Raw genomic sequence first — 102314 nt, 5'->3', positions numbered from 1 at the left:
TCTGCCTCTGCCTCTGCCTCTGCCTCTGCCTCTGCCTCTGCCTCTGCCTCTGCCTCTGCCTCTGCCTCTGCCTCTGCCTCTGCCTCTGCCTCTGCCTCTGCCTCTGCCTCTGCCTCTCGCTTCCCCCCTTGTTGACCGCTTTTGATCGCCAGGCGGCCCGCACCAGTGATTTCGCCATACCGGCTGAGCCGGCAATACGATCTCCGCTTAGCGTCGGCCCTGCCGATCCACCTCACATCGACCTCTTCCAATCATTCAGCGCGCCCGCAAACCGCCGTCGCGCTCGCTTCCCTCACCACAGCACAACGGCGCAGCAGCACCCACACCCGCTCCCCGTCCGCAGTAACGACGCGTAACCTTCCAGACATCCTCCGTAACACACCTGCAAGGCGCACCGCATTACTCTTCTGTTTTCTCCGCGCGCCGCGCAGCGTAAGCTACCGGTCGCGCGCCGCCGCGTTGATCGCAGTGCGGCTCCGTTCACGCGGCTAGTTGCAAAAAATGCACAATCGCCGGGCAAACTACGCGCAGCCGCCGGCCGTTTTGCGCCACGCGCCGGCCGATCGACAGGAATTCAATTGCATGCAGTCTGATTTCACCTTCCGCCGTCGCGCGCCCGCTCCACGCGCCATCCCGATCGCCGTCGCCGCGGCGCTGTGCGCGATGCTGGCCGGCTGCGCGGTCGGCCCCGACTACAAGCGGCCGACCACCGACATTCCGGCGTCCTACAAGGAAGCCGCGGAAGGCTGGAAGGTTGCGCAACCGGCCGATCAGCTGGATCGCGGCCCGTGGTGGACCATCTACAACGACCCGCAGCTGAACGCGCTCGAAGACAGGCTCAACACGTCGAATCAAACCATCGCGCAGTTCGCCGCCGCGTACCGGCAGGCGCGCGCCCTCGTCGCGGAAGCGCGCTCCGCGTATTTTCCGGTCCTGACGCTCAACGGCAGCGGCGAGCGTCAGCAGTCGCCGTCACGCAGCGGCGGCTTTGTCACCGGCACCGGCTCGGTCGGCTCGTCGGGCTCGATCACCAACAGCTTCCGGCTGTCGGCTGACGCGACGTGGGAACCGGATCTGTGGGGTCAGGTGAGCCGCACGGTCGCGGCGGAAAAAGCCGGCCAGCAGGGCGCCGCCGCCGATCTCGCGAACGCGCGTCTGTCCGCGCAGGGGACGCTCGCGCAAACCTATTTCACGGTGCGCTCGCTCGATGCGCAGCAAAAGCTGCTCGATGACACCGTCGTATCGTTCGAAAAGTCGCTGCAACTCACGCAAAACCGCTATGCGCAGGGCGTGGCCGCCCGTTCGGACGTGATCCAGGCGCAGACGCAATTGCAGTCCGCGCAGGCCGCGGCGATCGACAACGGTGTCGCGCGCGCGCAAAACGAACACGCGATCGCCGTGCTGATCGGCGAGCCCGCGTCGACCTTCTCGCTGCCGCCCGCGCCACTCGATGCGACGCCGCCTGACGTTCCCGCGCAGTTGCCGTCCGCGCTGCTCGAGCGGCGGCCCGATATCGCGTCGGCCGAGCGCAAGGCGGCGGCCGCGAACGAGCAGATCGGCGTCGCGATCGCCGCGTACTTCCCGACGCTGACGTTTTCCGCGAGCGGCGGTTTCGAAAGCTCGGTGTTTTCGCAACTGCTGACCGCGCCATCGCGTTTCTGGACGGTCGGCCCGCAACTCGCGGCGACGGTGTTCGACTTCGGCCTGCGCAGCGCGCAGACCGATGCCGCGCGCGCGACGTACGACCAGAACGTCGCAACCTATCGGCAGACGGTGCTGGCCGCATTCCAGGACGTCGAAGACAACCTCGCGTCGCTGCGCATCCTCGGCAAGGAAATCGTGGTTCAGCAGCAGGCGGTACAGTCGGCGCAACAGGCGCTCGATATCGTGACCAATCAGTACAAGTCCGGCACCGTCGACTATCTGAACGTGTTGACCGCGCAAACCACCGCGTTCAATGCGCAGCAGAAGCTGGCGAGCATCGAAGGGCAGCGGATGGTGTCGTCGGCGGGACTCGTGAAGGCGCTCGGCGGCGGCTGGGACGTCGCGCAGATGGACCGCGAAGATGGCGGGGTGGCGGCACCGGCTCCAGCGGCCGCCGCGTCGGCGCCGCAAGCGGCGGCGACACCCGGCGGCGCGAAACCGGTTCAGCCGCTCGCACAGAAAGCCGCTGCTGCGCACGCAGTGCACGACGACTAGCGGTGAGGCGCCGAAGGGAGGCTAATTCCCGGCGAAAGCAACTAAGAGAGACTTCCGCGCGATGTCCCCAATCAACTGAGGGCACGGACCGCAGAATCTGAAACGCGTAAGCAGAAGCATGCGACCGGTCAAACTGGGCCGTCGACACGCGTTACACCACGTTCGCTCGCTCCCATCCAGATCCAGGCATAACCGCCGCGACCGCGCTTTCACCATCCGCCGCACGCACCCTCACACGCAAAACCACCGCACGCCCTTAATGCGCGAAACTCAGCGCCACCGTCCCCTGTCCGGTCGGCGCACCCAGCAGATTCAGCAGCCCCGCAAGATTATCGAGCGCATCGGGCGTCGCGCTCGCGGTGCCCTGAAACGACGTCGAGCGCTGGCTCAGCGAGCCGTGGCCGTTCAACAGCAACGGCCCCTTCAACGTCGACAGATCGATCGTGGCCGCCGCGCCTTCCGCCTGAATCACCACGCGATACGATCCAAGCGGCTTCACGCGCGACACGCTCGAGCTCATGTCGTTCAGTCCCACCGCCAGTTGCCCGAACGCATCGCGGCCGAAGCTGCGCCAGTCAGTCCACGACACGCGCACACCGCCCTGCAGATTCAACGTATTGAACGGCGCGCCCAGACCCGCGAGCAGCGACGCCGGCACCGTGATCTCGCCGGCCGTCATGGTCGCGCCGCGCCGCGTGACGTCGACCTGAATCGCATCCGGCATCGCCTCGGTCTGGCGCATCTGCATGCGTACGCGGCCCGTGAAAAGCGGCCAGAACGACGTGCGCCATTCGATACGCCCCGGCAGCAGCGTCGCCCCGCCGCCGTCGGAGCCGGCTGCCAGCATCAGCACCGCCGAGCCTTCCCACAGCGAGCCGTCGGGCTCGACGAGATTCACGTGCCCATGCGTGGCCTTCGCGAATTGCGGCGTGATCCAGGCGGCCGGCAGCTCGGCGAGCAGCACCGCACCGCTCGACAGCAGCGCGACGATCACCCACGGCAACACGGCGCGCACGCGCCGCATCCAGAGATTCATCGTTGATCCTGTCCGCGCGGGGTCACTTGATCGTCGCCGGCTGCAGCGACGCGGTCAGATCGACCTGACCGTCTTCCTTCAGCGCGCTCACGTGCGCCTCGGAGACCTGCACCTTGAACTGGCGGCGCACATCGTCGAGCCACGCGGTCCACGCGGGAAACGACGCGTTTTTCAGCTGGATCTGCACCGCATTGCCGATCACCTGCACTTGCACCGGATTCAACCCGTGATCGGTGAGCGACGCGGTGAGCGCATCCTTCAAGGCGCCGCCCGTCGGCGCGGCGCCTTGCGCGACGCCGGTCAGCGCACGCGCTTCGTTCGCCTGCGCAGTCATTTGCGCGAGTTGCCGCTGCATGCCGGGCAGTGTTTCGAGCAGATGCGCGCGGCCTTCCTGCGCCGGCGACCACAGCACCGACCACGCGATCACGACCGCGAGCACCGCGCCACCCCATGTGAGCAACAGTCTCTCGCGCGGGTTGCGCGCGCCCCAGAAGCCGGCCCATACCTCGAGCAGTTGATCTTTCATTGTCCGCCCCTGATGGTCCACTTGCCGGTGTTGCTGTCGACCTCGCCACTCAGGCCGTTGCGCGCAAGGCGTTGCGCAAAGCCCGGATCGACCTTCACTTGAGGCTTGAACGTCACGTCGAGCCGATGGTTCTGATAGTCGAGCGCGGCGAGTCCGTTGACGGGCAGCGGTCCGAGCGAACGCGCGAGGCCGTCCGCGAGCGACAGGAAATCGTCTGGCGACAGCTCGCCCGCCGCGACGCGCAGTTGCTGCAATTGCCGCGTCATCTGGCCGGGCGCGTCGAGTACGACGGTCGTCTTCGGAAACGCGTTGAGCAACGCTTCGGTCATTTGCGCGCTGAGCGCGTCGCGCTGATGAGCCAGCATGATCCACTGCACGTTCGCACCGATGATCGCGACGAGTGCGGCGCCCGCGACCAGCGCGATCGGCGCGCGCAAGCGCCGCAGCGTCGCACGGTCGAGACGCCACGGCTGCGACGTGAATTCGAACTGGCACAAATCGAAACGGCATTCGAGCGCACGCTGCGCAAGCGTGTCGAACGTCAGCGGGTGCGCGTCGGCGCGCGGCGCGGCGCTGTCGATCGCGCGCTGCATCGGCGCATCGGCGCCCACGCGCGGCTCGCTGCCCGGCAGGCCGGTCAGCGCATAGAGCGTGAGCGGCGCATCGCCGGCCAGCGCATCGAGCGTCGCGCCGACACCGGCGGCGGGCACGGCGAGGCCTTCCCCGATGCGGCCGCGCGCGATGGCCAGCTCGACACGCGGTGACGGCGTTTCCTGCGGCACCTCGCCGAGCAGCACCGCCGGCGACATCTGCGCGGCTTCGCCAAGCAGCGCCACGACAATCGGGTCGCGCGCCGCCAGCAAGCCAGCGGCTTCGGCGTGCACCGTGGTTGCCGCATCGTCCGCCACCGCGGCATCCGTACCGACTTCGGCGGTCGCAGCGGACAGCGCCTGCGCAAGCGCATCGACCGGCGCGTCGTCGACCACGCGCTGCGGCAAACAGGCCGTCACCGGCACCGCCCGCAGATTCCGGTGGCCCGCGCCGACAAACCCCTCGTAGATAAAACGGAACCAGCCGCGATCGATGATCGCGAGCAGACGCCGGCCGTCCGCGAGCGGCCGCGCATCGATCGCGATATGGCAGGTCTGCGGATCCTGAATCAGTTGATCCTCGACCACGTTGGGCAGCGCCTGACGCAGCCGCGGTCCTTTCAGCGCGGGCACCGCGACCGCCATCATCAGCAGGTCGCGCGCGGCGACCAGCAGCAGCGTCGACGACGCGCGCGGCAGCAGCGCAAGCGACCCCCGGCCGGCGCGCATGGTGCGCCCCGACTTGTCGAGCAGCAGGAACGACATGTCCGGCAGTTGCCATTCCTGCGACGGCACCGCCGGATCACGCGGCGGCAGTAGAACGATCAGCGTGCTCAAAGCCCACTCTCTTTGGGAAAGGCGTTATTCATAATTGGTCCCGCTCCCGTACGATACGCGTCGTATGAGTCAACGCGTCGCGATAGACGAGCGTCGTGCGATCCACTTCGGCGCGCTCGTGCTGCACGCGCCCATGCACGATGAAATAGCTCGAATTGACGTCCATCTGGCTCGGATCGAACACGAGCGCCTGCACACCGGCGCCGCCCAGCGCAAGCTGCACATCGCCGATGTTGTGGAAGAACACCGTCTCGCGGCGCGCAACCAGCGCCTGCGCGTTCGACAGGTTCATGCCCGGCACGATCGCGGCAATCACTTCCGCCGGCGCCGTATTCATATTGACCGCGGTAATGGTCGGCAGGATCGTGACGAACGGGCGCAGCCGCTGGACCATCTCCGGCGTGAAGCCGGGCACGTCGAGCAGCGAATCGACGCTCGTCATTTGCAGCGGCGTGACGGTGCTGCTGTCGGAATCCGACAGCCCCGGCGCGTCGGTAAACTCGGCGCCGTCGCCGACCGCGCCGCCGCCCGCCACGACCGGCGCGCTCGCGGGCGCGGTGGGATTGGTCGCGGTGGTCGACTGGAAGCGCGCAGCCGAATGCGCGAGGCTCGCGCGGATCTGCAGCGCGGTGGTCTTCGCGAGCTGGCTGTTCAGGCCGAGAATGACGAGCAGCCGCTGAAACGACGCGATCTGCGGCGGGTTCAGCTGCAGCGAGCCGGGCACCGCGGCCGAAACCAGATTGCGCAGGTTGAACTTCGCCTGCGCATCTTCGATCGAGCCGGACAGATAGGTGTCCGCGCCTTCGGCCGAGCGCACATCGCCGATCTGCCCGAGGAAATCGGACAGGCGCGTTCGCGCGATCGGCACGCCCCAGACACCGCCGAGATACGTGATGCCGGCGGACGTATCGCCTTCCGAACGCAGAATCAGCCGCGTCCAGTCCAACGCGCCGCGGCCGACCCATTGCGCCTGCGCCATCAGCCGCTGATTCTCGATGCGACGCACCTGCACCTGCTGCCGCCACAAAATGCCCGACACGAGAATGGCCGACAGCGCGACCACCAGCAGCGCGCTGATAATCGCGGCGCCGGACTCGCGCGCGCAGCGCGCATCGCGCGCCTGCCGCCGATGCGGCTGGCGCGGCGTCTGCATGCAGATGCGTCGAGTGCTGTGGGCGAGGCCGCGGATACGCGGCAGGCGGGCGTTCACGTGCGTCACTCCCCGACCAGGAACACCCGCGTCACCGGCCGCTTCAGCGAAGCCGCGCCGATGCTCACCTCGAGCCCGGTTACCGCGCGTGGAATCGGCGCGTTGCCGAGTTGCGGCACTTTCAGGTTGTTCAGGTTATCGGTCATCGCGGATTGCACGTCCCTCATCTGCGTCGTCCAGCCTGCCTTCGGCACATACACGCGCGCGGTAATCACGCCGACGCCGGACATCAGCGGCACCGCGCTCCAGTTGCTGTTTTCGTCGCCGGACAGCGCGCGCCGCACTTCGCCGAGATTTCTCAGCGGCGGCGATGCATAACGCGTCACGCGACCCTCCGACACGCGATAGCGCACCACCTGCAGCCGCGGCGCCGCGCCCGGCGCCATCAGCTCGCGCACGATCTGCAGTCCGCTCGTCGCGACCGACACCGACGGCTGTCCGACTTCATCTTCGGTTGCGGCCTGACGCGCGTCGATGCGCATCTGGTCGAACAGTTGCGCGAAGACGCGCTCATCCTCCATCGCACGCGTGATCGTCTCGCGTCCGCGCACGATCTGATCGAGCCCGCGCCACGACAGCACCGCGATCACCGCGAGAATCGCGATCGCGACGAGCAGCTCGATCAGCGTGAAACCGCGCGCGGCCGGCCGTCCGTTCATGCCGCGCCGGACGCCGCGTTGTGCGGCGCGTTCAAAGCGGCCGGCTGGTTTCATTCGGCACCACCGTCACCATCTGCGCGAGCGCGCCGCGCCCGCCGGGCATCGTCACCGACACCTCGACACGGCGAAACACCGGGTTCGGCGTCGCCGACACGACCTCGGTGCAGATCAGCTGCAGGTTGCCCTGCGAACAATCGAAACTTTGCGAACCCACTTCCGGCCATGAATGCGTCAACCGCAACTGCGCGAGCGTGTTGTCCGCGCTCCAGCCGGCAAGCAGCCGCCGATGCAGGTCCGCTTCGCCGTTCGCGAGCTGGCCGACCGCGCGCAGCGACGCGGCCAGCGCAACCGCGATGATCGCCAGCGCGACCAGCACTTCGATCATCGTGAAGCCTGCCGATGCGCGGCGTGGTCCACTGCGTAACTCACCGCTTGATGCATCGCCTGGTGCACCGCTTGTTGCACCACGTAGTGCACCGCACGATGCCGCCGCGGATGCGCGAGCCGCACGGCTACGGCGAAACGCCACGCGCCGTTTCATCAACGCACCTCGTAGCGGCCGTTGCCGGTGCCGACGATCGTCGCGCTGCCTGCGCCTGAAAAGAGCGTCACGCTCACCGGTGCATCGATGCTCTCGGTGCCGAACAGCACGCGATCGCGCTGCGCGTCCGACCCGGACGAGCCCGGAAAGCTGATCGACACGCCGGTTACGCCGCCTTCCCAATTGCGCGGCCCGAGCAGATCGTCGCGCAGCGGACGCCAGCCGTCATCGGTACGGATATCGAAACGAAAGCCGCTTTCGAGCGGCATCCATGCAATCGGCCGCGCGCGCACCTGCGCTTCGTCGCCGGCCGATTCGAACAGCAGCGCGAGACGCTGCGCTTCCTCGTTCAGATCGGTGCGCGGATTGCGCGAGAGCGACAGCGACGCGAGCGACACCAGCAAACCCGCGATCACCAGCACGACCATCATCTCGAGCAGCGTGAAGCCGCGCTGGCGCCGCGTGTGCGCGCGGCGATCGACCATCGGGCAGGGCAGGGAACGCATGGCGTGCAAAAGTAACCGGCTACGAGCGCTTGACGGGGCTTAACGACGGATTGCGGCGAGTGTTATTGCCACGAGCCGACATCGGCATCGTTGCCTTCGCCGCCGGCCTTGCCGTCGGCGCCATAGCTGAACACGTCGATTTCGCCATGCACGCCCGGGTTCAGGTACTGGTACGCATTGCCCCACGGATCGTTCGGCAGGCGCTCGAGGTAGCCGCCGTCCTTCCAGTTGTTCGGTATCGGGTCCGTCGTCGGCTTTTCGATCAGTGCGCGCAGGCCTTGCTCTTGAGTCGGATACCGGCCGTTGTCGAGGCGATAGAGCTTCATGGCCTGCATCATCGTGCCGATGTCCTGCTTCGCGGCAACGCGGCGTGCTTCATCCGGCCGGCTCATGATCTTCGGCACGATCAGCGCGGCGAGAATGCCGAGAATGGCGATCACGACCATGATTTCGATCAGCGTGAACCCCCGTTGACGACGGGCGCGGGCACCCGCGATTTCCGTGCGGCGATTCGTCCACATTTGCATAGCTTGCTACCTCTTCAATAGATGGTTCGATGAGCCGGACGCAGCCGGCCCTGCATACTTTGCGCCTTGCGCGTCGCGCGGCGCATGTTCTGCGGCCGCTTTCAGCGTGCTTTCCGCACGGCGCGGCCGGTCATTCTAATGTGATGCCGTGCAATGGCTTCGATCCATCGCAACTTTCACATTTATCCGTACAATGTCGCGCATGACCGCCCTTCAAGTTCGCCTTCTGTCCCTCGTGTGCTTCGCGGCGCTCTGCGCGACGGCCACGTACTGGTTCGTCACGCTGACGTCGCACCGCGGCGCGACGGTGCCGGCCGCGGCCGCACGCACGCCGGTGTCGATCGATCAGGCGGCGACGCTGTTCGGCGGCCAGCTCACCCGCACCGTCAACCAGGACGTGCGGCTGTACGGCATCCTCGCGCTGCAGGAAGGCGCCGCGGCCATCCTGAGCGTCGGCGGCGAACCGCCGCATGCGGTGTCGATCGGCAGCGCGATCATGCAAGGCGCGAAACTCTCCGAAGTGCGCGCCCGCTCGATCATCATCGATCGCAACGGCTCGCATTCCGAGGTGTTCCTGCCGGCTAACGCGCCGGGTCCCACCATCTACGTGCGCTGAACCGCGTACCGAACCTGCGCCGTTCGCCGCGCCGAAGGTGCTCACTGCACCAGGTTGTTCAGCTCGATGATCGGCATCATCACCGCGAGCACGATCACCAGCACCACGCCGCCCATCGCGAGAATCAAAAGCGGCTCCAGCAAGCTCGTCAGAAACATCGTGCGCCGCTCGAGCTCGCGCGATTCGCCTTCGGACGCGCGATCGAGCATCGTCGTCACGTCGCCGGTCGCTTCGCCTGAACGGATCAGGTGCACGAGCACCGGCGGAAACGTCTTCGTATTGCCCAGCGCGCGCGACAGCGACGTGCCTTCGCGCACGCGCACGATTGCATCGTCGATGTTGATGCGCATCGCGCGGTTGCTGAGCGTTTCGCCGGCCGCCTGCAGCGCGCGCAGGATCGGCACGCCGGCGGCGGTCAGAATGCCGAGCGTGCTCGCGAAGCGCACCGTGTTGTAGCCGCGCACGAGCTTGCCGAGGAGCGGGGCGCTGAGCATCCACCGGTCGAACGCGAGCCGCGGCCCGGGCTGCCTGAGAATGGCACGCACCACGGTCGCCACGACGACGACCGCGATCAGCATCGCCCACCAGTAGCTTCGAACGAAGCCGGACAGCGCCATCATCAGGATCGTCAGAATCGGCAGTTGCTGCTTCGTGCTCGCGAACACATTGACGACCTGCGGCACCACATAGCTCAACAGAAACGTGACGATGCCGAACGCGATCAGCGTGACGATCGCCGGATACGTGAACGCCAGCACGATCTTCTGCTTCAGCGCATTGCGTTGCTCGATGTAGTCCGCGAGGCGCGACAGCACGAGACCGAGCTTGCCGGTGTGCTCGCCCGCTGCGACCAGCGCGCGATAGATGTCCGGAAAATCTTTCGGATGCTGGGTCAACGCGTTTGCCAGCGAATGGCCGCCGAGCACTTCGGCGCGGATCGACGCCATCAGTTCGCGAATGTAGTCGCGCTCCGATTGCTCGGTCAGCACCGCGAGCGCTTCGTCGAGCGGCAGGCCCGCGATCAGCAGGCTCGCGAGCTGGCGCGTCAGAATCGCCTGTTCGCGTTGCGACAGCTTGCGGCCGAGCGACAGGCGCTGGGTGCGTTCGCCGCGCGTGCGCGTCGCCGCCGGCTCGACGACGAGCGGCGTCAATCCTTGCGTGCGCAACTGCGTGCGTGCGCCGCGCGCGCTGTCCGCATCGAGCACGCCTTTTTGCGCCTTGCCCGCGGCGTCGATTGCTTCGAACCGGAAAGCAGGCATCCGCTTAGACTCCGCCCGTCACGCGAATCACTTCCTCGAGCGACGTGAGACCGGACGCGAGCCAGCGGTCGCCGTCCTCGCGCAGCGTGCGCATACCCTGCTTGCGGCCGGTGTCTAGAATTTCGGCGTCGGCCGCGTTGCGATGGATCAGCGAGCGGATCGATTCGTCGACGAGCAGCAGTTCATAGACGCCGCGCCGTCCCGCATAACCCGAGTGCCCGCACTTGTCGCAGCCGACCGGGTGCCACTGCTTGTGGCCGTCTTCTTCGCGCTCTTCCTTGCACACCGGGCAGAGCCTGCGCACCAGCCGCTGCGCGAGCACGCCGAGCAGCGACGATGCCAACAGATACGGCTCGACGCCCATATCCGTCAAACGCGTGACGGCGGAAGCCGCATCGTTCGTATGCAGCGTGGCGAGCACCAGGTGACCCGTCAGCGACGCCTGCACCGCGATCTGCGCGGTTTCGAGGTCGCGGATTTCGCCGATCATGATCACGTCCGGATCCTGACGCAGGATCGAACGCAGCGCCCGCGCGAACGTCATGCCGATCCGCTCGTTCACCTGCGTCTGGCCGATGCCGGACAGGTCGTATTCGATCGGGTCCTCGACGGTCATGATGTTGGTGGTCGCCGTCTCGAGGCGCGACATCGATGCGTACAGCGTCGTCGTCTTGCCCGAGCCGGTCGGACCCGTCACCAGCACGATGCCGTGCGGACGCGCGATCAGCTTGTCGAACTGCGCAAGCGTGTCCTGCGCCATGCCGAGCGCTTCGAGGTTCAGCCGCGCCGCATCCTTTTCCAGCAGACGCAGCACCGCGCGCTCGCCATGCCCGGTCGGCAGCGTCGACACCCGCACGTCGACCGGACGGCCGCCGACGCGCAGCGTGATGCGCCCGTCCTGCGGCAGACGCTTCTCCGCGATATCGAGCTGCGCCATGATCTTGATCCGCGAGATCAGCGCGCCATGCAGCGCCTTCTTCGGCCGCACCACGTCGCGCAGCGTGCCGTCGACGCGAAAGCGCACCACCGACGCATTCTCGAACGGCTCGATGTGAATATCGGATGCGCCTTCGCGCGCGGCCTGCGTGAGCAGCGCGTTGATCATGCGGATGATCGGCGCATCGTCTTCGGACTCGAGCAGGTCCTCGACCTCGGGGATGTCCTGCATCAGCCGCGACAGATCGACTTCGCCTTCCACCTCGCCGACCACCTGCGCGGCGCTGCCGTCCTGGCGCGCATACGCGGTGTTGATTGCTTGCGCGAGTTCGTCAGCGGGCATCCGCACGACCGAAAGCACACCGAAATTGCGCGCCACTTCGGCTAGCGCCGCATCGCTCGTGCGCTCGCTGATCCACACTTCGAGAGAATCCGCGTGCTGATGCGCAACCAGAATCTGGCCGCTTCTGGCAAAACCGTACGGCAGGAGGCGCGCCGCGAGCGCCGACGGCGCCTCGCGGTTTGCGCCGGGCGTGCCTGACGGCAATTCCTTGCCGTCGCGCGCGCCGTCCGCGCCGCTCGGCGCATGCGACGCGGCTATCGGCTGCGTGCTCACGGCTGCGCTCCGGGCGACTGGATGCCCGATCCGATGCCGGGCGCAGGCGCAGGCGGCGGAACCGCCATGGCCGGCGCGGGAACGGCCATCGCCGGCGCAGCGGTCGGCGTGGGCGTCGTCGCCGGAGCGCCGGCCGGTGGCGGCGCCAGCTGCTGACGCCGCATCTTGTCCAGATCGAACAGGTTCAGCGCGGGCGAACCGCCTTCGGCGGGGCCGAGCGGCATCGGCGGAACCACCGGGTCGTCCTTGTCCCTGATCAGGTTGTTGTCCGACTTGTACGCGCCCGTCACGCCCTGAATGTAGTCGTAGCGGTTCGACGTCACCGCTTCCGCAGTACCGCGGTCGGTAATGATCACGGGACGCAGGAACACCATCAGGTTGGTCTTGTCGCGCGACTTCTGCTCCGAGCGGAACAGCTGGCCGATCCACGGGATATCCCCCAGCAACGGCACCTTGCTGTTGCTCACCTGGTAGTTGTCCTGCATCAGGCCGCCCAGCACGATGATCTCGCCGTTATCGGCGAGCACCGTCGACTGGATCGAACGCTTGGTGAACTCCGGGCCTGCCGGGTTGGTCACCGAATTGTTCGTGCCGGTCACGATCGCTGAGTCTTCCGTGTAAAGCTGCAGCTTCAAGATGCCACCGTCGGTGATCTGCGGCTTGATATGCAGCGTCAAACCGACGTCGACGCGGTCAAAGGTGTTGAACGCGTTGGCCGTGCTGCCGCTGGTCAGGTTCGAAAACGAGCCCGTCTGGATCGGCACGTTCGTACCGACCACGATCTTCGCTTCCTGGTTGTCCAGTGTAATGAGGTTAGGCGTGGACAGCACGTTCGCATCGGCAGTCTGCGACAGCGCCTGCAGCAACGCACCGAGCCCTTGCACACCGAAAATATTGTGGATCCAGCCGACGTTCAGGCCCTGCTGGATACTCTGGCTGCCGAGCGCCGTGGCGAGACCGCCGGTGCTGCCGGCGGCCGCGGCGGCGGCCGTCAGGTTGATGATGCTGTTGGCGTTGCCGGTCGCGAGGTTGGTGCCGGCAAAGATCGAGTTGTTGGCGACCTGCCACTGAATGCCCAGGTTGGCGTTGGTGCTCGAATTCAGCTCGACGATCAGCGCCTCGATATACACCTGTGCGCGACGCGCATCGAGCTGCGCAATGACCGCGCGCAGGTTGCGATACACGGGGTCGGACGCGGTGATGATCAGCGAATTCGTCGGGGCGTCGGCCTGGATCATGCCGCCCGGCGGATTGTCCTCGTCGCCGTCCTTGTCGCCGCTCAGAAACGGCGAGCTGCTGCCGGCACCGCTGCCATACGAACTGCCACTGCCGCCGCTGCTGCTGCCGAACGAGCTGCCGCCGCCTATCGAAGAGCTGCCGAACGAACTCGACGACCCGCCCGGCAGCGGCGGCTGGCCGGACGCGCCGGTCGAACTGTTGCCGCCGCCCTGACCCTGGCTGAACGAGTTCGCGCCGCCGCCTGCGCCACCGCCGGAAGACGAATTGTCGCCGCCCTTGCCAAGCATGCCGCGCAAGGTCTTCGCGAGCGTGACCGCGTCGGCGTTGCGCAATTGCACGACGTGCATATTGCCCGGCATGGTGGTCGGCGCATCGAGCTCTTTCGCGAGCACCCTGGCCGCGTTGAGCCGCGCGACATTCGATGCGCGCAGCAACAGCGAATTGGTGCGCGGGTCCGCCGACACCGACACTTTCAGCGTCGCGTCGGTGCTGCCGATCGAACCCGGATCGAGCGCTTTTGAGAGCTGTTGCGCGACGTCGAGCGCATTGGCGTTCTTGAGCGGCACGACCGACACCTGCTGCCCGGCCGCCGTGTCGACGCCCGCGATAATCTGCGCGAGGCGGCGCACGTTATCCGCATAGTCGGTGACGACCAGCGTGTTGTTGGCCGGATAGGCGGCAATCGTATTGTTGGGCGAAATAAGCGGCCGCAGGATCGGCAGCAGGTTATTGGCCGATTCGTTCTTCAGCTCGAACACTTGCGTGACGATCTGGTCGCCGCGCGCAGTCGGCGCATTGCCGATATAAGTCGGCACGCCTTGCAGCTTGGCATCGGCCTCCGGCACGACCTTCAACACCCCATGATCCTGCACCAGCGCAAAGCCCTGCATCCGCAACGCGGATTGCAGCGTCTTGAGCGCCTGATCTTCCGGCACCGGATTTTCCGACACCAGATTGAGCTGACCCTTGACACGCGGGTCAACAATGATGGTTTTGCCCGTCGCGGCCCCGATGGCCCTGGCTACCTGATCGATATCGGCATTGACGAAGTTCAGTGTGACCTGCGCGTGTGCGGCTTGCGCGGCGAACAGGCCAGCCACCATCAGCGCCGTTGCCGTGCGACGCAATACAAAACGGTTTCTTCTCATGGATGTGAATTGGATGCCGGCGCGTCGCGCCGACTGTTCGCAGCGAATACCCCGGTACGACATCGTCTCCGTCGTCGGCTGGCACACTCGATGGGTCTCAATCGCCATGCGGGCGGCAGCGGTCCGGCATTCGGAAAACCACGAACAGTAACAGCTTTTCGTGTCGGAAATGTCACAAAACTCGGTGGCTCTGTAAGAACCCTCTAGTGTCTACCGGCCCTGTAAGGTGTTGAAAGCTTTCGACGTTCAAGCGTGCGCAATGACACACGGACGCCATGGTTCGCGCGGTATATGTCCGTCGGCCAACATTGACGCGCGCTCGTCTGCCGGTATGATACGGGCGGTTCGATGCGGCGAAGACGCGTGCCTAGAGCGGGTTTTCCCCGATGGTGCGTTTTATTGGCACGTCACGTTGCATTTTCTGTGAGCGCGCGCACCGTCCTGATTGTCGAATTTTGATTTGCTTAGTCATCTTGATGGTCCGTTGCCCGATGGTCCGTTGTCCGTCCGCGGGTGCGATTGTGTTTAACTGCCAACCTTTGTCCTGCTGCCGATGAAGCCGACTTTTCCGACCGTTGCCGTTGCTCTTGCCGCGCTCTTCGCGGCCGGCGCCGCTCGGGCGGACTGCTTCGACGAGGCCGCGCAGTACCAGAAAGTGAACTCGCTGATCCTTCGGGCGATCGCATGGAACGAATCGCATAACCGGCCCGACGCGCTGCACAAGAACGCGAACGGCTCGACCGACTACGGCGTGATGCAGATCAACTCGGTGCATCTGACGGTGCTGTCCCAATACGGCATCTCCAGCAGCACGCTGATGGAGCCGTGCAAGAACGTCTATATCGCCGCCTGGCATCTGCGCCAGAAGATGAACAAGTACGGCAATACCTGGGAAGCGGTCGGCGCGTACCATTCGGAAACGCCCGCACTGCGCGACAAGTACGCGCGGCAGATCGTCGCGATCCTGCAGAAGTGGAATCTGATGCCGCCCACGTCGCAGGCGCAGACGCAAACGCAGGCACAGTCAGCACCGTCGCCGTCGGTCCGATAAGCGGCCGTTTGCGCGCGAACGGACCGCCCGTTCCAGTCCGCTTCCGGCGATTTCCCGCTATTTGATGCACAATGCGGCTTCACGCCGGGGTGGCCGCGCGCGGCCTCGCGGCCGCCGGCCGCTCTGAGCGATACTGCGCTTTTCCGATCACGTTTCCCGACCCGCGATGAACCAGCCGCCACTGCCCGTCACCGTGCTCTCCGGTTTTCTGGGCGCCGGCAAGACCACGCTCCTCAATCACATTCTCGCGAACCGCGCAGGCTTGCGCGTGGCCGTCATCGTCAACGATCTGGCCGCGGTGAATATCGATGCCGCGCTGGTGCGCGACGCCGCCGAGCTCTCGCACGTCGAGGAGCAACTTGTCGAAATGTCGAACGGCTGCATCTGCTGCACGCTGCGCGACGACCTGCTTGCCGAGATCCGGCGCCTGGCGGCGCAACAGCGATTCGATGCAATCCTGATCGAATCGACCGGCGTGGCCGAGCCGATGCCGATCGCCGAAACCTTCACGTTCGTCGATGACGACGGCGCGACGCTTGCCGATGTCGCGCGGCTCGATACGATGGTCACGGTGGTCGATGCATTCAATTTCCTGCGCGACTATGCGTGCGCGGACGGCCTCGCCGAGCGCGGCATCGCCGCGTCCGAAGAAGACGACCGCACGCTCGTCGAATTGCTGATCGACCAGATCGAGTTTTGCGACGTGCTGGTCGTGAACAAGGCGGATCTCGTCAGTGCCGACGAACTCGCGAAGCTGCAACGCATCCTTGCGCAGATCAATCCGCGTGCCGTGCAAATCGCGAGCCGGTTCGGCGAGGTGCCGTTGAGCGACGTGCTCGACACGAAGCGCTTCGATTTCGACGCCGCATCGAATGCGCCAGGCTGGCTTGCTTCGCTGCACCACGGGCACGACCATGATCACGCCGGCGAAGCGGATGAGTACGGCATCGGCCACTTCGTCTACCGCGCGCGCCGGCCGTTTCATCCGCAACGGCTGTGGGCGCTGATGCATGAAGAATGGCAAGGTATCCTGCGTACCAAAGGATTTTTCTGGCTCGCCACGCGCAATGACATGGGCGGCATGCTGTCCCAGGCGGGCGGCGCATGCCGGCACGGTCCGGCCGGCAGCTGGTGGGCCGCGCAACCGCGCAGCGAATGGCCGGAAGGCGACGATGAACTGATGGCGGAGATTGCCGCGGACTGGCACGGCGACCCGAACGATATGACGATCGGCGACCGGCGCCAGGAGCTGGTGATGATCGGTGTCGAGATCGATCCCGCGCACTGGCAGGCGAAGTTCGACGCGTGCCTGCTCACCGACGACGAATACGCGCTGGGCCCTGAAGGCTGGCTTCGATTCGCAGATCCGTTCCCGTCGTGGGACGCGAATTTCGAAGACGACGAAGCGCACGACCACGATCACAACCATGACGAAGATCACGACCACGATCATCGCGAAGGCGAAATCGTGCATCGCCATCCGCACTGAACAGGCAGTGCGGCAACCTCGCGCCGCAAGCGGATGGCTGACGCGCCGCGACTGCTTCGCAATTGTTTCGGGTGGCTGAACGCCACTGCGGCGTCACGCGCTAACGGAACCTGCGCACCGGAACGCAGGCGAAAAAAAACCCGCCTAACGGCGGGTGCCAACAAATGCAGCGCGATCGCTTAGCGCTTGTTGACTGCGTCCTTGAATGCCTTTCCGGCCGTGAACTTGACCGTCTTGGCGGCCGGAATCTTGATGGTTTCGCCGGTCTTCGGGTTGCGGCCCGTACGTGCTGCCCGCTTGCCCGAACCGAAACTGCCGAAGCCGATCAACTGAACTGCGTCACCCTTCGACACCGCCTTCTTGATTACCTCAAGGAGCGTGTCCAGCGTTTCGCCGGTTTGAGCCTTGCTGGCGCCCGTCTGCCCTGCGACGGCGTCGATCAGTTCCTGTTTGTTCATTAAGGTTCCTTTCTGGTTTAGGTTGACACGAACAGCGCGAACGCGCCGATTATACGTGCGCGCGCCGCGCCGTCGAGCAGCGACGGCTTGGGAATTCCCCGACCTAAGCAATGCGCTGCCGCACTGCGTCGAACACCGTGCTGCCGCTTCCCTCGCGGCGCTTGCTATGATAGCTCAGCGCAAACCCAATCAGGACAAGGGTTTCGAAGAATTACACGGCGCTTTGCCCGATCCGGCATGGAAAGTGGCAATTTGCGCTCCGTTAGCCCCGTATTCGCGTCCCGAGCCGTGTTTCGAGGCCTTGCAGCGTTGGTTTTTGCCAACGTTTTGCGTGCCTCAGTTACCGCAAAACCCCCGCCGCAAGCGCTTCCAGCGGATTTTGCACGGCGCCGGTTGCGAACTGCCCGACAGTTTTCCGCTTCGCATGAGCGCTTCCTTGACACCTGCCACGCTCGCTTTTCGCGCAGACGGCACGCCGTATTCGCCTCGCCACGACGACGTTTATCACAGCGCTTCCGGCGCGTTCGCCCAGGCCGAGCACGTGTTTCTAAACGGCAATGGCCTGCCCGAGCGGTGGCGCGGCCGCCGGATCTTCAGCATCCTCGAGACCGGCTTCGGGCTAGGCGTGAACTTCCTCGCGACGTGGGCGCAGTGGCGCACCGATCCCGCACGCTGCGAGCGGCTGCATTTCGTATCGACTGAGAAGCACCCGTTTTCGCAAGCGGATTTGCGCACCGCACACGAAGCGATCGTTGCGGATGCATCCATCGCGGCGCTCTCCCGCACGCTTGTCGATGCATGGCCGATGCTGGTGCCGGGCGTGCATCGCCTCGAATTTGAAGAGGGACGCGTGACGCTGACACTCGTCTTCGGCGATGCGCTGCAAACACTGCCGTCGCTGTGGATGCGGGCCGACGCGTTTTATCTCGACGGGTTCGCGCCTGCGAAAAATCCGGATCTATGGAGTTCTGACGTATTTCGTTCGCTCACACGCGTGGCGGCCGATGACGCAAGCTTCGCGACCTACTCGAGCGCCGGCGAGGTCAAACGCGGACTTGCGCAAGCCGGCTTCGAGTGCACGAAGGTCGAGGGCTTCGCAGGCAAGCGCGCGATGCTCGTCGGCCGCTTTGCGCCGCGCTGGCGCGTGCGGCGTTACGAACCGCCGCTTCCGCTGGCGGTGAGCGAACGGCACGCTGTCGTGATCGGCGCGGGACTCGCCGGTTGTGCGCTAACCGAACGGCTCGCCGCGCGCGGCTGGCACGTGACGTCGCTTGAACGGCATCGCGCCGCCGCACGCGAAGCCTCCGGCAATCCGGCGGGCGTATTTCATCCGATGCTCGCGCGCGATGACAGCGTCGCTTCGCGCATCACACGCGCCGGATTCCTCTACGCATTGCGGCGCTGGTCGATGCTCGACGCCGCGTCGCGTCCGGCTCGCGGCGTCGACGGTCTGCTGCAGATCGCTGAATCCGAAGACGAAGCGCAAGACTTCGCACAGGTGCTCGCCGCACTTCGCTACCCGCCGGAATTCGTTATGCCGGTATCGCGCGGCGAAGCGACGCAAATCGCCGGCGTGCCGGTGACGCGCGGCGGCTGCTTTTTCCGTCACGGCGGCTGGCTCGATCCCGCGCAGCTATGTGCAGCGCAATGCGCAAGCGCGGGCGAGCGACTCGAGCGGCGCTACGGCGTCGAAGCCGCGCGCATCGAGCGATCAGGCGATCAATGGATGGTGCTGGACGCAGCCGGACAGGCGATCGTTCGCGCACCGGTCGTGATCGTCGCGAATGCCCACGATGCCGCGCGTGTTGCCGGTTTGCACCATGCGCCGACGCGCAGCGTACGTGGCCAGTTGACGCTGCTGCCGTCCGGCGCCGTCGAAGGATTGCGCGTGCCGGTGATCGGCGAAGGCTACGCAATACCGCTTGCCGACGGCATCACGCTAACTGGCGCGACCTACGATATCGACGATCCGGAAACTGCGCTGCGCGCCGACGCGCATGTCGAAAACCTCGAACGCGTCGCGCGCATGCTGCCTTCGCTTGCGAGCGGGTCGACCGGCGCCTTGCTCAACATCCACGCGCAGGATCCACCAAACGGATTGAGCGGCCGCGTCGCGTTCCGCTGCGTGACGAGCGATCGACTGCCGATGGCTGGTGCGCTTGCCGATGAAGCCGCCGCGATTGCCGGCGCCGGCCGGCTGCGCGGTGCATGGCCGCGCGACTTGCCGCGCGCAAACGGCCTCTTTGGCGCATTCGCCTATGGCTCACGCGGTCTCGTCTGGGCAGCGCTCGCCGCCGAACTGATCGCATCGCAACTCGAAGGCGAACCCTGGCCGATCGAGCGCGAGCTCGCCGAGGCCATCGACCCCGCGCGCTTTCTTCTGCGTGCATTGCGGCACGACACATTCGTTTAAGCAGACTCAACCGCGCGAGCGAAGCGAACCACTTCACGGCGCTAGCGAGCCGATCGAGGTTATCCACGCGCACGTGTGGATAACCGGTCGAATTCAACGCTGAACAGGTGTGGAATCGATGTGGACGTAAACGGGGTAACTCCGGTATCGCCGCTGCGCTCCAAAAGTTACCCGCAGAAGCCAGCGGCACGCACACACGCTATGCGTGCGGTTATGCGTGCGCCAACGCGATGATTTGGTTTGGTAAACCGGCGTTGTCCACAAAAGAGCCCGGCCCTTGTTAACTGCTACTACGTATACATACAGGTAAACCTTTGAGTAGAACCCTGCTGTCGGTTCAGCGCACCTGGGCTTTCGCAAACTTTCCGCAAAAAACCGAGCCCAAATCTGCAGCCACGGCCGGCCGCCAATTCGATTGCACACGCAACCTGTTTTCCACGGAACGACCGGCAGGATATGACCGGAGCACGCAGTAAAAGGTCGCTTTTTCCTGTTGCTATCCAGATAGCGTACGTTTTACCTTCGATGACGGTAAGTTCGACGCTTTTGCAACCGGTTCCGGCGAGCTATGGCACAATCGCCGTTCTTCAAGCGCCCTGTGCCGCAGTTGGTGGCGTAGCGCACCCAAGGAACGGTTGCCGGATCATCAGAATCTGATTCGTAAGTCGACGGCGTTCTATCACCCGTGTCGAAGCCACTTGCAGTGACCGTGGCTTCGGCGTGTTCGTCCTGTTTTTCACCCGATCGTTGACAACGCGCAACGCAGGTCGGCGCAAAGCGATCGCTGCAGGCACCCGCTTCGCACCGAGTCCGGGATTTGCTCAGGGGTTTGCTCATCGGCGGATCCCTGGCGCCGGCTTTGACCCGTTGCGGTTGTTGCATAAGGAGAACCCACCACGATGAAGTCGGCGTTTTCATTCTTTCCTGCCTGGCCTCTGACACCCGATGCCATTTTCTGGGCCGGCCTTGCGCTGCTTGCCGCGGGTCTGTGCGGCGAACTGTGCTATCGCGCCTGGCATCTGCCGCGCATCTCCGGTTACGCGGTAATCGGTTTGATTGCGGGCTCCGCGGGGACGGGCGTGATCGATGCGGACTCGGCGAGCGCGGCACGTCCATTGCTCGACGTGGCGCTCGGACTGCTGCTGTTCGAGCTCGGCAGCCGGCTCGACTTGCGCTGGATCCGCCGCAATCCATGGCTGATCCTGTCGAGCGTCGCGGAAGCCACGCTGACCTTCGTGCTGGTGCTCACCGTGTTGCTGTTCGTGCACGTGCCGGTAATGACCGCGATGGTGCTGGCATCGATTGCGATGGCGACTTCGCCCGCGATGGTGATCCAGTTGAAAACCGAATTGCGCGCCGAAGGCCAGGTCACGCAGCGTCTGATGACGTTGACCGCGTTGAACAGCATGTACGCGGTCGTGATCGAAAAGCTCGCGTCGAGCTGGCTGCATCAGGAGGTGTACGGCAACGTGTTCGCGACGATTCTTCAGCCGCTCTATCTGCTGGTCGGCTCGCTGATCCTCGCGTATCTGCTCGCGCGCACGTGTACGTTCTTTTACCGCCGCGTGAACATGCAAGACGAACATTCGTTCGTCGCCCTGTTCGGGCTGGTGCTGCTGGCCATCGCGATTGCGCACGTCTTCAAGCTGTCGACCATTCTGGCGCTGCTTGCGGCCGGCATCATCGTGAAGAATCTCGAAGCGCGGCCGCAGCTGTGGCCGCAGCATTTCGGCACCGCCGGCTGGCTGATGACGGTGATCCTGTTCGTGCTGACCTTGACCACCTTCGAATGGCGCGATATTGCGCTGGGCGGCGTCGCGGCGTGCGGGCTGATCATTGCGCGGCTCGTTGCCAAGGTGGTCGGCGTGATGGCGTTCGCGAGGCCGAGCGGCCTGAACTGGAAGCAGGGCGCGGCGCTCGGACTATCGTTGTCGCCGATGTCTGCGCTCGCCTATTTGCTGGTTGACGATACCTATACGCTGTATCCGAACTTCGATCCGATGCTGCGCGCGGTCGTCATGTGTTCGATCGTGGTGCTGCAGCTGGTCGGACCGTGGCTCGTTTACCGAAGCCTTGCGCTGGTCGGTGAACGGCGCGAATAACGGATATGACACGCGCGCCGGAAGCGATGAAGGCGATCGAGGCGCCGCGCGCGCACATGCAACCTTACGCTTGCCGCTGCGCGCCTGTCGCAGCAAGCCGTCGTAGCCACCGACGGCACAGTCGTTGAGCGATGCGCCGCCGTGCTCTCGCACCGGCGCATTCGCGAATGTAACCCAGAGTCAAGGGACGCCATGTCACTCGAAACCTTCGTCGATTCGAAACCGTTCACGTTCGGTATCGAACTCGAAATGCAGATTGTGAACACGCATGACTATGATCTGACCAAAGCCGCGTCGGATCTGCTGCGCCTGATCAAGGACGATAAGATTCCAGGCAATATCACGCCGGAAATTACCGAAAGCATGATCGAGCTGTCGACCGGCATCTGCACGTCGCACGAGCAGGCGTTGACCGATCTGCGCACGATTCGCGACACGCTGGTCGCGGCCGCGGACCGGCTCAACGTCGGTCTGTGCGGCGGCGGCACGCACGCGTTCCAGCAATGGAGCGAACGGCAGATCGTCGATACGCCGCGTTTTCAATATTTGTCCGAACTCTACGGTTATCTCGCGAAGCAATTCACCGTGTTCGGCCAGCACGTGCATATCGGCTGTCCAGATTCGAATAGCGCGCTGTTCCTGCTTCATTCGATGTCCCGATTCATTCCGCATTTCATTGCGCTGTCAGCTTCGTCGCCGTTCGTGCAAGGCATCGATACCGGCTTTCATTCAGCGCGTCTGAATTCGGTATTCGCGTTTCCGCTATCAGGACGCGCGCCGTTTGTGCTGACCTGGGACAGCTTCGAGGAATACTTTTCGAAGATGGTCCATACGGGCGTCGTCAACAGCATGAAAGATTTTTACTGGGACATCCGGCCCAAACCGGGTTTCGGCACGATCGAAGTGCGCGTGATGGACACGCCGCTGTCGGTCGATCGCGCGGCGGCGATCGCCTGCTATATCCAGACGCTCGCGCGCCATCTGCTTCTGGACAAGCCCCTTACGCCAAAAGAGGACGACTACCTCGTCTATACGTTTAACCGTTTCGAAGCCTGCCGGTTCGGACTCGCGGGCACCTGCATCGACCCGCAAACCGGCGAGCGCCGGACCATTTCGGAAGACATCATTGAAACGCTCGAGCGGATCGCGCCGCATGCCGAAGCATTGGGATCGGCGAAAGCGCTCGACGAAGTCGGCGTGATCGCGCGCGGTCAGGTAAATGACGCGACCTGGTTGCGGTCGGTGTACAGCGAGGAGAAATCCCTGCACGAAGCGGCGCGCCAGCAATGCCTTCAATGGCGCGCATGAAGGCGCGCCGTGAATCCGGAGACATTCTGTCATCTTGAGGAACCCGCTTTTAAGCGGGTTTTTTTCGTTTAAACAGTCCCGGCTTCGGCCTGCCAATTTCTTTCCAATGTTTACATATACAAACGTAGTAGTAGTTAACAAGCATTGCAGTCGCCTGTGGACAACAGAATAATCTCGTGAAAAGTCAAAGCCCTGCGAAAACGATAACCCTGCGCAGCAAGGCTGGGCGCAGGCCGGCAACTGCTGGTAACCTGACCGCGCGTTTGACCGGAACAGGTGTTATCAAGAATTCACGCACAGCCAGTCTCCAGTCTTTTCCCATGGTTATCCACAGATTGCGTTGGACAACTTAGCTGTACGATTTGCCGCTCTCGAATAGAATGACGACTTCGTCGCAGCGAATGGTCCCGCTGCTCTCCGGTTTGAGGTCGATCCAATGGTTCATTGGTCCAGCAACAGGTCGAACGGGGTGCAATGGTCGCTGCGGATAAAAAGAGAGTGTGCGACTCTCCAGTAACACGCCGGGACAGGCGTGCAGAGCAGGAAATTTTTGAGATAGTAGGAACAGGCTCGCCGGCTTTTCTGGCGGGACAACCCCACACGGCTGCCGGCGTGTAGCATTGCTGCCAACACACTGAGGCAAGCTGTCAATAACCAACGAATGACTATGAGCGAAGGCGTTTACGGAGAGCAGGCTACCGGGCGGGTGACCCACAGCCTGTTACGACTCAGCACGGCAATGCGTAGCCAGGCATGGGAATGGGCGGAAGGCGCAGGCCTGACGCCGACCCAGGGCGAAATCCTGGTGCTGCTGATGCAGCGCAAGGGCCCGATGCGTCTCGGCGAGATCGCACGCGAAACGGCGTTGACCGCCGCGACGACGAGCGATGCGGTGAGCACGCTGGAAGGCAAGGGCCTCGTCGAGAAGCGGCGGGCGCTGGATGACGGCCGCGCCCTCGCGGTCCGCCTGACGGCGCGCGGACGCACGGCGGCCAAGCGCGCGGCGCAATGGCCTGACTTCCTGTCGAAGGCGGTCGGCACATTGCGCGACGATGAACAGGCCATGTTCTATCGCACGCTGCTGAAGACGGTCCGGCAACTGGAAGTGCAAGGCCATATTCCGGTGCACCGGATGTGCGTGACCTGCACGCATTTCGAACCGAGCAAGAATCCGAAGAAGTCGCTGCACCGCTGCGCGCTACTCGACATTACGATGTCGGATACCGATCTGCGGCTCGACTGCTCGGTTCACGAAACCGCGGACGTCGCAACGCAGAAGAAAACCTGGAAAATCTTCGCGCAGCAAGCCTGATTCCGTTGCTGAACGACGGAGCCGGGTTGCGGCGGCAGCGCGTGCGCTGCATGAAGATGCCAGGGGTAGCGAAGTAGCGGGGCGCAACGCCTCGCTGCTTTGCAATACGGTTGCGATGCCTTACCGGGTAACGGTTTGCCGTGTGCTCTCTCGCGTTGGCGGGACGGCGTTTCTATTGTCAATGTGATGTGGGATATGCCGATGAATCACGAAGTTCTGGCCATTCGCCATGTGCACTTCGAAGATCTGGGCAGTCTCGAACGCGTACTCGGCGACCGCGGCTGGCCGGTGCGCTATCTCGACGTCGGCTTCGCGCGCATCGAGGCGCCGGATCCGGTCGCGCCGTCATTGATGGTGGTGCTCGGCGGCCCGATCGGCGCGTACGACGATGAACGTTATCCGACACTCGGGCCGTTGCTCGCCATGATCGAAAAGCGCATCGCGGCCGGCTTGCCGACGCTCGGCATCTGCCTCGGCGCGCAATTGATTGCACGTGCGATGGGTGCGCGCGTCTATCCGTCCGGGTACGCGGAAATCGGCTGGGCACCGCTCACGCTGACCGACGCCGGACGAGTGTCACCGATTCGTCATCTCGATGGCGCCGCAACGTCGATGCTGCATTGGCATGGCGATACGTTCGACTTGCCCGCGGGCGCTGCGCGCCTTGCGTCTACGCCGCTTTGCGAGAATCAGGCGTTTTCGTTCGGCAATCACGTACTCGCTTTGCAGTGCCATCCCGAGATTCGCACCGAACGCTTCGAGCCGTGGCTGATCGGACACGCGAGTGAACTGATCGCGCATCGCGTCGATGTGCAGCAATTGCGCGCCGATACCGTCCGCCTGGGTCCGGGTCTTGAAGTGGCCGCGTGGCGGATGTTCTCCGAATGGCTCGATCAGCTCGACGCAGAGTCGTGAAGTCGGTCGCAAGCGGATTGCCCGTTATTTCGCGGCTGCGGCGAAATGTCTCGCGGGCGGCAACGTTAAGGCGTGTTTGAGCAGATCCGATACGCTTCTGAACTGACGTTCCAAAACCTGTGGTTTGCATCCACCCGTTCAAAGCGGATCCGGATGCTTCTGCGGTGAGCCCTGGTCCGGTGCTATTCTCGAACGCTCCTCCCTCGTTCGTCTGGACCCCATCCTATGAGCGCCTTGTTCTCTCCGCTCACGCTGCGTAGCGTGACGCTGCCGAACCGCATCGTCGTCTCCCCGATGTGCCAGTACTCCGCCGAACGCGGCGAAGCCAACGCGTGGCACATGATCCATCTCGGCCATCTCGCGTTATCCGGCGCGGGTCTGCTTTGCATCGAAGCGACCGCCGTCGAGCCCGACGGTCGCATTACGCCCGGCGATCTCGGCTTATGGGACGACGTGACCGAAGCGGCGCTCGTGCCCGTGCTTGCCGCGATCCGCAAGTATTCCGGCATTCCGGTTGCGATGCAGCTTGCGCATGCGGGGCGCAAAGCGTCGAGCCATGCGCCATGGGACGGCGGGCAACTCATCCCGGTCTCCGCAGGCGGCTGGTTGCCGCACGCGCCGTCGGCGTTGCCGCACAAGGCCGGCGAAGAGCCGCCGCTCGCACTCGACGTGGCCGGGCTCAACCGCATTCGCGAAGCGTTTGGCGCGGCGGCGCGCCGCGCCGTGCGGCTCGGCCTCGATGCGATCGAAATCCACTGCGCGCACGGCTATCTGCTGCACGAGTTTCTTTCGCCGGTCGCGAACCAGCGCGGCGACGAGTACGGCGGGTCACGCGAAAACCGGATGCGTTATCCGCTCGAGATTTTCGACATCGTGCGCGCCGCGTTTCCGGCCGACAAACCGGTCGGCGTGCGCGTGTCGGCGATCGACTGGGTGGAGGGCGGCTCGACGCTCGACGACACGATCGCATTCGCGCAGGAGCTGAAAAAGCGCGGCTGCGACTGGATCGACGCGTCGAGCGGCGGCGTGTCCGCGTTGCAGAAAATTCCGCTCGAGCCCGGCTATCAGGTGCCATTCGCGCAAGCGATCCGGCAGGCGACCGGTCTGCCGACCATCGCCGTCGGTTTGATCAGCGATCCCGAACACGCGAACCGGCTGATCGAAGCGGGCGACGCCGACCTCGTCGCGATGGCGCGTGCGATGCTGTACGATCCGCGCTGGCCGTGGCACGCGGCCGCCCAGTTGGGCGCATCGGTCAATGCGCCGCCGCAATACTGGCGCTCGCAGCCGCGCGATCAGAAGACGCTGTTCGGCGATATTTCGTTCGGGCAGCGCTGATACGGCGGCGTTCTCGCCGGAAGCGGCGCAGCGTGCATGGCCGAGGCTTGAACGAAGCCGCCTCGACCGTGTACGATGCCGGTTGTGATGCGCATGCGCATCATCTGTCGACGCGGCGCCAGCAGGGCGCCGCGTTTGCTATCCGGCTCGGGAAAGCAGCGCAATGCCACGCGGGCTGACCGGAAAGCGGCGGACCATCAACAGAGCCGGCCCATCAGGTTGAGTGAGAGCCGGTAGTGGACGGAAAGTCCCCCTGAGTTTTTCACAAGGATTCATTCAATGAGTTCACGCAGGATCGCCGTGCGCCAGTCAGGCATTCACGGCAAAGGCGTGTTCGCCGTCGAACCGATCGCAGCGGGCGAACGCCTGATCGAATACAAGGGTGAACGGATCTCGTGGAAAGAGGCGCTGCGGCGTCATCCACATAATCCGGACGAGCCGAATCACACGTTTTATTTCGCGCTCGACAATGGCGGCGTGATCGATGGCAAGGTGAACGGCAACAGCGCGCGCTGGATCAACCACTCATGCGCGCCGAATTGCGAAGCGGAAGAAATCGACGGCCATGTGTATATCGACGCGATGCGCGATATCGAGGCCGGCGAAGAGCTCTTCTACGATTACGGTCTGGTGATCGACGCGCGCCAGACCAAGAAGCTCAAGCGCGAATACGAATGCCGCTGCGGCGCACGCAAGTGCCGCGGCACGATGCTCGCGAAGCCTGAAAAGGAAAAAGACGCGAAGGAAAAGAAAAGCAAAAAGAAGAAGAAATAGGCCGCCTGGTGTGCGACCGCGCGCGCCTGGAATTCAGCCCGCGGTTGTTGCAGCCGTTGCCCGTGCGACGGCTGACATCGTAGTCAGAGATCGATCGGCGCTTTATGCGCCGATTTTTTTGCGTCCGGAATCTGAGGCGCAGGCAATGCCGCTTCGCGCGGCTCGCTACGTTCCGCGCGATCCTTGTCCTGATCCTTATCCGGCTCGACGCGCGTTTTGCCGATCACGATGGGGATGCGCACGATAAAACGCGCACCGCCTTCCGGCGCGTCTTCGTAATGCACGCTGCCGTGATGCAGCACCATGATGTCGTGGACGATCGCCAGCCCGAGGCCTGCACCGCCGTCGACGCCGGCGGTTTGCGATTCGGTGTTGCGGTCGCCGCGGAAGAAACGTTTGAAGAGATCGGGTTGCTGGGTGGCCGGCACGCCGGGACCGTTGTCGTCGACCGTGAGCTCGGCCATGCCGATGCCGTCGATCACCGTTTCTTCGACCGTCATCGTGATACGCCCGCCATGCAGACGCGACAGCGGCACGTACTTCAGCGCGTTGTCGAGCAGATTCGCGATCACCTCGCGCAGCAGCACCGGGTTGCCGCGTGCGATCAGCGGCCGGTCGTTCGATGGGTCGTCCAGACGCTGGAAGCCGAGATCGACGTGCGCGGCAAGCGCGCGCGGCACCCATTCGGCGCCGGTATCGAACGCAAGCGCCGCGATGTCGATATTGACGAAGCGCGCAGCCTGCTCGCCCGGCTCCGCGCGTGCGAGCGAGAGCAACTGGTTCGAGAGCCGCACCGCGCGATCGGCGGCGGCGCGCAGCTCGCGAACCGCGGCGAGCGTCTGTTGCGGATCGCGCGCGACCGCGGCCTGTTCAGCATGCAGCTTCACCGCGGTGAGCGGCGTGCGCAGCTGATGCGCGGCATCCGCGATGAACTTGCGTTGCGAATCGAGCGCGGCCTTCAGGCGATCGAGCAGGCCGTTCAACGCGCCGGTGAGCGGGCGGATCTCGACCGGCACATACGTTTCGTCGACGGGCTCGAGCGACGTGTGCGTCTGCCGGTTCAGCGAATCGGCGAGATCGGTCAGCGGATTCAGCTGCTGGTTCACGACGCGCCAGACGATCACCCAGCCGGCGAGCAGCAGAAGCAGCAGCGGCATCATGATTGCGATCAGGAATTCGGCGGCGATGCGGAACCGGTGACGCACCGGTTGACCGACTTCAATGACGATCGGGTTGCCGACCGGCTGATCGACGCGCACCTGCGCGACGCGCACGGTCACGCCGTTGTGCTGCGTTTCGAATACGTATGCGTAGTGCATCCGCCGCACGCTGGTGCCTTGCAGCGGCAGGTTGGGGTCGCCGGCAATTTCATTTTCGCCGGTGCTGATCCGGTAGACGAGATGTTCGACCGGGTCCGAGAACATCGCCTGCGCGAGCGGCGGCACCGCGATGCGCGCGTTCGGTCCGGCGATCTGGATCTGCTTGGAGATCGCGGTGGCGAGATCGGCCAGCGACCGGTCGACGACGTGCTGCGTGTATTGCCACGCGAGCCAGTAAGCGATCAGGCCGCTCATCAGCGCGAGCAGCGACAAAGGAGCGGCGAGACGGCGCAGCAGCGAGCGGCGCAGACTGTTCGCGGCCGGATAGGTCATGCTCGAACCCGCGAAATAACAATAACGGCGAAGAACCGCGAGGTGCGAACCTGCGGGCGTTAAAACCGCAGGCCGTCGACAAAGGCACGCACACCACGGTGGCTTCACGCTGCATTTCTCGCATGAAGCCACGCAGTGCAGCGCGTAAGACGTTCGAAGGGATCACGGCGCCGGTTGCGCGGGCTCGCCGTAACCCGGCAAGACCCGCCACAACCCGACGCCGCGAATGACTTCGTTAAACGCTCAGCCGGCTGCGGTCATGACGACCATTATGCAGCCTGACGGATCTCTTGCAGCAAATAACCGAAACCGCGAACCGTGACGATCTCGACGCGGCAGTTTTCGAGCTTTTTGCGGACCCGGTGCACGTAGACTTCGATCGCGGTGTCGCCGAGATCGCCGCCGAAGTGCGTCAGGTGGTCTTGCAGTTGCGCCTTGCTGACCACGCGGCCGTGACGCAGCAGCAGCATTTCGAGTACCGCGAATTCGCGCGGCGACAACTCGAGCGGCTTGTCGTCGTTGAAGATGCGGCGATCGACACCCGACAGGCGCACGCCGCCGAGCGACACTTCCGGACGCGGCATATCGCCGTGCGGACCGCTGCGACGCATCACGGCGCGGATGCGCGCCTCGAGCTCGGCGGGTTCGAACGGCTTCAGCATGTAGTCGTCCGCGCCGGAGTTCAGGCCTTGCACGCGGTCGTTCAATTCGTCGCGGGCGGTCAGCACGATGACCGGCGTATGCCGGTTGCTCTGCCGAAAACGCGACAGCAACGTCATGCCGTCGATACCGGGCAAGCCGAGATCGAGGATCACGAGTTCGTGACGGTTTTGCGTGAGAGCCTGTTCGGCGAAGATGCCGTCGTGGACCATGTCGACCGTGAAGCCGGCTTGTTCGAGGCTGCTTTGGATGCCGCGTGCAATGGGGCGGTCATCTTCGATCAGTAGGAGTCGCATGGATTTCGCTCAAGTACAATGGGTTAGGCATGTCAGGCACGCGGTTCGCCGCTGCGCCTGCTGCACAGGAGGCCGCCGCATCTCGCGGCGGGGATGATCACGAAAGTCATGTCCGAAATCACGATCAACGAACTCGAAGCCGCGATCAATTTCTGGCGAGCCCGCTCGCCTGCGCAAGGCGACGAACTCGTTCTGTGCAAGGAGGCAAGCGCGCTCTCCAAGCCGTATGCGTTGCTGATTGTACAGCGACGGCATGCGGTGTCGCATGAAGCATTTGACGAGTTGGCACGTGATGCGTGGAATTCTTACGTTCGCCTTAAGGATGGCCTGTAGAAGTGAAGGTTTGGTGGCCTGAATACCTCCAAAATCCTTTCATATCTGCAGCCATAAGTCATTTCAATACCGGTTTTTCACGCCTGCTTTTTCATGCCTGTCTCGCGATGCTGTCGATGAAGCGCGCGAGTTCGACATCGCGAACCGTGACGCCGTTCACTTCGTGCGTCGATAGCGTGATCCGTACCTTGTTGTAGACGTTGAACCACTCGGGATGATGATCCATTTCCTGAGCCTTGATCGCGACGCGCGACATGAAACCGAATGCTTCGTTGAAGTCCGCGAATTCGAGGCTTCGTTCGATCGCATCGCGCTCCGCGACGGATTGCCAGCCATTCAGCTGCCGCAATTGCAACGCGCGTTCGTCAGCGCTCAGTTTCTGGATCATCGGGAACCCCCCGTTTCGGATGTTCGGCTCGTCATACAAGACCTCGCCATTCTTTCACGGAAGAAAATCCGTTGCAGCGAGTTGGGCAAGACGCGCGCGCAGCATGCTTGCGCGCGCGGGTCTGGCGCAATCAGCGTGCGATAATTACGCGTTAAATCGGCGGAATATGCGGGGAAAACCCATGGTGGAGCTCGATCATTTCGATCTGGCGCTGATCGACGTGCTGCAGCGCTTCGGTCGTGCGACCCATCAGCAGCTCGGCGAGCAGGTGCCGCTCTCCGCGTCGCAAATCGGCCGGCGCTTGCAGCGGCTCGAGGCGATCGGCGTGGTCGACGGGTATCGCGTCGTGCTGCGGCCGGAAAAGCTCGGGCTTGGCGTGACCGCGTTCACGAGCCTGAAGCTCAAGCACCACGGCGATTCGATCATCGAGCAGTTCCAGCAGCAGATCGACTCGCTGCCGGAAGTGCTCGAATGTCACGCGGTGGTCGGCGACGCCGACTATTTGCTGCGCATCGTCGCGCCGGATCTGACCGCACTGTCGGCCTTCGTGATGAAAAAACTGATGCGTGTGCCCGGCGTGGATAGCGTGCGCTCGAACATCGTGCTGACGACGTTCAAGCGCAACGGGCCGCTGCCGCTTGGGCATCTCGCGCCGGGCAGCGCGGCGGATTAGGCGCGCGCCGCGCGGCTTCGCAAGCCCGCGCAAGTGGGGTTTGCGCGATTGATTCGCAACAAGCGGCGCCGGCGCGGCGCGAATTCACGCGATTTCAAGCGACCTTCAACGGCTCCTGCGCCGGATTGAGCAAGTCGACATAGGCGACCGCGACCAGATCCGACTCCGGCACGCCCAGCTTCCTGAACATCTCGTGGGCTTCGGCTTCACCCCCTTCCTCATCGTCGTCCTGCGCGAGCACCACTTCGAGCTCGATGAAATCGCCGAGTCCGTCGACGCGATCCAGATGAATCCGCGTGCGGCCCACCAGGTACACGTGACGTTCCTTCGATATGAGGCAACGCGTGGTCAGCGCGGTCGCGAGCAGCGCGTGCATCGCTTCGGGGTTCGTCACCGGGCTTCTCGTGTAGTACGACACCTTCGGGCCGTCGCGGTCGTCGCGCTGATAGAAGATCAGCTCGGCGGGCGTGCCGTCGTCGAACTGGCGCAGCTTCAGACGGCCGCGCGGCACGTCGTAGAAGCTGTCGTGCTGGCGGAAGATCAGCGGAGCATCCGGCGAAAGGGCGGCGGCGCGCTCGCGAAGCAGGTCGAACTGAGGGGCGCGGGCTTTGATTTCGATGTTACGGGCCATGTAGAAGCTCCTGGTGAGAGAGGCGGTGATTTGACTTGCGAACGTGCGACGCGCAACGGCTGCACAAAAACGCGCAGTGCAAACACGCGCCGCACAAACATGCGGACGCAACGGCAGACGAAACCACGGACCCGGAATGACGCGGCAGCGCGGCGACGGCGACATGCGTACTGGCAGGCCGATGCGTGCCGGATACCGAACCGGAGGCCGGGCGGGAGAAACCGGAAGAACAGCTGGAGACGGGAACCGTCAATCTAGCAAAAACCGCGCGACTGCGCGTTGGCGTAGCGGACCTGGCCGACTGACATGAGCGTCGCTCATATCGCCCACTGTGTGTCGATCAGCTTCAGCGCGGCGGCGATCGCGGGTTCGTCCTTGCGTGCGGCGAGCGTGATGAAGCTGAGTTCGGTCGGCACGGTGATCTCGTCGACGATGGTCAGCGCATGGGCATGCGCTTCGGCCAGCGCGATCGCGTCGCGCGCGAGTGTGAGCCCGACCCCGGATTTGACGAGGTCGAGCATCGACTGCTCCTGGTCCACTTCGGCGACCTTGGTCGGCTGCGCGCCGGCTTCCGCGAAACGGCGCGACAGCAGCCGGTGGTGCGCGGAGGCCGGTGGCGTCCAGATCCATGGCAGGGCGGCGAGCGCGCGCCAGTCGCGCGCGCTCTTTACGCGATCCTTCCAGCCGGCCGGGGCGAGCACGCGGTACTGGAAACGGGTGAGCGTCACCGTGTGAAACACGGCGGCGTCGCGCGGGTCGTCCTCTTCCGGCTGCCCGATGTAGTAGCCGACATCGAGCTCGCCCGCGCGGACCTGCCCGAGCACCCAGCCGGACATGCCGTGCCGCAGCGCGGTTTCGAGATGCGGCCAGGTTTCCACCAACTGGCGCAAAAAGCCGCCGAGGCGTAGAAATTGAGGATCGAGGATCGTGCCGATGCGCAGCCGGCCGCGCACTTCTTCACGCAGCGTCGCCGCGGCGCGCTCGACGTCGCCGGCGGCGGCCAGCGCCCGTTGCGCGTGCGGCAGCAACGCCTGGCCGTCGCGCGTCAGCGTGAGTCCGTGCGACGTGCGCGTGAACAGCGTGACGCCGAGCGCTTCCTGCAGATGCTTGATCTGCAGGCTGACCGCCGGCTGGGTCAGATGCAGCAGGGCAGCGGCACGCGTGAGATTACCCTCGCGCGCGACCGTTGCAAACGCTCTGAGCAGAGTCAGGTCCATCGCCTGATATTAGCGCGACTTATATCGCATTTGAGCATTACTCATTGGATTTCGCATCCGGACCGCGATTACGCTTCGATTTATCGAATCGCAGGTCGCGGATCGACCCTTCGCGTCAATATGACGCGCGCCGCAGTTGTCGATTCGGTTATCGATTCGGTATCGATTCTTTCGATGAGGAAAGCATGAGCGAGACAGATCAGAACCGTTCGCGCGTGCGCGACCTGACGCATGTAATCAACGGACGCGCGCTCGAAGGCACGAGCCAGCGCTTCGGCGATGTGTTCAATCCCGCGCTCGGCAGCGTCGCGGCGCGCGTGCCGCTTGCGAGCGTCGCTGAAGTGGATGCGGCGGTGGCCGCGGCGAAGGCCGCGTTTCCCGCCTGGAGCGAAACGGCGCCCCGCGGAGATGGGGCCTTTGGCGACGGCCGCGCATCGCGCGAAGGTGACGGGTTATGTCGATGCGGGCGTGAAGCAAGGCGCGCGGCTCATCGTCGATGGCCGCAATCATCAGGTGGCGGGTTACGAACAAGGCTTCTTCCTCGGCGGCACGCTGTTCGATAGCGTGCTGTTCGGCGACCATCACGCGTACGGCGAGGACAGCGTGCGGTTCCACACGCGCTACAAGAGCATCATGCAGCGCTGGCCGGACAGTATCGCGAAGGGCGCGGAGTTTACGATGCCGGTGGCAAAGTAGCATCGAGTAACGCGCATCGGCGCGAAGTCATACGAAGTCGCTGTCACGTTCACGCCGCCGCGTGTCATTGAACGCGCAAAGCGCGGCGGCGGTGAACGGCACGCAGCTCTGTATTGCGCAAAGAGAAAGTGCGAACGCGTTGAAGACGCGCGGGATCGCAAAAGGAGACCAGCAATGACCACGACTCATCCATCGTCGACATCCGCCCAGACGGCGCGCAACCGGACCGTCGAAGGCGAGTTCGATTACATCGTGATCGGCGCCGGCACCGCGGGATGCGTGCTCGCGAATCGCCTGAGCGAGGATCGCGATGTGTCCGTGCTGCTGCTCGAAGCCGGCGGCAAGGACGACTACCACTGGATTCACGTGCCGGTCGGCTACCTGTACTGCATCGGCAATCCGCGCACCGACTGGCTGTACAAGACCGAGGCCGAGCCGGGCCTGAACGGCCGCGCGCTGTCGTATCCGCGCGGCCGCGTGCTCGGCGGCAGCTCGTCGATCAACGGCATGATCTACATGCGCGGCCAATCTCAGGACTATGACGAGTGGGCCCGCGTGACGAACGACGCGTCGTGGTCGTGGGACGCGGTGCTGCCGGTTTTCAAACGTAGCGAAGACCATCATGGCGGCGCGAACGAGTGGCATGGCGCGGGCGGCCCATGGCGCGTCGAAAAACAGCGCCTCAAATGGAAGATTCTCGAAACCTTTTCGCATGCCGCGCAGCAAACCGGCATTCCCGCCACCGACGATTTCAACCGCGGCGATAACGGCGGCGTCGGCTACTTCGATGTGAACCAGAAGCGCGGCATCCGCTGGAGCGCGGCGAAGGCATTTCTGCGGCCCGCATTGGGGCGGCCGAATCTGACCATCATCACGGGCGCGCTCACGCAGCGTCTCGTATTCGAAGGCAAACGCTGCGTCGGCGTCGAGTATCGCGGCAATGATGTCGATTACGTCGCGAAAGCAAAGTGCGAAGTGATCGTCAGCGCCGGCGCGGTGAATTCGCCGCAGTTGCTCGAACTGTCCGGCATCGGCAACGGTACGCGTCTGCAAAACCTGGGCATCGAGGTCCTGCAGGACTTGCGCGGCGTCGGCGAGAATCTGCAAGACCATCTGCAACTGAGGATGGCTTACAAAGTGCGCGGCGTGCGCACGCTGAACACGACGTCCGCGCATTGGTGGGGCAAGCTGATGATCGGGCTGCAGTATCTGTTGCTGCAAAGCGGTCCGATGGCGATGTCGCCGTCGCAACTCGGCGCGTTTGCGAAGTCCGATTCCGATGACCGGTCGATCACCCGTCCCGATCTCGAGTACCACGTGCAGCCGCTATCGCTCGATCGCTTCGGCGAACCGCTGCATCGTTTCAACGCGTTTACGGCCTCGGTGTGCCATTTGCAGCCGACCTCGCGCGGCAGCATCCACATCAAGTCGCCGGACCCGCACGCGCCGCCGCTGATCGCGCCGAACTATCTGTCGACCGAATACGACCGGCACGTCGCCGCGAATGCGCTGCGTTTGACACGCCGCATTGCCGCCGCGCCCGCGCTCGCGCCATATTCACCGGAGGAGATTTTGCCGGGCGTGCAGTTCCAGACCGAGGAGGAATTGCAGCAGGCGGCCGGCAACGTCGGCACGACGATCTTCCATCCGGTCGGCACGTGCCGCATGGGGACGACCGATGACCCCGCAGCGGTGGTCGATACCCGGCTGCGTGTGATTGGTGTGGATGGCTTACGTGTGGTCGATGCGTCGGTGATGCCGGTCATTACCTCGGGCAATACCAATTCGCCGACGTTGATGATCGCCGAGCGCGCGAGCGAGATGATTCGCGCCGATCGTCGTGCGCAGCGCGGCGGCGTCGCGACATCGAGCGAAATGCCTGCCGTGACGCCTATGTCAGTCGCGTGACACGATCATATTTGCGGCAGCGCATGGCGGTTCAACGCATGTGCCGGATGCTCGCCGCATACTTAGTGCAAATCCCAATGAATGCGCTGCATCAATGGGGCGACAATGGCAGCCATGCTGCGTAGCGCGGCATGGCTTGCCGTTCGTATTGGTGCATCACGCCACGACCGGCAACGGGGGTTCTACCGCCATCCGACCTTGCGCACGTCTGCGCGGATACCGTAGTGCTTCGCCTTACTTCGCATGGAAGGGAACATGATTCTCGGCGATACGATACTCGAAACACGCGGGCTCACGAGGGAGTTCAAAGGCTTCATAGCGGTCAACGGCGTCAATCTGCGCGTGCGGCGCGGCTCGATTCATGCACTGATCGGCCCGAATGGCGCGGGCAAGACCACCTGCTTCAATCTGCTTACGAAGTTTCTCGAACCGACTGCCGGGCAGATCGTCTTCAACGGTATCGACATCACGCGTGAGCGTCCCGCGCAGATCGCACGGCGCGGCATCATTCGCTCATTTCAGATTTCCGCGGTTTTTCCGCATTTGACCGCGCTGCAGAATGTGCGGATCGGCTTGCAGCGCGCGCTGGGCACCGCGTTTCATTTCTGGAAGAGCGAGCGCACGCTGCGTGAACTCAACGACGAGGCGCTCGATCTGCTGACGCAAGTCGGCCTCGCCGATTTCGCCGATGTGCCGACGGTCGAACTGTCGTATGGCCGCAAGCGCGCGCTCGAAATCGCGACCACGCTCGCGATGGAGCCCGAACTGATGCTGCTCGACGAGCCCACGCAAGGAATGGGTCATGAAGACGTAGACCGCGTGACCGCGTTGATCAAAAAAGTATCGACGGGCCGCACCATCCTGATGGTCGAACACAACATGAATGTGATCGCCGGCATCTCCGACACGATCACGGTTCTGCAGCGCGGTGAAGTGCTTGCGGAGGGCGCCTACGCGGAAGTGTCGAAGAACCCGCTCGTGACGCAGGCGTACATGGGCAGTGCCGATGCCGCGCTGGCCGGAGCCCATGCATGAGCGCGGTGACCGAGAACGAAAACATCGAGGCGGACGGGGCGTCGAGCGCGGAGCCTGCGCTCGAGATCGCGGGGCTGCAGGCGTGGTACGGCGAGTCGCATATCCTGCACGGCGTCGACCTGAGCGTGGCGCGCGGCGAAGTCGTCACGCTGCTCGGCCGCAATGGCGCCGGGCGCACCACGACGCTGCGCGCGATCATGGGCCTCACCGGCCGGCGCACGGGTTCGATCCGCATCGGCGGCCGCGAAACGATCGATCTGCCGACCCATCGCGTCGCGCATTGCGGTATCGGTTACTGCCCTGAAGAACGCGGCATTTTTTCGAGCCTCTCATGCGAGGAAAACCTGCTGCTGCCGCCGCCGGTCGGCGACGCGGCGCACATGATGTCGCTCGACGAAATCTACGACATGTTTCCGAATCTGCGCGAGCGCCGGATGAGCCAGGGCACGCGCCTGTCGGGTGGCGAGCAGCAGATGCTTGCGGTCGCACGCATCCTGCGTACCGGCGCGAATCTGCTGTTGCTCGACGAAATCTCCGAGGGCCTCGCGCCGGTGATCGTGCAGGCGCTCGCGCGCATGATCGTCACGCTGAAATCGCGCGGCTACACGATCGTGATGGTCGAACAGAATTTCCGCTTTGCCGCGCCGCTCGCGGATCGCTTCTATGTGATGGAGCACGGGCGCATCGTCGAGCATTTCGGTGCAAAGGAGCTCGATAGCAAGATGCCGGTCCTGCACGATTTGCTCGGGGTGTGAGCGGTGCGGGAGCTCGATCCCGGCCGCTCTCGCAACGCACATTGCCTCTGATAAACACAACGCAGAACGAAGGAGACACACACATGAAAAGGAAAACTCTCGCGCGCCTCATCTCATTTTGCTGCGCGGCGGCGGCCGGTATCGCGCTCACCGCGGGCAGCGCGCGGGCAGCCGACGATGCGGTGAAGATCGGCTTTATCACGGACTTTTCCGGGCTGTATGCGGACATCGACGGCCAGGGCGGCCTTGAAGCGATCCGCATGGCCGTCGCGGACTTCGGCGGCAAAGTGAACGGCAAGCCGATCCAGATTCTTTACACGGACCACCAGAATAAGGCTGATATTGCCGCGTCGCGCGCACGCGAGTGGTTCGATCGTGAAGGCGTCGAAGCGGTTATCGGCGGCACCAACTCGGCAACCGCGCTATCGACCAACCAGGTCGCAGGCGAAAAGCACAAGGTGTACATCAATATCGGCGCGGGCGCCGACACGCTGACCAACGAGCAATGCACGCCGTACACGGTCCACTATGCGTACGACACGACCGCGCAGGCGAAAGGCACCGGTTCAGCGATCACGAAGCAGGGCGGCAAGACGTGGTACTTCCTCACCGCCGATTACGCGTTCGGCAAGGCGCTCGAAAAGGCGACGGCCGACGTCGTGAAGGCGAACGGCGGCCAGGTGCTCGGCGAAGTGCGGCATCCGCTGTCGGCCTCCGATTTCTCGTCGTTCCTGTTGCAGGCGCAGGCCTCGAAGGCGCAGATTCTCGGCCTCGCGAATGCGGGCGGCGATACGATCAACGCGATCAAGGCGGCGAAGGAATTCGGCATTACGAAGTCGATGAAGCTCGCCGCGCTGCTGATCTTTATCGACGACATCCACAGCCTCGGCCTCGAAACCACCCAAGGCCTGGTGCTGACCGACAGCTGGTACTGGAACAAGGACGCGAACACGCGCAAGTGGGCGCAGCGCTACTTCGACAAGATGAAGAAGATGCCGTCGAGCCTGCAGGCGGCCGACTACTCGGCCACGATGACGTACCTGAAGGCGGTGCAGGCGGTGGGCTCGACCGACCCGGACAAGGTGATGGCGCAACTGAAGAAGACGCCGATCGACGACTTCTACGGGAAGGGCTACATCCGCCAGGACGGCAGCTTTATCCACGACATGTATCTGATGCAGGTGAAGACGCCGGCCGAATCGAAAGAGCCGTGGGACTACTACAAGATCACGGCGACGATTCCGGGCGAACAGGCATTTACGACGAAGCAGGAAACGCGCTGCGCGTTGTGGAAATAAGCGCCGGCGGATGTCTGCCGCGCGGATGAACGCCGGCAGGCGCGCAGGCTCCGCGTGCTGGGCGCATTGAGCCGCAACGGGTTCGATGCGCCCAGCGCGCTTTCGCTTTCACTTTGACGACGCGTTCAATGGATATCTTTGGCATCCCGCTGCCGGCCATGTTGAGCCAGTTGCTGCTGGGTCTCGTGAACGGCTCGTTCTACGCGATCCTGAGCCTCGGCCTCGCGATAATCTTCGGCTTGCTCAACGTGATCAACTTCGCACACGGCGCGTTGTTCATGCTGGGCGCGATGCTCACGTGGATGGGCTTCGCGTATTTCGGCCTGCCGTACTGGGTGATGCTCGTGCTGGCGCCGGTCATCGTCGGATTGTTCGGCATGCTGATCGAACGTTCGATGCTGCGCTGGCTGTACAAGCTCGATCACCTGTATGGCCTGCTGCTGACGTTCGGGCTCACGCTCGTCGTCGAGGGCGTGTTCCGCTCGGTCTATGGCGCGTCCGGTCAGCCGTACGACGTGCCCGCGTTACTCTCCGGCGCAACCAACCTCGGCTTCATGTTCCTGCCGAACTATCGCGCGTGGGTCGTGGTGGCGTCGCTGATCGTCTGCTTTGCAACGTGGTTTGTGATCGAGAAGACGCGCCTTGGCGCGTATCTGCGCGCGGGCACCGAAAACCCGAAACTCGTCGAGGCGTTCGGCGTGAACGTGCCGCTGATGGTCACGCTGACATACGGCTTCGGCGTCGCGCTCGCGGCCTTCGCCGGCGTGCTCGCCGCGCCGGTGATCCAGGTCTCGCCGCTGATGGGGCAGCCGCTGATCGTCACGGTGTTCGCGGTGGTCGTGATCGGCGGCATGGGGTCGATCATGGGCTCGATTCTGACCGGCCTCGTGCTCGGCGTAATCGAAGGATTCACGCGTGTGTTCTACCCGGAAGCGTCGGCGACCGTGGTGTTCGTGATCATGGCGCTCGTGCTGCTCGTGCGGCCGACCGGTCTCTTCGGCAAGGAAAAATAATGCAGAGAAAAGCGCTCTACGTGCTGCTGCTGATCGGACTCATCGTCGCGCCGTTCGCCGGCGTCTATCCGGTGTTCGTGATGAAGGTGCTGTGTTTTGCGCTCTTCGCGGCGGCGTTCAATCTTCTGATCGGCTATACGGGGCTGCTGTCGTTCGGGCATGCGATGTTTCTCGCAACGGCCGGCTATGTCACCGGCTACGTCATTCAGACGCTCGGCTCGACGCCCGAGATCGGTGTGCTGGCGGGCACCGCGGCGGCGACGCTGCTGGGGCTCGTGGTCGGGCTGTTCGCGATTCGCCGGCAGGGCATCTACTTCGCGATGGTGACGCTCGCGCTCGCGCAGATGGTCTACTTCGTGTTCCTGCAGGCGCCGTTCACGCATGGCGAAGATGGTCTGCAAGGCGTGCCGCGCGGCAAGCTGTTCGGTTTGCTCGATCTGTCGTCCGATCTGACGCTGTACTTCGTCGTGCTGCTGGTGATGGTGCTCGCGTTCCTGCTGATCGTGCGAATCGTCCATTCGCCGTTCGGGCAGGTGCTGGTGGCGCTCAAGGAAAACGAACCGCGCGCGATCTCGCTTGGCTATGATACGAACCGCTTCAAGCTGCTGGCGTTCGTGCTGTCCGCGGGTCTGGCGGGCCTCGCCGGTTCGCTGAAGGTGCTGGTGCTCGGCTTCGAGACTTTGAGCGACGCGTACTGGACAATGTCGGGCCTCGTCGTGCTGATGACGCTGGTCGGCGGCATGGGCACGCTGTTCGGACCGCTGCTGGGCGCGGCGCTGATCGTGTCGCTCGAAGACCGGCTCGGCGATATCGGCAACGCGGTCGCCTCGATGACCGGCATCGACTGGTTCCGCTCGCTCGGCGAATCGGTGACGATCGTCACCGGGCTGATTTTTATCGCATGCGTGCTGGCCTTCCGGCGTGGGATAGTCGGCGAGATCGTCGCGCGTGTGAGACCGCTGCGCGCGTGATGCGCTGAGGTCGGCATGGAAGCGTTTCCGGTTGCTTCGGTATCCGATCTAAAAACAGCGTGATGCAGCGCGTTCAGACGGCTTCACAAGGTGTCGACAGAGATGCCCTACTACGGTGCGTGTCTGCACCACTAGGGTAAATGCTAGTTGTTAGGAAAAGGCTGCTTGTTTAATCTTCACACAGTTCTGATGCACCCGAATTTTGCAGGTGGAGAACGAGGAGACAATGAGGCGCTAAGCGCCCATACGAAAGCGCTGTTGGACCAGGTCCAACAGCGCTTTTTACTTTTTGCTCGCGTCTGTCATCTGTCCGGCACGTTCGTCGTAACGTGCCATCCATCGCACCGCTATCTGCGCTCGCAAACGCTTGCCTCGTCCAATTCCGCTAAACTCGCCATTCCCTGTTCAGGCCGGCCATGGCGTCGGCCGTTCAAATTCGGCCCTTTATCTCAACTGCGCGTTGAACGGGCAAAAGGAGTGGAATGAAGTCGGCATGGCGATGGATCAGCGCGGCACTCGTCGCGGCAAGCGTGTGTGCGATATACAGCAGCCCGGCGGCGGCGGACGTCAAAATCGGCATCACGGTATCCGCGACCGGCCCGGCGGCTTCGCTGGGCATCCCTGAAAAGAACACGGCGACGTTACTGCCGAAAGAGGTGGCGGGGCAGAAAGTCGACTACATCGTGCTCGATGACGCGACCGACTCCACCCAGGCGGTCAAGAACGCGCGCAAGCTGACCAGCGAAAATCACGTCGACGCGCTGATCGGCTCCACGATCGTGCCGAACTCGCTGGCGATGATCGACGTCGCGAGCGAAGCGCACACGCCGATGATCTCGCTGGCCGCTGCCGCGACCATCGTCGAGCCGATGGATGCGAAGCGCGCGTGGGTCTTCAAGACGCCGCAAAACGACATCCTGATGGCCACCGCGATTGCGCAGCATATGGCCAGCCACGGCGTGAAGACCGTCGCGTTCATCGGCTTCGCGGATGCGTACGGTGAGAGCTGGTTCAAGGAATTCTCGAAGGCTGCGGATCTCGCGAAGATCAAGGTCGTCGCGAGCGAGCGCTTCGCGCGCAATGACACGTCGGTGACAGGGCAGGTGCTGAAGATGATGGCGCAGCACCCGGATGCGGTGCTGATCGCCGGCGCCGGCACACCGGCCGCGCTGCCGCAGAAGACGCTCAAGGAGCGCGGCTACAACGGCAAGTACTATCAGACGCACGGCGTCGCGAACAACGACTTCCTGCGCGTGTGCGGCAAGGATTGCGAGGGCACGTACCTGCCGGCGGGCCCGCTGCTGGTGGCGGACCAGCTGCCGGAGGCGAACCCCGCGAAGCAGGCCGCACTGACGTATAAGCATGCGTACGAAACCGCGTTCGGCGCGGGATCGGTATCGACATTCGGCGGCCATATGTGGGATGCTGGATTGCTGCTGCAGCGTGCGATTCCGCTCGCGTTGAAGAAGGGGCAACCGGGCACGCCGGCGTTTCGTGACGCGTTGCGCGCGGAGCTCGAGGACACGAAGGATCTGCCGGCGTCGCAGGGCATCTTTAACATGAGCGCCAATGATCACGCCGGGCTCGATCAGCGTGCACGCGTGATGGTGCAGATTGTCGACGGCAAATGGAAGCTCGTGTCCGACTAGGCGACGGCGACGCTTGCCGGTGCATCCGGGTAGAAAAGGCGCGTGCAGTTTGACGCGCCTTTTTTAATGGCTGCTTGCCGGGAAAATCATTGTTGGCGCGCTGTTTGTCGTGCGAGCGGCCGGGGCAGGTGCGCGGCGCGCGATTACGCCACGAAGGTTGAATGGCAGGCATCCGGACGCGGTGCTGATCGCCGGTTCGGGCACGCCCGCCGCGCTGCCGGCGAAGACGCTGAAAGCGCGCGGTTACTCGGGCAAGGTCTATCAGACGCACGGTGTCGCGAATAACGATTTCCTGCGCGTGTGCGGCAAGGATTGCGATGGCGAGCTACTGCCGGCCGGGCCGATTCTCGTGACTGAGCAACTGCCGGACTCGAACCCGGCGAAGCGGTCGTCGCAGGCGTACAAGGATGCCTACGAAAAAGTCTATGGCGTGGGCTCGGTGTCGACGTTCGGCGGACATGCGTGGGATGCCGGTCAATTGCTGCAGCATGCGATTCCCGCAGCGCTGCAGAAAGGGCAGCCGGGCACTGCGGCGTTTCGCGCCGCGTTGCGCGACGCGCTTGAGAACGTGAAGGACCTGCCGGTGTCGCAGGGCATCATCGATATGACGCCGGCTGACCACAATGGCCTCGACCTTCGCGCCCGCGTGATGGTGCAGATCGTCGACGGCAAATGGAAGCTGCAGAACGATTAGAAAAGTCGCGTCGTGGCTTGCGACGCATAAGCTTCGTATCGAGCACAATGGCAGGCGCTGCTGCGCCGGGGCGCTGTCGCAGCGAGGTTTGCGCTGGTCGGGGGCGCGTGGTGGCACGGTGTTCCGGTGGCGGCATACTGGACGACGCCAGGACGCCAGGACGCCAGGACGCCAGGACGCCAGGACGCCAGGACGCCAGGACGCCAGGACGCCACGGCGCACGACGAGCACTGTGCAACGTCACCGCGCCACGTTGCGGCCGTGATATACGAATGAACTCGCATGGCTTCAACGCCGGCTCGGCCCACCTGACGCCGGCCGGCGTTGCCCTTTGTTTTCCCCGTTTCCGACTTTCGACGCTCGAGGACGAGTCTGTATGGATCTATCAATCGCGGCGATCCTCGCGCAGGACGGCATCACGACCGGCGCAATCTACGCATTGCTCGCACTCGCGCTGGTACTGGTGTTTTCAGTCACGCGCGTGATCTTTATCCCGCAAGGAGAGTTCGTTTCATACGGCGCGCTGACGCTCGCGGCGTTGCAGTCGCAGAAGTTTCCGGCCACGTGCGGGCTGCTTGTCGCGCTGGGCGTCGCGTGCTTCGTCGTGGACACAGCCGGACTCGTTCGGCGTCCCGAACGACGCCGCCATCATGCGGCGCGCACGCTCGCGATGCTGGCCGGCAAATATCTGCTGTTCCCGATCGCGGCGTATGCGCTCACGCACGGCCTATTCACGCATCCGCTGCCGATGATCATGCAGATTGCGCTCGCGCTGCTGATCGTGATTCCCATGGGCCCGTTCGTGTATCGGCTTGCTTTTCAGCCGATCGCCGGGACGACGACGCTATTGCTGCTGATCGTGTCGGTCGCGGTGCACTTCGCGATGGTCGGCCTCGGGCTCGTGATGTTCGGCGCGGAAGGCTCACGAACCAATGCGTTCTCGGACGCGACGTTCAACCTCGGCGCGATGACGATCTCCGGACAGAGCCTGTGGGTGATCGGCACAGCGGTCGCGCTGATCGTCGCGCTGTACCTGTACTTCGACCGCACGATTTCCGGCAAGGCATTGCGCGCGACATCGGTGAATCGTCTCGGCGCGCAACTGGTCGGCATCGGCACGACACAGGCGGGACGCGTCGCGTTCACGCTCGCCGCGGGCCTCGGCGCGCTGTGCGGCATGCTGGTCGCACCGCTGACGACGATCTACTACGATTCCGGCTTTCTGATCGGCCTGAAGGGCTTCGTCGGCGCGATTATCGGCGGGCTCGTCAGCTATCCGCTGGCGGCCGCCGGCTCCGTGCTGGTCGGGTTGCTCGAGTCGTATTCGTCGTTCTGGGCGAGCGCGTACAAGGAAGTGATCGTGTTCACACTGATTATCCCGGTGCTGCTGTGGCGCAGTCTCGCGACGCCGCACGCGGAAGAAGCGGAGGAGTGACACGATGAAACGGATCGTTCGCAACGGACCTTTCTGGCTGTTCCTCGTCGTGCTGTTCGCGCTGCCGGTGTTGCCGGCGCCGCTGCAAGTGCCCGAGTACTGGATCACGCTGCTCAACTACATCGGCCTCTATTCGATCGTCGCGATCGGCCTCGTGCTGCTGACCGGCATCGGCGGCATGACGAGCTTTGGGCAGGCCGCGTTCGTCGGTATCGGCGCCTATGCGACCGCCTGGCTGACGACGCAATTCGGCGTGTCGCCATGGCTCGGATTGATCGCCGGCGTGGTGGTGACCGCGCTGGTCGCATTGCTGCTGGGCGCGGTGACGATGCGGCTGTCCGGGCATTTCCTGCCGCTCGGCACGATCGCGTGGGGGCTCGCGCTGTTTTTCCTGTTCGGCAATCTGGATTGGCTCGGCAAGTACGACGGCATCAACGATATTCCCGTGCTCGACCTGCTCGGCATCCAACTGGAGACCGGGCGGCATATCTACTATCTGATCTGGATCGTTGTCCTGGCGGCGGTCGTCTCTGTTCAGAATCTGCTTAATAGTCGGCCCGGTCGAGCGATTCGCGCGTTACGCGGCGGCGGGTCGATGGCGGAGGCGATGGGCGTCAATACCGGCTGGATGCGGGTTGTCATTTTTGTTTATGCGGCGGTGCTGGCGTCGATTTCCGGTTTTCTCTACGCGCATTTGCAGCGTGCGGTGAATCCGACCCCGTTCGGGTTGAATCACGGCATCGAGTATCTGTTTATGGCGGTGGTGGGCGGCGTGTCGCATGTGTGGGGCGCGGTGCTCGGCGCCGCGATCCTGACGCTGCTGCAGGACTACCTGCAGACGCTGTTGCCGAAGCTGCTCGGCCAGAACGGCGACTTCGAAGTGATTGTGTTCGGCGTACTGATGGTCGTGCTGCTGCAATACGCGCGAGGCGGCGTCTGGCCGCTCGTCGCGCGGCTTTTTCCGCGTGGGCCGCGCGCGCATGCGCCTGACCACGTGCATCCGCTGCCGATGCGCAGCAAGCCGGCGGCCGGCGAGCGGCTGCTGGTCGTCGAGAAGGTGCGCAAGGAGTTCGGCGGGCTGGTCGCGGTCAACGACGTCAGCTTCGAGGTGTGCGCCGGCCAGATCATCGGGCTGATCGGGCCGAACGGCGCCGGCAAGTCGACGACGTTCAATCTTGTGAGCGGCGTGCTGCAACCCACTCGCGGCACCCTGACGTTCCGCGGCGAGCGCATCGATGCGCTGCATTCGCGCGAGATCGTCAGGCGCGGGATCGGGCGGACCTTTCAGCATGTGAAGCTGCTGCCGGGGATGACGGTGCTCGAGAACGTCGCGATCGGTGCGCATTTGCGCGGTCGCGCCGGTGTGTGGCGCAGCATCGCGCGGCTCAACCGGTCGGAGGAAGCGCGTTTGATGGCGGAAGCGGCGCGGCAGATCCGGCGCGTCGGGCTCGAGCAGCATATGTACGACGAGGCCGGCAGTCTCGCGCTGGGCCAGCAGCGGATTCTCGAAATCGCGCGCGCGTTATGCTGCGACCCGACGCTGCTGCTGCTCGACGAGCCGGCGGCCGGTCTGCGCCATCAGGAGAAATTGCAGCTGGCCACGCTGCTGCGCCGGCTGCGCGAAGAGGGGATGAGTGTGCTGCTGGTCGAGCACGACATGGATTTCGTGATGAATCTGACGGATCGGCTGGTGGTCATGGAGTTCGGGACGCGGATTGCCGAGGGTTTGCCGCAAGACGTGCAGCAGGATCCCGCGGTGCTCGAAGCGTATCTGGGCGGAGTGGAATGATGACGGTGACGGATAGGAAGACTTCGGACGGCTCGTCGTCTTCGACGCCGATTCTGCAGGCGAGCAATCTGTCGGTTCGCTACGGAAAAGTCGAGGCGCTGCATGATGTGCGCATCGACGTTCGGCCGGGCCAGATCGTCTCGGTCATCGGGCCGAACGGCGCAGGGAAGTCGACCTTGCTGAACGCGCTTATGGGCTCGCTGCCCGTGACCGGCTTTGCGCGAGGCGCAATCCGCTATCGCGGGGACGACGTGATTGCGCTGCCAGTCGAACAGCGAGTCGCGGGCGGCATGTGCCTCGTGCCGGAAAAGCGCGAGCTATTCGCGACGATGACGGTCGAGGACAATCTTGTGCTCGGCGCGTACCGTCGCAGGAAAGCCGGGGAACGGAATTTTCTCGATCAGCTCGACCCGGTGTTTGTTCTGTTTCCCCGGTTGAAGGAACGTCGCAAGCAACGGGCGGGGACGCTGTCCGGTGGCGAGCGGCAGATGCTGGCGCTGGGGCGTGCGCTGATGGGCAAGCCGGACCTGCTGATGCTCGACGAACCGAGCCTTGGGCTTGCGCCGCTGATCGTGAAGGAGATTTTTCATATCATCGGCGCGTTGCGGGCAACCGGTGTGGCAACGCTGCTGATTGAGCAGAACGCACGCGCGGCCTTGCAGATCTCCGACTACGGCTACGTGCTGGAGACAGGTGAACTTGCGCTGGAAGGCGCAGCGGCCGAGCTGGCGCAAAACCCGCAAGTGATCGAAACCTATCTGGGGCTCGCGAAGAAGACGGCCTGAGGCTGCATCGCGTTGCGATGCAGCGTTGCGCTTGAGCATCGAGAGCGGCGTGTTTCACGTGAAACACGCCGCTTTTTCTTTGTGCACGCGATCCAACGAAAATCGGGCCAAAAGCGAACCCGTTATAATTCGCCCATACATTTTTCTGAAAGGCTCGCGCAATCGCCCGCGTGAGATCTCCCGATGCTTTATCCCACAGAGTTTGACGTCATCGTCGTCGGCGGCGGGCACGCCGGCACCGAGGCGGCGCTGGCTTCCGCGCGCATGGGCAACAAGACGCTGCTGCTCACGCACAACATCGAAACGCTTGGCCAGATGAGCTGCAATCCGTCGATCGGCGGCATTGGCAAGGGCCATCTGGTGAAGGAAGTCGACGCGCTTGGCGGTGCAATGGCCGCGGCCACCGATGAAGGCGGTATCCAGTTTCGCATCCTGAATTCGTCGAAAGGGCCGGCGGTCCGCGCGACGCGTGCGCAGGCGGACCGGTTGCTGTACAAGCAGGCGATCCGGCGGCGGCTCGAGAATCAGCCGAATCTGTGGCTGTTTCAGCAGTCGGTCGACGATCTGATGGTCGAAGGCGATCGCGTGGTTGGCGCGGTGACGCAGGTCGGCATCCGCTTTCGCTCGCGTGCAGTCGTGCTGACCGCGGGGACGTTCCTTGACGGCAAGATTCACGTCGGCCTGAATAACTATACGGGCGGCCGCGCTGGCGACCCGGCCGCGGTGTCGCTTTCGGCACGTCTGAAGGAATTGAAGCTGCCGCAAGGGCGCTTGAAAACGGGCACGCCGCCGCGCATCGACGGCCGGACAATCGACTTTTCGAAGCTGGAAGAGCAGCCGGGCGATCTGGATCCGGTGCCGGTGTTCTCGTTCCTCGGCCGCGCGGAGCAGCATCCGCGTCAGGTGCCGTGCTGGGTCACGCATACGAATGCGCAGACGCATGACATTATCCGCGGCGGACTCGATCGATCGCCGATGTACACCGGCGTGATCGAAGGCGTCGGGCCGCGCTATTGTCCGTCGATCGAGGACAAGATTCACCGGTTCGCGTCGAAGGAGTCACATCAGATCTTCCTCGAACCGGAAGGGCTGACGACCAACGAGTTCTATCCGAACGGTATCTCGACGAGTTTGCCTTTCGACGTACAACTGGAGCTGGTTCGCTCGATGCGCGGCCTGGAACAGGCGCACATCCTGCGGCCGGGCTACGCAATCGAGTACGACTACTTCGATCCGCGCGCGCTGAAGGCGTCGTTGGAAACGAAGGCGATCCACGGGTTGTTCTTTGCGGGACAGATCAACGGTACGACCGGCTACGAGGAAGCGGCGGCGCAAGGGCTGCTGGCTGGGATCAACGCCGGCTTGCAGGTGCAGGGCAAGGACGCGTGGAGCCCGCGCCGCGATCAGGCGTATCTGGGCGTGCTGGTCGACGATCTCGTCACACGTGGCGTGTCGGAGCCGTACCGGATGTTCACGAGCCGTGCCGAGTATCGGCTGAGTCTGCGAGAAGACAATGCGGACATGCGTCTGACGGAAGTCGGCCGCGAGCTTGGCGTTGTCGACGACGAACGCTGGGATGCATTCAGCCGCAAGCGCGACGCTGTTTCACGTGAAACAGATCGCCTGCGTACCACGTGGGTCACGCCGAAGACGCTTTCTCCTGACGAAGCGACGGCGCTGCTCGGCAAGTCGATCGATCACGAATACAGCCTCGCCGAGTTGCTGCGCCGCCCGGGCGTGTCGTACGACGGGGTGTGCGCGTTGCGTGAAGGCGCATGCGGTCCGGCCGAGGCGCTGGCGGACGATCCGGTTCTGCTTGAGCAGATCAAGGAGCAGATCGAAATCGGCATCAAGTACCAAGGCTATATCGAGCGCCAGGCTGACGAGATCGAGCGTAACGAAGCGCACGAAAACACGCGTCTGCCGGAAGGGCTCGACTATGCGGAAGTGCGTGGGCTTTCGTTCGAGGCACGTCAGAAGTTCACGCAATTCCGGCCCGAGACGATCGGCCAGGCGTCGCGAATTTCCGGCGTTACCCCGGCCGCGATTTCGTTGCTGATGGTTCATCTGAAACGCGGCTTGGGCCGCCGCTCAGCCAAACCGGCCGGCACCGAAGCCGGCACCGACAGCGCGCCGGTGGCTCAATGACGGCGCGCCACGGCAGTCCGGCCGCCGCCAGTCGCGATACGCTGGCGGCGCTGCTGGCCGAAGGCGCCCGCGCACTGAAGCTCGATCTCACCGACACGCAATCCACCAGACTGCTCGATTACGTCGCGCTGCTCGCGAAATGGAACGCCGTCTATAACCTGACGGCGATCCGCGACCCGCGGCAGATGCTGATCCAGCACATCCTCGATTCGCTATCGATTGTTCCGCACCTCGCGGCGCGAGGGCCGTCGTCGGCGCTTGACGTCGGGTCGGGCGGCGGCTTGCCCGGCATCGTGCTCGCGATCGTGCTGCCGGACTGGCGCGTCACGCTGAACGATATCGTGCAGAAGAAGACGGCGTTCCAGTCGCAAGTGAAGGCCGAACTCGGACTCGCGAACCTGTCGGTGGTGACGGGCCGCGTCGAAACGTTGCATCCCGGGGTTGAAGTGCCCGAAAAATTTGACGTGATTGTGTCGCGCGCATTCGCAGAGCTCGCGGATTTCGTTACACTGGCCCGTCATCTGGTCGCGGAAAACGGCGCGATCTGGGCGATGAAGGGCGTGCGTCCCGATGCCGAGATCGTACGCCTGCCGGCCGGCGCCGAAGCGAGGCAGGTCATCCGGCTCGACGTGCCGTCGCTCGACGCCGAGCGGCACCTGGTCGAAGTCCGGATCGACGGTCGTTCGGCTGCGGCGGCAAGCTGACTCGCCCACACCCATACCCAACACATTCAGGCAGCAAAGGGACACTTCAAAGATGGCAAAAATCTTCTGCGTTGCGAACCAGAAGGGCGGAGTCGGCAAAACGACGACAGCTGTCAATCTCGCCGCGAGCCTCGCATCGCAGGGACAACGTGTTCTGCTTATCGATCTCGATCCGCAGGGCAACGCGACGATGGGCAGCGGTGTCGACAAGGCCGCCTGCGAGAACACCGTCTACGAAGTGCTATGCGATGGCGTGTCGGTAGCCGATGCGCGAGTGAAGTCGGAAGCCGTTTCCTACGACATCCTGCCGGCGAACCGTGAACTTGCGGGCGCCGAAATCGAGCTGGTCGGCGTGCAGAACCGCGAGCGTCAGTTGAAGGACGCGCTGCTGCACGTCACGGCAGACTACGACTTCGTGCTGATCGACTGCCCGCCGGCGTTGTCGCTGCTGACGCTGAACGGATTGTGCGCGGCGCATGGCGTCGTGATCCCGATGCAGTGCGAGTATTTCGCGCTCGAAGGCCTGTCGGATCTGGTCAACACGATCAAGCACGTGCACGCGAACATGAATCGCGACCTGAAGGTGATCGGCCTGCTGCGCGTGATGTTCGATCCGCGCATCACGCTGCAGCAGCAGGTCTCCGATCAATTGAAAGAGCATTTTGGCGACAAGGTGTTCGACGTGGTGATCCCGCGCAACGTGCGGCTCGCGGAAGCGCCGAGTTACGGGCTGCCGGGTGTCGTGTTCGATCGCGCGTCGCGCGGCGCGCAGGCCTATGTGCAGTTCGGCGCGGAAATGATCGAACGGGTGCGCGCGCTATGAGCTCACAACGCCAATCATCCAAAGCCGACCGAGGAAACACGATGAACGCAGTAGCAAGAAAGAAGGGGCTGGGCAGAGGACTGGAGGCGCTGCTGGGCGGAAGTGCGGACATCGCCGAGGCCGTGAAGATCGACAGCGCGCCGCATACGCTGCCGCTCGCGAAGATGCAGGCGGGCAAGTATCAGCCGCGCACGCGCATGGACGAGGGCGCATTGCAGGAGCTGGCCGCGAGCATTCGCGCGCAAGGCCTGATGCAGCCGATTCTCGTGCGGCCGATCGGCGGCGAGAGGTTTGAAATTATCGCGGGCGAGCGCCGTTTCCGTGCCGCACATCTCGCGGGCCTCGACGAGGTGCCGGTGCTGGTGCGCGACGTGCCGGATCAGGCCGCCGCGGCGATGGCGCTGATCGAGAACATTCAGCGTGAAGACCTGAACCCGCTTGAAGAAGCGCAGGGCATTCAGCGGTTGCTCGACGAATTCCACTTCACGCACGAACAGGCGGCTGAATCGGTCGGCCGCTCGCGCAGCGCGGTGTCGAACCTGCTGCGCTTGCTGAATCTCGCGGCGCCGGTGCAGACGATGCTGCTCGCCGGCGATCTCGATATGGGCCACGCACGCGCGCTGCTCGCCGTCGACTCCGCGACGCAGATCACGCTCGCGAATCAGGTGGTCAACAAAGGCATGTCGGTGCGCGAGACCGAAAAGCTCGTCACCGCCACCAACAAGGCGGCGCCCGCACCGAAAGCGCGCGCCGACCACGACGGCGGCCGCGATACGCGCCGGCTCGAGGACGAACTGTCGGACCTGCTCGCTGCGACCGTGAAGATCAAGCTCGGCCGGCGCGGCCGCGGCCAGGTGACGGTCGAATTCGGCGACCTCGATGCGCTGGAGGGCATACTCGCGCGTCTGCGCGGCAACGCCGCCGCCGCATAAGCGCGCCTGACCGTGCCATCGGCGGAACGCGCGTTCAAGCCCGCGCACAATGTGCTGCGGGCGGTCTGGGCATTTGTCGCGAAGGAGCCGGTGCTCGCGATCCTCGCGCTCGCGCTGATCCTGCTGCAGATTTTCCACGCGCGCCCATGGACGACGCTGCCGTCGCTAGTCGACTGGCAGACGGTGTTGACGCTCACCGGCCTGCTGATTCTCACGAAGGCGGTGGAGTCGTCAGGATTCCTGATGTGGGCTGCGCATCGCGTCGTGCATCATATTCACACCGAGCGCGCGCTTGCCTGCCTGCTGGTCGGCCTTGCCGCGGCATTATCAACAGTCCTGACAAACGACGTCGCGCTCTTCGTCGTCGTGCCGCTCGCGCTGTCGCTGCATCACCTGACGCCGCTGCCGTTGAGGCGTCTGGTCGTGTTCGTCGCGCTCGCAGTGAACGCCGGCTCGATTCTCACGCCGCTCGGCAATCCGCAGAATCTCTTCCTCTGGCAAACCAGCGGCGTGTCGTTCGGCCGCTTTGTCTGGACGCTCGCGCCGCTGTGCGCGGTGTTGATGGCGATGCTGGTTCTGCTGACGGCCGCGTTTTTCCGCGGCAAGCCGCTCGACCTGTCGAAGGATGTCGACCTGCATCCGGTGGACCGGCCGCTCGTCGGCGTCGCGGCCTTCCTGTTTGTCGCGTTCGTGCTGCTCGCGGACGCGCATCGGCCCGGCATCGGACTCGCGGGCGTCGCGCTCGGCTTTCTGATCTGGCGTCCGTCGATCGTGCTGAAAATCGACTGGCTGCTGCTGCTGATTTTCGTGCTGATGTTTATCGTGCTGCGCAGCGTCGCCGCGTTGCCGCTGGTGCACGGGACCGTGAGTGCATGGCAGCTTACGACGCCACTAAAAACCTACGTAGCAGGGGCAGTGCTTTCACAGGGCATCAGCAACGTGCCGGCCGCGATCATGCTCGCTGAATTTTCGAAAGACTGGCGCGCGCTGGCGTTCGGCGTGAGCGTCGGCGGCTTCGGCATCGCCATCGGCTCGCTTGCGAATCTGATCGCGGTACGCCTCTCGAACGAGCGCGGCATGTGGACGCAGTTTCATCTTTTTTCGGTGCCGTTCTGGCTCGTCGGCGGTGTGCTTGGCGGATGGATTCTGTTGCATTTTTGACACCGACTCATACAGCATAAAATCACGCCGGCGGCGCTGAAAAAGCCGTGAAAGAACTTCGCCACGAAAGGGACTCCGCCGCTCAGTCCGGTCGCTTACATTTACAACCGCTTTCGCCCGAAAGAGATCAATTTTCGTTTCGCCGGAGGCCGCCGCGTGGTATTTATTGAACGCCCTAAAGTCTTGAATTGGCTGCAACTATCGCTTACAATCGCCCGGATTTATTTGCTCGGTACCCCCGTAAGCGGTGAGTAAGCTCGCGGGCTGAATAGAACTTGGCGAGACACTGCAATGGCGGTACAAAAGTCGGGCACGGCGCGGCATCACGCGTCGAAGCAAAGCAACGACGAACACCGTACTGAGCCAGTCGCGTCTGAGGCGGTATCAGATTCGTCTCAGGGTCTTCGCACTGCGCATCACGATGCGTGGGATGCTGAGCAACAAGATAACAATATCGTTCCGCTCACTCGGGTAGAAGCAGAAAAGCTATTCGGCCCGAACGTGAGTCGTCCATCGCGCGTCACGCCTTACAAGGTGGTGGCGGCGCAAATGGTTTTGTCCCTGGGTGCGACGCTGCTGTGGTGGCTGTTCTACAAGCCGCCGGGTGCTGCTGCGCTGTCCGCATTTCTCGGGGGAGCGATTTGCTGGGTGCCGAGCGCGTTGTTCGCGGCACGTCTTAAGAAGTTGAGCGGCGCTGAGACAGCAATGAGCTGGATGATCGGCGAAGCGCTCAAGATGGGGGCGACAATCGCGATGTTCGTTGGCATCGCGTTCTGGTATCACGACGTGCAGTGGGTGCCGCTGCTGGTCACCTACCTGGTCGCGCTCAAGACGTACTGGATTGCCCTGGCCTGGCGGTAACGAAGGAAGGTAAAGAACACCGGCTGACGCGGTAGCGGTACCGCGTCGCCGAAAGGCGCGCGTGCTCGAGACGGCCCGCGCCGGGCAGGGCTCGCAACGCGAACGGCGGCGAGCGGCCTCGAACGATTTTCGACAATTTGGGTGGCAATAAAGATATGGCAGCTAGCGAAGGAACGCGCGCTCTGGATCCGTCCGAGTACATCGCGCATCACTTGCAGAATTTCTCCACCGCGCATCAGACGTCGATTTTCGACATTCATGTCTGGAATCTGGACACGCTCTTCTGGTCGATCGTCTGCGGCCTCGTCACCATTCTCGTGCTGCGCCTCGCGGCGCGCAAAGCCACGCCGGGCGTTCCGGGCCGCTTCCAGTGCGCGGTCGAGATGCTCGTCGAGATGGTCGAAGACCAATCGAAATCGATGATTCACGGCAACCGCCGCTTTATCGCTCCGCTCGCGCTGACCGTGTTCGTCTGGGTCGCGCTGATGAACTCGCTGGACTTCCTGCCCGTCGACCTGCCGGGCCGCGTGATCGGCTGGCTGGGCCTGTCGGAAGTCATCCCCCATCATCGCATCGTACCGACGGCAGACCTGAACGGCACCCTCGGCATCGCGCTCGGCGTGTTCGTGCTGATGATTTATTACAACCTCAAGATCAAGGGTCCCGGCGGCTTCGCGCATGAACTGCTGTCGGCCCCGTTCGGCGCGCATCCGCTGCTGTGGATCCCGAACCTTGCACTGAACATCATCGAGTTCGTCGCGAAGACGGTTTCGCTCGGCATGCGGCTCTTCGGCAACATGTACGCGGGCGAACTGCTGTTCCTGCTGATTGCCCTGCTGGGCAGTATCTGGAATTTCGGCGCGGACACGACGGTGCTTGGCTTCATCGGCCACGTGATCGCGGGCAGCGTGTGGGCAATCTTCCACATCCTGATCGTTCTGCTGCAGGCGTTCATTTTCATGATGCTGACGCTGGTATATATCGGCCAGGCACACGACAGCCACTAACCCCGGTCCTGTCGGCTAAAAGAATCGCTTTAATTTTTCTAAATCCCAGTTCCAAAAAGACTTTTCACAAAGGAGTGATCATGCAAGCTTTCATCGCCAACATCCAGGGTCTGACCGCCATCGGTATCGGCATCATCATCGGCCTGGGTGCTATCGGCGCCTGTATCGGTATCGGCCTGATGGGCGGCAAGTACATCGAAGCGTGCGCCCGCCAGCCGGAACTGATGAACCCGCTGCAAACGAAGATGTTCCTGCTCGCAGGTCTGATCGACGCGGCGTTCCTGATCGGCGTCGGTGTGGCCATGCTGTTTGCGTTCGCGAACCCGCTGCTGTCGAAGCTGGCAGGCTGAGGTTCCTCGGAAGTGTGCGCCTGACCTATAACAGGGAAGGGTGCCAAGCGGAACGGGCACTGGGCGCTGATCGAGCACTGATTCGATGAGCGCCTTGCCGTTTCCCGTCTCCCCCGTCCGAATAGCAACATTTGAGGAAACACCGTGAATCTCAACGCAACTCTGTTTGCGCAAATGGTCGTGTTCCTGATCCTCGCGTGGTTCACGATGAAGTTTGTGTGGCCGCCGTTGGTCAACGCCCTCGACGAGCGCGCGAAGAAAATCGCCGATGGCCTGTCGGCCGCCGAAAAGGGCAAGGCGGAACTCGAAGCCGCGCACAAGCGGGTCGACCAGGAACTTGCGCAGGCACGCACCGACGGTCAGCAACGGATCGCCGAAGCCGAGAAGCGTGCCGTGTCGGTCGCCGATGAAATCAAGGCGCAGGCACATGCCGAAGCTGCCCGCATCATCGCTCAGGCGAAGGCTGACGCCGATCAGCAAATCGTGAAGGCGCGTGAAGCGCTGCGCGCCGAAGTGGCGGCGCTCGCGGTGAAGGGCGCCGAACAGATCCTGAAGCGCGAAGTGAACCAGTCGGTTCACGCCGATCTGCTGAATCAACTCAAAACCGAGTTCTGATCATGGCCGAACTTGCCACCATCGCCCGTCCGTACGCTGAAGCGCTGTTTGCGGTTGCCCAGACGGGTGACGTGAACGCGTGGTCCGCGCTCGTGCAGGAACTGGCTCAGGTTGCGAGCCTGCCGGAAGTGGAATCGATCGCGACGAGCCCGAAAGTGAGCCGCGCACAGGTCGCCGAGCTGGTGCTGGTCGCGGTGCAGTCGCCGCTGAAAGACGACGCGCAGGCGAAGAACTTCGTGCAGATGCTGGTCGACAACCATCGGTTGCCGCTGCTGCCGGACATCGCCACGCAGTTCGACGCGCTGAAAAACGCGCGTGAAGGCGCGGCCGATGCTGTGATCGTCAGCGCGTTTCCGCTCGAAGGCCAACAGCTGAACGACCTCGTCGCGACGCTCGAACGCAAGTTCAAATGCAAGTTGAAGCCGACTGTTCAGGTGGATGCGTCGCTGATCGGCGGCGTGCGCGTGACGGTGGGCGACGAAGTGCTCGATACCTCGGTCCGCGCGCGGCTGGCCAGCATGCAAACGGCGCTTACCGCTTGATTGTGCGAACTACGGCGCAGAACGCGCCTGGCGGCTGGCACGCAACAGAATTGACTATCAGGAGCGAATAATGCAACTCAATCCCTCTGAGATCAGCGAGCTGATCAAGAGCCGGATCCAGGGCCTTGAAGCGAGCGCAGACGTTCGCAACCAGGGCACCGTGATCTCCGTGACCGACGGTATCGTGCGCGTTCACGGCCTGTCGGAAGTGATGCAGGGCGAAATGCTCGAGTTTCCGGGCAACGTGTACGGCCTCGCGCTGAACCTCGAGCGCGACTCGGTCGGCGCGGTGATTCTGGGCGAATACGAAAACATTTCGGAAGGCGACATCGTCAAGACGACGGGCCGCATTCTCGAAGTGCCGGTGGGCCCGGAACTGGTTGGCCGCGTGGTCGACGCGCTCGGCGTGCCGATCGACGGCAAGGGTCCGGTCAACGCGAAGCTGACCGACGCAATCGAAAAGATCGCGCCGGGCGTGATCTGGCGTAAGTCGGTGTCGCAGCCGGTGCAAACGGGTCTGAAGTCGATCGACTCGATGGTGCCGATCGGCCGCGGCCAGCGTGAGCTGATCATCGGCGACCGTCAGTGCGGCAAGACCGCGGTGGCCGTCGACACGATCATCAACCAGAAGGGCAAGGACCTGATCTGTATCTACGTCGCGATCGGCCAGAAGGCTTCGTCGATCATGAACGTGGTGCGCAAGCTCGAAGAAACCGGCGCGATGGCCTACACCATCGTCGTGGCCGCTTCGGCTTCGGAATCGGCCGCGATGCAGTACCTCGCGCCGTACGCCGGCTGCACGATGGGCGAATACTTCCGCGACCGCGGGCAAGACGCGCTCATCATCTATGACGATTTGACCAAGCAGGCCTGGGCCTACCGTCAGATCTCGCTGCTGCTGCGCCGTCCGCCGGGCCGTGAAGCGTATCCGGGCGACGTGTTCTATCTGCACTCGCGTCTGCTCGAGCGCGCCGCGCGCGTGTCGGAAGAGTACGTCGAGAAGTTCACGAAGGGCGAAGTGAAGGGCAAGAGCGGTTCGCTGACCGCGCTGCCGGTCATTGAAACGCAAGCCGGCGACGTGACCGCGTTCGTTCCGACCAACGTGATCTCGATTACCGACGGCCAGATCTTCCTCGAAACCGACCTGTTCAACGCAGGCATCCGCCCGGCTATCAACGCTGGCGTGTCGGTGTCGCGTGTCGGCGGCGCCGCGCAGACGAAGGTCATCAAGAAGCTGTCGGGCGGTATCCGTACCGACCTCGCGCAGTATCGTGAACTGGCCGCGTTCGCGCAGTTCGCATCGGACCTCGACGAAGCGACCCGCAAGCAGCTCGAGCGCGGCCGCCGCGTGACGGAACTGCTGAAGCAGCCGCAGTACCAGCCGCTGCAGGTGTGGGAACTGGCTGTGTCGCTGTTCGCCGCGAACAACGGTTACCTCGACGATCTCGAAGTGAAGGACGTGCTGGCGTTTGAAAAGGGCCTGCGCGAATTCCTGAAGACGAGCCATGCCGATCTGATCAAGCGCATCGAAGACAACAAGGACTTGTCGAAGGACGACGAAGCCGCGCTGCATGCGGCCCTCAAGGACTTCAAGAAGTCCGGCGCTTACTGATCCGATCCGCGAGACATAACCGGACCTCGAAGCAGCGCGGGCAATTGAAGTCAGCCCGCGCGCGGTTTCGATCAAGGAGCAAGCAATGGCTGGAATGAAGGAAATTCGCGGCAAGATCAAGAGCGTGCAAAACACGCGCAAGATCACCAAAGCGATGGAAATGGTCGCCGCATCGAAGATGCGCCGCGCCCAGGAGCGCATGCGCGCGGCCCGTCCGTATGCCGACAAGGTCCGTGACATCGCTGCGCACATGAGCCGTGCGAATCCTGAGTATCGCCACCCGTTCATGGTGTCGAACGATGCGGCGAAGACGGCCGGTTTCATCCTCGTCACCACTGACAAAGGTCTGTGCGGCGGGATGAACACGAACGTGCTGCGTGCGTCGCTGCAGAAGTTCAAGGAGCTCGAAGGCGAAGGCAAGACGATCGACGCAACGGCGATCGGCAGCAAGGGTCTCGGCTTTCTGAACCGTCTGCGCGCGAAGGTCGCGTCGAACGTCGTGCAACTGGGCGATACGCCGCATCTCGAGAAGCTGATCGGCGCGGTGAAGGTGCAGCTCGACCTGTACTCGGAAGGCAAGGTCTCGGCGGTGTACCTCGCGTACACGCGCTTCATCAACACGATGAAGCAGGAGCCGGTGATCGAGCAGCTGCTGCCGCTGTCGGCCGACAAGTTCGAGGCGAGCGACGACGGCGACAAGACGACGCCGAGCACGTCGTGGGATTACATCTACGAGCCGGACGCGCAAACGGTGGTCGACGAACTGCTGGTGCGTTATGTCGAAGCGCTGGTCTATCAGGCCGTCGCGGAAAACATGGCGTCGGAACAGTCGGCCCGGATGGTCGCGATGAAGGCCGCTTCGGATAACGCGAAGACGGTCATCAACGAGTTGCAGCTGTCGTACAACAAGAGCCGGCAGGCCGCGATCACGAAGGAACTGTCGGAGATCGTCGGCGGCGCGGCGGCAGTTTGAGCGTAGCCACCGGTAGGCGACTGGAAACGACCGCGCGCGACTGAATGCGATCGCGCAAACAGAACAAGCTGCGGGCAACCCACCGCGCCGTAGCGCGAGTGAAGAATTGAGTATCTAAAGGAAAAGCGATGAGTACAACTGCTTTGGTAGAAGGCAAGATCGTACAGTGCATCGGCGCGGTGATCGACGTGGAATTTCCCCGTACGCACATGCCGAAGGTCTACGACGCGCTCATTCTCGAAGGTTCGGAACTGACGCTCGAAGTCCAGCAGCAGCTGGGCGACGGCATCGTGCGGACCATCTGTCTGGGTTCGTCGGATGGTCTGCGCCGCGGCGTGGTGGTGAAGAACACTGCGAAGCCGATCAGCGTGCCGGTCGGCAAGCCGACGCTCGGCCGCATCATGGACGTGCTGGGCCGCCCGATCGACGAAGCGGGCCCGATTGCGAGCGACACGATGCGCTCGATCCACCAGAAGGCGCCGGCGTTCGACGAACTGTCGCCGTCGACCGAACTGCTCGAAACCGGCATCAAGGTGATCGACCTGATCTGCCCGTTCGCGAAGGGCGGCAAGGTGGGTCTGTTCGGCGGTGCGGGCGTGGGCAAGACCGTCAACATGATGGAGCTCATCAACAACATCGCGAAGGAGCACGGTGGTTACTCCGTGTTCGCGGGCGTGGGCGAGCGGACCCGTGAAGGGAACGACTTCTACCACGAAATGAAGGACTCGAACGTTCTCGACAAGGTGGCGCTCGTGTACGGCCAGATGAACGAGCCGCCGGGCAACCGTCTGCGCGTCGCGCTGACCGGCCTGACGATGGCCGAGCACTTCCGTGACGAAGGCCTCGACGTGCTGTTCTTCGTCGACAACATCTACCGTTTCACGCTGGCCGGTACTGAAGTGTCGGCGCTGCTCGGCCGGATGCCGTCGGCGGTGGGTTATCAGCCGACGCTGGCTGAAGAAATGGGCAAGCTGCAGGAGCGCATCACGTCGACCAAGACCGGTTCGATTACGTCGGTGCAGGCCGTGTACGTGCCTGCGGATGACTTGACCGACCCGTCGCCGGCTACGACCTTCGGCCACCTGGACGCAACGGTCGTGTTGTCGCGCGATATCGCATCGCTCGGTATCTACCCGGCAGTGGACCCGCTCGACTCGACGTCGCGCCAGATCGACCCGCACGTGATCGGCGAAGAGCATTACGGCATCACGCGCTCGGTCCAGCAGACGCTGCAGCGCTACAAGGAACTGCGCGACATTATCGCGATTCTGGGCATGGACGAACTGTCGCCGGAAGACAAGCTGTCGGTCGCGCGCGCGCGCAAGATCCAGCGTTTCCTGTCGCAGCCGTTCCACGTCGCGGAAGTGTTCACGGGCTCGCCGGGCAAGTACGTGCCGCTGAAGGAAACGATCCGTGGCTTCAAGATGATCGTCGAAGGCGAATGCGATCATCTGCCGGAGCAGGCGTTTTATATGGTCGGCACGATCGACGAAGCCTTTGAAAAGGCCAAGAAGATCCAGTAATGGTTGGCGCGTTGGTCGTGAGGCGTGAGTTTTAAACCGCGCCGCATGCATCACGCTCAACCAGAGCTCTGCATGGGATGGGAGTAAGCGCGGAAGCGCCAGCTCCCGTCGACAGCTTTGCATGGGACATGAGTAAGCGCTCAAGCGCCAACTCTTGTCGACAGCTTTGCATGGGATGGGAGTAAGCGCTCAAGCGCTAACTCCCATCGACAGGAGTCGAGACTTTATGGCAACTATCAAGGTAGACGTCGTCAGCGCGGAAGAGCAGATCTTCTCGGGCCAGGCGAAGTTCGTTGCGCTGCCGGGCGAGGCGGGCGAGCTCGGCATTCTGCCGGGCCACACGCCGCTCATCACACGGATTCGTCCGGGTGCGGTGCGCATCGAAGTGGAGAGTGGCGAAGAGGAGTTCGTGTTCGTCGCCGGCGGCATTCTCGAGGTGCAACCCGGTGCGGTGACGGTTCTCGCCGATACCGCGATCCGCGGCAAGGATCTCGACGAGGCCAAGGCCGAACAGGCCCGCAAGCGCGCGGAAGAGGCGCTGCAGAACACCGGCTCGAACCTCGAATACGCAACCGCGCAAGCGGAGCTCGCGTATGCAACGGCGCAACTCGCGGCGATCCAGCGGTTGCGCAAACTGCGCGGTCAGCATTGAGCGACGCGCCGTCGTCGGCGCATCAGGCGATGAGATGAAAAGCAGCCCTTGTGGCTGCTTTTTGTTTGTGTGCCGCTTGACGTTGACGTCAAGTTCTCGTGGAATCGCTGCCCGCTGCCCGCTGCCCGCTGCCCGCTGCCCGCTGCCCGCTGCCCGCTGCCCGCTGCCCGCTGCCCGCTGCCCGCTGCCCGCTGCCCGCTGCCTGACTGCGGCGCTTCCACCGCGGCTCAGAAAAGGTGCGGGAAAGACTTGATGCCGCGCGCCCGCGCGCAAGGGCACAATTCCTTCCAAACCTATTTCTGGAAACGGGGATTCGTCCAAAGGAGACAGTCAACATGGCGACAACCGGAGGACATTCCCGCGGCACAACGGTAGACATCCCTCGTGACAACGAGGCGACCGGCACGGCTCGTATCGCGCCGAAAGATGGACGCTCCTACGTGCGCGGCTCGACCGACATCCCGCTCAGCGCGGCGACCGTCGGCCAGTTCCTGCTCGATACCGCGCGACGCTTCCCGTCCCGTCCGGCAGTCGTATTCCGGGAGCAGGGCATTCGCTGGAGTTGGCAGGAGTTCGCCGACGAAGTCGATATCTTTGCGTCAGGTCTTCTCGCGCTCGGTATCGGCAAAGGCGATCGCGTCGGCATCTGGTCGCCCAACCGCGTTGAATGGCTGCTCACGCAATTCGCGACCGCGCGGATCGGCGCGATTCTCGTGAATATCAACCCCGCGTACCGGCTTGCGGAGCTCGAGTACGCGCTAAACAAGGTCGGCTGCAAGGCGGTGGTGTCGGCCGAGCGGTTCAAATCGTCGATGTATCTGGACATGCTCAGGGCGCTCGCGCCGGAACTCGCGACACAGGCCCCCGGCAAGCTGAGCGCAGCCCGGTTGCCTGAGCTGCGCGTCGTGATCCGGGTTTGCGACACCGACACGCCGGGCATGCTGTGCCTCGCCGAAGTGATCGAGCTCGGACGGCAGACGCTCGATACCGCGAAACTCGACGCGCTGACCGCCAGCCTGTCGCCGCACGACCCGATCAACATCCAGTTCACGAGCGGCACGACGGGCAGCCCGAAAGGCGCGACGCTGACCCACAGCAACGTCGTCAACAACGCGCGTTATATCGCGATGGCGATGCGGCTGTCGGAGCAGGATTCGCTATGCATCCCCGTGCCGCTTTATCACTGCTTCGGCATGGTGCTGGCGGTCCTCGCGTGTGTATCGGTGGGCGCGAACATGGTGTTTCCGGGTGAAGCGTTCGACCCGGCCGCGACACTCGCCGCTGTTTCGGAGGAAAAGTGCACCGCGCTGCACGGCGTGCCGACCATGTTTATCGCCGAACTCGACCATCCGGACTTCCGCCAATTCGATCTGACGCATTTGCGCACCGGCATCATGGCCGGTTCGCCATGCCCGATCGAGACGATGAAGCGGGTCGCGTCGAACATGCATCTGTCCGAGATTACGATCGCGTACGGGATGACCGAGACCAGCCCCGTGTCATTCCAGAGTTCGACCACCGATCCGCTCGACAAACGCACGACAACCGTCGGACGCGTGCAGCCGCACCTCGAGGTGAAGGTGGTCGACGCGGCGGGCAACACCGTGCCCATCGGCGAAACCGGCGAGTTGTGCACCAGGGGCTATTCAGTGATGCGCGGCTACTGGAACGACGACGCGAAAACGCGCGAGTGCATCGTTGACGGCTGGATGCGCACCGGCGACCTCGCGGTGATCGACGCCGACGGTTACTGCAACATCGTCGGCCGCCTGAAGGACATGGTGATCCGCGGCGGCGAGAACATCTACCCGCGTGAGATCGAGGAATTCCTGTTCCGTCACCCGAAGATTCAGAGTGTGCAGGTATTCGGCGTGCCCGATCCGAAATACGGCGAAGAGCTTTGCGCGTGGATTGTGCTGCGAGCCGGCGAGCATGCAACAGCCGACGAAATCCAGGACTTCTGCCGCGGGCAGATCGCCCACTACAAGGTGCCGAAATACATCCGCTTCGTCGACGAGTTGCCGATGACGGTGACCGGCAAGGTCCAGAAGTTCGTGATGCGTGAGCGGATGTGCGAAGAACTGAGGCTGAGCGCGGACAAGACCGCCTAGCCCTGGAGCGCGGCGCATGATGGCGCCACGCGAGGACTTGTTGCGGCGCCAGCAAACCAGCACGCGGCAGGCGCGTAGCAAATACCTCGCGAATGCCTGAAAAATGCGTGGCAGATGAGACGCCGCAAACGCCAAACGCTGCACTGCGCAAACGTTTAGCGAGGCAAAAAAAAAGCGGGCCTGGAGCCCGCTAAAAACCACACGCTACGGGGTTAGCGCGAGGAGACCAAAGGAGGAATCGACTGGACGACGAATTCGCCGCCGACCACGACTCCAACAGGGATGCCCCTTCTCAGGGACCCGGCAATTTGCCGACCGGCTTGAATGAAAGATGTCCGCTCACACCACACACCAAGCCACATCCGTGTTGAACCCGTGAGAGGCATTGTGGGCGAATTAAACCGGGAACGCGGTAACAAAGTGTTTCAGGTTGTAACGCCCGCCAGTCAAGGCTCTCCGGGATTTTTTGCCGTTATTTGCCGGTTAAAAGTTCGTTTTTACCGACTATTTGAAAGTGACTAAATCTCTATTTACCGTTCTGGTTTGATACGGTTATTGCGGCGCTTCCTGGCGCGCGAGAGGCGGGAAATTTTGCCGCGCGGGAGCAGATCTGCTTTGAGGAGTTGGTTGAAGCCTAGTCGCTTCCGAACGTTTTGCAAGGTCGGAAGCGGACGGCTTTGAAAAATGCTGCAATGCAAATCGGGCGGTCGAAAGGTGCCGCGATCGCACATCAGACAAAAGCGGAGACGGCGGGCGCGCGCTGACCGCGCGCGCCCGCACCGTTACAGGTCCATCCTGTCGGATTCCGCCATGCGGACGGCCCAGCTCGAAGGGGCGCAGCCGTCTACTTCAGCCATTTATCGGAAATGCGCTGATATTCGCCGCTTTCTCGCGCAAGATGCAGCCATTGGTCGACATACTGCTGAAACACGATATCGCCGCGCGGCACCATCCACGCCTTTTCGCCGTACTGAAACGGTTTGTCGGGATGCACCGAGCACAGGCCGGGATTCAGCTTCTGCTGCAACAGCGTCTCGGACGCGTCGGTGACCATCACATCCGCCTTGCCGTCGAGGATCTGCTTGAACACCGTGACGTTATCCGGGTAGACGGTCAGCGTCGCGTGCGGGAAGTAGCGCTTCGCGAAGCGCTCGTTGGTGCCGCCCGGGTTCACGATCACGCGCGTCGACGGCTGGTCGATCTGCTCGACCGTCTGGTACTTCTTCACATCGTCGCAACGGACGATAGGCGTCTTGCCGTCGACCTGATACGGCTGCGTGAAAAACGCCCGCTTCTGCCGATCGAGCGTGGTCGATACGCCGCCCACCGCGATATCGCACTTTGCGATGAAGTCGTCGAGCAGATGCGGCCACGTGGTCTTCACGAATTCCGCCTTCACGCCGAGCGATTTTGCGAGCGACTCGGTCATGTCGATGTCGATGCCTTCGAACTGTCCGTCCTGCCGATAGTACGAATACGGCTTGTAGTCGCCGGTCGTGCACGCGCGCAGCGTGCCGCGCGCGATGACTTCGTCGAGGCGTGACGGCGACGGCGCCTGCGTCGAAGCGCTCGCGCCACCGGCGGACTGCGCGTACGCCGGACTCACATCCAGCAACGCACCCGACAGCACGCACGAAATTGCGACGGAAAGCGAATACGACAGCACACGCGACGTTGCGGACGCGGCTTTATTCTTCATAAGATGTCCTCCTAGGGGTCGCTTATTCTACGTAGTGAATGCTGAAAACCGTCGCCGTCGCCGCGCGTGCACTTCGGAATCGCGCGCATCCATTCGTGAATGGCGCGGCGCCTTACGCGAAGACGACGCCGACGTTACCCGCGCATCGCACACGGCTGCCGCGTAACTGACGCCTGATCGGACATCGCGTCCGGTAAAATGCGTTTTTGCTTTCAGGCATTCAGGCGTACGCGACGTGGCTCAACAACTGATCAACGACACTTTCCTGCGCGCGCTGCTGCGCGAGCCGACCGACTACACGCCGATCTGGCTGATGCGCCAGGCCGGCCGCTATCTGCCTGAATACAACGCGACGCGCAGCCGCGCCGGCAGCTTTCTCGGTCTCGCGAAGAACCCGGATTACGCGACCGAAGTCACGCTGCAGCCACTCGCGCGCTATCCGCTCGACGCGGCGATCCTGTTCTCCGACATCCTGACGATTCCCGACGCGATGGGTCTGGGCCTCGAATTCGCGACGGGCGAGGGGCCGAAGTTCGCGCGGCCGGTGCGCACCGAAGACGACGTCGCGCGCCTCGCCGTACCCGATATCGACGCGACGCTGCGCTACGTGACCGACGCGGTGCGCCAGATCCGCCGCGCGCTGACCGACGCGCAAGGCCGTCAGCAAGTGCCGCTGATCGGCTTTTCCGGCAGCCCGTGGACGCTCGCGTGCTATATGGTCGAAGGCGGCGGCTCGGACGATTTCCGCACGGTGAAGTCGATGCTGTACGCCCGGCCGGACCTGATGCATCGCATTCTCGACGTCAACGCGCACGCGGTTACCGCATACCTGAATGCACAGATCGAAGCGGGCGCCCAGGCCGTGATGATTTTCGACACGTGGGGCGGCGCGCTCGCGGACGGCGTCTACCAGCGCTTCTCGCTGCAGTACATCGCGCAGATCGTCGGCCAACTCAAGCGCGAGCATGACGGCCGGCGCGTGCCGGTCATCGCGTTCACGAAGGGCGGCGGCCTGTGGCTCGACGATATCGCGGCGTCCGGTGTCGACGCGGTCGGCCTCGACTGGACCGTGAATCTGGGCCGCGCCCGCGAGCGCATCGGCGGCAAAGTCGCGCTCCAGGGCAATATCGATCCGTCGGTGCTGTTCGCTCCGCCGTCGACGATCCGCATCGAAGCGCGCGCGGTGCTCGACAGTTATGGCAACCACCCGGGCCATGTGTTCAACCTCGGGCACGGCATTTCGCAGTTCACACCACCGGAGCACGTCGCGGAGCTGGTCGACGAGGTGCATCGGCACAGCCGGGCGATACGCGCGGCAGCGCAGAAATAAGCAAACCGAATAACCGGGCAACGCGCGCCGGAACGCTTCGCGCAGATGACAGAATTGTTGCAACGCAATGACCTGGGCTCTCGCCTTAAGAGGAAATTTGCATTCCACAGGCCGTCGAATGGCGTTCTGCCGGTTGTCAAGACTTGACTTATACACACTAATCACGCTGCGGCGCGGTAGAAGCGGAATTCGTCACATTGTGCTTGCCAAGCTTCGGATCTTCGTGTGAACGCCTTAGCCAGCAAGGGTTTGACCGGGGCCGGAACAAGTGTGCGGAAAGCCACAGAAAGCCCTAGCGGACGCCATCCGCGGGCGCGTGGGGCGAAGTTCTCAACAAAGTTATCCACAGAACGCGGAAGCAGATAATTTGTTCTGCCGAATCCAAAACTTAGCACCGAATGTGATGTTTCACTTTAAGTTCGGTACGAACACCCCAACGCTACCGGGGGCACCGTTCGGGGCACCGTTGCGGCGACGCCGGATCGGCTGGTGAGTCCTATGTTCGTCCGGGTCGCGCTCGACCATCCGCTGCCCACATTATTCGACTATCGCTGCGAAGCGGACGCTGCGCCGCATCCCGGCACGCTGGTCAGCGTTCCCTTCGGCAAGCGGCGCGTGGTGGGGCTCGTCTGCGAAGTGACCGTTCACAGTGACGTGCCGGAAGACCGTCTGCGCGCGGTGGATAGCGTGTGCACCGCGTGTCCGCCGCTATCCGCGCAGTGGCTGGAGCTCGCGGCGTTCGCCGCCGATTACTACCAGCGCGGTCTCGGCGAAGTCGCGTTGCCGGCGCTGCCGCAGGCGCTGCGCGATGCGTCACGGTGGGCGCGGCTGCTGGCGCCGGAGGAGCGCTATCGCCTGCTGCCTGCGGGACGCAGCGCGCTACCGGACGCGCTGCCGCCGCGCGCGACTGCGCTGCGGCGTCTGGCCGACGAACTCGCCGGCGCCGAATTCCTGTCTGCCGCCGACGCGCGGGCGCTGCACCCGAAAGCGGTGGCGACGCTCGACGCATGGCAAGCGAACGGCTGGGTCGCGCTGGAGGTGATCGAGGCGGGCGGCGTGCTCGCGCGCAGCGGGCCGGCGCCGATGGAAACGCCGGGAGATCCGCACGAATCGACGAGCCCGTCGGCCGATGCGCCGAACGGCCACGCCCAGGCCTGTGCCACGCTTCCCACGCTGACCGACGAACAATCCACCGCCGTCGACGCGATCCACGCGGCGCAAGGCTTCGCACCCTTCCTCCTGCACGGCGTAACCGGCAGCGGCAAAACCGAGGTTTACTTGCGCGCACTCGCCGCGCTGCTCGAAGCCGATTCCACTGCGCAGGCGCTGGTGCTGGTCCCCGAAATCAACCTCACGCCGCAATTCGAGGCCGCGTTCCGCGCGCGCTTCGCGGCGCTCGACGACTACGCGATCGTCACGTTGCACAGCGGCCTCGCCGAAGGCGAACGCGCACGCAACTGGCTCGCCGCGCATACGGGCCGCGCGCGTATCGTGCTTGGCACACGCCTCGCGGTGCTGGCATCGCTGCCGCGTCTCGCGATCATCTGCGTCGACGAGGAGCACGACCCGGCGTACAAGCAGCAGGAAGGCCTGCGCTATTCGGCGCGCGATCTCGCGATCTGGCGCGCGAAGCAACTGGGCATTCCGGTCGTGCTCGGGTCGGCGACGCCGTCGCTGGAAAGTTGGTGGCAAGCCGATCAGGGCCGCTACAAGCGTCTGACGCTCGCGCGCCGGGCAGTCGCCGACGCCGTCTTGCCGAGCGTCAAACTGATCGACCTCGAAGATGAACGGCGTCGCGGCCGCGCGTCGGTCGAAGGCATCTCGGGACCGTTGCTGACAGCGCTGAAAGCGCGTCTCGAGCGCGGCGAGCAAAGCCTGGTGTTCCTGAACCGTCGCGGCTACGCGCCGCAGCTTGCATGCGACGCATGCGGCTGGGTGGCCGGCTGCCCGCGCTGCAGCGCGTACGTCGTGCTGCACAAGCCCGAGCGCGCGCTGCGCTGCCACCACTGCGGCTGGGAATCACGCATCCCGCGCGCGTGTCCCGAATGCGGCAATGTCGATATCGCACCGCTCGGCCGCGGCACGCAGCGCGTCGAGGAAACGCTCGCGAAGCTGGTGCCGGGCGCGCGCGTGCTGCGCATCGACGCCGACAGCACGCGCCGCAAAGGCAGCGCGCAGGCGCTGTTCTCCGACGTGCACGCAGGCGAAGTCGACATCCTCGTCGGTACACAGATGGTCGCGAAGGGCCACGATTTCCGCCGCGTGTCGCTGGTCGGCGTGCTGAATGCGGACACCGCGCTTTTCTCACATGACTTTCGCGCGAGCGAGCGGCTCTTCGCACAATTGATGCAGGTGAGCGGCCGCGCGGGCCGCGCCGGTTTGCCGGGCGAGGTGCTTGTGCAGACGCGCTATCCGCGGCACGCGCTTTACCACGCACTCGCGCGTCATGACTACATCGGCTTTGCGAACGCGACGCTTGCCGAGCGACGCGACGCGCATTTGCCGCCGTTCGTCTATCAGGCGATGCTGCGTGCCGAAGGCCGCACGCTCGAAGCGGCGCTCGCGTTTTTGCAGCAGGCCGCGGCCGCGCTGCACGAGATTCCGGCCGCTGAACGGGTGACGGTCTACGACGCCGTTCCGCTCACAATCGTCAAGGTGATGCATGTGCACCGCGCGCAATTGCTGATCGAAAGCGCGTCGCGCGCGGCGCTGCAGACGACGCTGCGTGCATGGCCGCCGATGTTGCGCGGGCTCAAAGGTGTGCTGCGCTGGAGTATTGAAGTCGACCCGCTCGATATCTGAGGGCGGTCGCGAGGACACGCGCGCCGCGCATGCATGCCGCGCCTGCAAGCCTGTCCCGCGCGCAGGCGCAGCACATGCACACGAGGCAACAACGCACATGCACATGCACGCACGGCGCATGCGTATACGCATATATCGCGAATGCTGCCGCATAAAGCGACGGCACGCGCGCATCACGTCCCGCGGCGCTCGACGCCACCCCTCCACAAATCCCTTTCAGTCATATCGATAGAGCGAAAGATCGTTTCGTTTCACTAACGTACTCGCCTATATTTCGCCGGATCGGCGCGTGTTTTTAACAACAATCGAAGCAGCACGCGGCTTGTCACCGTTCCGACTGCGGGGGAATGAAAAATGAGCGATACGAAACATACGTTGCCGGCCGGCGGCGCACATGCGCCGAAGACGGATGCCGCGCGCAGCACGCCCGGCGGACGGGGCCTCTTTTCAACCGAAGACTGGTGGGCCGTGTGGATCGGCCTGCTGGTGGTCGTCATCGCGCTGGCGCTGTTTGCATCCGGCAGCAGCATCAAGTGGCTCGCGGTCGCGCCGGTGAAATGGACCGACGCCACGCAAGCCGTGCATGACGTCGTCGCGCACGTGCCGAACTATCTCGCGCTATTCGTCGTATTCGCGGTGCTGTTCAGCATCGGACTCGGCGCGCTGAAGCAGCGTATTGCACACTTCGTGCCGTCGTTTGCGATCCTGTTTATCGTGTCGGTGCTGATCTTCGAACTGGGCGCGTGGGTCAACGCATCGAAATACAACCTCGAGCCGCCGCTCGTCGCGCTCGCGCTGGGGCTCATCATCTCGAACGTGTTCACGCTGCCGGCCTGGTTCTCGGCCGGCCTGCGCGTCGAGTTCTATATCAAGGTCGGCATCGTGCTGCTCGGCGCGACGCTGCCGTTCACGCTGCTCGTCTGGGCGGGCCCGGTCGCGGTCGGGCAGGCGACGATCGTCTCGCTCGTCACGTTCTTCGTGATCTTCTTCGCCGGCAAGGCGCTCGGCCTCGACAAGCGTTTCGCGGCGGTGCTCGGCGTCGGCGGCGCGGTGTGCGGCGTGTCGGCTGCGATCGCCATCGCAGGCGCGGTGCGTGCGAAACGCGAGTACGCGTCGGTGGCGATCACGCTGGTTATCTTGTGGGCGATCGTGATGATCTTCGTGCTGCCGTTCGCATCGCGCTCGCTCGGCTTAACGACCGCGGTGGCCGGCGCATGGATCGGCACGTCGGAATTCGCGGACGCGGCCGGCATTGCCGCCGCGCAGGCCTACGGCGACTTCGCGAAGCACGCGGGCGGCGCGATCGCCGGCGCGCCGGAAGCCTCGCTGCAAGCGTTCACGCTGATGAAAGTGGTGGGCCGCGACATCTGGATCGGCATCTGGGCGTTCCTGCTCGCGATCGTCGCGACCACGCGCTGGGAAACCGAAGACGACGCCGGCGGCGCGGTCAAGGCGAAAGCCGACGCCGGCGAGATCTGGGCGCGCTTTCCCAAGTTCGTGATCGGCTTTGTGATCGCGTCCGCGCTCGTCACGTGGATCGCGAGCCACTACACGCTCGCCGACTACCGGAAGGTGGTTACACCGGAACTGGTCGCGCCGATCACCGCGCTGCGCACGTGGGCATTTATCTTCTGCTTCTTCAGCATCGGGTTGACGACGCGCCTGCGTTCGCTGAGCGCGACCGGCGTCAAACCGTTCGTCGCGTTCACGGTGGGCGTGGCGGTCAATATCGCGATCGGTTACGCGCTGTCCGCGCACGTGTTCGCCCCGTACTGGAACAGCTTGGGGCAGGGTTCGTGAGCGACGTCGCGCGCGACGAGCGGCCCGCGCCGGGCGCGCCTTTCACCGCCGGTGAGACGCGCCGGCCGAGTTGCGCCGGTTGCCGATACCGCGCCGATGATCGGCATTCAATCGAACAGAGCATTCCCGGCCTCGCTGTCTTCAGTTCAGGCTTCGGCGCGAGCGTCGCGACGACGCGGTTGTGCACGCTGCACGATCGCTTCGTTTCGCCCGACGACGCCTGCCATCAATTCACTTCACGACGTTGAATCCGGCCGGGCGCGGCGTTAGCCACGCGTCCGGACAACCCGCCACACCAGCCGGGTCCGCATGCCGCGCCCGCCGCACGCTTACGCGTCGTGTGCCTCGTACTTGCCGTCCCGCGCCCGGCCCGCATGCGCGTTCCCACGCGCCGCACGCACGCTGCGCGTGGCGTCGCGCGTCGCGCCGCGGATAAACAGCACCGCGCACATCGCGCACATCGTCCAGATCGCTACGACTACCGCCCACTTTTCCATTACTTTTCTTCCCTGATTGCCGGTCGTTTTTACTCGTTCCGCGCAATAACGTGCATTGCTTACCTGTATAACGGCGCGCCGCGCGGTTCACTTAGGGCGAACCGCAAAAGAATTTGCCAGGGAAAGTACCGACCCTCGCGGCGCCGGCGGCAACTGTCCTCGAATCTCGCAATCCCTTATGTGATAAGCCTCACGGCGAGGTGCAACCAAGCTTGCAAACAGGTTGCACCTTTTTATTGAGAGAGGTACGATTCGCCAACTTTTCAGTCTTTGGCCGGCGCCCGCGCGTCGGCGCATCAGCATCAAGAAGGAAACATGGCGAGCACCACACTTGGCGTCAAAGTCGACGACCTGCTGCGTTCGCGGCTGAAAGACGCCGCCACGCGCCTCGAACGCACTCCGCACTGGCTGATCAAGCAGGCGATCTTCGCGTACCTCGAAAAGATCGAACACGGCCAGCTTCCCGCCGAACTGACCGGCAGCCACAGCGCAGCGGACCTCGACGGCCTCGCCGGCACGCCGGACGAAGACAGTGCCTCGCATCCGTTTCTCGAATTCGCGCAAAGCGTGCAGCCGCAGTCGGTGTTGCGCGCGGCGATCACGGCTGCGTATCGCCGTCCGGAGCCGGAGTGCGTGCCGTTTCTGCTCGGCCAGGCGCGCCTGCCGGCGAACCTGTCGAACGACGTGCAGGCAATGGCCACGAAGCTCGTCGAGACGCTGCGCGGCAAGCGTTCGGGCGGCGGCGTCGAAGGGCTGATCCACGAGTTTTCGCTGTCGAGCCAGGAAGGCGTCGCGCTGATGTGTCTCGCCGAAGCGCTGCTGCGCATTCCGGACCGCGCAACGCGCGATGCGCTGATTCGCGACAAGATCAGCAAGGGCGACTGGCGCTCGCACGTCGGCCACGCGCCGTCGCTGTTCGTCAACGCGGCGACGTGGGGCTTGATGATCACCGGCAAGCTCGTCACGACGAATAGCGAAACGGGTCTGTCGTCGGCGCTCACGCGGCTGATCGGCAAGGGCGGCGAGCCGCTGATCCGCAAAGGCGTCGATATGGCGATGCGCCTGATGGGCGAGCAGTTCGTCACCGGCGAAAACATCTCCGAAGCGCTCGCGAACAGCCGCAAGTACGAAGCGCGCGGCTTTCGCTACTCGTACGACATGCTCGGCGAAGCGGCGACCACCGAAGCGGACGCGCAACGCTACTACGCGTCGTACGAGCAGGCGATCCACGCGATCGGCAAGGCGGCGGGCGGCCGCGGCATCTACGAAGGGCCGGGTATTTCGATCAAGCTGTCCGCGCTGCATCCGCGCTATGCGCGCTCGCAGCAGGAACGCACGATGAGCGAGCTGCTGCCGCGCGTACGCGCGCTCGCGATTCTCGCGCGCCGCTACGATATCGGCCTCAATATCGACGCGGAAGAAGCGGACCGCCTCGAGATCTCGCTCGACCTGCTCGAAGCGCTGTGCTTCGATCCGGAGCTCGCCGGCTGGAACGGCATCGGCTTTGTCGTGCAGGCGTACCAGAAGCGCTGCCCGTTCGTGATCGACTATATCGTCGACCTCGCGCGCCGCAGCCGTCACCGGATCATGGTGCGGCTCGTGAAAGGCGCGTACTGGGACAGCGAAATCAAGCGCGCGCAAGTGGATGGCCTCGAAGGCTACCCGGTGTATACGCGCAAGATCTACACGGATGTGTCGTACGTCGCGTGCGCGAAGAAGCTGTTGAGCGCGCCGGACGCCGTCTATCCGCAGTTCGCGACGCACAATGCGCACACGCTGTCCGCGATCTATCACCTCGCCGGGCAGAACTACTACCCGGGCCAGTACGAGTTCCAGTGCCTGCACGGCATGGGCGAACCGCTGTACGAGGAAGTGACCGGCCGCGACAAGCTGAACCGGCCGTGCCGCGTGTACGCACCGGTCGGCACGCATGAAACGCTGCTCGCGTATCTCGTGCGCCGCCTGCTCGAAAACGGCGCGAATACGTCGTTCGTCAACCGCATCGCCGACGAAAGCGTGCCGGTGCAGGAGCTTGTCGCCGACCCGGTCGAGGAAGCGTCGAAAGTCGTGCCGCTCGGCGCGCCGCACACGAAGATTGCGCTGCCGCGCCATCTGTATGGCGCGCAGCGCGTCAATTCGATGGGCCTCGATCTGTCGAACGAACATCGGCTCGCGTCGCTGTCGTCGGCCTTGCTGGCGAGCGCGCATCATCCGTGGCGCGCGGCGCCGATGCTTGCCGACGACGCGATCGCCGGCGGCACCGCGCGCGATGCGCGCAACCCGGCCGATCATCGCGACGTGGTCGGCACGGTGATCGACGCAACGCCCGAGCACGTGAACGCCGCGCTCGCGCATGCGCTCGCCGCTGCGCCGATCTGGCAGGCGACGCCGGTCGAAGCGCGCGCCGATTGCCTCGCGCGCGCAGCCGATCTGCTCGAAGCGCAGATGCACACGCTGATGGGCCTCGTCGTGCGCGAAGCGGGCAAGTCGCTGCCGAACGCGGTGTCGGAGATTCGCGAGGCAATCGATTTCCTGCGCTACTACTCGACGCAGATCCGCGACGAGTTCTCGAACGACACGCACCGTCCGCTGGGTCCGGTCGTCTGCATCAGCCCTTGGAACTTCCCGCTCGCGATCTTCATGGGCCAGGTGGCCGCGGCGCTCGCGGCCGGCAACACGGTGCTCGCGAAGCCCGCTGAACAAACCTCGCTGATCGCCGCGCAAGGCGTGCGCATTCTGCGCGAAGCCGGCGTGCCGGCCGGCGCGGTGCAACTGCTGCCGGGCGACGGCGAGACGGTAGGCGCGATGCTGGTCGCCGATCCGCGCACGCGCGGCGTGATGTTCACCGGCTCGACCGAAGTCGCGCGGCTGATCAACAAGACGCTGTCCGAGCGCCTCGATCCGGACGGCAAACCGATTCCGCTGATCGCCGAAACCGGCGGCCAGAACGCGATGATCGTCGATTCGTCGGCGCTCGCGGAGCAGGTCGTCGCGGACGTGTTGCAATCGGCATTCGATTCGGCCGGTCAACGGTGTTCGGCGCTGCGCGTTCTTTGTCTACAGGACGATGTCGCGGACCGCACCATCGAGATGCTGAGCGGCGCGATGAAGGAACTGACGGTTGGCAATCCGGACCGTCTGTCGACCGACGTCGGCCCGGTGATCGACGCGCAGGCGAAGCGCGGCATCGACGCGCATATCGCGGCGATGCGCGAGAAAGGCCACCATATCGTGCAGCTGCCGATGCCGGAAAGCGGCGCGTTCGGCACCTTCGTGCCGCCGACGCTGATCGAGCTCGACAGCATCGACGAACTGGAGCGCGAGGTGTTCGGGCCGGTGCTGCACGTGGTCCGTTATCGCCGCAGCGCGCTCGACAAACTCCTCGAGCAGATCCGCGCGACCGGCTACGGGCTCACGCTCGGCATCCATACGCGGATCGACGAGACGATTGCGCATGTGATCAGCCGCGCGCACGTGGGCAACATCTACGTGAACCGCAATGTGATCGGCGCGGTGGTCGGCGTGCAGCCGTTCGGCGGCGAAGGGCTGTCGGGCACCGGACCGAAGGCGGGCGGCGCGCTGTACCTGCCGCGTCTGCTGGCGACGCGCCCGGCGGGCTTGCCGAAGGCGCTCGCGCAGACGCTGGTGGCGGAGGCGCCGGCCCAGCAGTCGAGGGCGGCGTCCACGTCTGCATCCGCGTCTGCATCCGCGCAGAACGGCCACACCGAGGCCGCTGCGGTTGCGGACAAGCCGTCCGCCGCGCTTGGCGCGCTGCGCGACTGGTTGATCGCCGAACGCGAGCCGGCGCTCGCGGCGCGCTGCGACGGCTATCTCGCGCACGTGCCGGCTGGCGCGACCGCGGTGCTGTGCGGTCCGACCGGCGAGCGCAACACGTATTCGCTCGGCGCGCGCGGCACGGTGCTGTGTGTCGCATCGACGGCCGGCGGCGCACGTGTGCAGCTCGCAGCCGTTTTGGCGACGGATAATCACGCGCTCTTCGAAGGCGCGGCGGGCGAGCAGCTGGTGGCCTCGCTGCCCGCGTCGCTGAAGCGCCGTGCGAGCGTGAAGAAAAACGGCGACGCGTCGCCGTTCGACGCGGTGCTGTTCGAAGGCGACAGCGACGAACTGCTCGCGTTGACGAAGGAGGTCGCCAAGCGTCCTGGGCCGATCGTGTCGGTGCAGGGCGTCGCAGCGCGGGCGCTGGAAAACGGCGACGAAGACTACGCGCTCGAACGCCTGCTGACGGAACGTTCGGTTAGCGTCAATACGGCAGCGGCAGGCGGCAATGCGAATTTGATGACGATCGGCTGAGCGAACCTTCGCCAATCGATTCAAAAAAACGGCAGCGGCACGGCGACCCCGAGATCCGCTCCATCCACACCCTGGTACCAAGGAGATGACATGCAACACACGATGAAAAAGCTGGCAGGCGCAACGCTGGTTGCCGCTATGTCGCTGGCGGGGGCCGCGCACGCTCAGCAGGCCGAAGATGTGAAGATCGGTTTCGCTGGTCCGATGACCGGCGCGCAAGCGCACTACGGCAAGGACTTCGAAAACGGCATCACGCTCGCGGTTGAAGAAGTGAATGCATCGAAGCCGGTGATCGGCGGCAAGCCGGTGCGCTTCGTGCTGGACGTCGCCGACGACCAGGCCGACCCGCGCACCGGCACGACGGTTGCGCAGAAGCTGGTCGACGACGGCATCAAGGGCATGCTCGGCCACTTCAACTCGGGCACGACGATTCCGGCTTCGCGCATCTACGCGAACGCGGGCATTCCGCAGATCGCGATGGCGACCGCGCCGGAATACACGCAACAAGGCTTCAAGACCACCTTCCGCATGATGACCTCCGATACGCAGCAAGGCTCGGTGGCCGGCACGTTCGCGGTGAAGAAGCTCGGGATGAAGAAGATCGCGATCGTCGACGACCGCACCGCGTACGGTCAAGGTCTGGCTGATCAGTTCGAGAAGGCCGCGAAGGCGTCGGGCGGCACGATTGTCGACCGCGAGTACACGAACGACAAGGCCGTCGACTTCAAGTCGATTCTGACCAAGCTGAAGTCGATGAATCCGGACCTGATCTACTTCGGCGGCGCGGATTCGCAAGCGGCGCCGATGGTCAAGCAGATGAAGACGCTCGGCATGAAGGCGCCGCTGATGGGCGGTGAAATGGTCCACACGCCGACCTTCCTGCAAGTGGCCGGCGATGCGGCGAACGGCACGGTTGCGTCGCTGGCGGGTTTGCCGCTGGAAGAAATGCCGGGCGGCAAGGACTACGTCGAGAAGTACAAGAAGCGCTTCAACGAAGACGTGCAGACGTACTCGCCGTACGCGTACGACGGTGCGATGGCGATGTTCGACGCGATGAAGAAGGCGAACTCGACCGACCCGGCGAAATACCTGCCGGTGCTCGCGAAGACCAATATGCCGGCTGTCACGTCGAAGGACCTCGCGTATGACAGCAAGGGCGACCTGAAGAACGGCGGCATCACGCTGTACAAGGTGGTCGACGGCAAGTGGACGACGCTGGAGAGCGTGGGCGGCAAGTAAGCCGTGCTGGGCGCGGTGGCTGGGTTTTTTCGCGTCGGCGCGTTTTGGCAAACGCTTCGATAAACGGGTCGATAAACGGGTCGATAAACGGGTCAATAAGATCAGGCAGCCGCAGCAACATCCGCATCAGCAACACTTAATCAGTCAAGGCAAGCCCCGCGAGTGCAAGCTCGCGGGGCTTTTTTTCGCCTTCAGAACCGGTGAAGCGTCGCAACGCGAGATCAGATGAACTTAAATTTCTCTTCATGTTTCTGCTCGCGGAAATGAAGCCTCACATCACTATGCTTGTTTGCACGGGCTCCTGCTCGCTTGCGTTGTGCAGCGGCCTGTGGATGTGACTGATCGGGATTCCCGAATAGGAGGCTTCAGAATGAATGCGTGTTTCAGCGCGTTAGTCGCCGCGTGTCTCGCCATGGGCGCAGCCTTGCCGTCGTATGCGCACGCGGAGGATCTCTCCGCCGGCGCACCGTTTACGTCGAGCCAGAACACACCAACCACGCAGCCGCCGGCGAACCAGTCCGGCAACTGGCAGCCCGATGCAACGAGCAGCGAGACACGGGCGCAGGTTTATCAGGATCTGGTGCATGCGCAACAGGACGGCCAGATCAGCTATCTCGATCGCACGGTCTACGCGCACCACTAGATCAGGATATCGAAGCAAATCAACACCCATACAGCGCGACGCATGGCATTCGCCGGTCGTGCATTCAAGGACGTGCATTGAAATGAAACGATGCATCATATGCATAACATTGCGGACGGCTTTCTACGCTGCGGCAGCGATGGCCCTGGCTAGTTGCGCCAGTCTGCATGGACAGCCGAATGGCCCTGGGGACTGTGTCGGGCCGCCTGGCTTTTGCGTTCCGTACTTCGGTGCGAACACGATTATTCCGGACGCGAAGCCGGCGGTCGTTTATGCGCGTCTCGATCTCCGATCGGATAAGGCCGCTGCTGCCGCTAAGGCCCACTGGAGTTGATACGCACCGGGAATGTTCTCTGAACGTCAGGGCAGAGCGCCGATCCGTTGCCGCATAATGAAGTGCAGGCGCTTGCGCAATCATCCGGCATCAGCGCCGCACCGCGCATCCGGAAGCCGCCTATGACCGACGACAAGAACGCAACGATGACCGATATCAGCGAAACACGCCATGAGGCGCGAGCCCGGGCCGCCGACGTGCTGGTCGGCCTGCTGAAAAACCAGCCGTTTCGCGAGCGCGTCGCCGAGGGGTGCCTCGTGGCGCTGCAAGCGGTATGTGGCGCGTGTCTCGCGTACGGTGTCGCGATCGCGCTGCATACACAACAGGCGTTCTGGGCCGCGATCACCGCGATTGCCGTCACGCAGCATACGTACGCGGATACCCGCAACCTGTCGCGCGACCAGTTTATCGGCGCGATGGCGGGGGGCGTGTTCGGCTTCGTCGGCGCATCGCTTGGCGCGGGCACACATGAGCTGCTCGGCTATGCGACGACGGTTGCCGCGGTGATTATCGCGTGCTGGTGCGTGAACGTCGGCAGCGCGGCGCGCCTCGGCGCGATCACCGCGACGATCGTGCTGCTCGTGCCGATGCAAGGGCCGCTGTGGGACGTGCCGCTGTTCAGGCTCGTGCAGGTGATCATCGGCACGCTGTCCACGCTGTTTGTCAGTTGGCTTTTCGCGCAAGTCCAGCATCGCGTCCGGCTGCGCGGTCGGCAACGCTAGTGTTTGCATCGGGCGTCCCTGTCAGTGCAAACGGTCACTCAGTCGCCTGGACCGAACAGATTCTGCGCGTAAATGCCGAGTCCACGCGTGACGCTGGCGAGCCGATCGCCGAAGACCGAACGCGCATTCGGAAAGCTGGCGGCGATCGCGTCCGGAAGAAGTGGCGAGCCTCGTCGGCTTTCTCTGCAGCGACAACGCGCGCTATCTGACAGGTCAGGTGATGCACGCGAACGGCGGCGCGTTTCTTGGCTGACCCGTCATCGTCGTCGCTCGTGTCGTGCTATGTCGCGGCGTTCCGTTCGAGGCCGGCGCCAGTGAGATGAGATCCAGCCGGGCGCCAGACGACAACCCGCCTTCGTCACCTGCCATCCATCTGTACTTCGTCCATGTGCCCGGCGACGGCGGCCATCACACGCCAGCGGTCGCTCGCCAGCACGTCTTGCGCGTCGATGCGTCCGAACAGATCCAGCAGCGGCGCAACGAGACCCGACCAGCCGGTCTGGTGACTGGCGCCGAGCCCGGCGCCGTTATCGCCGTGGAAGTACTCGTAGAACAGGATCAGGTCACGCCAGTGCGGATCGTCCTGGAACTTGCCGGTCCCGCCGTAGACGGGGCGCTTGCCATCCGCATCGCGCAGGAATGTACCCGTCAGCCGGCGGACGATTTCCTGCGCGACCTCGAACAGCGTCATATGCGGCCCCGACCCGGTCGGGCACTGCACCTTGAATTCATCGCCGAAAAAACCGTAGAGATTCATCAGCGCCCTGACAATCAGCAGATTGACCGGCATCCACACCGGACCGCGCCAGTTGGAGTTTCCACCGAACATCCCGGTATTCGATTCAGCGGGCAGATACTGCACCTTATATTCCTGCCCGCCGACCTGGATCACGTACGGATGGTCGAGGTGATAGCGCGACAGCGAACGGATGCCGTGCGGTCCGAGGAATTCGTTCTCATCGAGCAGGTAGCCGAGTACGCGCTCGAGTTTGCGGCGGTTGAGGATCGACAGCAGCCTGCGTTCGCGATGGCCGATAAAGCCGTCGTCGGTCGGCGCCACATGGGCGAGCAGCTCAGGGTAACGCTTGCGGAATTGCGCGATCATCGCGATCAGTTTCGGACAGCGCGACAGAGGATCGGCTTCGAAAACCGTCGACGCGCACAGCGGCAGCAAGCCTACCATCGACCTCACCTTCAGGCGCATGGTCTGGCCGTCGGGCAGGCGCAGCAGATCATAGAAAAATCCGTCCTGGTCGTCCCACATCTCGTCCGGATGATGGCCGCGCCGGTCCATCGCGTACGCAATCCACATGAAGTGCTGGACGAACTTGAACGCGATCTCCTCGTACATCGGGTCGTACTCGGTCAGGATGATGGCCATCTCCAGCATGGTCTGGCAATAAAACGCCATCCACGCGGTGCCGTCCGCCTGCTCGAGCGATCCACCGGTCGGAAGCTGCGCGCTGCGATCGAATATCCCGATGTTGTCCAGCCCCAGAAAGCCGCCCGCGAAGACGTTGCGGCCCGATGGGTCCTTGCGGTTCACCCACCAGTTGAAATTGAGCATCAACCCGTGAAACGAGCGCTCGAGAAAACGCGGGTCCGCGCGCCCCAGCGCTTTCTCATACTTGTAGAGCCAAAGCGTGGCGGCCGCATGCACGGGCGGATTGACGTCGCTGAAGTTCCACTCGTAAGCGGGGATCTGGCCGCTCGGATGGAGGTACAGCGTGCGCAGCATCAGCAGCAACTGCTCCTTGGCGAAATCGAAATCGACAAGCGCCAGCGCGATCGTATGAAAGGCCAGGTCCCAGGCCGCGTACCACGGGTACTCCCACTTGTCCGGCATCGAGATCACGTCGGCATTGAGCATGTGGAACCACTCGGCATTACGCACATCGCGCCGCGCGGCTTCGAGCAACGGATGACTGCGGTGCTCGCGCAGCCACCATTCGAGATCGAAGTAGTAGTACTGCTTGCCCCACAACATGCCGGCCAAAGCCTGACGGTGCACGCGCCGCTGGTCTTCGGTCAGCGTCTTGGGAGCAATGCGTTCGTAGAACGCGTTCGCATCCGCGATGCGGCTGTTGAAGGTTTGGTCGAAATCGTCGAAGGCACGGTGGCCTTGCTCGACTGCGGTCAGGCGTAACCGGAGGGTCGCGCTGCCGCCGCCGGGTACGTCGCACACGTAATGCGCTGCGGCCTTGGTTCCGCTCCGCGCGGGGTTCACCGCGTCGCGCTGCCCCGCAATGACGTACGCATGAAATGCGTCCTTCACATAGGGCGAAGCATTCGGTTGATTCCACAGACGCTGTGCATTGCTTTCGTTTTCCGTGAAGAGCAGTTCCGTTGCGCCGTCGCAGTAAAGCCAGTACTCGCCTAACTCAGGATGCGTCGCACGAATGACATCTTGAGCCGCCTCGCATAGCGACGGCCTGCGGTCATCGTGGCCCCACGACCAGGTATTGCGAAACCACAGCGTGGGCAGGACCCGCAGTTGTGCCGCTTCGCGCGCGCGATTGTGGATGGAAACGCGCACGAAGATGTCTTCCGGACTCGCCTTCGCGTATTCGACGAACACGTCGAAATACCGGTCGTCATCGAAAACGCCGGTATCGAGCAGTTCGTACTCGAGTTCTTCCCGCGATCGTTGCCGGTTGATTTCGACCAGATCCCGGTATGGAAACGCCTGCTGCGGATACTTGTACAGATACTTCATGTACGAGTGCGTGGGCGTGCTGTCGACGTAGAAGTAATACTCCTTCACGTCCTCGCCATGATTGCCCTCGCTATTGGTCAGGCCGAACAGCCGTTCCTTCAGGATTGCGTCGCGCCCGTTCCAGAGTGCGAGCGCGAAGCACAACTGCTGCTGGTCGTCGCATAGTCCGCCGAGCCCGTCCTCGCCCCACCGGTAGGCGCGCGAGCGGGAATGGTCATGGGTGAAGTAGTTCCAGGCGTCGCCGTTTTCGCTGTAGTCCTCGCGGACCGTTCCCCACTGTCGTTCGCTGAGGTACGGCCCCCACTTCTTCCACGGAATTTGCGCGGTACGCGCGTCGTTCAGGCGTTTTTGTTCGGCGACATCGACGATAACAGGACACATGCTTGCCTCCGTAACGGCGCATGGACTCGGATACGGCGAATTGAGGAACGTCCCGTGGATACTTTGACAATGTAGGAGGCGGCACGTAGCAAGGCAACACGATGATGAGCACCGCGCGTCGCGAAGGTCGAGCGAACTGTCTGTTGTTTCCGTATCGCGGCGGACGATGCGCTCGCTACGACAGAACAAACGGATCGCGCGGTCGCGCGACGGTCGGACGGCGCGACGCAATGCGGAATACGTGTCGGGCGCGGCCCGACTTTCGCTCGGCACTGCGTCGGGCAGACGGCAACACTGCTCCGCTCCAGACCCGTCGCCGACCGCTGAAACGCCCGCTGGACAAGGCTTGTCGCGATATGGCACAGACTCTGCGTCAGAAGTCGCTCCCAGCCGTCGCACGACCCGCCATCGATCGCCCCGGATGCACTGCACCGGATGCACGCCTGGAACCCATGTATCGCGCCCCGTTCGGGCCGATATGCCATCGACCAGACCGCTGACCGGAGCACGTCATGTTGATCCTGTTTATCTATCTGTATCCGCTGATGAGAAAGGCGCTTGACCGTGCGGAACACAGCCGTCGTGACGCATACCTCGCGTCCGCTGGCGACATGGGCGAGCTCGAACGGCGCATGCATATGGCGGAGATCGACCGCTGAGGCGATCAAGCCACGCGCGATGCATTGCAATGGCACAGCGGCGTAGCGCACAGCCATCGTGATTTCCGCGAGCGCGTGTTCCGTGCGTCCTTATCACCGAACACAGACGCGCGCGTATCTTGCGCCTCGCATCATCGACATGACGTTACGTATCGTTCACGTGATGGACCAAAGGTCAATGTTCAAATCGCTGGATGCCGAATAAGCTGGATCGTGCAGGAGTCCGTGTTGACTCCAGGGAGCGCGCGATGGGCACGATCAGGCATTGCTGCAGGATGGAGCATCCGACGGAAAGCGGACGCCGCAAGTGGCTAAAAGCAGCGGGCGGTACCGTGATGTTCGTTGCGGGAATCGGGTTCGATGCAGCCGTCGCCGAAGCGGCGGCGCTCACGAAGGCGAAGCGCGATGCGCTCACCCCCGACGAGGTCATCGCGATGATGAAAAAAGGAAACGAGCGTTTCCGCACGGGGCAGATGCAAACGCGCGACTTTCTCGCGCAGAAGCGGGCGAGCGCGACGGGCCAGTACCCCGCGGCCGTTATTCTCAGTTGCATCGATTCACGCGCTCCCGCGGAGATCATCCTGGACATGGGCATCGGCGACACATTCAATGCGCGCGTCGCCGGCAATGTCGCCAATCCGGACATACTCGGCAGCCTCGAGTTTGCGTGCGCGGTGGCTGGCGCGAAAGTGGTGCTGGTGATGGGCCATACCGCGTGCGGTGCGATCAAGGGCGCCATCGACAATGTGCAACTGGGCAACCTGACGGGGCTGCTCGACAAGATCAAACCGGCGGTCGAGGCGACCGACTACAGCGGAGATCGGAGCAGCAAGAATGCCGCCTTTGTTGACGCTGTTGCACGGTCCAATGTTCAGCAAACGGTAGCGGCGGTGCGCAGCGGCAGCCCGATTCTGCTTGATCTCGAAAGCAAAGGGCAGATCAGGATAGTCGGCGCGATGTACGAGCTGAACGGCGGCGCGGTGAAATTTCTGTGAGGTGAGCCGGTAGAGGTCGGCCGCCACGACAGATACAGGGCATGTGCCGGGTGACTTACGATTTTGCGGGTTGTCCAGACCGGACCGGGCTTGCCCAGCTTGCTCGACTGACTCGATATCCGGCCGGGTCTCGCTGTGCTTCTGGAAGTATCGACGCGTGAGGCGTTCGAAAGGCGCTCGAATGCATTCTTTCTTCGTGTCCCGCTCGATGCCGTCGCCGATCGCCCGGTTTGCGGCCGTCGCCGTGTAAACTATGCGGTTTTTGCGCGAGGAAACCGTGCAGCTTCCGCAGCGCACGCCATACAGCGGCGCGTCGCTGGTCCGCGTACTGGCGCGCATCACGCAGACCAGCGTGGCCGCTTCCGATGTCTCGTTGCCGGACCGTCTGAGCCAGTGGCTCGGCTGGACGGACGCGATCGCGTTGTCCAGCGCGCTCGACGCCGTTGCGCCTGCGCCCGCCGCCGGTGCGGTGCCGACGACGCTCGCGACTGCTGCAGCCGCCACTGCTACGCCGACGACGCTCGCCACTGCCACTGCGGCTACTGCGGTGTCGACGACGCCCGCCGCTGCCACCGCTGCAGCTGCTGTGCCGACAACGCTCGCCACCACCGCTACCGCTGCGCCGACGATGCGCGGCGACGCGACTGCGGCCACGCTCGAGGCGGCGCTGTGCGCGCGCACGCGCGCCACGCTGACCGATGCGATCAATAGCTGGCGGTATGGCGGCGCACCGGCGGGCAGACGCGGTGGCGCGACGCGCCTGCGCGTCGAAGCACGCGTCGAAGCGGACGCCGCAATTGCCGCCACCGTAGACTTCGCGCTGTTCCGTCAGCGCTACCAGGCGTTGCAGCAGTCGATGGAAACCGCCATTGGCGAACTGCGCGGCCGTCTGCGGGCGACGCTTGCTACGCGCGGCGAGCGTCACGCACGCCTCGCGCTCGTCGACGCGACGATGGAGCGCGCGCTCGATGCCCGCGAGCGCAGTGTGCTTGCGTCCGTGCCGACGCTGCTCGAAGCGCACTTCACACGACTGCGCGATACGGCGCTCGCGGCAGCGGCGACGCAAACGGAAGCGGCGACGCAAACGGAAGCGGCGACGCAAACGGAAGCGGCGACGCAAACGGAAGCGGCGACGCAAACGGAAGCGGCAGCGCAAACGGAAGCGGCAGCGCAAACGGCAGCGGCAGCGCAAAAGGAAGCACCAGCGCAAGCAACAGCATCAGCGCAACAGAAAGCGCAAATACAAGCCGTCCCCCCCGCCCCCCCGCCTCGCAATGACCAACCCGTCGCCGCGCCGTCCGCCGACACCTGGCTCGACGCGTTCCGCACAGACATGCACGCCGTGCTGCTCGCGGAACTCGACGTTCGTTTTCAACCGGTCGAAGGGCTGCTCGCGGCCCTTCGCGCCAGCTAACTACCGGGACACCCACGCAGCACCATGTCCAGATACCGAATCCATCTTGCCGTCTTTGTGTTGGGCCTTGCCGCCGTGCTATGGGTCGCCATCAGTTATGCAACGACCAATCCGCTCGCGCTCGTCGTCGCGTTGCTGATCGGCGCGTGCTATGTCACGGGCGCGGTCGAGCTGTACCGCTATCAGCAGGCCACCGACACGCTGATCGTCGCCGTCGATACGCTGAACGCGCCGCCGCCGCAGCTCGGCGCATGGCTCGACAGACTGCATCCGAGCCTGCGCGGCGCAGTGCGGCTGCGCGTCGAAGGTGAGCGTGCGGGCCTGCCGGGTCCGTCGCTCACGCCGTATCTGGTCGGCCTGCTGGTGCTGCTCGGCATGCTCGGCACACTGCTCGGCATGGCCGCGACGTTGCGCGGCACCGGCGCCGCGCTCGACGCCGCCACCGATCTGCAGGCCGTGCGCGATTCGCTTGCCGCGCCGGTGCGCGGCCTCGGCTTCGCGTTCGGCACATCGATCGCGGGCGTCGCCACCTCCGCGATGCTCGGCCTGCTGTCCGCCCTGTGCCGCCGCGAGCGCATCAAGGCCGCGCAGCAACTCGACGCGAAGACCGCGACGGTGTTGCGCGTCTTTTCGCTCGCGCATCAACGCGAGGAAACCTTCCGGCTGATGCAGCGCCAGGCCGAGTCGTTGCCCGCGCTGATCGATGGCCTGCGCACATTGATGGGCGCGCTGGAACACCACAGCGCAACCGCGAGCGAGCGGCAACTGGCGAACCAGCAGGCGTTTCACGCGAAGACCGAGCTCACGTACGCGCGGCTCGCGAACTCGGTCGAGCAGTCGTTGCGGCAGAGTGTCGGCGAACATGCGCGCGCGGTCGGCGCGGCGATCCAGCCCGTCGTCGAGACGACGCTCGCGAGCCTCGCGCACGACACGACCGCGCTGCACGAGCGCGTCGCGCAATCCGCGCAACAGCAGATGAACGGCCTGTCGCGCGGCTTCGCGTCGACCGCGGAACAGGTCGCGAGCACGTGGAGCGGCGCGCTCGACGCGCAGCGCGCATCGAACGACGCGCTCGCTGAACGCATGAGCGCGACGCTCGATCGCTTTGCCGCAAGCGCCGACACACGCGCATCGAAGCTGCTCGACGACGTCGCCGCACAACTCGTGGCATCGGCGGCGCAACTTTCAGAGACATGGACCGGCGCACTGGCGCAGCACGCGCAGACACACGACGCACTCGCCGCGCGTCACGAAGCGGCGCTGACGACGGCCGCCGCGAACTTCGAGGCCGCGACGACGGCCGCGGCGGCAAGCATCGAGTCGCGCGCGGCGTCGCTGGTCGAGCGTGTCGATGCTTCGCATGCCGCCTTGCAGACGGGTCTTGCCGCCGCCGACGACCAACGCCTCGCCGCGTGGGCCGCGACGCTCGAACAGACCGCGTCGGCGCTGTCGCGCGAATGGGCCGAGACCGGCGCGCAACACGCCGCGCGCCAGCAGCAGATCTGCGACACGCTGGCCGATACCGCCCGCCAGATCGCCGAGCGCGCGCAGGCCGAAGCGCGCGGCACGATCGACGCGATCGGACGCCTCGTGACGGCGGCGTCGGAAGCGCCGAAGGCCGCCGCCGAGGTGATCGCGGAGTTGCGCAACAGCCTGTCCGAAAGCATGGTTCGCGACACCGCGATGCTCGAGGAACGCACGCGTCTGCTGCAAACGCTGGAGACGCTGCTCGATGCGGTCAATCTCGCGTCGACCGAACAGCGCGCGGCCATCGACGGACTGGTGTCGACCTCGGCCACGCTGCTCGAGCGCGTCGGCGAGCAGTTCTCCGGCAAGGTCGAAACCGAGACCCGCAAGCTCGATACCGCCGCCGCGCAGGTGGCGGTCAGCGCGATCGATATGGCGAGCATGGGCGACGCGTTCGGCGCGGCCGTCGCGTCGTTCGGCGAATCGAACGGCAAGCTGATCACGCATCTGGAGCGCATCGAGCGCGCGCTCGACCAGTCGCTCACGCGTAGCGACGACCAGCTCGCGTATTACGTCGCGCAGGCGCGCGAGGTGATCGACCTGAGCGTGATGTCGCAGAAGCAGATCATGGAAGACCTGCAGCATCTGGCCGGAGCGCGCGCGTCATGAGCGACGACATCGATGTCGGCGTCGAGCCGGGTGCGCCGATCTGGGCCGCGTTCGGCGATCTGATGTCGGTGCTGGTCGGCGCATTCGTGCTGATTCTCGTGAGCGTGATCGGCGTGCAATTCGAACTGTCGAGCCGGCTGGAGAAGGAAGTGCAGCAGCGCAAGGCCGAGGCGCAGCGGCGTCAGGCGCTCGAGCAGGCGCTCGCCGCGCCGCTCGCGGCCGGACGCGTGACGCTCGTGAACGGACGCATCGGCATCAGCGGCAATGTGCTGTTCGCGGCGAACTCGGACCAGTTGCAGCCGCAGGGGCGCGAGTTGCTCAAGTCGCTGGCGGGGCCGCTCGCCGCGTATCTGCGCGTGAACGACCAGGTCCTGATGGTGAGCGGTTTCGCCGACGACCAGCAGGTGCGCGCGGGCAACCGGCGTTTCGCGGATAACTGGGAACTGTCGGCGCAGCGCGCGCTGACGGTGACGCGCGCCTTTATCGACGAAGGCGTGCCGGCGCCGTCGGTATTCGCGGCGGCGTTCGGCTCCGAGCAGCCGGTGAGTTCGAACGCGGACCCGGAAGGGCGCGCGAAGAACCGGCGCGTCGAGATCGCGCCGGTGCCGCGCCTCGCAGCGGGCAACGGCGGCAAGCATGAGTGACGTGCGATGAGCGACGTGCGCGACACGCAGCCCGTTCTTCCTTCCGCAGTGGACGATCCCGCATGCGGTGATGCGCGCGCGACGCTCGAAGCGTGGCGCGAAGCCGGAGCGGATCGCCTCGATCCGCTGCGCTTTGCGGCAATCGACGCGCTGGCGCGGCGCATCACGACGCTTCAGTCAGATGGCGAATTGCGTCGCCTGCTCGACGCGCGGCTCGCGGCGTCGATCAGCGCGTATCACGGCGAAATCGAACGCAAGCGCAATGCGGATGCGATCGAAGCACCGGCGCCGCAACCGGGCGACGCGCAGCGCGACACGTCGCTCGCGGCTTTGGCCGCATCGCTGAAACAGCGCCCCGACCGCGCGCAGACGCTCGCCGACCTCCTTCAGTATTTCGATGCGGTGTGGTCGAAGTTGAGCGCGGGGCGGCAGTTGCGCCAGTCGCTGGCGCAGGTGCCGGGCAACGCGGGGCCGTTGAATTCGAGCCGCCTTGTGCATCGCGCGCTGTCGCTGATGAACGACCTGTCGCCCGAGTACCTGCAGCATTTTCTGTCGTATGTGGAAACGCTGTCGGCGCTCGGCGAGCCCGGTGGCGGAGCGCAGGCGCCGGGCGTGGAAAGCGTGCCGCGTGGAAAAAACGTGAAAGGCGCGAAGCAGGCGGTCAGGCGCAAGCCGAAGGCTGGCTGAACACACCACTGCCGCGTGTGCATGCGTCCGTCCGTCGTCGACCAGGCGGCCGTTCGATGCCCATCGGCAAACGCATGCCTGCCATGCTCAGTGACGACGCGCGCCGCTCAATACACCGATGCAATACCCGGTGGCCGGTGTTTGAACCGTCGATGCACCCAGTAATACTGCTCGGGAAACTTGACGACCTGTTCCTCGAGGAACGCATTCATACGGCGTGCGTCGACCACATCGCTGCCCGATGGGAAATCCGCGAGCGGTTCGAAAATCGTCAACTTGTAGCCCTGGTAATCGGGGAGTACCTCAGTCACGAAGGGAACCACCCGCGCGCGTCCCAGTCGGGCGAGACGCGACACGGCCGTGAGCGTGCAGGCGGGAACGCCGAAGAAGGGCACAAAAACCGAGTTGTCCACGCCCTGATCCATATCCGCCGCGAGCATGACGGGCTTGCCGGAGCGCAGCAATTCCACGACCTTTCTGGCACTGGTCGCGCGCTCGATCATCTCCGCGCCGAATCGGCCACGTTGCCGTTTCGCCAGATCGCATAGGCCTGTGCTCGACATTCGCGTGTACAGCGAGGCGACGGGGAAGCGCGTCGAGTAGAGCATGCAGCCGACCTCGATGCCGACAAAGTGAAAACCCATAAAGATGGTGGGCGGCGCATGATCGTCATCGAGATCGATTTTGCTGTCGATCTGGACGATATCGCGGATCGACCGCGCACTGCCGAACCACTGAATGCCTCGCTCGAGATAGCTGCGCACGACATGGCTGAAGTGCGCTCTCGCGAGCTTCTCATGTTCGCTGCTGCTCTTGCTCGGGAAGCAAAGGCGCAAGTTGACGAGGACGATATGCTTGCGGCGGCTCGGAAGCGCATACAACCCGGTGCCGACAACCATCCCCAGCCGAGCCACGAATTTGTAAGGAAGCACGGAAAGCGTGCGGAGCAACGCCACAATGAGCGCAAGGCTGAGGCGTTTCAAGGATGGTCCCCTGAGGGTGCTTATGTTTGGAAAGGGAGGTCAACGCGCCAGCCGGGCGACCTCTCTGCTTGTCACAGCCTGATGGGACGGTCTCCCTCAGGCGATTGATCGCTATTGATCGCGGACCTCGCGGACCATACAGCTTAGGCGTACTTTCCGGGTTACCGCGACGATTTGCGAAGTTACCGGATGTGACAGACGGCTCAGATACGACGGCGCCACCACGATAGGCTCAATGAAGAACCACAACCGGAGAACTGCAACCGGAGAACCGCAACCGCCGGATCGCGGAGCGCGCACGTCTGTAGCGGGTGGCGACTACCGGTCACCACCTCGACGTGGCACACAAGCCTTCTTGCCGTGGCAATGGGGCTCGATGCAAGACGATGCGCAGTCCTGGCCGAAGTGGTCGATAAGCGGCCAGTCGCGAAACAATACACTACATAGCGAGAATTTCCCTCACTGCCGCATCGATAAATTTGGCGTCGACAGGATTGGCTGAAGGTCCGCCCGCAAAATGCCCCCAGACCGATTCGATAGGCCGCAGCTGTGCGTGAGGCATTTTCGACACTTCGTACTCGCTATCTTCCGGCGGAAAATAGAGGTCGGTGCGTCCGGGCATCACAATGGCCTTCGCGGTGATACTGCCGAGGGCCCGATCGAAATCCCCTTCATAGAGCGAATTCGCGGAAATATCGCCGTTCTGCCAGCTCCACATCATCGACAGGATATTGTTCGCGTCCTTCTTCAGGAAGTCGCCTTCCCAGAAGTGGACAATAAAGTCCTCGAGCGAGCCATACCCCATCGCTTCGATGTCGAGCCGTTGACGCAGAAACGCCTGCGAAAACCCCCAGCCGGCGAACACACGGGCAGCGGCGCGCATGCCGCGCGTCGGCGGTGCATCGTAGAAGCCGTTCTTGAAGTCCGGGTCCAACAGCAAGGGCGCCTTGAGCCCTTCGATAAACGTGAAGTTGTGCCGCGAGCATCGCGCTGCCCCGCAAGCCGGCACAATGCGCTGCACCATCTCCGGATACATCGCGGCCCAATGGAACGTCTGCATCGCACCCATCGACCAGCCGACGACGAGCCTGAGCGACTCGATGCCGAACTTCTCGGTCACGAGGCGATGCTGCATCGCGACGTTGTCGTAGAGCGTCACATGCGGAAAACGGCCGCGATCATAAGGCTGCGGATGGTTGCTCGGCGAACTCGATACCCCATTGCCGAACATATTCGGCACGATGATGAAGTACTCGCGCGGATCGAGGCCCATGTGATCGCCGATCAGCCATTCATTGTCGACATGGCTGCCGCTATAGAAGGTCGGGTAGACAATCGCATTGTCGCGCGCCGCATTCAGCCGGCCGTACGTCTTGTAGCTGAGCAGCATGTCAGGCAGCGTCGCGCCGGATTGCAGTACGACGCGGCCAAGATTGAAAGTTTCGAAGTCCGTCATATAAGCCTCATGGTCAACTGGCGACGACATTGAGAAATTTTCGGGTGCGCTCGTGAGTCGGGTTGTCGATGACCTGCTGCGGCGTTCCTTGCTCGATCACCTCGCCGCCGTCCATAAAGACGACGCGATCGGCAACATCGCGGGCAAAGCGGATTTCATGCGTGACCACGACCATCGTCATGCCGGCATCGGCCAGCCCGCGCATCACGCCCAGCACTTCACCGACGAGTTCCGGGTCGAGCGCTGAAGTCGGTTCGTCGAACAGCATCAACTTCGGTTTGATCGCGAGTGCGCGGGCAATCGCCACGCGCTGCTGCTGGCCGCCGGATAACCGGTGCGGCAAGAAGTCCGCATGTGCGGCGAGACCCACGCTCTTCAGCAAGTCGCGTCCGAGTGCTTCCGCCTCGGCGCGCGGCACGTCATACACCTGCCGCTGCGCTTCAACGATGTTCTCCAGTGCGCTCAGATGACTGAAGAGATTGAAATGCTGGAACACCATGCCCACGCGTGCTTCGGCGCGTGCACGCGCGAGGTTGTGTACGGGCCGCACCGTGCCGCCGCCGCCTGGCACTTCGCGATAACCGACATACTGCGAATCGACCTTGATGGTTCCCCAGTCGAGCGGTTCGAGATGGTTGATAAGCTTGAGCAGCGTGCTCTTGCCGGAGCCGCTCGGGCCCAGGATGACGACCACTTCGCCATGCGCGATCGACAGGTCCACGCCGCGCAAGATCTCGCGTTTCGCATACGATTTCCAGACATTCCTGCATGCGACAAACGGTTCATCGGCGCGGCGCGGCGTGCGGCTGTCGGCGGGCAGCAGCGTACCGATCCAGGCGTGATCGTTCGCTTCCGTCTCCTGAGCCGCGACCGGCAAAGCGATCGGCGCTTCCACCGGCTTCGCATCACGCGTCGAGACGCGCAGTCCGAACCACGAGAATGCGATCTTGCGGTCGCGCTCGTGATCGAACATGCGTTCGAGCCACACCTGAAGCACGGAGATCCCGCTCGTCAGAAACAGATAAATCACCGCCGCCGCGCCGAACACGGTAAAGAACTTGAAGTTCTGCCCGACGATCTGCTGCGAACGAAACGTCAATTCGTTGACGAAGATCACGGACGCGATCGACGTCAGCTTCAACATGCCGATGGTGTCGTTGGCGAGACCCGGGATGATCGCGCGCATCGATTGCGGCAGGATAATGCGGCGCAGCGTCAGCAACGGTCCCATGCCGAGCGCGGCGGCCGCGGTCGATTGCGAACGGTTCACCGACAATATTCCGGCACGGAACAACTCGGCACTGAACGCCGCCTCGTTCAATGCAAAGCCGATCACCGCGGTCGTGAATTCATCGAAACGCAGACCGATCAGCGGCAGCGCGTCGAAGATAAACACGAGTTGCAGCAGTTGCGGTGTGCCGCGCACGAACCAGATATACCCCCACGCCGCCGAGCTCAAGGCCTTGAACCGCGACAGCCGCATCAGCGCCAGTCCGAGTCCGAGCGCGAGGCCGATCGCCATCGCGATCAACGTGATCTTCACCGCGAGCCACGCGCCGCCGAGCAGAAAAGGCGAGCCGACATAACCGGCCAGTTCCTTGAAACCGTCGAGCACCTGAACGCCATCGAGACCGGCGGCCATCGCCGGCTGCTGCAGCGCGAGCATGGCCAGCACGCCGAGCGCGCCGGCGAAGCTGTGTTTGATACGCAATGCCTTCATTTCCGAACCTGATTCCTGACGCTACCGGCGCACGACGTCGTGTGCCGCGCAGGCATCGTTATTGAGTGAGCAGCGTGGTCGGCGTCTCCAGCGACGGATCGACACCGTAGCGCTGGAAGGTCTTCTTCTGCGTCTGGTTGGCCTGCATGATCTTGAGTCCGTCGGATACGGCGGCGATCATGTCGGCGTTGCCTTTCTTCACGCCCACGCCGATCTTCATGCCGCTCGTCACCTTGAAGCCGCGCATATAAAGCTGCGGGTTCTGTTTCGCGAGGCCGTCGACGAGCGCGAGGTCGTACATCATCACGTCGGCGCGATGGCTGGCGACAAGGCGCGCGCCGGATGCGATATCGGCCGACGTCATGATCGTCACGTCAGGCTTGTGCTCCGCTTTGCATTTGGCGGCCTGCGCTTGCGCCATCGTCAGCTCGGTGGTGCCGATGCCCGCCGTGACCGTGAGGCCGCACAGCCTGGAGATGTCGTCGATCTTCTTAGGGTTGCCCGCTGCCACCAGGCCACCAGTGCCGGCCTGCATATACGTGACGAAAGTGGTCTCCTTCGCGCGTTCCGGTGTGTAGTACAGCAAGTCCCACATCACGTCGATCTGGCCGGCGCGCAGTGCGGGCAGCAAGCCGGGCCAGCCGGCCGTGAAGAATTCCGTTTTCACGCCGGCGCAATCGAACACGGCGCGCGCCATGTCGGCATCGGCGCCGATGATCGTGTTGAAATCCTTGCTGTCGCGAAACGCGTATGGCGGCGACTCCGGGTCCACGCCGATCTTGATGGTCTTGCCCGCCAGCGACGGATATTTCTGCGCGACCTTGGACGGTTCGCACGATTGCGCCGACGCGCCTTGTGCGAGGAGGAGCCCGGTGACTGCGCATAACAGCAGTCTGATTGCCTTTGAGATGAACATCGCGAATCCTTCGAAGTTGAACGAGATGAAAGCGGAAGAGGCGGGGCGGCGAAGCGGGAAAGATGCGTACTAACGGCCGAGGAAGTCCATGTGGCTTGCGATTGAACCGGGCGTGGTGATGCAGATGCGGCCCTCGTTGCGCGCGCGGGCGATATGCTCGAGCGCCCGGCGCAAATGACACAGGCGATGCGGCTGTCCCATCAGATACGCATGCAGCGCAATGCCCATCACCAGCGGCGCTCGCGCGGATTGCCGCAGCATTTCCTCGAAGTGGTCGATCACCAGATCGGCGAACGACTTTGCGTCCATCTGACGCGCGAGAATCATCGGGATATCGTTGACCTCCTCCGGATACGGAATCGCCCATAGCGGTTGACCGTTGCGCGTATGCATGCGCGTGGGCTGATCGTCGTGACACCAGTTGAGCGTGTACTGGTAACCCGCTTCGGCCACCAGATCGCTCGTGACATGACTCTCGGAGAGCCACGGCGATAACCAGCCCGCGGGCTGCTGCGCGCTCTCCGCCGCGATCCGTTCGCGGCATGCGACGATCAGCGCGCGTTCGTCGTCTTCAGTCAGCGTGCCTTGCCGTTCCGAATTCGTATGGCCGTGCGCGACGAGTTCATCGCCGCGCTGGGCGAACGCCGCGACCAGTTCGGGGCAGTGATCGTAAAGGGCCGTGTTGATGATGGCCGCGGTCGGCAGCGCGAGTTCATCGAAGAGATCGAGACAGCGCCACGCGCCCACGCGCAGTGCGTACTCGCGCCACGCGTGATTGAGCACGTCGGGTTCGGGCATCACCGGGCCGATCGTCGGCCCCAGTCCTTCGCCGAATGAAAAGTGCTCGATGTTGAAGCCGATATAGACCGCTAGCCGCGAACCGTCAGGCCAGCGATAAACCGGGCGGTCGTTGATCGGCGAATAGTGAAAGCGCCCGTGGCCGGGCACCGCGCGATAAGCGGGAGAATCCATGGTCCGGTGAGTCCTGTCGAGTGGCGCATGCGCCTGAGTTCACGTCAGAACCATGGTAGGAAAGCCAAAATAGCGGCATCGCGCTTGCAGCGAACAAACTCTTGTCCGCATGCGCATTGAATTCCGGCATGCGCTACATCGCGTTCTTGAAGAGCGCCTTGCGAATGATCGCGTGCACGCCCCAGTTGCCATCCACCACCTGCGTCACCCCGAAGTCGACCGCGACTGAGATCAGCGAGATCGCTTCATCTTCGGAAAGGCCCTGGGTGGTCATCAGAAAGCGTCGTGTTTTGATGAACGCATCGCGCATCGCGAGATCGAGCGTCGATTTCTCGTACACGGCGCTTTGCGCATTGGTGCCGAACTCGGCCAGATAGTTGGGATAACTGAAGCCATGAAGCACCCATTCGTCGGCTGTTTCGACCAAAGGATAGGTGAGGTCTGAAAACACCTGCTTGCCAAGCGTCTCTTTCTTGTGAAGCACCAGTTTGAAGTCGCCGGTGAGCGAACATTCGATCGCGGTGCCGCACAATTCCGAGTCTCCTTGCGATGCGTGCGGGTCGCCGATCGACAGCAGCGCGCCGGGCACCCCAACGGGCAGAAACACGCTCGCGCCGCGCGTGACGCGCCAGTTGTCGAGATTGCCGCCGAAGGTCGACGGCGGAATCGAATCGATCAGCCCCTCTTGCTGAGGCGCGACCGAGATCACGCCAAAATGCGGACGCACGGGAATCTGCACATTCTTCAGCACGTCGTGATTCTCGACGATCGTCGAATGATCCACCGGCACGCCGGGGTAGTCGATGGTCGGATGCATCACGCCGAAGGGATCGCGCTGAGGTGTCCAGCGAAAGTTATAGACGGCGCGTGCGCAGGCCGTCTCGCCCGAGGGGGCGTCGGCGTCCAGTTCGTAGATGGTGACCACTTCGCGCGGCTTCGGCTCGGTCAGCAACTCGCGATAGTGAAAGCCCCACCATGCAGCGGCATTGCTGCCGAACGCGCGGCCGGCGAATTTTGGATTCGCGCAACGGCGCGGGTGAATATCGAGGATGCGCACTTCCAGCACGTCGCCCGGCTGCGCGCCGCGCACGGCGATCGGCCCGGTGCAGATATGCACGCCGAAGCCTTCTCCCGCGCCGCGTCCGTAGATGGACGCGTCCATGGGACCCGCGCCGCGGCGGTTGACATTCTTGCGGTCGGCGCTCCAGTGGAACACGCTTTCGGCGCCGGGATCGCCCTGCACCATGCGCTCCCAGTCATCCGCCGCGTGTTGTGTCAGCGTTTCGATCGTCACCGTGTCGCCGCTATTCACTTCGAGCACGGGCTTGAGATCGTGGCTGAAGTAGCCCCAGTGAATCGTGTTGGCCGTGGCGCGCAACAGATGATGACGCGGCTTGCCGGACTCGCGCGGCGGGGGCGTCGAAGGCGCTGCGGGCGGCTCAGGCGGCTCCGTCGAGCAGGCGTCGTCGGCCACTTCGTGCACCGCCCCCTGGGTGGCGAGCTGTGCATGCGCGAGCAGACTCCCGGCATTGACGGGCAAGCCGCGCGAAATTCGCTGCACGAGATGACGCGCCAATTCGAGGCCCGCTTCATGCCGGAACGTGCGCGGCGACGCGCCGTATTGCTCGCGAAATGCACGGCTGAAATACGCGGAGTCGTTGAAACCCCAGCGAAAGCAGACATCGGCAATCGACACTCTTTCATACAGCGGATTGACGAGGTCCGCGCGGCAGCGCTCCAGCCGGCGTGAGCGCAAGTACGTCGAGAAATTCTGTCCGACCGCCTCAAACAGCTTCTGCAGATAGCGCGGCGAGACGCGCTCTTCTTTGGCGATGGAAGTCAGCCCGAGATCGGGGTTGGCGAGATTGCCTTCGATGGTCCGGCAGACGCGCGAAAAGAGCGCGGCCTGCGAGGGCGTGAGGCCGCTGAAGCCGCCTTCCTTGTCGTGACCGGCAAGGCTCGCGACGAGAAATTCCGCGAGCGCGAGTTCGAGGGGACGCAGCTCGTCGAGTGACAACGTCTCCACGCTTTCGGCAATCGAGCACAGGAAGCCGGAGAACACGTGACCGATTCCAGCCTCGCCCGACAAGCGTCCGGCACGCAGCGAGAACGGCGTAAGAAGCCGTGCGTTGATGGCGGAGCGGGGTACCCGGATCGCGAACGCGCGGAAGTCGGATGTGAACGACAGGCACGCTTGCTCTCGCGACGACGCGTAAACAATATCGCCGATAGCAATCCGTTCGCGCACGCCGTCGGCGTCGAGCGTGGCGCCGCCGTCCAGATGCAGCACGATGACGAGACTGTCGGCGCCGTCGACCTTGAGTTCGATGGTCTGCGTGAACGCGGCCAGCGCGATCAGCTCGAAGCCGTTGCTCGACTTGCGCGACTTGATCGTTCCATGCAAATGACGCGCGGCCGCCTGAGGCACGCTGCAGCGCAGGCCGAGCCGTTCGAGCGTCTCGTTCCATGCGCGCAGACGATCCACTTCGGCGTACGACTCGGTGGTGAAACGCTGTAAGTCCAACCTGAGCTCCCGGACCCTGACGAACGTCAGTCCGCTGATGCAAAAGCAATGTCCGCGCCATCGAGGAAAGCGTAGTTAGCGCTGCCATACGGTGCTAAAACGGTGCGCGGACGCACCGCTACGGCGCTGAAATCGCCGGCGCGTAAGCGCACCGTTGTAGCGCACGCGCACACCTTGCACGCGAAGCTTTTTCTTTTAAAGCAGGGTGGCAACGCTGAACATATGCATCCTCCTGTTTGCAAAACGCAAAAGGGGATCTCAGTCCATGTTTAAAAGACCAATTGACGCGACGGGCGTGAACGGCCACTTTACGGGCTTCCGGCGGCGCGGCGCGCGTCAATGGCTTCACTTTGCATGCATCTATCTTTCGCTTAGATAACCGAAAGATTTTTCCCTTTGGATAATCGCTGTGCCTTAAGCATCGCCTAAGGACACATACAACAAAATCGTCTCTGCTTATCCGTGCCCGGTGCGCGGCAGAAATATCGGAACGGCGATACGAAACCCGTTTTCGAGCCTATCGGTGCGACATATCCGGGATCTACGCGAGCGGTTTTCAGATCAACTTGGGCTAGCCGATTTTCAGATTGCTACCGCGGCACCGTCGCGTCTGAACAGATCGCGTTGAGATAACAGTTCGGTAATGTGCCGGTCACGCACAGGTAAGCAATGCGCCTGCAGCATGGGCTCATTCACCGATGAACGATGAGGCATTATGGAAGTTCACAGGTCAATCGCATTGCGTGCCCGGCTGGTGCTGTTCTCCATGTCGATGGTGTTGGCAATCTTCTTTTGCTTTGGAACGGACTGGTTAGCCGGGTTGGCGGACGAGCGGGCGCCACGATGGATCTTGCAGTGCGCGACGCTGACGATGGCCGCTGCGCTGATTGCGGTGGCGCAACGGTATGCGCGCCGCGCGTTCGAGTCCGCTACGGTTGCCAGAAAGGTTCAGGTACTTTGGCAGGCTTCCGAAAGCGCAGCGATCGCGAAGGATTGCCCGCGTGCATGGCTGGTGCAACTTCATCTGGAATTGCAGGGTCTGCGCTGCGACGAAGTCTTTACACCGGAGATATGACGATACGGGCGCCAGCACATAGGTGAGAGCGACGGGCGCATGGTGCCGCTGCACCATGCGCCCTTTTCATATCCGTATAGAGTTCAGCCGGCCTTCGCGTCCCGCTGAATCTGCTCCGCCGCCGCGAAGCGCAGCACTATCTTGCAGCCGGGGCGATTGTCGTGAATATCGATCGACGCATCGTGCACGCGCGCGATCGCGGCGACGAGGCTCAGGCCGAGTCCATGACCCGGCGTCGCGCAGGTGGCGGCGCATCCGCTCCGATAGAAGGGCCGCAGCACGGCTTTGCGTTCCGCGGGATCGATACCCGGCCCGTTGTCGGCGACGTGCAGCACCGGGCAGGCCCCGTCGAAGCCAACGCCGAGCGCGACCCAGCCGCCGCCCGGCGTGAATTTCAGCGCATTGTCGAGCAGGTTTTCGATCGCGCCGAACAGCAGGTCGGAGTCGCCGGTCACCTCGACTCGCAGCGGTGCGTCCACCGTCAGCGTCAGCCCGCGATGTTCGGCAAGCGGCTCGTACAGTTCGGCGACGTCGCGCAGCACGGCGTCGAGCGCGATCCTGCCGAAGCTGGCGCGGCGGCTGCCGGATTCGATCTCCGCAATACGCAGCAACGCGGTGAAGCGGCCCAGCACGACATCCGATTGACCGATCGCGGCATCGATGGCCTGAGCATACGCATCGGTTGAATTCGCGCGGCGTTGCGCGCGTTCGAGCCCGGCGCGCAGATGCGTCATCGGTGTGCGCAGATCGTGCGCGATACCGGCGCAGACGCCGCGCACTTCGTCGACGAGGCGCTCGATTTCATCGAGCATCGTGTTGACGATGCCGGCGAGCCGGTCGAGGTCGTCGTTCGTGCCGCGCGTCGGCAGGCGCCGGTTCAGCTTGCCCGCCATAATCTCGCGACCGGTTTCGCTGATCGCGCGGATGCGGCGGTTCGACATCGCGTTCAGCGCGGCGCCGCATGCGATAGCCAGCAGGATGGCCAGCGTCACGCCGGCGCACAGCGTCTTCACCAGCGTGCCGTCGAAGTCGAGTATTTCATCGATCGAATGCCCGACGATAATCTTCAGGCCGCTCGTGGTCGGAATGATGACGCCGCGATAGTGGGCCAGCACATTCGCATGGTCTTCGCGAACCCTCTGCGTGTAATTGAACGGCGTGCGGTCCGGCTCGTCGGGCAGCACCGGCACGTTGCCCGCGAGCCATCTGCCGGACGCATCGAACAGGCCGTACGGGCGGCTTGTCGCGATGTCGCGGCGGGTCAGCGCCGCAATGGTCGCGATCGCATCCGCGCGGCCGATCTGATGAAACTCCGCATACTCGCCGCGCAACCGTTCGTCGACCTCGTGAAACAGATAGCCGCGCGTCAGCCAGTAAAGCAGCCCGAACAGCGCGATCGCCGTGCACACGAAGACCGCCAGCAGCGCGCCGATGCTGCGCAAATGAGTCGGCGATACGCGCCTAGGCGGACGCATGGATGATGTAGCCCGCGTTGCGCACCGTCACGATCAGCGCCGAGGTGCGGCCATTGAGGCTGATTTTGCGTCGCAGGTTGCTGATATGCATGTCGATCACATTCGTTTGCGCGTTGAAGTGGTAGTTCCAGACCGCTTCGAGCAGCATTGCCCGCGTCACGACCTGGCCGACGTGCCGCATCATGAATTCGAGCAGCTTGTATTCGCGCGGCTTGAGTTCGACCGCGTGGCCCGCGCGGCGCACGTCGCCGGTGGCCGGATCGAGCGTCAGGTCATCGATGCGCATGACCGCGGAGCCGTTGCCGTTCAGCGAACGGCGCCGCAGCAACGCTTTCAGGCGCGCGTTCAACTCGAGCGCATCGAACGGCTTCACCACGTAGTCGTCGCCGCCGGCGCGCAGCCCGCGCACGCGCTCGTCGACCGCGTCGAGCGCGCTCAGGATCAGCACGGGCGTCTGTTTGCCGATATTGCGCAGCGTCGACAGGATCGACAAGCCGTCGATATCGGGCAGCATGCGGTCGAGCACCACCGCATCGAATTCGCCGTTGGTCGCGCGCAGCAGGCCTTCGAAGCCAGTCGGCACGCACTCGACCTCGAAGCCGAAGTCCTCGAGGGCGGCGCTGACTTCGATCCTCGCGCACCGGTCGTCTTCGACGACCAGCACGCGAGGCTTGCTGGCGGACGCACCGTGCATCAGCACTTCACCTCGCGGAAGACGGCGTGGCCGACAGGTTCGACAACTGCGCGGACGAGCCGGCGTCGGCCCGTTGCCGGGGCGGCCACCAGTGCGTATCCGGCAACGGCGGCGTGCCTTCCTGCGCAACCGCCTGCAGCGTGTCGGGCGGCAGGCCGAGCGCGCTGAGAATGGTCGGCGCCACCTGGGTCGTCGACACCGGCCAGGTCACCTGGCGGCCGATGCCGGCCAGCCGCGGGTTCGCGACGAGCAACGCCACGTGCACGTCGTCGTCATGGAAGCCGCCGTGTTCGGTGAGCTTGCCGTCGCGCGGCGGCGTGAAAATCACGCCTTCGCGCGACACGATCACGATGTCCGGTGTGCGGCTGTCGCCGGACGGCGCGGGAAAGCGCAGCGCGAGCCGCTCGCCGCTCAGCACGTCCGCAATGCCGAGCGCTTTCGCATGCGCACGCAGCGCGTCGGTGACGGCGGCGGTCGCCGACGCGTCGTGCAGCCAGACGAGCGCGCCGTAGTCGGTCGTCAGTTGCGCGAGCGCACCCGGCGCCGCGGCGTCGATCACCTGCGCAAGGCGGCTTTCGTCGATCTTGACGAGCCGCGTGCCGTCGATCGGACCGTTGCCGTGTTTTGCCGTCACGATGACGAGCGTGTCGTCGCGCAAGTGACGGCGCTCGAGTTCCGCGACGAAACCGCCGAGCAGCCGGTCGACGCTGCCGATCGCCTTGTCGACGCCGGGCGTCAGCGCGCCGTCGGCGTCGCGATAGCCGTACAGCTTCTGCGCGACGTTGACCGCCTGCAGGTTCAGGCCGAACACGTTCGGCACCGCCGCATGCGCGGCGCCGTCGTGCGTGAGCCCGTCGATTTCGTTGACGATCGCGTGCGCTTTCATTGCATCGTAGTCTTCGGTGTGCGCAAGCGACCCGGTGATCTGATCGGTGGCCGCGTGATTGACGCCTTCGTAGTTCGCGCCGATCTCCGGCAGGAACAGGTCGTCGACGCCATGGCCGGACGGTCCTTCGACCAGTTCGTAAGTCGGATGCTTGTCGATCCACGCAGTGTAGCCGCCTGCGTCGTGCACTGCTTCGAACACGGTATTGACGCGCAGATACGCATGCGGATAAACCGGCGCGCAGCCGTGCCGCGGGTCGCGCGGCAGCTTCAGCGGGTCGATCAGGTCATGGCCGTGCCCATCGTCGAGGTCGAGCGATTCGTCATAACGCACCCGCGTGCCGCTGTGGCTGCAATCGCTGCCCGGCGCGGCAAGCGCGCGGTCGTACGAGTCGTCGTAGTAGACGCCGGTTGCGGCCGGCGTGCCGCCGGTCACGAGCGCGAGGAGGCCCGGAAACGAATCGGCCGGCACGACGCCGCGCGCGTTGGTGTAGTCGATGCCCTGTGCAGCGAGATGCGCGAGCGTGCTCGCCGGGTGCGCGGCGATAAAGCGGACCATGTCGCCGGCATGCAGCCCGTCGACACTCACCAGCAGCACGTGATGCACCGGCGCATCGGCGGGTAACGACGGGGCGGCCGTCGCGGAAAGCGTGCACATCGCGGACAGCCCGAGTGCCGCGACCAAAGCGGAAAAAATCGGTTTCATTCGTGATCGTTCAGATTGAAGTTGACCCACAGTTGTTCAGAGAGTGTCTTGCCGGCAAACGCCGGTTCGGGCTTCGGACAGTTCGCGTCGCGCACCGCCGCGAGTGCCGCGCGGTCGAGTACGCCCACGCCGCTCGAGATCACCACGGACACGTCGGAGACCGCGCCGTCGCGATAGCGGAAGGCGACCCGCGTGCGGCCTGACATACCCGCCATGCGTGCGGCTTCCGGGTAGCGCAGCGCGGCCTCGATCGCGGCGCGCAACGCGCCTTCGAAACTCGGTGAGGGTCCGGCCGGCGCCGCCGTCGCGGCAGGTGGCGGAGGCGGCGCCGCGGTCGGTGGGGTTGATGGCTGCGGCTCAGCGGGGGCGGGCAGCGGAGCCGGCATTGACACCGGCGGCGTG

83 protein-coding genes and 5 pseudogenes are annotated in these 102314 nt (G+C 63.9%); 57 read left to right on the top strand and 31 right to left on the bottom strand.

What is annotated here, in order from left to right:
* Positions 1-251, bottom strand: a 251-nt coding sequence (locus HV675_RS32215) for a hypothetical protein (protein WP_217478152.1), incomplete at its 3' end; no start/stop codon positions are given.
* A 331-nt stretch (positions 252-582) separates the two neighbouring features.
* On the opposite strand from HV675_RS32215, the gene HV675_RS17440 reads away from it, so the two are divergent.
* Entirely contained in the window at positions 583-2199 is a 1617-nt protein-coding gene (locus HV675_RS17440; protein WP_175112179.1) for an efflux transporter outer membrane subunit, read from the top strand.
* Between the two features lie 256 nt (positions 2200-2455).
* Here HV675_RS17440 and HV675_RS17435 read toward each other — a convergent pair whose 3' ends face one another.
* From HV675_RS17435 to gspG, 8 genes and pseudogenes are all read right to left on the bottom strand, one after another.
* Positions 2456-3235, bottom strand: coding sequence for a type II secretion system protein N (locus tag HV675_RS17435; protein ID WP_175112178.1), 780 nt, complete (start codon positions 3233-3235; stop codon positions 2456-2458).
* 22 nt (positions 3236-3257) lie between these two features.
* Positions 3258-3761, bottom strand: coding sequence for a type II secretion system protein M (locus tag HV675_RS17430; RefSeq protein WP_175112177.1), 504 nt, complete (start codon positions 3759-3761; stop codon positions 3258-3260).
* Positions 3758-5188, bottom strand: coding sequence for a type II secretion system protein GspL (gspL, locus tag HV675_RS17425; protein ID WP_175112176.1), 1431 nt, complete (start codon positions 5186-5188; stop codon positions 3758-3760). Before gspL ends, HV675_RS17430 begins: the two co-directional genes overlap by 4 nt.
* Positions 5189-5216: 28 nt before the next feature.
* Positions 5217-6341: a type II secretion system minor pseudopilin GspK gene (gene gspK, locus HV675_RS17420; protein WP_175112182.1), complete on the bottom strand. Its 1125-nt coding sequence runs from the start codon at positions 6339-6341 to the stop codon at positions 5217-5219.
* Between the two features lie 62 nt (positions 6342-6403).
* Complete coding sequence (locus tag HV675_RS17415) at positions 6404-7111, bottom strand: PulJ/GspJ family protein (protein WP_175112175.1); 708 nt, start codon at positions 7109-7111, stop codon at positions 6404-6406.
* A pseudogene (gene gspI / locus HV675_RS17410) lies at positions 7089-7469 on the bottom strand (type II secretion system minor pseudopilin GspI); the annotation flags it as partial. The pseudogene gspI and the gene HV675_RS17415, both read right to left, overlap by 23 nt.
* 128 nt (positions 7470-7597) lie before the next feature.
* Entirely contained in the window at positions 7598-8104 is a 507-nt protein-coding gene (locus tag HV675_RS17405) for a GspH/FimT family pseudopilin (protein ID WP_175112173.1), read from the bottom strand.
* A 62-nt stretch (positions 8105-8166) separates the two neighbouring features.
* On the bottom strand, positions 8167-8631 hold the full coding sequence (gene gspG, locus HV675_RS17400; protein WP_175112172.1) for a type II secretion system major pseudopilin GspG: 465 nt from the start codon (positions 8629-8631) through the stop codon (positions 8167-8169).
* A gap of 202 nt (positions 8632-8833) precedes the next feature.
* Here gspG and HV675_RS17395 point away from each other — a divergent pair, with 202 nt between their 5' ends.
* On the top strand, positions 8834-9247 hold the full coding sequence (locus HV675_RS17395) for a type II secretion system protein N (RefSeq protein ID WP_175112171.1): 414 nt from the start codon (positions 8834-8836) through the stop codon (positions 9245-9247).
* A 41-nt stretch (positions 9248-9288) separates the two neighbouring features.
* Here HV675_RS17395 and gspF read toward each other — a convergent pair whose 3' ends face one another.
* Genes gspF through gspD form a run of 3 tightly spaced genes read right to left on the bottom strand, consistent with a single transcriptional unit; the run spans position 9289 to position 14445 of the window.
* On the bottom strand, positions 9289-10506 hold the full coding sequence (gene gspF / locus HV675_RS17390; RefSeq protein WP_175112170.1) for a type II secretion system inner membrane protein GspF: 1218 nt from the start codon (positions 10504-10506) through the stop codon (positions 9289-9291).
* A 4-nt stretch (positions 10507-10510) separates the two neighbouring features.
* On the bottom strand, positions 10511-12043 hold the full coding sequence (gene gspE, locus HV675_RS17385) for a type II secretion system ATPase GspE (protein WP_377785455.1): 1533 nt from the start codon (positions 12041-12043) through the stop codon (positions 10511-10513).
* 11 nt (positions 12044-12054) lie between these two features.
* A complete protein-coding gene (gene gspD, locus HV675_RS17380) occupies positions 12055-14445 on the bottom strand; it encodes a type II secretion system secretin GspD (RefSeq protein WP_175112169.1) in 2391 nt (796 codons plus the stop codon).
* Between the two features lie 553 nt (positions 14446-14998).
* On the opposite strand from gspD, the gene HV675_RS17375 reads away from it, so the two are divergent.
* Positions 14999-15496, top strand: coding sequence for a lytic transglycosylase domain-containing protein (locus tag HV675_RS17375; RefSeq protein WP_175112168.1), 498 nt, complete (start codon positions 14999-15001; stop codon positions 15494-15496).
* 166 nt (positions 15497-15662) lie between these two features.
* Positions 15663-16985: a GTP-binding protein gene (locus HV675_RS17370; protein ID WP_175112167.1), complete on the top strand. Its 1323-nt coding sequence runs from the start codon at positions 15663-15665 to the stop codon at positions 16983-16985.
* 179 nt (positions 16986-17164) lie between these two features.
* Here the strand turns inward: HV675_RS17370 and HV675_RS17365 are convergent, their stop codons facing one another.
* Positions 17165-17443 carry an HU family DNA-binding protein gene (locus HV675_RS17365; protein ID WP_074262967.1) on the bottom strand — a complete coding sequence of 93 codons (279 nt, stop codon included), beginning with the start codon at positions 17441-17443 and terminating at the stop codon, positions 17165-17167.
* A 424-nt stretch (positions 17444-17867) separates the two neighbouring features.
* Between HV675_RS17365 and mnmC the strand changes: the two genes are divergently transcribed.
* The 7 genes from mnmC to HV675_RS17330 all read left to right on the top strand — a co-directional run bounded on the left by mnmC (position 17868) and on the right by HV675_RS17330 (position 27605).
* Positions 17868-19856 (top strand): bifunctional tRNA (5-methylaminomethyl-2-thiouridine)(34)-methyltransferase MnmC2/FAD-dependent 5-carboxymethylaminomethyl-2-thiouridine(34) oxidoreductase MnmC1, encoded by a 1989-nt coding sequence (mnmC, locus tag HV675_RS17360; protein ID WP_175112165.1) that lies wholly within the window; start codon positions 17868-17870, stop codon positions 19854-19856.
* An 899-nt stretch (positions 19857-20755) separates the two neighbouring features.
* Entirely contained in the window at positions 20756-21958 is a 1203-nt protein-coding gene (locus HV675_RS17355; RefSeq protein ID WP_175112164.1) for a cation:proton antiporter, read from the top strand.
* Between the two features lie 192 nt (positions 21959-22150).
* Positions 22151-23266 carry a YbdK family carboxylate-amine ligase gene (locus HV675_RS17350; protein WP_175112163.1) on the top strand — a complete coding sequence of 372 codons (1116 nt, stop codon included), beginning with the start codon at positions 22151-22153 and terminating at the stop codon, positions 23264-23266.
* A gap of 667 nt (positions 23267-23933) precedes the next feature.
* Entirely contained in the window at positions 23934-24578 is a 645-nt protein-coding gene (locus HV675_RS17345; RefSeq protein WP_175112162.1) for a MarR family winged helix-turn-helix transcriptional regulator, read from the top strand.
* A 201-nt stretch (positions 24579-24779) separates the two neighbouring features.
* The gene (locus HV675_RS17340; protein ID WP_175112161.1) at positions 24780-25493 is read left to right on the top strand and encodes a glutamine amidotransferase; all 714 of its coding nucleotides are present in this window, start codon (positions 24780-24782) and stop codon (positions 25491-25493) included.
* Positions 25494-25718: 225 nt separating this feature from the next.
* A complete protein-coding gene (locus tag HV675_RS17335) occupies positions 25719-26831 on the top strand; it encodes an NADH:flavin oxidoreductase/NADH oxidase (protein WP_175112160.1) in 1113 nt (370 codons plus the stop codon).
* Between the two features lie 279 nt (positions 26832-27110).
* Positions 27111-27605, top strand: a complete 495-nt coding sequence (locus HV675_RS17330) for an SET domain-containing protein (RefSeq protein WP_175112159.1) — start codon at positions 27111-27113, stop codon at positions 27603-27605.
* An 83-nt stretch (positions 27606-27688) separates the two neighbouring features.
* On the opposite strand, the gene HV675_RS17325 is transcribed toward HV675_RS17330, so the two are convergent.
* Positions 27689-29257 (bottom strand): sensor histidine kinase, encoded by a 1569-nt coding sequence (locus HV675_RS17325; protein ID WP_175112158.1) that lies wholly within the window; start codon positions 29255-29257, stop codon positions 27689-27691.
* Positions 29258-29526: 269 nt separating this feature from the next.
* A complete protein-coding gene (locus tag HV675_RS17320) occupies positions 29527-30213 on the bottom strand; it encodes a response regulator transcription factor (protein ID WP_074262960.1) in 687 nt (228 codons plus the stop codon).
* Positions 30214-30321: 108 nt separating this feature from the next.
* Here HV675_RS17320 and HV675_RS17315 point away from each other — a divergent pair, with 108 nt between their 5' ends.
* Positions 30322-30546: a DUF3717 domain-containing protein gene (locus HV675_RS17315; protein WP_175112157.1), complete on the top strand. Its 225-nt coding sequence runs from the start codon at positions 30322-30324 to the stop codon at positions 30544-30546.
* A gap of 91 nt (positions 30547-30637) precedes the next feature.
* Here the strand turns inward: HV675_RS17315 and HV675_RS17310 are convergent, their stop codons facing one another.
* Positions 30638-30934: a 4a-hydroxytetrahydrobiopterin dehydratase gene (locus HV675_RS17310; RefSeq protein WP_175112156.1), complete on the bottom strand. Its 297-nt coding sequence runs from the start codon at positions 30932-30934 to the stop codon at positions 30638-30640.
* A gap of 181 nt (positions 30935-31115) precedes the next feature.
* On the opposite strand from HV675_RS17310, the gene HV675_RS17305 reads away from it, so the two are divergent.
* Positions 31116-31607, top strand: a complete 492-nt coding sequence (locus tag HV675_RS17305; protein WP_175112155.1) for an Lrp/AsnC family transcriptional regulator — start codon at positions 31116-31118, stop codon at positions 31605-31607.
* A 94-nt stretch (positions 31608-31701) separates the two neighbouring features.
* Here HV675_RS17305 and HV675_RS17300 read toward each other — a convergent pair whose 3' ends face one another.
* Entirely contained in the window at positions 31702-32238 is a 537-nt protein-coding gene (locus HV675_RS17300) for a class IV adenylate cyclase (RefSeq protein WP_175112154.1), read from the bottom strand.
* A 317-nt stretch (positions 32239-32555) separates the two neighbouring features.
* Complete coding sequence (locus HV675_RS17295; RefSeq protein ID WP_175112153.1) at positions 32556-33455, bottom strand: LysR family transcriptional regulator; 900 nt, start codon at positions 33453-33455, stop codon at positions 32556-32558.
* A 185-nt stretch (positions 33456-33640) separates the two neighbouring features.
* Here HV675_RS17295 and HV675_RS32970 point away from each other — a divergent pair.
* The 28 genes and pseudogenes from HV675_RS32970 to HV675_RS17160 form a co-directional block, all read left to right on the top strand.
* Positions 33641-33856, top strand: a pseudogene (locus HV675_RS32970) (aldehyde dehydrogenase family protein); the annotation flags it as partial.
* Between the two features lies 1 nt (position 33857).
* Positions 33858-34151: pseudogene (locus HV675_RS32965) on the top strand (aldehyde dehydrogenase family protein); the annotation flags it as partial.
* Between the two features lie 174 nt (positions 34152-34325).
* A complete protein-coding gene (locus HV675_RS17285; protein WP_175112152.1) occupies positions 34326-36059 on the top strand; it encodes a GMC family oxidoreductase in 1734 nt (577 codons plus the stop codon).
* A gap of 255 nt (positions 36060-36314) precedes the next feature.
* A complete protein-coding gene (locus tag HV675_RS17280) occupies positions 36315-37094 on the top strand; it encodes an ABC transporter ATP-binding protein (RefSeq protein WP_175112151.1) in 780 nt (259 codons plus the stop codon).
* The gene (locus HV675_RS17275) at positions 37091-37849 is read left to right on the top strand and encodes an ABC transporter ATP-binding protein (protein ID WP_175112150.1); all 759 of its coding nucleotides are present in this window, start codon (positions 37091-37093) and stop codon (positions 37847-37849) included. The genes HV675_RS17280 and HV675_RS17275 overlap by 4 nt, the downstream gene beginning before the upstream one ends.
* 83 nt (positions 37850-37932) lie before the next feature.
* Positions 37933-39147, top strand: coding sequence for an ABC transporter substrate-binding protein (locus HV675_RS17270; protein WP_175112149.1), 1215 nt, complete (start codon positions 37933-37935; stop codon positions 39145-39147).
* Between the two features lie 128 nt (positions 39148-39275).
* A complete protein-coding gene (locus tag HV675_RS17265) occupies positions 39276-40160 on the top strand; it encodes a branched-chain amino acid ABC transporter permease (RefSeq protein ID WP_175112148.1) in 885 nt (294 codons plus the stop codon).
* On the top strand, positions 40160-41131 hold the full coding sequence (locus tag HV675_RS17260; RefSeq protein WP_175112147.1) for a branched-chain amino acid ABC transporter permease: 972 nt from the start codon (positions 40160-40162) through the stop codon (positions 41129-41131). The genes HV675_RS17265 and HV675_RS17260 overlap by 1 nt, the downstream gene beginning before the upstream one ends.
* 482 nt (positions 41132-41613) lie before the next feature.
* Positions 41614-42780, top strand: coding sequence for an ABC transporter substrate-binding protein (locus HV675_RS17255; RefSeq protein WP_175112146.1), 1167 nt, complete (start codon positions 41614-41616; stop codon positions 42778-42780).
* A gap of 154 nt (positions 42781-42934) precedes the next feature.
* Positions 42935-43474: pseudogene (locus HV675_RS17250) on the top strand (ABC transporter substrate-binding protein); the annotation flags it as partial.
* A 376-nt stretch (positions 43475-43850) separates the two neighbouring features.
* Entirely contained in the window at positions 43851-44909 is a 1059-nt protein-coding gene (locus HV675_RS17245; RefSeq protein WP_175112145.1) for a branched-chain amino acid ABC transporter permease, read from the top strand.
* A 4-nt stretch (positions 44910-44913) separates the two neighbouring features.
* The gene (locus HV675_RS17240; RefSeq protein WP_175112144.1) at positions 44914-46698 is read left to right on the top strand and encodes a branched-chain amino acid ABC transporter ATP-binding protein/permease; all 1785 of its coding nucleotides are present in this window, start codon (positions 44914-44916) and stop codon (positions 46696-46698) included.
* A complete protein-coding gene (locus tag HV675_RS17235) occupies positions 46698-47483 on the top strand; it encodes an ABC transporter ATP-binding protein (RefSeq protein WP_175112143.1) in 786 nt (261 codons plus the stop codon). Before HV675_RS17240 ends, HV675_RS17235 begins: the two co-directional genes overlap by 1 nt.
* A 183-nt stretch (positions 47484-47666) precedes the next feature.
* Entirely contained in the window at positions 47667-49631 is a 1965-nt protein-coding gene (mnmG, locus tag HV675_RS17230) for a tRNA uridine-5-carboxymethylaminomethyl(34) synthesis enzyme MnmG (RefSeq protein WP_175112142.1), read from the top strand.
* The gene (gene rsmG / locus HV675_RS17225) at positions 49628-50335 is read left to right on the top strand and encodes a 16S rRNA (guanine(527)-N(7))-methyltransferase RsmG (protein ID WP_175112141.1); all 708 of its coding nucleotides are present in this window, start codon (positions 49628-49630) and stop codon (positions 50333-50335) included. Before mnmG ends, rsmG begins: the two co-directional genes overlap by 4 nt.
* 52 nt (positions 50336-50387) lie before the next feature.
* Positions 50388-51158, top strand: coding sequence for a ParA family protein (locus HV675_RS17220; protein WP_175112140.1), 771 nt, complete (start codon positions 50388-50390; stop codon positions 51156-51158).
* Positions 51159-51199: 41 nt separating this feature from the next.
* Positions 51200-52090, top strand: coding sequence for a ParB/RepB/Spo0J family partition protein (locus HV675_RS17215; RefSeq protein WP_175112139.1), 891 nt, complete (start codon positions 51200-51202; stop codon positions 52088-52090).
* 12 nt (positions 52091-52102) lie between these two features.
* Complete coding sequence (locus tag HV675_RS17210) at positions 52103-53251, top strand: SLC13 family permease (protein WP_175112138.1); 1149 nt, start codon at positions 52103-52105, stop codon at positions 53249-53251.
* A gap of 291 nt (positions 53252-53542) precedes the next feature.
* Positions 53543-54112: an ATP synthase subunit I gene (locus HV675_RS17205; protein ID WP_175112137.1), complete on the top strand. Its 570-nt coding sequence runs from the start codon at positions 53543-53545 to the stop codon at positions 54110-54112.
* Between the two features lie 155 nt (positions 54113-54267).
* Positions 54268-55119: a F0F1 ATP synthase subunit A gene (gene atpB, locus HV675_RS17200; RefSeq protein WP_175112136.1), complete on the top strand. Its 852-nt coding sequence runs from the start codon at positions 54268-54270 to the stop codon at positions 55117-55119.
* A gap of 80 nt (positions 55120-55199) precedes the next feature.
* Complete coding sequence (gene atpE, locus HV675_RS17195) at positions 55200-55469, top strand: F0F1 ATP synthase subunit C (protein WP_007180033.1); 270 nt, start codon at positions 55200-55202, stop codon at positions 55467-55469.
* Positions 55470-55613: 144 nt separating this feature from the next.
* Complete coding sequence (locus HV675_RS17190) at positions 55614-56084, top strand: F0F1 ATP synthase subunit B (protein ID WP_175112135.1); 471 nt, start codon at positions 55614-55616, stop codon at positions 56082-56084.
* A 2-nt stretch (positions 56085-56086) separates the two neighbouring features.
* The gene (locus HV675_RS17185) at positions 56087-56626 is read left to right on the top strand and encodes a F0F1 ATP synthase subunit delta (protein ID WP_175112134.1); all 540 of its coding nucleotides are present in this window, start codon (positions 56087-56089) and stop codon (positions 56624-56626) included.
* A gap of 70 nt (positions 56627-56696) precedes the next feature.
* A complete protein-coding gene (gene atpA, locus HV675_RS17180) occupies positions 56697-58238 on the top strand; it encodes a F0F1 ATP synthase subunit alpha (protein ID WP_175112133.1) in 1542 nt (513 codons plus the stop codon).
* Positions 58239-58323: 85 nt separating this feature from the next.
* Entirely contained in the window at positions 58324-59211 is an 888-nt protein-coding gene (gene atpG / locus HV675_RS17175; protein ID WP_175112132.1) for a F0F1 ATP synthase subunit gamma, read from the top strand.
* 128 nt (positions 59212-59339) lie between these two features.
* Positions 59340-60734, top strand: a complete 1395-nt coding sequence (gene atpD, locus HV675_RS17170; protein ID WP_175112131.1) for a F0F1 ATP synthase subunit beta — start codon at positions 59340-59342, stop codon at positions 60732-60734.
* 226 nt (positions 60735-60960) lie between these two features.
* On the top strand, positions 60961-61386 hold the full coding sequence (locus tag HV675_RS17165) for a F0F1 ATP synthase subunit epsilon (protein WP_175112130.1): 426 nt from the start codon (positions 60961-60963) through the stop codon (positions 61384-61386).
* Between the two features lie 335 nt (positions 61387-61721).
* A complete protein-coding gene (locus tag HV675_RS17160; protein WP_175112129.1) occupies positions 61722-63497 on the top strand; it encodes an AMP-binding protein in 1776 nt (591 codons plus the stop codon).
* An 844-nt stretch (positions 63498-64341) separates the two neighbouring features.
* Here the strand turns inward: HV675_RS17160 and HV675_RS17155 are convergent.
* The gene (locus tag HV675_RS17155; protein WP_175112128.1) at positions 64342-65196 is read right to left on the bottom strand and encodes a transporter substrate-binding domain-containing protein; all 855 of its coding nucleotides are present in this window, start codon (positions 65194-65196) and stop codon (positions 64342-64344) included.
* Between the two features lie 235 nt (positions 65197-65431).
* Between HV675_RS17155 and hemE the strand changes: the two genes are divergently transcribed.
* The 3 genes from hemE to HV675_RS17140 all read left to right on the top strand — a co-directional run bounded on the left by hemE (position 65432) and on the right by HV675_RS17140 (position 71128).
* The gene (gene hemE / locus HV675_RS17150; protein ID WP_175112127.1) at positions 65432-66526 is read left to right on the top strand and encodes a uroporphyrinogen decarboxylase; all 1095 of its coding nucleotides are present in this window, start codon (positions 65432-65434) and stop codon (positions 66524-66526) included.
* Between the two features lie 498 nt (positions 66527-67024).
* A complete protein-coding gene (locus tag HV675_RS17145; protein WP_175112126.1) occupies positions 67025-69328 on the top strand; it encodes a primosomal protein N' in 2304 nt (767 codons plus the stop codon).
* Positions 69329-69682: 354 nt separating this feature from the next.
* Positions 69683-71128: a YeiH family protein gene (locus HV675_RS17140; RefSeq protein ID WP_175112125.1), complete on the top strand. Its 1446-nt coding sequence runs from the start codon at positions 69683-69685 to the stop codon at positions 71126-71128.
* A gap of 329 nt (positions 71129-71457) precedes the next feature.
* Here HV675_RS17140 and HV675_RS17135 read toward each other — a convergent pair whose 3' ends face one another.
* Positions 71458-71625: a hypothetical protein gene (locus HV675_RS17135; protein ID WP_175112124.1), complete on the bottom strand. Its 168-nt coding sequence runs from the start codon at positions 71623-71625 to the stop codon at positions 71458-71460.
* A gap of 315 nt (positions 71626-71940) precedes the next feature.
* Here HV675_RS17135 and putA point away from each other — a divergent pair, with 315 nt between their 5' ends.
* The 5 genes from putA to HV675_RS32960 all read left to right on the top strand — a co-directional run bounded on the left by putA (position 71941) and on the right by HV675_RS32960 (position 79127).
* A complete protein-coding gene (putA, locus tag HV675_RS17130; protein WP_175112123.1) occupies positions 71941-75936 on the top strand; it encodes a trifunctional transcriptional regulator/proline dehydrogenase/L-glutamate gamma-semialdehyde dehydrogenase in 3996 nt (1331 codons plus the stop codon).
* Between the two features lie 90 nt (positions 75937-76026).
* Positions 76027-77175, top strand: a complete 1149-nt coding sequence (locus HV675_RS17125; RefSeq protein ID WP_175112122.1) for a branched-chain amino acid ABC transporter substrate-binding protein — start codon at positions 76027-76029, stop codon at positions 77173-77175.
* Positions 77176-77545: 370 nt separating this feature from the next.
* The gene (locus HV675_RS17120) at positions 77546-77818 is read left to right on the top strand and encodes a DUF4148 domain-containing protein (RefSeq protein ID WP_175112121.1); all 273 of its coding nucleotides are present in this window, start codon (positions 77546-77548) and stop codon (positions 77816-77818) included.
* A 456-nt stretch (positions 77819-78274) separates the two neighbouring features.
* Positions 78275-78874 (top strand): FUSC family protein, encoded by a 600-nt coding sequence (locus tag HV675_RS17115; RefSeq protein ID WP_246270345.1) that lies wholly within the window; start codon positions 78275-78277, stop codon positions 78872-78874.
* A 160-nt stretch (positions 78875-79034) separates the two neighbouring features.
* The gene (locus HV675_RS32960; protein ID WP_175112120.1) at positions 79035-79127 is read left to right on the top strand and encodes a hypothetical protein; all 93 of its coding nucleotides are present in this window, start codon (positions 79035-79037) and stop codon (positions 79125-79127) included.
* 105 nt (positions 79128-79232) lie between these two features.
* Here HV675_RS32960 and HV675_RS17105 read toward each other — a convergent pair whose 3' ends face one another.
* Positions 79233-81971, bottom strand: coding sequence for an MGH1-like glycoside hydrolase domain-containing protein (locus HV675_RS17105; protein ID WP_175112119.1), 2739 nt, complete (start codon positions 81969-81971; stop codon positions 79233-79235).
* 512 nt (positions 81972-82483) lie between these two features.
* Here HV675_RS17105 and HV675_RS17100 point away from each other — a divergent pair.
* From HV675_RS17100 to HV675_RS17075, 7 genes and pseudogenes are all read left to right on the top strand, one after another.
* Positions 82484-82630: a DUF3563 family protein gene (locus tag HV675_RS17100; protein WP_175112118.1), complete on the top strand. Its 147-nt coding sequence runs from the start codon at positions 82484-82486 to the stop codon at positions 82628-82630.
* A gap of 248 nt (positions 82631-82878) precedes the next feature.
* The gene (locus tag HV675_RS17095; protein WP_175112117.1) at positions 82879-83625 is read left to right on the top strand and encodes a carbonic anhydrase family protein; all 747 of its coding nucleotides are present in this window, start codon (positions 82879-82881) and stop codon (positions 83623-83625) included.
* Positions 83626-83878: 253 nt separating this feature from the next.
* A pseudogene (locus tag HV675_RS33045) lies at positions 83879-84706 on the top strand (DUF3348 family protein); the annotation flags it as partial.
* Positions 84707-84865: 159 nt separating this feature from the next.
* Complete coding sequence (locus HV675_RS33040) at positions 84866-85039, top strand: DUF3348 family protein (RefSeq protein ID WP_465263641.1); 174 nt, start codon at positions 84866-84868, stop codon at positions 85037-85039.
* 24 nt (positions 85040-85063) lie between these two features.
* The gene (locus HV675_RS17085; RefSeq protein WP_175112115.1) at positions 85064-87175 is read left to right on the top strand and encodes a DUF802 domain-containing protein; all 2112 of its coding nucleotides are present in this window, start codon (positions 85064-85066) and stop codon (positions 87173-87175) included.
* Entirely contained in the window at positions 87172-87819 is a 648-nt protein-coding gene (locus HV675_RS17080; RefSeq protein WP_175112114.1) for an OmpA family protein, read from the top strand. The genes HV675_RS17085 and HV675_RS17080 overlap by 4 nt, the downstream gene beginning before the upstream one ends.
* Before the next feature lie 6 nt (positions 87820-87825).
* Complete coding sequence (locus tag HV675_RS17075; protein WP_175112113.1) at positions 87826-88506, top strand: DUF2894 domain-containing protein; 681 nt, start codon at positions 87826-87828, stop codon at positions 88504-88506.
* A gap of 107 nt (positions 88507-88613) precedes the next feature.
* Here HV675_RS17075 and HV675_RS17070 read toward each other — a convergent pair whose 3' ends face one another.
* The 6 genes from HV675_RS17070 to HV675_RS17045 all read right to left on the bottom strand — a co-directional run bounded on the left by HV675_RS17070 (position 88614) and on the right by HV675_RS17045 (position 97077).
* Complete coding sequence (locus HV675_RS17070) at positions 88614-89489, bottom strand: lipid A biosynthesis lauroyl acyltransferase (protein WP_175112112.1); 876 nt, start codon at positions 89487-89489, stop codon at positions 88614-88616.
* Positions 89490-89928: 439 nt separating this feature from the next.
* The gene (locus tag HV675_RS17065; protein ID WP_175112111.1) at positions 89929-90945 is read right to left on the bottom strand and encodes an alpha/beta fold hydrolase; all 1017 of its coding nucleotides are present in this window, start codon (positions 90943-90945) and stop codon (positions 89929-89931) included.
* Positions 90946-90958: 13 nt separating this feature from the next.
* Positions 90959-92665 carry an amino acid ABC transporter permease/ATP-binding protein gene (locus tag HV675_RS32765; RefSeq protein ID WP_175112110.1) on the bottom strand — a complete coding sequence of 569 codons (1707 nt, stop codon included), beginning with the start codon at positions 92663-92665 and terminating at the stop codon, positions 90959-90961.
* Positions 92666-92723: 58 nt separating this feature from the next.
* Positions 92724-93581 (bottom strand): ABC transporter substrate-binding protein, encoded by an 858-nt coding sequence (locus HV675_RS17055; protein WP_175112109.1) that lies wholly within the window; start codon positions 93579-93581, stop codon positions 92724-92726.
* A gap of 69 nt (positions 93582-93650) precedes the next feature.
* The gene (locus HV675_RS17050) at positions 93651-94553 is read right to left on the bottom strand and encodes a polysaccharide deacetylase family protein (protein ID WP_175112108.1); all 903 of its coding nucleotides are present in this window, start codon (positions 94551-94553) and stop codon (positions 93651-93653) included.
* A 133-nt stretch (positions 94554-94686) separates the two neighbouring features.
* A complete protein-coding gene (locus HV675_RS17045) occupies positions 94687-97077 on the bottom strand; it encodes an acetamidase/formamidase family protein (protein ID WP_175112107.1) in 2391 nt (796 codons plus the stop codon).
* Positions 97078-97792: 715 nt separating this feature from the next.
* Between HV675_RS17045 and HV675_RS17040 the strand changes: the two genes are divergently transcribed.
* Complete coding sequence (locus tag HV675_RS17040) at positions 97793-98152, top strand: hypothetical protein (RefSeq protein ID WP_175112106.1); 360 nt, start codon at positions 97793-97795, stop codon at positions 98150-98152.
* Positions 98153-98235: 83 nt separating this feature from the next.
* Here the strand turns inward: HV675_RS17040 and HV675_RS17035 are convergent, their stop codons facing one another.
* The 4 genes from HV675_RS17035 to HV675_RS17020 form a co-directional block, all read right to left on the bottom strand.
* Positions 98236-99627, bottom strand: coding sequence for a sensor histidine kinase (locus HV675_RS17035; protein WP_175112105.1), 1392 nt, complete (start codon positions 99625-99627; stop codon positions 98236-98238).
* Positions 99614-100321 (bottom strand): response regulator transcription factor, encoded by a 708-nt coding sequence (locus HV675_RS17030; protein ID WP_175112104.1) that lies wholly within the window; start codon positions 100319-100321, stop codon positions 99614-99616. The genes HV675_RS17035 and HV675_RS17030 overlap by 14 nt, the downstream gene beginning before the upstream one ends.
* A gap of 7 nt (positions 100322-100328) precedes the next feature.
* A complete protein-coding gene (locus tag HV675_RS17025; protein WP_175112103.1) occupies positions 100329-101912 on the bottom strand; it encodes an alkaline phosphatase family protein in 1584 nt (527 codons plus the stop codon).
* Positions 101909-102314 (bottom strand): energy transducer TonB (locus HV675_RS17020; protein WP_217478150.1); only part of this gene is annotated, 406 nt, incomplete at its 5' end. The genes HV675_RS17020 and HV675_RS17025, both read right to left, overlap by 4 nt.

Origin of the sequence: Paraburkholderia solisilvae, assembly GCF_902859875.1 — a bacterium.
Classification (GTDB): Bacteria; Pseudomonadota; Gammaproteobacteria; order Burkholderiales; family Burkholderiaceae; genus Paraburkholderia; species Paraburkholderia solisilvae.
Note: the sequence above shows the minus strand (reverse complement) of the source record. Positions and strands in the feature narration are given on the sequence as shown.

What these genes read in the sequence shown, in the direction of transcription:
- HV675_RS17305 (WP_175112155.1), top strand. Translation starts at nt 31,116, where the DNA reads ATGGTGGAGCTCGATCATTTCGATCTGGCGCTGATCGACGTGCTGCAG.
- HV675_RS17265 (WP_175112148.1), top strand. Translation starts at nt 39,276, where the DNA reads ATGGATATCTTTGGCATCCCGCTGCCGGCCATGTTGAGCCAGTTGCTG.
- HV675_RS17340 (WP_175112161.1), top strand. Translation starts at nt 24,780, where the DNA reads ATGAATCACGAAGTTCTGGCCATTCGCCATGTGCACTTCGAAGATCTG.
- HV675_RS17395 (WP_175112171.1), top strand. Translation starts at nt 8,834, where the DNA reads ATGACCGCCCTTCAAGTTCGCCTTCTGTCCCTCGTGTGCTTCGCGGCG.
- HV675_RS17285 (WP_175112152.1), top strand. Translation starts at nt 34,326, where the DNA reads ATGACCACGACTCATCCATCGTCGACATCCGCCCAGACGGCGCGCAAC.
- gspG (WP_175112172.1), bottom strand. Translation starts at nt 8,631, where the DNA reads ATGCAAATGTGGACGAATCGCCGCACGGAAATCGCGGGTGCCCGCGCC.
- HV675_RS17325 (WP_175112158.1), bottom strand. Translation starts at nt 29,257, where the DNA reads ATGACCTATCCGGCCGCGAACAGTCTGCGCCGCTCGCTGCTGCGCCGT.
- HV675_RS17135 (WP_175112124.1), bottom strand. Translation starts at nt 71,625, where the DNA reads ATGGAAAAGTGGGCGGTAGTCGTAGCGATCTGGACGATGTGCGCGATG.
- HV675_RS17320 (WP_074262960.1), bottom strand. Translation starts at nt 30,213, where the DNA reads ATGCGACTCCTACTGATCGAAGATGACCGCCCCATTGCACGCGGCATC.
- HV675_RS17245 (WP_175112145.1), top strand. Translation starts at nt 43,851, where the DNA reads ATGGATCTATCAATCGCGGCGATCCTCGCGCAGGACGGCATCACGACC.
- HV675_RS17080 (WP_175112114.1), top strand. Translation starts at nt 87,172, where the DNA reads ATGAGCGACGACATCGATGTCGGCGTCGAGCCGGGTGCGCCGATCTGG.
- HV675_RS17155 (WP_175112128.1), bottom strand. Translation starts at nt 65,196, where the DNA reads ATGAAGAATAAAGCCGCGTCCGCAACGTCGCGTGTGCTGTCGTATTCG.
- HV675_RS17030 (WP_175112104.1), bottom strand. Translation starts at nt 100,321, where the DNA reads ATGCACGGTGCGTCCGCCAGCAAGCCTCGCGTGCTGGTCGTCGAAGAC.
- gspF (WP_175112170.1), bottom strand. Translation starts at nt 10,506, where the DNA reads ATGCCTGCTTTCCGGTTCGAAGCAATCGACGCCGCGGGCAAGGCGCAA.
- HV675_RS17280 (WP_175112151.1), top strand. Translation starts at nt 36,315, where the DNA reads ATGATTCTCGGCGATACGATACTCGAAACACGCGGGCTCACGAGGGAG.
- HV675_RS17370 (WP_175112167.1), top strand. Translation starts at nt 15,663, where the DNA reads ATGAACCAGCCGCCACTGCCCGTCACCGTGCTCTCCGGTTTTCTGGGC.
- HV675_RS17355 (WP_175112164.1), top strand. Translation starts at nt 20,756, where the DNA reads ATGAAGTCGGCGTTTTCATTCTTTCCTGCCTGGCCTCTGACACCCGAT.
- HV675_RS17065 (WP_175112111.1), bottom strand. Translation starts at nt 90,945, where the DNA reads ATGACGGACTTCGAAACTTTCAATCTTGGCCGCGTCGTACTGCAATCC.
- HV675_RS17350 (WP_175112163.1), top strand. Translation starts at nt 22,151, where the DNA reads ATGTCACTCGAAACCTTCGTCGATTCGAAACCGTTCACGTTCGGTATC.
- HV675_RS17125 (WP_175112122.1), top strand. Translation starts at nt 76,027, where the DNA reads ATGCAACACACGATGAAAAAGCTGGCAGGCGCAACGCTGGTTGCCGCT.
- atpB (WP_175112136.1), top strand. Translation starts at nt 54,268, where the DNA reads ATGGCAGCTAGCGAAGGAACGCGCGCTCTGGATCCGTCCGAGTACATC.
- HV675_RS32765 (WP_175112110.1), bottom strand. Translation starts at nt 92,665, where the DNA reads ATGAAGGCATTGCGTATCAAACACAGCTTCGCCGGCGCGCTCGGCGTG.
- HV675_RS17215 (WP_175112139.1), top strand. Translation starts at nt 51,200, where the DNA reads ATGAACGCAGTAGCAAGAAAGAAGGGGCTGGGCAGAGGACTGGAGGCG.
- HV675_RS17220 (WP_175112140.1), top strand. Translation starts at nt 50,388, where the DNA reads ATGGCAAAAATCTTCTGCGTTGCGAACCAGAAGGGCGGAGTCGGCAAA.
- HV675_RS17415 (WP_175112175.1), bottom strand. Translation starts at nt 7,111, where the DNA reads ATGAAACCAGCCGGCCGCTTTGAACGCGCCGCACAACGCGGCGTCCGG.
- HV675_RS17270 (WP_175112149.1), top strand. Translation starts at nt 37,933, where the DNA reads ATGAAAAGGAAAACTCTCGCGCGCCTCATCTCATTTTGCTGCGCGGCG.
- atpG (WP_175112132.1), top strand. Translation starts at nt 58,324, where the DNA reads ATGGCTGGAATGAAGGAAATTCGCGGCAAGATCAAGAGCGTGCAAAAC.
- HV675_RS17405 (WP_175112173.1), bottom strand. Translation starts at nt 8,104, where the DNA reads ATGCGTTCCCTGCCCTGCCCGATGGTCGATCGCCGCGCGCACACGCGG.
- HV675_RS17260 (WP_175112147.1), top strand. Translation starts at nt 40,160, where the DNA reads ATGCAGAGAAAAGCGCTCTACGTGCTGCTGCTGATCGGACTCATCGTC.
- HV675_RS17300 (WP_175112154.1), bottom strand. Translation starts at nt 32,238, where the DNA reads ATGGCCCGTAACATCGAAATCAAAGCCCGCGCCCCTCAGTTCGACCTG.
- HV675_RS17345 (WP_175112162.1), top strand. Translation starts at nt 23,934, where the DNA reads ATGAGCGAAGGCGTTTACGGAGAGCAGGCTACCGGGCGGGTGACCCAC.
- HV675_RS17295 (WP_175112153.1), bottom strand. Translation starts at nt 33,455, where the DNA reads ATGGACCTGACTCTGCTCAGAGCGTTTGCAACGGTCGCGCGCGAGGGT.
- HV675_RS17235 (WP_175112143.1), top strand. Translation starts at nt 46,698, where the DNA reads ATGACGGTGACGGATAGGAAGACTTCGGACGGCTCGTCGTCTTCGACG.
- atpE (WP_007180033.1), top strand. Translation starts at nt 55,200, where the DNA reads ATGCAAGCTTTCATCGCCAACATCCAGGGTCTGACCGCCATCGGTATC.
- HV675_RS17365 (WP_074262967.1), bottom strand. Translation starts at nt 17,443, where the DNA reads ATGAACAAACAGGAACTGATCGACGCCGTCGCAGGGCAGACGGGCGCC.
- HV675_RS17435 (WP_175112178.1), bottom strand. Translation starts at nt 3,235, where the DNA reads ATGAATCTCTGGATGCGGCGCGTGCGCGCCGTGTTGCCGTGGGTGATC.
- gspD (WP_175112169.1), bottom strand. Translation starts at nt 14,445, where the DNA reads ATGAGAAGAAACCGTTTTGTATTGCGTCGCACGGCAACGGCGCTGATG.
- HV675_RS17310 (WP_175112156.1), bottom strand. Translation starts at nt 30,934, where the DNA reads ATGATCCAGAAACTGAGCGCTGACGAACGCGCGTTGCAATTGCGGCAG.
- HV675_RS17075 (WP_175112113.1), top strand. Translation starts at nt 87,826, where the DNA reads ATGAGCGACGTGCGCGACACGCAGCCCGTTCTTCCTTCCGCAGTGGAC.
- HV675_RS17205 (WP_175112137.1), top strand. Translation starts at nt 53,543, where the DNA reads ATGGCGGTACAAAAGTCGGGCACGGCGCGGCATCACGCGTCGAAGCAA.
- HV675_RS17100 (WP_175112118.1), top strand. Translation starts at nt 82,484, where the DNA reads ATGTTGATCCTGTTTATCTATCTGTATCCGCTGATGAGAAAGGCGCTT.
- atpA (WP_175112133.1), top strand. Translation starts at nt 56,697, where the DNA reads ATGCAACTCAATCCCTCTGAGATCAGCGAGCTGATCAAGAGCCGGATC.
- HV675_RS17375 (WP_175112168.1), top strand. Translation starts at nt 14,999, where the DNA reads ATGAAGCCGACTTTTCCGACCGTTGCCGTTGCTCTTGCCGCGCTCTTC.
- putA (WP_175112123.1), top strand. Translation starts at nt 71,941, where the DNA reads ATGGCGAGCACCACACTTGGCGTCAAAGTCGACGACCTGCTGCGTTCG.
- HV675_RS17315 (WP_175112157.1), top strand. Translation starts at nt 30,322, where the DNA reads ATGTCCGAAATCACGATCAACGAACTCGAAGCCGCGATCAATTTCTGG.
- HV675_RS17025 (WP_175112103.1), bottom strand. Translation starts at nt 101,912, where the DNA reads ATGAAACCGATTTTTTCCGCTTTGGTCGCGGCACTCGGGCTGTCCGCG.
- HV675_RS17040 (WP_175112106.1), top strand. Translation starts at nt 97,793, where the DNA reads ATGGAAGTTCACAGGTCAATCGCATTGCGTGCCCGGCTGGTGCTGTTC.
- HV675_RS17115 (WP_246270345.1), top strand. Translation starts at nt 78,275, where the DNA reads ATGACCGACGACAAGAACGCAACGATGACCGATATCAGCGAAACACGC.
- HV675_RS17430 (WP_175112177.1), bottom strand. Translation starts at nt 3,761, where the DNA reads ATGAAAGATCAACTGCTCGAGGTATGGGCCGGCTTCTGGGGCGCGCGC.
- HV675_RS17055 (WP_175112109.1), bottom strand. Translation starts at nt 93,581, where the DNA reads ATGTTCATCTCAAAGGCAATCAGACTGCTGTTATGCGCAGTCACCGGG.
- HV675_RS17185 (WP_175112134.1), top strand. Translation starts at nt 56,087, where the DNA reads ATGGCCGAACTTGCCACCATCGCCCGTCCGTACGCTGAAGCGCTGTTT.
- HV675_RS17085 (WP_175112115.1), top strand. Translation starts at nt 85,064, where the DNA reads ATGTCCAGATACCGAATCCATCTTGCCGTCTTTGTGTTGGGCCTTGCC.
- HV675_RS17165 (WP_175112130.1), top strand. Translation starts at nt 60,961, where the DNA reads ATGGCAACTATCAAGGTAGACGTCGTCAGCGCGGAAGAGCAGATCTTC.
- HV675_RS17035 (WP_175112105.1), bottom strand. Translation starts at nt 99,627, where the DNA reads ATGCGTCCGCCTAGGCGCGTATCGCCGACTCATTTGCGCAGCATCGGC.
- atpD (WP_175112131.1), top strand. Translation starts at nt 59,340, where the DNA reads ATGAGTACAACTGCTTTGGTAGAAGGCAAGATCGTACAGTGCATCGGC.
- HV675_RS17335 (WP_175112160.1), top strand. Translation starts at nt 25,719, where the DNA reads ATGAGCGCCTTGTTCTCTCCGCTCACGCTGCGTAGCGTGACGCTGCCG.
- HV675_RS17095 (WP_175112117.1), top strand. Translation starts at nt 82,879, where the DNA reads ATGGGCACGATCAGGCATTGCTGCAGGATGGAGCATCCGACGGAAAGC.
- HV675_RS17330 (WP_175112159.1), top strand. Translation starts at nt 27,111, where the DNA reads ATGAGTTCACGCAGGATCGCCGTGCGCCAGTCAGGCATTCACGGCAAA.
- HV675_RS17140 (WP_175112125.1), top strand. Translation starts at nt 69,683, where the DNA reads ATGAGCGATACGAAACATACGTTGCCGGCCGGCGGCGCACATGCGCCG.
- rsmG (WP_175112141.1), top strand. Translation starts at nt 49,628, where the DNA reads ATGACGGCGCGCCACGGCAGTCCGGCCGCCGCCAGTCGCGATACGCTG.
- HV675_RS17120 (WP_175112121.1), top strand. Translation starts at nt 77,546, where the DNA reads ATGAATGCGTGTTTCAGCGCGTTAGTCGCCGCGTGTCTCGCCATGGGC.
- mnmG (WP_175112142.1), top strand. Translation starts at nt 47,667, where the DNA reads ATGCTTTATCCCACAGAGTTTGACGTCATCGTCGTCGGCGGCGGGCAC.
- gspK (WP_175112182.1), bottom strand. Translation starts at nt 6,341, where the DNA reads ATGCAGACGCCGCGCCAGCCGCATCGGCGGCAGGCGCGCGATGCGCGC.
- HV675_RS17255 (WP_175112146.1), top strand. Translation starts at nt 41,614, where the DNA reads ATGAAGTCGGCATGGCGATGGATCAGCGCGGCACTCGTCGCGGCAAGC.
- HV675_RS17240 (WP_175112144.1), top strand. Translation starts at nt 44,914, where the DNA reads ATGAAACGGATCGTTCGCAACGGACCTTTCTGGCTGTTCCTCGTCGTG.
- HV675_RS17440 (WP_175112179.1), top strand. Translation starts at nt 583, where the DNA reads ATGCAGTCTGATTTCACCTTCCGCCGTCGCGCGCCCGCTCCACGCGCC.
- HV675_RS17105 (WP_175112119.1), bottom strand. Translation starts at nt 81,971, where the DNA reads ATGTGTCCTGTTATCGTCGATGTCGCCGAACAAAAACGCCTGAACGAC.
- mnmC (WP_175112165.1), top strand. Translation starts at nt 17,868, where the DNA reads ATGAGCGCTTCCTTGACACCTGCCACGCTCGCTTTTCGCGCAGACGGC.
- HV675_RS17160 (WP_175112129.1), top strand. Translation starts at nt 61,722, where the DNA reads ATGGCGACAACCGGAGGACATTCCCGCGGCACAACGGTAGACATCCCT.
- HV675_RS17145 (WP_175112126.1), top strand. Translation starts at nt 67,025, where the DNA reads ATGTTCGTCCGGGTCGCGCTCGACCATCCGCTGCCCACATTATTCGAC.
- HV675_RS17275 (WP_175112150.1), top strand. Translation starts at nt 37,091, where the DNA reads ATGAGCGCGGTGACCGAGAACGAAAACATCGAGGCGGACGGGGCGTCG.
- HV675_RS17050 (WP_175112108.1), bottom strand. Translation starts at nt 94,553, where the DNA reads ATGGATTCTCCCGCTTATCGCGCGGTGCCCGGCCACGGGCGCTTTCAC.